General features: G+C 70.9%; 99 protein-coding genes and 2 tRNA genes (1 of these 101 running past the window's edge). 55 read left to right on the plus strand and 46 right to left on the minus strand.

What is annotated here, in order from left to right:
- Positions 1 to 196 precede the first annotated feature (196 nt).
- Both FAF44_RS02085 and FAF44_RS02090 read left to right on the plus strand, forming a co-directional pair.
- The gene (locus FAF44_RS02085) at positions 197 to 664 is read left to right on the plus strand and encodes a hypothetical protein (RefSeq protein ID WP_237101245.1); all 468 of its coding nucleotides are present in this window, start codon (positions 197 to 199) and stop codon (positions 662 to 664) included.
- Positions 665 to 1,075: 411 nt separating this feature from the next.
- Positions 1,076 to 1,426 carry a DUF1330 domain-containing protein gene (locus FAF44_RS02090; RefSeq protein WP_237101246.1) on the plus strand — a complete coding sequence of 117 codons (351 nt, stop codon included), beginning with the start codon at positions 1,076 to 1,078 and terminating at the stop codon, positions 1,424 to 1,426.
- Positions 1,427 to 1,544: 118 nt separating this feature from the next.
- Here FAF44_RS02090 and FAF44_RS02095 read toward each other — a convergent pair.
- The 8 genes from FAF44_RS02095 to topA form a co-directional block, all read right to left on the minus strand.
- Positions 1,545 to 1,621, minus strand: a tRNA-Thr gene (locus tag FAF44_RS02095).
- Positions 1,622 to 1,678: 57 nt separating this feature from the next.
- The gene (locus FAF44_RS02100; protein WP_237101247.1) at positions 1,679 to 3,163 is read right to left on the minus strand and encodes an alpha/beta hydrolase; all 1,485 of its coding nucleotides are present in this window, start codon (positions 3,161 to 3,163) and stop codon (positions 1,679 to 1,681) included.
- Positions 3,132 to 3,971 (minus strand): regulatory iron-sulfur-containing complex subunit RicT, encoded by an 840-nt coding sequence (locus FAF44_RS02105; protein ID WP_237101337.1) that lies wholly within the window; start codon positions 3,969 to 3,971, stop codon positions 3,132 to 3,134. The genes FAF44_RS02100 and FAF44_RS02105 overlap by 32 nt, the downstream gene beginning before the upstream one ends.
- A gap of 103 nt (positions 3,972 to 4,074) precedes the next feature.
- Entirely contained in the window at positions 4,075 to 5,250 is a 1,176-nt protein-coding gene (locus FAF44_RS02110; RefSeq protein ID WP_237101248.1) for a DNA polymerase III subunit delta', read from the minus strand.
- 9 nt (positions 5,251 to 5,259) lie between these two features.
- Complete coding sequence (tmk, locus tag FAF44_RS02115; RefSeq protein WP_237101249.1) at positions 5,260 to 7,302, minus strand: dTMP kinase; 2,043 nt, start codon at positions 7,300 to 7,302, stop codon at positions 5,260 to 5,262.
- Between the two features lie 141 nt (positions 7,303 to 7,443).
- Positions 7,444 to 8,001: a helix-turn-helix domain-containing protein gene (locus FAF44_RS02120; RefSeq protein ID WP_237101250.1), complete on the minus strand. Its 558-nt coding sequence runs from the start codon at positions 7,999 to 8,001 to the stop codon at positions 7,444 to 7,446.
- A 75-nt stretch (positions 8,002 to 8,076) separates the two neighbouring features.
- On the minus strand, positions 8,077 to 9,321 hold the full coding sequence (locus tag FAF44_RS02125; RefSeq protein WP_237101251.1) for a metallophosphoesterase: 1,245 nt from the start codon (positions 9,319 to 9,321) through the stop codon (positions 8,077 to 8,079).
- Between the two features lie 121 nt (positions 9,322 to 9,442).
- Positions 9,443 to 12,160, minus strand: a complete 2,718-nt coding sequence (gene topA / locus FAF44_RS02130; RefSeq protein WP_237101252.1) for a type I DNA topoisomerase — start codon at positions 12,158 to 12,160, stop codon at positions 9,443 to 9,445.
- 189 nt (positions 12,161 to 12,349) lie between these two features.
- On the opposite strand from topA, the gene FAF44_RS02135 reads away from it, so the two are divergent.
- Positions 12,350 to 12,535: a DUF5703 family protein gene (locus FAF44_RS02135; protein WP_237101253.1), complete on the plus strand. Its 186-nt coding sequence runs from the start codon at positions 12,350 to 12,352 to the stop codon at positions 12,533 to 12,535.
- A 137-nt stretch (positions 12,536 to 12,672) separates the two neighbouring features.
- Here FAF44_RS02135 and FAF44_RS02140 read toward each other — a convergent pair whose 3' ends face one another.
- Positions 12,673 to 14,823 (minus strand): chaplin family protein, encoded by a 2,151-nt coding sequence (locus tag FAF44_RS02140; RefSeq protein WP_237101254.1) that lies wholly within the window; start codon positions 14,821 to 14,823, stop codon positions 12,673 to 12,675.
- A 475-nt stretch (positions 14,824 to 15,298) separates the two neighbouring features.
- On the minus strand, positions 15,299 to 15,781 hold the full coding sequence (locus tag FAF44_RS02145; protein ID WP_237101255.1) for a hypothetical protein: 483 nt from the start codon (positions 15,779 to 15,781) through the stop codon (positions 15,299 to 15,301).
- A gap of 456 nt (positions 15,782 to 16,237) precedes the next feature.
- On the opposite strand from FAF44_RS02145, the gene FAF44_RS02150 reads away from it, so the two are divergent.
- Positions 16,238 to 16,323 (plus strand) — tRNA-Leu (locus tag FAF44_RS02150).
- Between the two features lie 45 nt (positions 16,324 to 16,368).
- Here the strand turns inward: FAF44_RS02150 and FAF44_RS02155 are convergent.
- Positions 16,369 to 16,509: a hypothetical protein gene (locus FAF44_RS02155; protein WP_237101256.1), complete on the minus strand. Its 141-nt coding sequence runs from the start codon at positions 16,507 to 16,509 to the stop codon at positions 16,369 to 16,371.
- A gap of 508 nt (positions 16,510 to 17,017) precedes the next feature.
- The gene (locus tag FAF44_RS02160; protein ID WP_237101257.1) at positions 17,018 to 17,191 is read right to left on the minus strand and encodes a hypothetical protein; all 174 of its coding nucleotides are present in this window, start codon (positions 17,189 to 17,191) and stop codon (positions 17,018 to 17,020) included.
- 25 nt (positions 17,192 to 17,216) lie between these two features.
- On the opposite strand from FAF44_RS02160, the gene FAF44_RS54355 reads away from it, so the two are divergent.
- Positions 17,217 to 17,399: a DUF2867 domain-containing protein gene (locus FAF44_RS54355; RefSeq protein ID WP_272893977.1), complete on the plus strand. Its 183-nt coding sequence runs from the start codon at positions 17,217 to 17,219 to the stop codon at positions 17,397 to 17,399.
- On the opposite strand, the gene FAF44_RS02170 is transcribed toward FAF44_RS54355, so the two are convergent.
- The 4 genes from FAF44_RS02170 to FAF44_RS02185 form a co-directional block, all read right to left on the minus strand.
- Positions 17,400 to 17,978 (minus strand): hypothetical protein, encoded by a 579-nt coding sequence (locus FAF44_RS02170; protein ID WP_237101259.1) that lies wholly within the window; start codon positions 17,976 to 17,978, stop codon positions 17,400 to 17,402.
- Positions 17,979 to 18,253: 275 nt separating this feature from the next.
- Positions 18,254 to 19,321 (minus strand): LacI family DNA-binding transcriptional regulator, encoded by a 1,068-nt coding sequence (locus FAF44_RS02175; RefSeq protein WP_237101260.1) that lies wholly within the window; start codon positions 19,319 to 19,321, stop codon positions 18,254 to 18,256.
- A gap of 49 nt (positions 19,322 to 19,370) precedes the next feature.
- On the minus strand, positions 19,371 to 19,697 hold the full coding sequence (locus tag FAF44_RS02180; RefSeq protein ID WP_237101261.1) for a hypothetical protein: 327 nt from the start codon (positions 19,695 to 19,697) through the stop codon (positions 19,371 to 19,373).
- Between the two features lie 13 nt (positions 19,698 to 19,710).
- Positions 19,711 to 20,673, minus strand: a complete 963-nt coding sequence (locus FAF44_RS02185) for a DUF6772 family protein (RefSeq protein ID WP_237101262.1) — start codon at positions 20,671 to 20,673, stop codon at positions 19,711 to 19,713.
- A 514-nt stretch (positions 20,674 to 21,187) separates the two neighbouring features.
- Here FAF44_RS02185 and nikB point away from each other — a divergent pair.
- The 12 genes from nikB to FAF44_RS02245 all read left to right on the plus strand — a co-directional run bounded on the left by nikB (position 21,188) and on the right by FAF44_RS02245 (position 34,331).
- Complete coding sequence (nikB, locus tag FAF44_RS02190) at positions 21,188 to 22,111, plus strand: nickel ABC transporter permease (RefSeq protein WP_237101263.1); 924 nt, start codon at positions 21,188 to 21,190, stop codon at positions 22,109 to 22,111.
- An 80-nt stretch (positions 22,112 to 22,191) separates the two neighbouring features.
- Complete coding sequence (locus tag FAF44_RS55660; protein WP_237101264.1) at positions 22,192 to 23,043, plus strand: ABC transporter permease; 852 nt, start codon at positions 22,192 to 22,194, stop codon at positions 23,041 to 23,043.
- Between the two features lie 80 nt (positions 23,044 to 23,123).
- Complete coding sequence (locus FAF44_RS02200) at positions 23,124 to 24,047, plus strand: ABC transporter ATP-binding protein (RefSeq protein ID WP_237101265.1); 924 nt, start codon at positions 23,124 to 23,126, stop codon at positions 24,045 to 24,047.
- Positions 24,031 to 25,044, plus strand: coding sequence for an ABC transporter ATP-binding protein (locus tag FAF44_RS02205; protein ID WP_237101266.1), 1,014 nt, complete (start codon positions 24,031 to 24,033; stop codon positions 25,042 to 25,044). Before FAF44_RS02200 ends, FAF44_RS02205 begins: the two co-directional genes overlap by 17 nt.
- Positions 25,041 to 25,691 carry a histidine phosphatase family protein gene (locus tag FAF44_RS02210; RefSeq protein ID WP_237101267.1) on the plus strand — a complete coding sequence of 217 codons (651 nt, stop codon included), beginning with the start codon at positions 25,041 to 25,043 and terminating at the stop codon, positions 25,689 to 25,691. The genes FAF44_RS02205 and FAF44_RS02210 overlap by 4 nt, the downstream gene beginning before the upstream one ends.
- 15 nt (positions 25,692 to 25,706) lie before the next feature.
- Positions 25,707 to 26,531 carry a hypothetical protein gene (locus FAF44_RS02215; protein WP_237101268.1) on the plus strand — a complete coding sequence of 275 codons (825 nt, stop codon included), beginning with the start codon at positions 25,707 to 25,709 and terminating at the stop codon, positions 26,529 to 26,531.
- Positions 26,528 to 28,039 carry an ABC transporter substrate-binding protein gene (locus FAF44_RS02220; RefSeq protein ID WP_237101269.1) on the plus strand — a complete coding sequence of 504 codons (1,512 nt, stop codon included), beginning with the start codon at positions 26,528 to 26,530 and terminating at the stop codon, positions 28,037 to 28,039. The genes FAF44_RS02215 and FAF44_RS02220 overlap by 4 nt, the downstream gene beginning before the upstream one ends.
- Positions 28,040 to 28,088: 49 nt before the next feature.
- Positions 28,089 to 29,291: a phosphatidylserine/phosphatidylglycerophosphate/cardiolipin synthase family protein gene (locus FAF44_RS02225; RefSeq protein WP_237101270.1), complete on the plus strand. Its 1,203-nt coding sequence runs from the start codon at positions 28,089 to 28,091 to the stop codon at positions 29,289 to 29,291.
- Between the two features lie 255 nt (positions 29,292 to 29,546).
- A complete protein-coding gene (locus tag FAF44_RS02230) occupies positions 29,547 to 32,012 on the plus strand; it encodes a 2OG-Fe(II) oxygenase (RefSeq protein ID WP_237101271.1) in 2,466 nt (821 codons plus the stop codon).
- A gap of 438 nt (positions 32,013 to 32,450) precedes the next feature.
- Positions 32,451 to 32,831 (plus strand): metalloregulator ArsR/SmtB family transcription factor, encoded by a 381-nt coding sequence (locus FAF44_RS02235; protein WP_237101338.1) that lies wholly within the window; start codon positions 32,451 to 32,453, stop codon positions 32,829 to 32,831.
- Positions 32,828 to 33,922 (plus strand): ACR3 family arsenite efflux transporter, encoded by a 1,095-nt coding sequence (gene arsB, locus FAF44_RS02240; protein WP_308193267.1) that lies wholly within the window; start codon positions 32,828 to 32,830, stop codon positions 33,920 to 33,922. The genes FAF44_RS02235 and arsB overlap by 4 nt, the downstream gene beginning before the upstream one ends.
- Positions 33,915 to 34,331, plus strand: coding sequence for an arsenate reductase ArsC (locus FAF44_RS02245; protein ID WP_308193268.1), 417 nt, complete (start codon positions 33,915 to 33,917; stop codon positions 34,329 to 34,331). Before arsB ends, FAF44_RS02245 begins: the two co-directional genes overlap by 8 nt.
- A gap of 294 nt (positions 34,332 to 34,625) precedes the next feature.
- On the opposite strand, the gene FAF44_RS02250 is transcribed toward FAF44_RS02245, so the two are convergent.
- Both FAF44_RS02250 and FAF44_RS02255 read right to left on the minus strand, forming a co-directional pair.
- Entirely contained in the window at positions 34,626 to 35,078 is a 453-nt protein-coding gene (locus FAF44_RS02250; RefSeq protein ID WP_237101272.1) for an iron chaperone, read from the minus strand.
- Positions 35,079 to 35,165: 87 nt separating this feature from the next.
- Entirely contained in the window at positions 35,166 to 35,522 is a 357-nt protein-coding gene (locus tag FAF44_RS02255; RefSeq protein WP_237101273.1) for a VOC family protein, read from the minus strand.
- Between the two features lie 189 nt (positions 35,523 to 35,711).
- Between FAF44_RS02255 and FAF44_RS54365 the strand changes: the two genes are divergently transcribed.
- Complete coding sequence (locus FAF44_RS54365; RefSeq protein WP_308193269.1) at positions 35,712 to 38,528, plus strand: LuxR C-terminal-related transcriptional regulator; 2,817 nt, start codon at positions 35,712 to 35,714, stop codon at positions 38,526 to 38,528.
- A gap of 142 nt (positions 38,529 to 38,670) precedes the next feature.
- Here FAF44_RS54365 and FAF44_RS02265 read toward each other — a convergent pair whose 3' ends face one another.
- The 4 genes from FAF44_RS02265 to FAF44_RS02280 form a co-directional block, all read right to left on the minus strand.
- Positions 38,671 to 39,579, minus strand: coding sequence for an LLM class flavin-dependent oxidoreductase (locus tag FAF44_RS02265; protein ID WP_237101274.1), 909 nt, complete (start codon positions 39,577 to 39,579; stop codon positions 38,671 to 38,673).
- 160 nt (positions 39,580 to 39,739) lie between these two features.
- The gene (locus tag FAF44_RS02270; RefSeq protein ID WP_237101275.1) at positions 39,740 to 39,964 is read right to left on the minus strand and encodes a hypothetical protein; all 225 of its coding nucleotides are present in this window, start codon (positions 39,962 to 39,964) and stop codon (positions 39,740 to 39,742) included.
- A gap of 256 nt (positions 39,965 to 40,220) precedes the next feature.
- Positions 40,221 to 41,009, minus strand: a complete 789-nt coding sequence (locus tag FAF44_RS02275) for an SDR family NAD(P)-dependent oxidoreductase (RefSeq protein WP_237101276.1) — start codon at positions 41,007 to 41,009, stop codon at positions 40,221 to 40,223.
- A gap of 46 nt (positions 41,010 to 41,055) precedes the next feature.
- Positions 41,056 to 41,721: an FMN-dependent NADH-azoreductase gene (locus FAF44_RS02280; RefSeq protein ID WP_237101277.1), complete on the minus strand. Its 666-nt coding sequence runs from the start codon at positions 41,719 to 41,721 to the stop codon at positions 41,056 to 41,058.
- A gap of 96 nt (positions 41,722 to 41,817) precedes the next feature.
- On the opposite strand from FAF44_RS02280, the gene FAF44_RS02285 reads away from it, so the two are divergent.
- Positions 41,818 to 42,327, plus strand: coding sequence for a MarR family winged helix-turn-helix transcriptional regulator (locus tag FAF44_RS02285; RefSeq protein WP_237101278.1), 510 nt, complete (start codon positions 41,818 to 41,820; stop codon positions 42,325 to 42,327).
- A gap of 291 nt (positions 42,328 to 42,618) precedes the next feature.
- Here FAF44_RS02285 and FAF44_RS02290 read toward each other — a convergent pair whose 3' ends face one another.
- Positions 42,619 to 43,050, minus strand: coding sequence for a calmodulin-binding protein (locus FAF44_RS02290; protein WP_237101279.1), 432 nt, complete (start codon positions 43,048 to 43,050; stop codon positions 42,619 to 42,621).
- Positions 43,051 to 43,813: 763 nt separating this feature from the next.
- Here FAF44_RS02290 and FAF44_RS02295 point away from each other — a divergent pair.
- The 3 genes from FAF44_RS02295 to FAF44_RS54370 all read left to right on the plus strand — a co-directional run bounded on the left by FAF44_RS02295 (position 43,814) and on the right by FAF44_RS54370 (position 46,287).
- Positions 43,814 to 44,662, plus strand: a complete 849-nt coding sequence (locus FAF44_RS02295) for a phosphotransferase (protein WP_237101280.1) — start codon at positions 43,814 to 43,816, stop codon at positions 44,660 to 44,662.
- Positions 44,663 to 44,835: 173 nt separating this feature from the next.
- Entirely contained in the window at positions 44,836 to 45,900 is a 1,065-nt protein-coding gene (locus FAF44_RS02300; RefSeq protein ID WP_237101281.1) for a serine hydrolase, read from the plus strand.
- 66 nt (positions 45,901 to 45,966) lie between these two features.
- The gene (locus tag FAF44_RS54370; RefSeq protein WP_308193270.1) at positions 45,967 to 46,287 is read left to right on the plus strand and encodes a S26 family signal peptidase; all 321 of its coding nucleotides are present in this window, start codon (positions 45,967 to 45,969) and stop codon (positions 46,285 to 46,287) included.
- 259 nt (positions 46,288 to 46,546) lie between these two features.
- On the opposite strand, the gene FAF44_RS02310 is transcribed toward FAF44_RS54370, so the two are convergent.
- Entirely contained in the window at positions 46,547 to 47,131 is a 585-nt protein-coding gene (locus FAF44_RS02310) for a TetR/AcrR family transcriptional regulator (protein ID WP_237101282.1), read from the minus strand.
- Positions 47,132 to 47,245: 114 nt separating this feature from the next.
- On the opposite strand from FAF44_RS02310, the gene FAF44_RS02315 reads away from it, so the two are divergent.
- On the plus strand, positions 47,246 to 48,034 hold the full coding sequence (locus FAF44_RS02315) for an SDR family NAD(P)-dependent oxidoreductase (RefSeq protein WP_237101283.1): 789 nt from the start codon (positions 47,246 to 47,248) through the stop codon (positions 48,032 to 48,034).
- Positions 48,035 to 48,596: 562 nt separating this feature from the next.
- Positions 48,597 to 49,121 (plus strand): hypothetical protein, encoded by a 525-nt coding sequence (locus FAF44_RS02320; RefSeq protein ID WP_237101284.1) that lies wholly within the window; start codon positions 48,597 to 48,599, stop codon positions 49,119 to 49,121.
- Positions 49,122 to 49,232: 111 nt separating this feature from the next.
- Here the strand turns inward: FAF44_RS02320 and FAF44_RS02325 are convergent, their stop codons facing one another.
- Complete coding sequence (locus FAF44_RS02325) at positions 49,233 to 49,745, minus strand: hypothetical protein (RefSeq protein ID WP_237101285.1); 513 nt, start codon at positions 49,743 to 49,745, stop codon at positions 49,233 to 49,235.
- Positions 49,746 to 49,754: 9 nt separating this feature from the next.
- On the opposite strand from FAF44_RS02325, the gene FAF44_RS02330 reads away from it, so the two are divergent.
- The gene (locus tag FAF44_RS02330; RefSeq protein ID WP_237101286.1) at positions 49,755 to 50,693 is read left to right on the plus strand and encodes an endonuclease/exonuclease/phosphatase family protein; all 939 of its coding nucleotides are present in this window, start codon (positions 49,755 to 49,757) and stop codon (positions 50,691 to 50,693) included.
- Positions 50,694 to 50,720: 27 nt separating this feature from the next.
- Here FAF44_RS02330 and FAF44_RS02335 read toward each other — a convergent pair whose 3' ends face one another.
- From FAF44_RS02335 to FAF44_RS55665, 4 genes are all read right to left on the minus strand, one after another.
- On the minus strand, positions 50,721 to 52,085 hold the full coding sequence (locus FAF44_RS02335; RefSeq protein ID WP_237101287.1) for a cell wall metabolism sensor histidine kinase WalK: 1,365 nt from the start codon (positions 52,083 to 52,085) through the stop codon (positions 50,721 to 50,723).
- Between the two features lie 172 nt (positions 52,086 to 52,257).
- Positions 52,258 to 52,716 carry a DUF2690 domain-containing protein gene (locus FAF44_RS02340; protein ID WP_237101288.1) on the minus strand — a complete coding sequence of 153 codons (459 nt, stop codon included), beginning with the start codon at positions 52,714 to 52,716 and terminating at the stop codon, positions 52,258 to 52,260.
- Between the two features lie 11 nt (positions 52,717 to 52,727).
- Entirely contained in the window at positions 52,728 to 53,186 is a 459-nt protein-coding gene (locus FAF44_RS02345) for a DUF2690 domain-containing protein (protein WP_237101289.1), read from the minus strand.
- Between the two features lie 12 nt (positions 53,187 to 53,198).
- Positions 53,199 to 56,996, minus strand: coding sequence for a GDSL-type esterase/lipase family protein (locus tag FAF44_RS55665; protein WP_237101290.1), 3,798 nt, complete (start codon positions 56,994 to 56,996; stop codon positions 53,199 to 53,201).
- A 269-nt stretch (positions 56,997 to 57,265) separates the two neighbouring features.
- On the opposite strand from FAF44_RS55665, the gene FAF44_RS02355 reads away from it, so the two are divergent.
- A complete protein-coding gene (locus FAF44_RS02355) occupies positions 57,266 to 60,151 on the plus strand; it encodes a BTAD domain-containing putative transcriptional regulator (protein WP_237101291.1) in 2,886 nt (961 codons plus the stop codon).
- Between the two features lie 23 nt (positions 60,152 to 60,174).
- On the plus strand, positions 60,175 to 60,900 hold the full coding sequence (locus tag FAF44_RS02360) for a peptidase E (RefSeq protein WP_237101292.1): 726 nt from the start codon (positions 60,175 to 60,177) through the stop codon (positions 60,898 to 60,900).
- 4 nt (positions 60,901 to 60,904) lie between these two features.
- Here the strand turns inward: FAF44_RS02360 and FAF44_RS02365 are convergent, their stop codons facing one another.
- From FAF44_RS02365 to FAF44_RS02375, 3 genes are all read right to left on the minus strand, one after another.
- Positions 60,905 to 62,062: an MFS transporter gene (locus FAF44_RS02365; protein ID WP_237101293.1), complete on the minus strand. Its 1,158-nt coding sequence runs from the start codon at positions 62,060 to 62,062 to the stop codon at positions 60,905 to 60,907.
- Positions 62,063 to 62,398: 336 nt separating this feature from the next.
- Positions 62,399 to 62,704 carry a hypothetical protein gene (locus tag FAF44_RS02370; protein ID WP_237101294.1) on the minus strand — a complete coding sequence of 102 codons (306 nt, stop codon included), beginning with the start codon at positions 62,702 to 62,704 and terminating at the stop codon, positions 62,399 to 62,401.
- A gap of 33 nt (positions 62,705 to 62,737) precedes the next feature.
- Complete coding sequence (locus FAF44_RS02375; RefSeq protein WP_308193271.1) at positions 62,738 to 63,202, minus strand: ATP-binding protein; 465 nt, start codon at positions 63,200 to 63,202, stop codon at positions 62,738 to 62,740.
- A 374-nt stretch (positions 63,203 to 63,576) separates the two neighbouring features.
- Between FAF44_RS02375 and FAF44_RS02380 the strand changes: the two genes are divergently transcribed.
- Positions 63,577 to 64,395: a helix-turn-helix transcriptional regulator gene (locus FAF44_RS02380; protein WP_237101296.1), complete on the plus strand. Its 819-nt coding sequence runs from the start codon at positions 63,577 to 63,579 to the stop codon at positions 64,393 to 64,395.
- Positions 64,386 to 64,598, plus strand: coding sequence for a DUF397 domain-containing protein (locus tag FAF44_RS02385; RefSeq protein ID WP_237101297.1), 213 nt, complete (start codon positions 64,386 to 64,388; stop codon positions 64,596 to 64,598). Before FAF44_RS02380 ends, FAF44_RS02385 begins: the two co-directional genes overlap by 10 nt.
- Positions 64,599 to 64,914: 316 nt before the next feature.
- Here the strand turns inward: FAF44_RS02385 and FAF44_RS02390 are convergent, their stop codons facing one another.
- Complete coding sequence (locus tag FAF44_RS02390; RefSeq protein ID WP_237101298.1) at positions 64,915 to 65,457, minus strand: nucleoside 2-deoxyribosyltransferase domain-containing protein; 543 nt, start codon at positions 65,455 to 65,457, stop codon at positions 64,915 to 64,917.
- Positions 65,458 to 65,700: 243 nt separating this feature from the next.
- Positions 65,701 to 66,180 carry a hypothetical protein gene (locus FAF44_RS02395; RefSeq protein ID WP_237101299.1) on the minus strand — a complete coding sequence of 160 codons (480 nt, stop codon included), beginning with the start codon at positions 66,178 to 66,180 and terminating at the stop codon, positions 65,701 to 65,703.
- Positions 66,181 to 66,655: 475 nt separating this feature from the next.
- On the opposite strand from FAF44_RS02395, the gene FAF44_RS02400 reads away from it, so the two are divergent.
- The 14 genes from FAF44_RS02400 (at position 66,656) to FAF44_RS02465 (ending at position 85,454) form a co-directional block, all read left to right on the plus strand.
- Positions 66,656 to 67,525 (plus strand): SseB family protein, encoded by an 870-nt coding sequence (locus tag FAF44_RS02400; RefSeq protein ID WP_237101300.1) that lies wholly within the window; start codon positions 66,656 to 66,658, stop codon positions 67,523 to 67,525.
- A 328-nt stretch (positions 67,526 to 67,853) separates the two neighbouring features.
- On the plus strand, positions 67,854 to 68,258 hold the full coding sequence (locus FAF44_RS02405) for a YbaB/EbfC family nucleoid-associated protein (RefSeq protein WP_237101301.1): 405 nt from the start codon (positions 67,854 to 67,856) through the stop codon (positions 68,256 to 68,258).
- Positions 68,255 to 68,611 carry a hypothetical protein gene (locus FAF44_RS02410; protein WP_237101302.1) on the plus strand — a complete coding sequence of 119 codons (357 nt, stop codon included), beginning with the start codon at positions 68,255 to 68,257 and terminating at the stop codon, positions 68,609 to 68,611. Before FAF44_RS02405 ends, FAF44_RS02410 begins: the two co-directional genes overlap by 4 nt.
- Positions 68,612 to 68,618: 7 nt before the next feature.
- Positions 68,619 to 72,080 carry a hypothetical protein gene (locus tag FAF44_RS02415; RefSeq protein ID WP_237101303.1) on the plus strand — a complete coding sequence of 1,154 codons (3,462 nt, stop codon included), beginning with the start codon at positions 68,619 to 68,621 and terminating at the stop codon, positions 72,078 to 72,080.
- Positions 72,081 to 72,178: 98 nt separating this feature from the next.
- On the plus strand, positions 72,179 to 72,565 hold the full coding sequence (locus FAF44_RS02420) for a hypothetical protein (protein WP_237101304.1): 387 nt from the start codon (positions 72,179 to 72,181) through the stop codon (positions 72,563 to 72,565).
- 243 nt (positions 72,566 to 72,808) lie between these two features.
- The gene (locus FAF44_RS02425) at positions 72,809 to 73,138 is read left to right on the plus strand and encodes a hypothetical protein (RefSeq protein ID WP_237101305.1); all 330 of its coding nucleotides are present in this window, start codon (positions 72,809 to 72,811) and stop codon (positions 73,136 to 73,138) included.
- A 432-nt stretch (positions 73,139 to 73,570) separates the two neighbouring features.
- Positions 73,571 to 76,534, plus strand: coding sequence for an AfsR/SARP family transcriptional regulator (locus FAF44_RS02430; RefSeq protein ID WP_237101306.1), 2,964 nt, complete (start codon positions 73,571 to 73,573; stop codon positions 76,532 to 76,534).
- A 177-nt stretch (positions 76,535 to 76,711) separates the two neighbouring features.
- On the plus strand, positions 76,712 to 78,802 hold the full coding sequence (locus tag FAF44_RS02435; RefSeq protein WP_237101307.1) for a tetratricopeptide repeat protein: 2,091 nt from the start codon (positions 76,712 to 76,714) through the stop codon (positions 78,800 to 78,802).
- Between the two features lie 277 nt (positions 78,803 to 79,079).
- The gene (locus FAF44_RS02440) at positions 79,080 to 80,048 is read left to right on the plus strand and encodes a hypothetical protein (protein WP_237101308.1); all 969 of its coding nucleotides are present in this window, start codon (positions 79,080 to 79,082) and stop codon (positions 80,046 to 80,048) included.
- 14 nt (positions 80,049 to 80,062) lie between these two features.
- Complete coding sequence (locus FAF44_RS02445) at positions 80,063 to 81,328, plus strand: sensor histidine kinase (protein ID WP_237101309.1); 1,266 nt, start codon at positions 80,063 to 80,065, stop codon at positions 81,326 to 81,328.
- Complete coding sequence (locus tag FAF44_RS02450; protein WP_237101310.1) at positions 81,325 to 81,966, plus strand: response regulator transcription factor; 642 nt, start codon at positions 81,325 to 81,327, stop codon at positions 81,964 to 81,966. The genes FAF44_RS02445 and FAF44_RS02450 overlap by 4 nt, the downstream gene beginning before the upstream one ends.
- A gap of 50 nt (positions 81,967 to 82,016) precedes the next feature.
- The gene (locus tag FAF44_RS02455; protein ID WP_237101311.1) at positions 82,017 to 83,318 is read left to right on the plus strand and encodes an aspartate aminotransferase family protein; all 1,302 of its coding nucleotides are present in this window, start codon (positions 82,017 to 82,019) and stop codon (positions 83,316 to 83,318) included.
- 85 nt (positions 83,319 to 83,403) lie between these two features.
- Positions 83,404 to 84,570 carry an acyl-CoA dehydrogenase family protein gene (locus FAF44_RS02460; RefSeq protein ID WP_237101312.1) on the plus strand — a complete coding sequence of 389 codons (1,167 nt, stop codon included), beginning with the start codon at positions 83,404 to 83,406 and terminating at the stop codon, positions 84,568 to 84,570.
- A 77-nt stretch (positions 84,571 to 84,647) separates the two neighbouring features.
- A complete protein-coding gene (locus FAF44_RS02465; RefSeq protein WP_237101313.1) occupies positions 84,648 to 85,454 on the plus strand; it encodes an alpha/beta fold hydrolase in 807 nt (268 codons plus the stop codon).
- A 10-nt stretch (positions 85,455 to 85,464) separates the two neighbouring features.
- Here the strand turns inward: FAF44_RS02465 and FAF44_RS02470 are convergent, their stop codons facing one another.
- From FAF44_RS02470 to FAF44_RS02480, 3 genes are all read right to left on the minus strand, one after another.
- A complete protein-coding gene (locus FAF44_RS02470; RefSeq protein WP_237101314.1) occupies positions 85,465 to 87,663 on the minus strand; it encodes a polysaccharide lyase 8 family protein in 2,199 nt (732 codons plus the stop codon).
- Between the two features lie 10 nt (positions 87,664 to 87,673).
- Positions 87,674 to 88,909, minus strand: a complete 1,236-nt coding sequence (locus FAF44_RS02475) for a hypothetical protein (protein ID WP_237101315.1) — start codon at positions 88,907 to 88,909, stop codon at positions 87,674 to 87,676.
- Positions 88,910 to 88,987: 78 nt separating this feature from the next.
- Complete coding sequence (locus FAF44_RS02480; protein ID WP_237101316.1) at positions 88,988 to 89,968, minus strand: Lrp/AsnC family transcriptional regulator; 981 nt, start codon at positions 89,966 to 89,968, stop codon at positions 88,988 to 88,990.
- 84 nt (positions 89,969 to 90,052) lie between these two features.
- On the opposite strand from FAF44_RS02480, the gene FAF44_RS02485 reads away from it, so the two are divergent.
- Complete coding sequence (locus FAF44_RS02485; RefSeq protein ID WP_237101317.1) at positions 90,053 to 91,423, plus strand: DHA2 family efflux MFS transporter permease subunit; 1,371 nt, start codon at positions 90,053 to 90,055, stop codon at positions 91,421 to 91,423.
- 18 nt (positions 91,424 to 91,441) lie between these two features.
- Here the strand turns inward: FAF44_RS02485 and FAF44_RS02490 are convergent, their stop codons facing one another.
- From FAF44_RS02490 to FAF44_RS02500, 3 genes are all read right to left on the minus strand, one after another.
- Entirely contained in the window at positions 91,442 to 92,854 is a 1,413-nt protein-coding gene (locus FAF44_RS02490; protein ID WP_237101318.1) for a WGR domain-containing protein, read from the minus strand.
- 72 nt (positions 92,855 to 92,926) lie between these two features.
- Positions 92,927 to 93,394, minus strand: coding sequence for an ATP-binding protein (locus tag FAF44_RS02495; protein ID WP_237101319.1), 468 nt, complete (start codon positions 93,392 to 93,394; stop codon positions 92,927 to 92,929).
- A 250-nt stretch (positions 93,395 to 93,644) separates the two neighbouring features.
- Positions 93,645 to 95,954: a xanthine dehydrogenase family protein molybdopterin-binding subunit gene (locus FAF44_RS02500; protein ID WP_237101320.1), complete on the minus strand. Its 2,310-nt coding sequence runs from the start codon at positions 95,952 to 95,954 to the stop codon at positions 93,645 to 93,647.
- A gap of 75 nt (positions 95,955 to 96,029) precedes the next feature.
- Between FAF44_RS02500 and FAF44_RS02505 the strand changes: the two genes are divergently transcribed.
- On the plus strand, positions 96,030 to 96,500 hold the full coding sequence (locus tag FAF44_RS02505) for an MSMEG_6728 family protein (protein ID WP_237101321.1): 471 nt from the start codon (positions 96,030 to 96,032) through the stop codon (positions 96,498 to 96,500).
- 6 nt (positions 96,501 to 96,506) lie between these two features.
- Here the strand turns inward: FAF44_RS02505 and FAF44_RS02510 are convergent, their stop codons facing one another.
- Together FAF44_RS02510 and FAF44_RS02515 are read right to left on the minus strand one after the other, a co-directional pair.
- Complete coding sequence (locus tag FAF44_RS02510) at positions 96,507 to 97,967, minus strand: multicopper oxidase family protein (protein ID WP_237101322.1); 1,461 nt, start codon at positions 97,965 to 97,967, stop codon at positions 96,507 to 96,509.
- Entirely contained in the window at positions 97,964 to 98,359 is a 396-nt protein-coding gene (locus tag FAF44_RS02515; protein WP_237101323.1) for a hypothetical protein, read from the minus strand. Before FAF44_RS02515 ends, FAF44_RS02510 begins: the two co-directional genes overlap by 4 nt.
- Before the next feature lie 195 nt (positions 98,360 to 98,554).
- On the opposite strand from FAF44_RS02515, the gene FAF44_RS02520 reads away from it, so the two are divergent.
- The 3 genes from FAF44_RS02520 (at position 98,555) to FAF44_RS02530 (ending at position 102,006) form a co-directional block, all read left to right on the plus strand.
- Positions 98,555 to 99,790, plus strand: a complete 1,236-nt coding sequence (locus tag FAF44_RS02520) for a sensor histidine kinase (RefSeq protein WP_237101324.1) — start codon at positions 98,555 to 98,557, stop codon at positions 99,788 to 99,790.
- Positions 99,787 to 100,455 (plus strand): response regulator transcription factor, encoded by a 669-nt coding sequence (locus FAF44_RS02525; RefSeq protein WP_237101325.1) that lies wholly within the window; start codon positions 99,787 to 99,789, stop codon positions 100,453 to 100,455. The genes FAF44_RS02520 and FAF44_RS02525 overlap by 4 nt, the downstream gene beginning before the upstream one ends.
- Before the next feature lie 147 nt (positions 100,456 to 100,602).
- Positions 100,603 to 102,006: an LCP family protein gene (locus tag FAF44_RS02530; protein WP_237101326.1), complete on the plus strand. Its 1,404-nt coding sequence runs from the start codon at positions 100,603 to 100,605 to the stop codon at positions 102,004 to 102,006.
- A gap of 22 nt (positions 102,007 to 102,028) precedes the next feature.
- Here the strand turns inward: FAF44_RS02530 and FAF44_RS02535 are convergent, their stop codons facing one another.
- Together FAF44_RS02535 and FAF44_RS54380 are read right to left on the minus strand one after the other, a co-directional pair.
- Positions 102,029 to 102,595 carry an NADPH-dependent F420 reductase gene (locus FAF44_RS02535; protein ID WP_237101327.1) on the minus strand — a complete coding sequence of 189 codons (567 nt, stop codon included), beginning with the start codon at positions 102,593 to 102,595 and terminating at the stop codon, positions 102,029 to 102,031.
- A 371-nt stretch (positions 102,596 to 102,966) separates the two neighbouring features.
- On the minus strand, positions 102,967 to 103,137 hold the full coding sequence (locus FAF44_RS54380) for a DUF3073 domain-containing protein (protein ID WP_272893972.1): 171 nt from the start codon (positions 103,135 to 103,137) through the stop codon (positions 102,967 to 102,969).
- An 86-nt stretch (positions 103,138 to 103,223) separates the two neighbouring features.
- Between FAF44_RS54380 and FAF44_RS02545 the strand changes: the two genes are divergently transcribed.
- The 3 genes from FAF44_RS02545 (at position 103,224) to FAF44_RS02555 (ending at position 105,504) form a co-directional block, all read left to right on the plus strand.
- Positions 103,224 to 103,556: a helix-turn-helix transcriptional regulator gene (locus tag FAF44_RS02545; protein WP_237101328.1), complete on the plus strand. Its 333-nt coding sequence runs from the start codon at positions 103,224 to 103,226 to the stop codon at positions 103,554 to 103,556.
- A gap of 114 nt (positions 103,557 to 103,670) precedes the next feature.
- Positions 103,671 to 104,549 (plus strand): 1,4-dihydroxy-2-naphthoyl-CoA synthase, encoded by an 879-nt coding sequence (locus FAF44_RS02550; protein ID WP_237101329.1) that lies wholly within the window; start codon positions 103,671 to 103,673, stop codon positions 104,547 to 104,549.
- A 40-nt stretch (positions 104,550 to 104,589) separates the two neighbouring features.
- The gene (locus tag FAF44_RS02555; RefSeq protein ID WP_237101330.1) at positions 104,590 to 105,504 is read left to right on the plus strand and encodes an aminoglycoside phosphotransferase family protein; all 915 of its coding nucleotides are present in this window, start codon (positions 104,590 to 104,592) and stop codon (positions 105,502 to 105,504) included.
- Here FAF44_RS02555 and FAF44_RS02560 read toward each other — a convergent pair.
- The gene (locus tag FAF44_RS02560; protein WP_237101331.1) at positions 105,494 to 106,417 is read right to left on the minus strand and encodes an NADP-dependent oxidoreductase; all 924 of its coding nucleotides are present in this window, start codon (positions 106,415 to 106,417) and stop codon (positions 105,494 to 105,496) included. The genes FAF44_RS02555 and FAF44_RS02560 overlap by 11 nt on opposite strands.
- 127 nt (positions 106,418 to 106,544) lie before the next feature.
- On the opposite strand from FAF44_RS02560, the gene FAF44_RS02565 reads away from it, so the two are divergent.
- The 3 genes from FAF44_RS02565 to FAF44_RS02575 are packed head-to-tail and all read left to right on the plus strand — an operon-like array spanning position 106,545 to position 114,069.
- Positions 106,545 to 107,096, plus strand: a complete 552-nt coding sequence (locus FAF44_RS02565) for a hypothetical protein (protein WP_237101332.1) — start codon at positions 106,545 to 106,547, stop codon at positions 107,094 to 107,096.
- Positions 107,096 to 109,189: a flotillin family protein gene (locus tag FAF44_RS02570; protein WP_237101333.1), complete on the plus strand. Its 2,094-nt coding sequence runs from the start codon at positions 107,096 to 107,098 to the stop codon at positions 109,187 to 109,189. Before FAF44_RS02565 ends, FAF44_RS02570 begins: the two co-directional genes overlap by 1 nt.
- Before the next feature lie 2 nt (positions 109,190 to 109,191).
- Positions 109,192 to 114,069, plus strand: a complete 4,878-nt coding sequence (locus tag FAF44_RS02575) for a DNA repair ATPase (RefSeq protein ID WP_237101334.1) — start codon at positions 109,192 to 109,194, stop codon at positions 114,067 to 114,069.
- Between the two features lie 196 nt (positions 114,070 to 114,265).
- Here FAF44_RS02575 and FAF44_RS02580 read toward each other — a convergent pair whose 3' ends face one another.
- Positions 114,266 to 115,150, minus strand: coding sequence for a 4-hydroxy-tetrahydrodipicolinate synthase (locus FAF44_RS02580; protein WP_237101335.1), 885 nt, complete (start codon positions 115,148 to 115,150; stop codon positions 114,266 to 114,268).
- A gap of 83 nt (positions 115,151 to 115,233) precedes the next feature.
- Between FAF44_RS02580 and FAF44_RS02585 the strand changes: the two genes are divergently transcribed.
- A protein-coding gene (locus FAF44_RS02585) for a LysR family transcriptional regulator (RefSeq protein ID WP_237101336.1) crosses the window boundary here: on the plus strand, positions 115,234 to 115,343 show its beginning. It continues 760 nt past the right edge of the window; the window shows 110 of its 870 coding nt (coding positions 1–110); the start codon lies at positions 115,234 to 115,236; its stop codon lies beyond the right edge, outside the window.

Consider the following 115,343-nt stretch of genomic DNA (forward strand, 5'->3'; position numbering starts at 1 on the left):
CCGTCTACCAGGGGTTTCGCCATGTCATCAGGCGAACGTCCACCTCGCGATCATGCTGTGATCATCAACCCACCGCAGGGGGATGAAAACGGCTCACTGGTGACATACCGGCGATCTCTAGCCTGACTGGAGCTGTCACCAACCTGGCCGGCTGCCAGTAACAGTCCAGAAGCCGATCACACGAAGGATCCATCTCGTGAAATTCAAGAGCCTGCCCAAGGCGTTCGGCACGGCCGCGGTCGGCACGCTCATCGCGGCCACCTGCGTGGTCGCCAACCCCAGCGCGGCGGCTGCTGATGTCGGGCCCATTAACTACGACGCGCCCACCAAGGCCACCGACGTGAGCACATTCAAGGAATACGTGGCACCCAGCGGCGCGCGGCTCCAACTCCGCATGGGCAAGTACAAGGGATCGTGGTACCGGTGGGGCCGCGCGTCCAACCCGACCAGCAACCTCAACAAGACCTACAACCTGGGTTTCTCGCGGAGCGGCGCTTCAAATGGATGCGGCCAGTTCAGCCAATCTACGGTTGACATCGACGGCACCTCGTACACGGGCGCGCTGAAGGTCACGGCTGCCTCCTCCCCCTACTGCGAGTACACCGCCTTCTGGCATGACAGGAACGGGTCCCACGACAAGGAGATCGTATGGCGCGGGAGATGACCTGATGTAGCTGAAAGGCATCTCGTGATCAGTAGTGGCCGCCTCTTGCACGGGCGCGAATCGGCGTCCACACCGATCAAACAACCCTCCGACAACCAGATCCTCAGCCCGGACAACCGCACCCACAACCGGCTCCTACGAGTTCTGCGCTGCCTCGGCGAACGCGGATTCGCCCTGCTCAAATGCCGCTGGCGAACTCTTCAGCACGTCACTCACAGTCCCGGCAGAATCGGCGACACCGCCCGCGCGGCCCCTGGGCAGCCTCGCTGTCCACGGCATCGACCACCTTCCGGCGAATGCCACAAGTCGGCCTGCGATGCCAGATCGCCTACCTGCCAGGTAATCGCCCTGCCTACGAAGGGCATGTCAGGATCGGCAGCGCACCGAACACGACTTCACCGGAAGGACACCATGCCGGCCTACGTCATCACTCACCTGCAGGAGGCAGCCCCGCACCCGGAGATCGCCGAGTACATCGAACGGCTCCCCACCACCTTCGAGCCGTACGGCGGCCGCTACCTCGTCCACGCTACCCAGCATGAGGTGAAGGAAGGCAACTGGCCCGGACATGTCGTGATGATCGGGTTCCCGGGGATCGCCGAGGCACGGGCGTGGTGGGATTCTCCCGCGTACCGGGAGATCGCGCCACTGCGCTCGCGGCACATCGAGGGCGACATCATCATGGTAGACGGCGTGCCCGAGAACTACATCCCAACGGCGGCCGCCACCGCCATACGGGAGGCGGCGGCCCTGCCCGCGTAGGTCGGCGTCTGGGATGACAACGGCTATCTCTACCTCAGCCACTGACCCCCGAACAACTTACGGGCGGGACTGCTTAGACACCCAGAAGCCCCCGCGATCATGCGGGGGGCTTCTGATCTGGAGCCGCCTTGGGGATTCGAACCCCAGACCCCTTCATTACGAGTGAAGTGCTCTGGCCGACTGAGCTAAGGCGGCGTGCGCTGTGCAGCTTGGGAGAGTCTACAGGAGCCAGAGAGGTTCTCGCTCCGTCGATCACTCGATGTCCGGACAGACCACCCCGTCCCCCGGCGACTGCCCCGTCACCAGGTACCGCTCCACCGCTTGGTCCACGCACGTGGACCCGTTGGAGTACGCGGTGTGCCCGTCGCTCTCGTAACCGAGCAGCACCCCCGATTCCAGGCGGCCGGCCAGTCTCCGGGCCCACTCGTACGGTGTGGCGGGGTCCCGCTCGGTCCCGATGACCAGGATGGGCGCGGCGCCAGGTGCGGGCGGCCGGAAACCAGGCACCGGTGACCGCGGCCAGTACGCGCAGGGCAGGGACGACCACGCCAGGTACGGCCCGAACCGTGACGTCCGCACCGCTCCGTCGGCATACGACGCCGGATACCCACCGTCCGCGCAGTTGACGGCCAGGTTGGCTTCGGTCTGGTTGGAGTAGGTGCCGTCGTCGCGCCGGCCGGTGAACTGGTCGGCGTTACGCAGCAGCAGGGTGCCGTCGCCCCTGAACGCCCGGCGCAACGCCTCGGTCAGTGCGGGCCACAGCGCGCGGTCGTAGAGCGGGGCCATCAGGCCCAGGGTGGCCGACGTCTGCGTGACCTTCCGCCGTCCGTCGCCGGCGGGCAGCGGCGCCTCGTCCGTACGCCGGAGCAGGCCGCTCACCTCCTTCAACGCCCCGCCCACCGTCCGGCTCCGGAACGGGCACCCCTTCCCGGCCAGGCAGTCCGCCGCGTACGCGCGCAGCGCCCGCTCGAACCCCGCCGCCTGCTCCGCGTCGAGCCGCGGCCGTGGCGTGGCCGGGTCGATCGCTCCGTCCAGCACCATGGCCCGGACGTGCTCGGGAAAGAGCCGCGCGTACGTCACCCCGAGCAGCGTGCCGTACGACTTGCCGAGGTACGTCAGCCGCCGCTCCCCCAGCGCCTGACGGAGCAGGTCGAGATCGCGGGCCACCGCCACGGTGCCGAAGTGCGGCAGCAGTCGTCCCGAGTGCCGGCGGCACCCCTCCGCGAACCTCCTGGAGCCCTCCGCCAGCTCAGCCCGCTCCTTCGCCGTGTCGGGGCTCGCGTCGAGTGCGACGAACGCGTCGAGTTCCTCGTCGGCCAAGCACTCGACGGGCTCCGACCTCCCGACCCCACGCGGGTCGAACCCCACGATGTCGAACCGCTCACGGACCTTCGCGCCGAACAGGAGCCGGGCAGCCCGCGCGTAGTCCACCCCGGACTCCCCCGGCCCGCCCGGATTGACCACCAGCGCCCCGATCCGCCGCCCCGCGCCTCCGCCGGCGGGCAACCGGGTCACCGCGATCTCCAGCCACTCCCCACCAGGCTCGCCGCCTGCTCCGGGGTGCACCAGCGGCACTCGCAGGTTCGCGCACTGGAACCCGTCCCCGCAGTCGCCCCAGGCCGGCCCGCCGACCACCCCGGGCTCGGGACGCCGATCAACCTCGCCAGGCCCGAACACCACCGCCAGGGCCAGCACCGACAGGGCCCTACCCCACCTCGTCGCCCGTCCCACCCCCATAGGTCGAGTCGTACGCCTTCCGCGGCCCGCACACGCTCGCCTTGGAGCACGAGCACCGGCGCCCGCCGTCGTTGAGCCGCACCACCACCGAGTCGGACGGCACATTGTGCCCCACCACGGTCCCGGCTCCCTGAGGGGTCTCCACAGCGGCCCCCACCCGAGGCGCCGAGGCACGGAACTCCTGGTACAGCGGGTGTTCGTACTTCAGGCAGCACATCAGCCGCCCGCACGCCCCCGCGATGCGCAACGGGTTGACCGGAAGGTCCTGATCTTTGGCCATCCGTACGGAGACCGGCTCGAAGTCCTTGAGGAAGGTGGCGCAGCACAGGTCCCGGCCGCACGGCCCGATGCCGCCCTGGAGGCGGGCCTCGTCTCTCGGCCCGATCTGCCGCAGCTCGACCCTGGCCCGCAGGTTACGGGCCAGATCGCGGACGAGGGCGCGGAAGTCGACCCGGTGCGGCGCCGAGAAGTAGACCGTGTAGACGTTGTCCTGGTCGAGGTAGTCGATGCCGACGACCTTCATCGGCAGCGTGTGCCGCTTGATCAGTCGTTTGGACACGCTGCGGGCCTCGGCCCTGCGGCGTTTGTTCGACTCGTCGCGGTTGAGGTGTTCCTCTCCTGCCGGCCCCGCGCACACCGGCAGCCCTTCGATGTCCTCGCTGACGTACTGCGGCGCCCACACGCACTCCGCCACCTCCGGACCGGAGTCCGTCGGGACGAGCACCCTGTCGCCCACTTTGGGGGTGTGCCCGCCGGGGTCGAGGTAGTAGAGCCTCCCGTAACGGGTGAAGCTCACGGCCATGATCATTCCCATGGGCTCGAGCTCGCCTCCTGACGGCCTAGAGGGGTACGTACGGCCTTCCTTGCCAGACTACGTGTGTCCCTACTCCGGACGTCAGGGTGGACCTACGTCAGGATCGCAACGCCAGCATCATCGCCTCGACGGCCATCTGCGGGTTGACGTTCGCCGCGAGCCGTTCCCTGCACCGCATGATCGCGTCGATCCGCCGCAACGTCTCCTCGGGCGTGCCCGACTTGGCGAGCTGATCCAGGTCGAAGCGCAGATCGTCGTTGGCCAGCTCGACCCCCATCGCCCCGAACTGCATGGCCAGCACGTCCCGGTAGAACGAGACGAGCTCCAGCAGCGCGGCGTCGAGCGAGTCGCGCTTGATCCGGGTGGCCCGGGACTTCTGCCGGTCCTCCAGTTCCTTCAGCGCGCCGGCGCCGCCCCGCACCAGCCCCCGGTTGAGCCCCTTGCCGCTGGACCCCTCTCCGTACAGCTTGCGCAGTTCGGACGTCTCGCTCTCGTTGAGCACGGCCGTCGCCGCGGCGGCCTCCTCCTCGGCCGTCTTCACCAGCCGCTCCGCGGCGGTGATGCACTCGCCCACGCCGGTCAGTGAGCGCGGGATGCCCAGCACCGCCTCGCGCCGTGTCCTGACGCCCTCGTCGAGCGCCAGCGCGCGGGCCCGGCCGATGTGCCCCTGCGCGGCCCGCGCGGCGAACCTGGCGGTCTCCCACGGCACGCTGTCGCGGGTGGCCAGCACGTGGGCGACGGCCTCGGTGGCGGGGGTGGTGAGGTTGACCAGGCGGCAGCGCGACCTGATGGTGATCATGAGATCGTCGGGGGCCGGCGCGCACAGCAGCCACACGGTACGCGGCGGCGGCTCCTCGATGGCCTTGAGCAGGGCGTTCGCGGCCGACTCGGTGGCCCGGTCGGCGTCCTCGAACAGGATGACCCGCCACCGCCCCTGTGTCGGTGCCCCGGCCGCCCGCAGGATCAGCTCGCGGGTCTGCTTGACGCTGTAGGACAGCCCCTGGGGGCGGACGGTCTCCAGGTCGGGATGCGAGCCGATGAGCACCTGGTGGCACTGGTCGCAGTGGCCGCAGCCGCCGTCGGGGCACAGCAGCGCGGCGGCGAAGGCGCGGGCGGCGGCCTCCCTGCCCGAGCCGGGCGGGCCGGTGAACAGCCAGGCGTGCGTCATGCCCGCGCCGCGCCCGCCCGAGACGACCTCGCCGGCCGCCGTCGCGGCCCGCGACAGCACGGCTGCCGCCTGGTCCTGCCCTACGAGGTCATCGAAAACGGTCACGGCACAAGGCTAGTCGCGGATGGCGGGCATCGTCCCCGTGATGTCCTCCGACTCGTGCGGCACCGGGTCGGGCAGGATCTCCCTGATCCGGTCCTGGATCTGCCGGGTGATCACGTCTTGCGGCAGTGTGCCGTCGACCACGAGGTAGCGCTCGGGGGCGGCCGCCGCCAGCGCGCGGAACTCCTTGCGCACCCGCTGGTGGAAGTCCATCGGCTCGGACTCGATCCGGTCGGCCGCGCCGCCCAGCCGGGTCAGCCCCACCTCGGGCGGCGTGTCGATGAGCACGGTCAGGTGCGGGACGAGCCCACCCGTCGCCCAGGCGTTGATCTTGGACACGTCGTTGGGGTCGAGTGCCCGGCCCGCGCCCTGGTAGGCCAGCGACGAGTCGACATAGCGGTCGGTGATCACCAGCGAGCCCCGGTAGAGCGCCGGCCTGATCACCTTCTCCACGTGCTCGGCCCGGTCGGCCGCGTACAGCAGCGCCTCCGAGCGGGCCGACAGGCCGCGCTCGGCCGCGTCGAGCAGGATCGCGCGCAGCCGCATGCCGACCTTGGTCGAGCCGGGCTCGCGGGTCTGCACCACGTCGAAGCCCTGGTCGCGCAGCCAGATGGCGATCAGCCGCGACTGGGTGGTCTTGCCCGACCCCTCGCCGCCCTCGAACGCCACGAACAGCCCGGGCACGTGCTCGGTCGCCTCGGCGGGGAAGCGCTCGCCGCGCACCGCCGCGATCAGGTCGGCCGCCAGGGAGACGCCCCGCTTGTCGTCCATGTGCCGCAGCGCCAGCACCCCGACGCACACCGCGAGCACCCCGCCGATCAGCAGCACCAGGTTGGTGCCGTCGAAGCGGTAGCTGAGCTCGCCCAGCCCGAACACGTGCACCCCGAAGAGCGCGGCCAGCGGGTTGGCCAGGGAGACCACGAGCAGCAGCGTCACCCGCGCCGTGGACTGCAGGAACGAGAACGTACGGCCGCGCAGCGCGTCGTCGACCTCCAGCCCGATCAGCGTGTAGCCGATGATCCAGGCGATGCCCGCGCACGCCCCGAGCGCCACGGTCAGCATGACCACGATCACCAGGTTGTGCACCAGCGCGATCGCGACCAGCACCAGCCCGGCCACGGTGATGGCCAGCCCGAACAACCGCCGCCGCGACAGCTCGCGCAGCAGCCTGAGCCCGAAGAACATGCCCAGCGCCATGCCGACGAACACCGCGCCGAACACCACGCCGTAGGCCGCGTCGCCGCCGCCGAGGGCCCCGACGTAGACCCTGGCCACGCCCACCACGGCCCCGCCGGCCGCGAACGCCCCGAGCATGCCGATCACCAGGCCGCGCACCAGCCGGTCGCCGCCCACGAACCGCCAGCCCTCGACGACCTGCTTGAGCACGGAGGGCGTGGAGATCGCGCCGTTGCGCTTGGGGATGTCACGCAGGGTGAAGATGAGGAAGGCGGAGACCAGGTACGCGCAGGCGTTGACGACCAGCGCGAGCCCCGTGACGTCGCGGCCCAGCGGGAAGGGCACGATGCCGGCGACCAGCTCGCCCGCGACCGACAGCGCGGCGAACAGCATGGCCGCGATGGGCGCGGTGCCGTAGGTGACCAGCAGGTTGAGCTGGTTGGCCGACTCGAGCTGCGCCTTGGGCACCAGGTTGGGCACCGTGGCTTCCTTGGCCGGGACCCAGAACAGGTTCACGCACTCGACCAGGACGGTCGCGATGATGACCCACTGGTAGCTGTCGACGAACGGGATCGACAGCACCACGGCGAACCTGGCCAGGTCGGCGCAGAACATCGTCAGCCGCCGGTCGAACCGGTCGGCGAACACTCCCGCCAGCGGCCCCAGCAGCACGGCGGGCAACATCTTGGCGACGAACACCCCGCCGACGGCCAGCGACTGCACGCGGTAGTCGCCCTGGGTGAGGTTGCCCGCGAGCGCGGTCAGCGCCAGGAGGTTGAGCCAGTCGCCCAGGCTGCACACCGACATGGCCATCCAGAGCCGACGGAACGGCGCGTTGGCCAGCACATGAGCCGGGCGGACTCGGCCGAGGGCAGTCATGATTTCAGCGTATCCAGATGTTGACCGGAAGCGGGTGGACTAGAGACGAGCCGGATATGCCCGGCTGCTCGTGGCTGAGAGTATTACGTGATCGCCCTCGAGCGCAGGTTTCGCACGTCGAATAGGCCCCCAAAAACATCATCAATTCATAACTCCGGACTCTTGCCGCGCCTCTTCCACCAATGGTCGCCACGCGTCCCGGATCTCGTCGGGCAGGACCAGCTCCTCCCACAGGTCGATCAGCAGCACGCCGTCGAGGTGCCCGAGCAGCACTTCCGGCCCGCCGCCGCACAGCAGCGCGGTGTAGGCCGCCCGGCGCTCGTCGCGGTCGGCCAGGTCGTAGGACCGCTCGCCGAGCCGCAGGACGCCCAGCGCGACCGCCACCGGCAGCCGCCGCAACCGGCTGGGCACGTGGAAGGCGCGCCCGTCACCGGTGGCGTGGGCGGCGCACTCGACCTTGGCCTCCAGCACCAGCCGGAACCCGGCCGCGTCGAGGATGCGCCCCGCGGTCTCCAGCGTCGGCGACTTCCTGCCGTGCTCGTAGGCCGACAGGGTGGTGCGGGAGGTGCCGCTCACGCTGGCCAGCGCCCGCTGGTTGAGGCTCGCGGCATGCCTGGCCTGCCGGAACAGCAGCCCGCCACGCCTGGCCCAGAACGCGACTCCCTGCGCCAGCGCCTCTTCCATGGGCGAAACGACCACGAACCCACCTCCGCAAAGTATCCGATCGGATACTCTACGCATGGCCTCGGCGCGTGACAAGCCGATTACGAGAAGTCAGGCCCGCAGTTCCAGCATCGTGATCTCCGGGGGCGCTCCGACCCGTACCGGCGGGCCCCAGAAGCCCGCCCCTCTGCTCACGTACACCTGCGTGCCCGCCACCTCGGCCAGCCCCGACACGACCGGCTGCTGCAACCCCACCACCAGGTTGAACGGCGCGATCTGCCCGCCGTGCGTGTGCCCGGACAGTTGCAGGTCCACGCCGTGCCGCGCGGCCTCGGTCACCTGGATGGGCTGGTGCGCGAGCAGCACCGTGGAACGGCCGGTGTCGCGCCCGCCGAGCGCCTTGCCGAAGTCGGGCCCGTCGCCCGCGGCGGCCCCGCCGACGTCGTTCACGCCGGCCAGGTCGAGCACGGCGCCCTGGTGCGCGATCTCCACGCGCTCGTTCCGCAGTGAGCGTACGCCCAGTGCCCCCAGCTCCTCGATCCACTCGCCCGGCCCCTCGGGGAGGAAGTACTCGTGGTTGCCGGTCACGAAATAGGCCCCGTAGCGGGATTCCAGGTTCCGCAACGGCCGCGCCAGCGGCCCGAGGTGGGCCACCGTCCCGTCCACCAGGTCGCCCACGATGGCCACCACGTCGGCCTGGAGCCCGTTGATCATCCGGACGATCCGCTCAGTGTGCCCGAGGCCCGTCAGCGGACCGAGGTGGATGTCGCTCACCACGGCGAAGCGCAGGCCGCTGAGCCGCGGGTCCAGCTTCGGCAGCGTGACGCCCACCCGCTCGATCACGGGGTCGCCCAGCGCGCTCGACATGCCGTACCCGACCGTGCCCAGGGCGCTCGCCCCGGCGATGGCGGCGGTGGTCCGTCCGAGGAAGAGCCGCCTGCTCATGGAGGTCACCCCTGGCGCGGAGACGGCCGGAGGCGTACCGGTCTCCTCGGCGGCCGGCGCGGCCGGACCCGCCAGCACCGCGACCGGCTCCGGCCGCGGTTCGGCGACCCGCGCGCGCCGCTCGGCGCGGCGCAGGAACCCCGCCGCCACGGCCCGCGGCACCTCCAGCAGGACGAGGATGACGACCAGGTAGAACAGCACCGCCAGCCAGATGTAGCCCGGCCAGGCCAGCCAGGTCTCCAGCCCCATCCGCGTGCCCACGAACGTCACCGCGAGCACCACGAACAACCCGGCCAGCGCCCAGGTCATGGCCTTGCGCAGCCGCCCGGGGCCGGTGGTCTGGCGCACCAGGCGGTGCCACAGATACCCATGCGCGCCCAGCACCAGGGTCACGAAGACCAGAACGATCACGGAACCGATGCTACGTCCGGCAACCCGGAAATGGCGGCGTACGTCCCGTTTCGCGCTCGGTCGTGAGCGGGCTCACATCGGACGTCGCGAGCCACCCGCCCACGACCCGCTCACGACCCGGTCACGACTTGGCCGCGGGCTTCTTCGCCGGAGCCTTCTTCGCGGGCGTCTTCCGCGTCGTGCTCTTCGTGGTGCTCTTGGCCGTGCTCTTCTTGGGTGCCGGCGCCCGCTCACGCCGCTCGGCCAGCAGCTCGCCCGCCCGCTCGATCGTGATGTCCTCGACCGTGTCGCCCTTGCGCAGCGACGCGTTCGTCTCGCCGTCGGTCACGTACGGCCCGAACCGGCCCTCCTTGACCACGACGGGCTTCTTGGAGTTGGGATCGTCGCCCAGCTCGCGCAGCGGCGCGGCGGCCGCGGCCCGGCCCCGTCCGCGCTGCTTGGGCTGCGCGAACAGCTCCTTGGCCTGCTCGATCGTGACCGTGAGCAGCGCCTCCTCCGAGGCCAGCGACCGGGAGTCGGTGCCCTTCTTCAGGTACGGCCCGAACTTCCCGTTGTGCGCGACGACCTCGTCGCCCTCCAGCTCGCCCACCACCCGCGGGATCGACAGCAGCCGCAGCGCGTCCTCCAGCGTGATCGTGTCCAGCGACATGGACTTGAACAGCGAGCTGGTGCGCGGCTTCGGCGCGTCGGCCTTCTTCGTCCGCCGCTTCGGGGCCTCCTCGTCGGCCGCCGGCTCGGGCAGGACCTCCGTCACATAAGGCCCGTAGCGGCCGTCCTTGGCCACGATCGTGTGCCCGGTCACCGGGTCGGTACCGAGCTCCCGGTCGCCGGTCGGCCGCGAGAACAGCTCCTCGGCCTTCTCCCCGGTCAGCTCGTCGGGCGTCATGTCCTCGGGCACGTTGACCCGCGCGCCGTCGCGGTCGAGGTACGGGCCGTACCGGCCGACCCGCAGCACGATGTCGGTCCCCTTCACCGGGAACGAGCTGATCTCCTTGGCGTCGATGTCACCCAGGTCGGTGACCATCTCCTTCAGGCCCTCGTCGCCGTCGGTGCCGTAGTAGAAGCGCTGCAACTCGGGCACCCGTTCCGCCCGGTCGTTGGCGATGTCGTCGAGGACCTTCTCCATGTCGGCCGTGAAGTCGTAGTCGACCAGGTTCCCGAAGTGCTGCTCCAGCAGGTTGACCACGGCGAACGCCAGGAACGACGGCACCAGCGCCGTGCCCTTCTTGAACACGTAGCCGCGGTCGAGGATGGTCCCGATGATCGAGGCGTACGTGGAGGGCCGGCCGATCTCCCGGTCCTCCAGCTCCTTGACCAGCGACGCCTCGGTGTAGCGCGCGGGCGGCTTGGTCGAGTGCCCGGCCACGTCGAGCCGCGTGAGGCTGAGCACGTCGTTCTCCGCCAGGTTCGGCAGGCGCTTCTCGGAGTCGTCGCGGTCGGTGGACGGGTCGTCGGCCCCCTCGACGTACGCCTTCAGGAAGCCGTAGAACGTGATCGTCCGGCCGGACGCGCTGAACTCGACGTCCTCGCCCGCCGACGACCTGCCGCCGGCCTTCACCGTGATCGACTCGCCGACCGCGTCCTTCATCTGCGAGGACACGGTGCGCTGCCAGATCAGCTCGTACAGCCGGAACATGTCGCCGGACAGCCCGGTCTCGCCCGGCGTGCGGAACTCCTCACCCGACGGCCTGATCGCCTCGTGCGCCTCCTGCGCGCTCTTCACCTTGCTGGAGTAGACGCGCGGCTTGTCCGGGACGTACGCGGCGCCGTACAGCTTGATGGCCTGCGAACGCGCCGCCGCCACCGCCGTCTCCGACAGCGTGATGCTGTCGGTACGCATGTAGGTGATGAACCCGTTCTCGTAGAGCCGCTGCGCGACCTGCATCGTGTACTTGGCGGAGAACCCCAGCTTCCGGCTGGCCTCCTGCTGCAACGTGGTCGTCCGGAACGGCGCGTACGGCTTGCGCGTGTACGGCTTGCGCTCGACGGACCTGACCGCGAACGACGACTCTTGCAACCGCCCGGCCAGCTCACCCGCGGCGGCCTCGGTCAGGTGCAGCACGTTGGCGCCGCCCTTGAGCTGCCCCGTGCTGGCGAAGTCGCGCCCCTGGGCCACCCGCTTGCCGTCGACCTGGCTCAGCGTGGCGGTGAAGTCGTGCGGGCGCTCGTCGGGCTTGCCGGTGTCGAAGAGCGCCTGCAGGTCCCAGTAGTGGGCGGGGGTGAACGCCATGCGCTCGCGCTCGCGCTCCACCACCAGCCGCGTCGCCACCGACTGCACGCGCCCGGCCGACAGCCGCGGCTTGACCTTCTTCCACAGGACGGGGCTGACCTCGTAGCCGTAGAGCCGGTCGAGGATGCGCCGCGTCTCCTGGGCGTCGACCAGACGGAGGTTGAGGTCGCGCGGGTTGGCCACGGCGTCCCGGATCGCCTGCGGGGTGATCTCGTGGAACACCATGCGGTGCACGGGGACCTTGGGCTTGAGCACCTCGCGCAGGTGCCAGGCGATGGCCTCGCCCTCGCGGTCCTCGTCAGTGGCCAGGTAGAGCTCGTCAGCATCCTTCAGCAACTGCCGCAACTTGGCTACCTGCGACCGTTTGTCGGGGTTGACGACGTACAGCGGCTCGAACTCGTGCTCGACGTTCACCCCGAGCCGGGCCCACGGCGCTCCCTTGAACTTCTCAGGGATGTCGTCGGCCTTCTCGGGCAGGTCGCGGATGTGACCGATGCTCGATTCGACGATGTAGCCGCGCCCGAGGTACCCGGCGATCGTCTTCGCCTTGGCCGGCGACTCGACGATCACCAGGCGTGTTCCGCCGGCGCTGCCGTTCTGTGCTGGCACGCTGCTTCCTACCTCGCTGTTCGCTTGCAAATCCCCCTGCCGGGAGTCGGCACAGACTGAAAGGTAACCCGACTCGCGGAAATTTCCTTCCCCCGGGCTACCCACTAGCTTCCGGGTCCACCCACAAGCACGCAGAATAAGGCCCACCGAGCGGCATGGCGCCCTGACTCACCCTGGAGACTAATCGTTGTGCTCGACTACTCCTACATGGATATCTTCATTCCGCGCGACCTCACTCGCGAAGCAGCACGTCAACTGCTCACTGAACACGCGGAGTACGGACGGTGGGAGCTCGCGCGCGTGCGCGTATACCCCGACGGCAGCCGTCATGTACGCCTTCGGCGCAAGGTCATACGCGTACGCAGCACGCTTTGATCGCGAACGGGCCGACCCTGAACATGGCTTTGCCCGCCCCGGGGCCGCGCCCCCGGAACGGGCAAAACGTCTATCTCGGACTAGTACTCACAAGGCGTGAACAGTAGCCGTTGCGTGTTACGTACTTCCTGATTTCCTTACTTACGGCCGAACCGGAACCGGCGGGCCGTCGCGAACAGCGTCGCCGACGCGGCGAGCATCGAGCCGAGCAGCAGCGCGAGCACGGAGCCGGTGTTCATGCCGGTCACGCCGGCGGGCTGCTCGGCGCTCATCAGGCCGATGTCGCCGACGGGCAGGCTGCGGGTGGTCGAGGCCACCGCGCCACCGGCCGGGGTGGAGGCGATCAGGTCGGTGGCCGGGGCGAGCGGCGAGCCCGAACGCGACGTGGCGGAGCGGCCCCTGCCGTCGGCGGGCGCGGCGTGCGGCATCCGTCCAGGCTGAGCGGGCGCCTGGGACAGGCCGGGCAGTTCGGGAAGCTGCGGCAGGCCGAACGTCTGGGTGGCGTCCTGGACGGCCGGAACCTGCCTGGTCACGTCCTGGACGACCGGGACCTGCCCGCTGACGTCCCGGACGACCGGGAGCTGCCCCGTGACGTTCCCCACACCTTCGAGCTGCCTGGTGGCCCCAGCGGGGCCGCCTACGCCCGCGACCTGCGGAGCGACGCCTTCCGTGCCCGGCACCCGCTGGGTCAGCCCCGCGGCGTCGAGACCCTGGAGCTGCTGGGTGACCTCGCCGAGCTTGCCGGCGACGTCCCCGGTCCCGCCGAGCACCGGCACGGCCGGCGTGATGGGCAGCAGGCCGCCCTTGGCCGCCGAGAGCTTGCTGCTGGTACGGGTGAAACCGAAGAAACCGCCGGGGCCCTCGTGACGGGGCCGGCCGACGTTCGCGCCGCCCAGGCAGCCGGCGGCGGCGTCACCCAGCACGGCCGCGGCGTTGCCGCAGACGTTGATCGGCGCCGCGATCGGCGCGACCGCCTGGTTCCCGCTCAGCACACCGCCCGCACCCGAGGTGCGGTTGCCGCCCGCGCCGACACCGTCGTGCGTCCAGACGCCGGCGCCGCCCGTGCAGCGCGCCTTGGACACGCCCAGCACCGCGGCCGCGTTGCCGCAGACGTCGATCGGCGCCGCGATCGGCGCGACCGCCTGGTTGCCGCCCAGCACGCCACCCGCACCCGAGGTGTAGTTGCCGCCCGCGGTCCGGCCGGACCGGTGGACGGTGGCCCCGCCCTTGCACCCGGCGAAGGCGTGGCCGAGCACGGCCACGGCGTTGCCGCACACGTCGATCGGCGCCGCGATCGGCGCGACCGCCTGGTTCCCGCTCAGCACACCGCCCGCACCCGAGGTACGGTTGCCGCCCGCGCCGGCCTGCTCGACCTTGGCGCCGCCCTGGCACCCGGCGGTGGCGTTGCCCACGGCGTTGCCGCAGGCGTCCACCGGCAGGCTGACCGGCGCGACGACCTGGTTGCCGCTGCCGGCCCCGAAGCGCCCGTCGGTGTCGTTGCCCGTCGAGCCCGCGGTCATGTGGCGGGCCTTGGACTGGTAGTGCTGGCCGGGCCCGCCGTGGTTGTTGACGGATGAGCCGCCCTTGCAGCCGGAGAAGGCCTTCCCGATCGCGGCCACCGAGTTGCCGCAGATGTTGATGGGCACGGAGACGGGGGCGATCACCTGGTTGCCGCCGAGCACGCTGCCGTTGCCGGACGTACGGTTGCCGCCCACCCCCCGGCCCGTGTTGTGCACCGCGGCGCCGCCGACGCAGCCCGCCGTCGAGTCGCCGAAGATGGCCACCGCGTTGCCGCAGGCGTTGATCGGCGCCGAGATGGGCGCCGTGATCTGGTTGCCGCCCAGCACGCTGCCGTTGCCCGACGTACGGTTGTCGCCCGCGCCGCCCCTGCCCTGGGTGCGTACGGTGGAGCCGCCCTTGCAGCCCGCGTCCGACTTGCCGATCAGGGAGACCGCGTTGCCACAGGCGTTGACCGGGACGCTGATCGGCGCGTTGATCTGGTTGCCGCCACCGACCGAGCCGTTGCCCGAGGTGTTGTTGGGAATGCCGGGACGGCCCTGGTTGACGACCTGAGCGCCGCCCTGGGAGGTCGCCTCCGACTTGCCGACCGCGGAGACGGCGTTGCCGCTGATGTCGATCGGGATGGAGATCGGCAGGTCTACCTGGTTGCCGCCGAGCACACTGCCGTTGCCCGAGGTGTCGGCCACCGCGGTACCGGCGGCGCCGAACGACATGACGGCCACGGCCAGAAGGGCCGCTGGGCTCGATGCCCTCACCCACGTACGCATGATGAATGCTCCTAGTGGTTCTTGGGGGATTACCTGAAAAGGGTTCGCGGGCATGCCCGAGGCCATGCGGGATCACCCGCACAGCGGGGACCTCGGACGTGCGAACCTGTGGAACTGACGTGATTCACCCGCGGGCGGAGGGATTACCGGCGGTCTTCGGACCGCGCTCCGCCGCACTTACCGTGAAGATCGGACGGCTCTCGTTCGAGATCTTTCGAAAAGCGCCTTCGAGAAGGGATTTCTCTTCAGGAAGCGGCTTTGCGAATCCTCGAGAATCCTCGAGAGTCGGAACGCCGGTCGGCCCGGCTCCGATCGGCTCTCGCCCGCGGCGCTCTCGGGGCCGCTCCGGGCCACTACGGGGCCGGCGTCGACGCTGAGCCGTCATCGGCTCCGAACCGTCGATCGCGATCACCCGTCGCCCGTGGCGCGTTACCCGTCGCCCTGGTCGGCGCAAGCCGGCGTCCTGGGGCGGGGATCAGTCAGGTGAGAAGGAGGGGTCGTCCGCCGCTGTGCGGACGACCGGGGGAAGGAGCCGCGCCAGGGGGGCGCGGCCCGTTTGCAGCCGAGGGTCGAAACCAGACCTCGTGGCGTCTCCTGTCGCGGGCCCGAAGGGACCGCTGCCGCCGCCGTTGGGCACCAGGCCGGATGTGTCCAGGATCTTCCCGGCGGAGGAAGGTGCTGGCAGGCCCGGATCCCGCTGGCTGTTGAGGCCGTCGACCGTGCGTCCGGCCATCGCCTCGGCGTTGTCCGACGCCGAGACCCCGTCGGGGGTGGTGAGCCCGGCCTGCGCGGCCTCGCTCATGGCCGCCTCCCCTGTCGCCGCGGTGGTGTCCGCAGCCGCCGGGGCGGCGGTGAGCATGCCGAACAGGACAGCGAACAGCCACCCGGCGGCCACCAGGGCGCCGATCGTGACTGCCCGAACGACGACCCGCCGGGCATCGGCCGCGAACCGCGCCATCCGATCGCCCAGCTCAGTAGCCGAATCTTGAACTCGGACAGCCTGGACAGTCACGCGCGGGCGGCGCGCAGCACGAGCTGCCATCACCCTCAACCGCCACACCGCCTCGCGCGTCACATGCCCTCCCGAGCTCCAGAACCGACCTCACGTCGTGAGGCCGGTCCGTGGACTCACCCCTCAACGGTCCGTAACCGTAGCAGCACCCAAGGTTGTCGCAAGGCCTTTTCTCCCGAGCCCCAGAAATCCACCAACCCTCGACCTCGCAAACCCTCCGTAACCGCCACATCCCCCTGCCGCCCGGCTCACGAGCACCCCATCGGAGCCTCCAGACCCGCCCATAGGAGGGTGTGGAGCGGGCTCTCGGACGGCGTGCTGATACTTGGTATGACGCACCCCTCAGAGTTTGCTAACCTTACGGAGCCGACGCGGGATGACGGTCTCGCGTGCAGGCACCAAGTCCGGGTGGCGGAATAGGCAGACGCGCTAGCTTGAGGTGCTAGTGCCCAGTGATGGGCATGGGGGTTCAAGTCCCCCCTCGGACACATACCTTTCGCACATGTGGAGGCCGGGTTGAACCCGAGCCTCCACTAGCTTTTCTGGGGCTGACAGGTCAGGCTCAGGCCGATCTGTGCGTAGACCTCGGCCTTGTTGTTCGGGTCGGCCTCGGACAGGATCCGCACCAGGTCCCGGATCGCGGTCACCATTGCATCGATCTCCTCTCGTGTCATACGGCGACGATCACCTCTCTGGCGAAGGTTCGCCTCGGCTGCCACTCGCTGTGCCTGTGTCTCGGCCATCCACTGAGCGACCAGAACGGATCGGCACCGGCCTCCAGAGCCGCACGATGCCGGGCGAGCTCCTGATCGCACTCGGCGACGCGTCGCCGGGCCGCCACATCCGTCTCGGGCTGGCCGTACGCGGCGAGCAGCCGAATGGTCTTGTCCCGCCGGGACGCGCTGAACTCTCTCGCCAGCCACCTGTCCAGGTCAGGAAGGACGTCCGCCTCACGGAGATAGACGGTCTCGGGGTGGTCGACCTTGTTGGCCAGGGCGTACTCCGCCGGGTAACGGCAGCGGTGGTAGGGGCTGGTCGTTCTTCCAGTTCTCCCTGCATACGGCGGTCGCAGTAGCCGCAGAAGAGCACTCCGCGAAGGGCGTACGGCCTGCGCGTCGGATGGGGCTTGTGCGTGATGACCTCGTTCCCGCATCTTCCGCGACCGGCGCGAATCGCCTGAACCTACTGGAAGTCCTCAATGGAGACCAACGACTCGTGGGTGATCTGCTCGGACCAGATCCACTGGTCGGCGTCGTTCCAGCGTTGCTTGGTCATGTGGCCGAGGGAGACGTCATGAACGTCGACGAGCACCTCGTCCTTCCGCTGCTTGTTCCACACCTGACGGCTGCTGGGCATCGCCCGCAACCGCGCCGTCGACCACCTGCGGGCACGGCGCGCGACGACGGTCTCTGCTGGAGGAGTCGGGCGACGACGGGCGCGCCGCCGGCGAGTGGCTGGCCGACCGCACGGGCTGGCCGGCCACCTGTATTGGTGGGCCCTCGCCCCCTTCCACCGGCTGATCTTCGGCCGGATGCCCGGCAACGTGATCGCCGCGGCACGCTGATCACCCCGTCGCGGCCGCCACCCGCGCCATGGCCTCCTCCAGCGACGCGACCCTGACGGCCCCGCGCGGCGGCTCGCCCCACCAGCCGGGACCGCCCAGCACGAGACGGTACGGCGGGCAGGAGCAGGGCAACGCCGACAAGGCGGCCGGGTCCCCGGTGACGGCCTGCTGCGACCACACGAACACCGCCGCGGGCGCCGGCGTCCGCACTGCACCGGCCAGGGCGCTACGGAGCGTACGTGCTCCGAGCACCCGGCTCTCCACCCAGCAGCCGGTGGCCAGCGCGTAGACGGGCAGGCTGTGCTGCTCGTCTTCGGCGCAGGCCAGCAGCGCCATCCGGTCGTTGACGGGCTCCGGCGGGCGGGCGAGAAGCGGATACAGCGCCGCCATCAACCGGTCGGAGAACAGGTGCTCGACCTCGATCCCGGCGCCGGTGCACGCCTGGCCCGCGCTGATCGTCACGAACACCGGGAGCGCCAGGTTTTGCCAGGTCCACACCACGCCGTGCGTGGCCAGCGCTCCCGCCAGCCCCTCGTCGACGGCATGGCCGTCCAGCACCGCCGCCGACCTGGCCAGCATGTCCGCCGACGGCACGGCGGCCGCCGGCGCGGGTCACCCGCGGCTCGGCCGCGACGGCGGCTTCGCCGGACCTCAGCCGCAGCGCCTGGCGCGCGGCGTCGGCCGGGGCCGCTGGAGAAGCTCATCCTCCACAGGAATGCCCACCGACCTCCAACTTCATCTCCTGGATCTCCTTGATATCGATCCACGAGACATCCGCTGGAGATCGGTCATATGCGGAAAACGGGCCGGCCGACAATGTGGTGAAGCGTTTCCAGTGACCGGGCAGGCTCGGTTCAGGCCAGGGTCCTGGCGAAGGTGGTGCGATTGGTCGACTCCCGCTCCACCAGCGTGGGTGCGATCAACTGCTTCAGCGGGCGGTCGCTCCGGCCTCCGGATATCTCCTCGAGCAGCAGGTCGACCGCGATGTCGCCGACTTCCTCTGCGGGCAGCCGGACAGTGGTCAGCGGTGGTGACAGGAACGCGGAGAAGGGGTAATCGCCGAAACCGATCACCATCATGTCGTCCGGCACCTTGAGCCCGTGCTCCTCCAGGGCGCGGTACAGGCCGAGCGCGAAGTAGTCGTTGCCGACCACGACCGCGTCCGGCAGCCTGGCGCGGCGCAACAGCCGGCGCGCCACCTGGTAGGCCTCCTGCGGCTGCCAGGGCAGGGCGGCCTGCTCCTGCCGGCGGGTGGGCACCCGCATGATGCTGCCGCGCGGCACGGACAGGCCGGCCTCGGCCATGGCCCGGCGGAAGCCGGCGATCCGGTCGGCGATGGTGGTGATCGGCAGGTCCTCCTCCAGCACCACGATCGAGCGGGCGCCACGGGAGATCGCGTGCGCGGTGGCACGGTAGCCGCCGAGCTCGTTGTCGGTGCCGACGGAGCGGTAACCCAGATCAGGCAGGTCCCGGTTGAGCAGCACGGTGGGCACACCGACCGTGCCGAGCCGCCGCCACGGATCGGAACTCGCCTGAACCGGGACGACTATCGATCCGCTCACCGAGGATCGCAGCAGCGACTCCACGGCGCGCGTCTCGTACTCCTCCGATTCGCCGGTCACCGTCAGCAACAGTGAATAGCCGTGGTTCCGGGCGCGCAACTCAATGCTGGAGATCAGCTGCGCGTAGAACGGGTTGGACGGGTTGGTGATGACCAAGCCGAAAGTCATCGCGGAGCCCAGGACAAGCGACCTGGCCACCGAATTCGGCACGTAGCCGACCCGCTCCGCCTCGGCGCGGACCAGCGCCCTGGTCCTCTCGCCGATGCCGTCCTTTCCAGAGAGGGCACGCGAGACAGTGTTGACCGACAGGTTCAACGTCGCGGCGATGTCCCGCAAGGTATGGCGCCGAGGCCCTGCCATTCGAGTGCTCCTCTCTCGCTCGCTCCCGGTAACACCTTGTGGCCGCTCCTCAGCTCTTGACAGTGAGATAGATACGCAGTTTCGCTGACGGACTATTGCCCGCCACTGTGCCACGCAACCGCAGCCATTGGCCGAACTGGCCGACCGGCCAGGTCACCAGACCGGGGCCTGTGACGACATGCTCGTGGCCGTCGAGGTCGCACCAGGTCAGGCCGTCCGGCGAGATCTGCGTGACCAGCCGTACCGCGAGGTCGTCGCCGGACGCCGCAAGGGTGTGCACGAAGAAGCGCGCCTCGCCGGCCCACGCCACCTCGTACGGTTCCGTCGCGAAGTCGGAAACGAACGTCGTGTCCCGTTCGAGGACCGCCGTCTGCACCTGTCGCATAACGTCACCACTCCGTGGAAATGAGAACCGAATCGAGGAACAGGAAGTTGCGAACCGTCGAGTGGGTCCGCACTGAGAAGTAGAAGTTCAGCAGGTTCTCCAGCGAGTCGTAGCGCTCCTTGTACGGCGGGACCGGCACCGCGGACATGTCCATGATCCGATCGTTGACCTGCAGTTCGACGTTACGCCTGGCGGCGGTGTCGATGACCCAGCGCAGGTAGTGCCAGTTGACCTTCGTGGGCACCTCGTTGTAGCAGAGTTCCTGGGGCTCGCCGAACTGATGCCAGTCCTTCGGGTCGGGTGCGGTGAAGTCGGCCCCGTAGGCCAGCTTGACCTTGCCCTCAAGGTGCTCACGCGGCGTCGGTTCCGGCACGATCGGGTACACCCACTGCCGGGACAGCTTGTTGTCCAGCGTGGTGTTCAGGTAGCGGGCCACTGTGTGGTAGCGCAGACCGCCGTCGCCGCAGAGGTCGGTCGCCACGGTGAAGCAGCCGAACTGCGCCTCTGACGGGTGCAGGTTGCCGTCCCAGGTGACGTCTCCGAACTGGTCACCCGCGCTGCCGTCGATGGTCGCCTCGGCCTTGAAGGTGAAGTATGCCTCGATCTGCAGCAGGCCGCGCCCGCTCATGGTGAGCCGCCGGATGGCGGTGGCGGTGTGCCCCTGGTAGGCCCGGGTGGCCAGCTTGAGCGCATACGACCCGGTCATGGCGCCATGGGAACCGATATCGAAGAACGAGCAGTTCGAGAGCTGCGGCGGGCGGAAGTCACGCATGTGATCATCAACCGTGGAGAGATCGCCATTGCCGTTGTAATTGCCCAGCAGCTCGGTCCAGCCGTGGGTGCCGGAGTTGAAGTCGTCGTAGGTCAGAATACGCCGAAGCGGCGAAAATTTCGACAACCTCGGGTCTGCCGACAAAATGGCAGAGCGAATTTCGGCGGCCAGGTCGGGCCGCTCCATCGTGGTCATGCCGAATGCTCCTGAAAAGGGTTTAGGCAATGCCGATTGGCGAATGTCTACGCCGGGCTGATCGACCGGAGTATGTCATACGATCGCAACCGGACATTAACGTTAATGTTCAGCGACTGTCAACCCTCGGGTAGCTGCCACCGTCGGGCCCGGGCGTCCAGGCGCACCGTTACGGCATGCCGTTTTCACTGGTCAGGCGCACTTGAGTGACACCGGCCCGGCAGGAGATGTCGGCCAGACCCTTGACGATCAGGGCCCGCCAACCTAGCATCAGCCGGGCAATCGAATTAACGTTAATGTTCCAGGCAGTTAACACGTCGCTCCGTCAGCGGCCGACGGCTCACCTTCGCCTGCGGATCACCTCCAAGACCGGCCGGCTCGGATGCCGGCCCGTCTCAACCCCAATCCCCCAGAACCAAGCCGTCACCGCCAGACGCTTACGGCGTCATGGCTCAACCTGGAGTTTCGTGTCGATGCTGAAACGGGCTGCCGACCGACAGCGATCGGACCGGCCATGACCGCGTATCTCTTCCGCCGCACGCTGTTCGCCGTCTTCGTGTTGTGGGGCGCCGTAACCGTTGTGTTCCTGGTGCTCCGATTGGTTCCCGGCGATCCGGCCCAGCTCATTCTCGGCTCCGATGCCACCCAGGATGAGATCGCGCGGCTGCGCGAACAGATGGGCCTGAACCGCCCGCTGGTGGTGCAGTACGGGATCTATCTCGGCGATGTGGTCCGGTTTGATTTCGGCGATTCCTACCGCTACCACAGTGACGCCATGGGCCTGGTGATGGGCAGGTTCCCGCTCACCCTTCAGCTCGCCGTCGTGGCGATGGCCATCGGCCTGGTGCTCGGGATCTCACTCGGCGTGGTCGGCGCGCTGCGGGTGAACCGTCTGGCCGACCGCGTGGTCTCGGTGTTCGCGCTGCTCTCGCAGTCCATGCCGTCGTTCTGGATCGGGATCATGTTCATCCTGGTGTTCGCCAGGCAACTGCACTGGCTGGCCAGTGGAGGCCACGGTGGATTCGACCGGCTGGTCCTGCCGGGGATCACCCTCGCCCTGCCGCTGATCGCGATCCTGATCCGGCTGACCCGTAGCGGCCTGCTCGACGTCGTGCATGAGAACTACATCCAGACCGCGCGGGCCAAGGGCCTGTCCGAGCGGTTGGTCATCTTCCTGCACGCCATCCGCAACGCGCTCATCCCGATCGTGACGGTGGCCGGTCTCGAGTTCGGCAAGCTGCTCGGCGGCGCGGTCATCGTCGAGACGGTCTTCTCCTGGCCCGGCGTCGGGCGGCTGCTCATCGACTCCATCTCGGCCCGTGACTACAACGTGGTGCAGGCCGCGATCCTGCTGATCGCCTGCGGTTTCGTCCTGATCAACCTGGTCGTGGACGTCCTGTACGGCTACCTCGACCCGCGCATTCGGCTGGGACGGTGACCATGGACAGGCCAACTGAGCAAGTGCTGCCACGGAACGACAGCAAAGCGGCCGACAGCCCAACGCCCGGCGACCCCCCAGTGGCAGCCAGGACACGGGTCAAGATCGGGCGGCTGCGCATCATCGCCTCGTTGTCGGTGATCGCCCTTTACGTGGTCGCCGCGGTGATCGGGCCGATCCTGCTGAAGTACGACCCGGTCGCCACCGACCTCGGCTCCCGGCTGAAGCCGCCCGGCACCTTGTTGCCGAGCGGGCACACCGCCATCTTCGGCACCGACCAGGTCGGTCAGGACGTGCTCGCCCAGATGCTGCAGGGCGCGCGGGTGTCGATAACGGTCGGTTTGGCGACCCTGGTGCTGGCCGGCGTCATCGGCGTCGCCGCCGGCATCGCCGCCGGGTACTTCGGCGGCTGGCTGGACACGGTGCTCATGCGGCTGGCGGACGTCCAGCTCACCTTCCCATCGATCCTGCTGGCCATCTTCATCGCGTCGATCCTCGGGCCCAGCGTGGTGAACGTCGTCATCGTCCTTTCCATCTCCAACTGGGTGACGTTCGCCCGGGTCACCCGCAGCCAGGTGCTCGGGCTCAAGAACCGGGACTTCGTCGACGCCACCCGTACCCTCGGCGCACGGACCTGGCACCTGATGACCCGCAGCATCCTGCCGTCCATGATCGCGCCGATCCTGGTGGTCGCGACCGTGGAGCTGGGGCACGTGATCCTGGCCGAGGCGTCCTTGAGCTTCCTCGGCCTCGGCACCCCGGCCAGCACGCCGAGTTGGGGCACGACCATCGCCAACGGCCGGGACTACCTGTCCAACGCGTGGTGGATCTCCACGATCCCCGGCATCGGCCTGGCCATCCTGGTGATCGGCTTCGGCGTGCTGGGTGACGCGCTGCGCGACCGGTTCGATCCGCGGCTGAGGAGCATGTGATGGACGACCCACTGTTGTCGGTGCAGGACCTGACGGTACGGTTCCGCACCCGGGCGGGGACCGTCACCGCCGTCGATCGGGTGAGCTTCGACCTGGCCGAAGGGGAGACCCTGGCCATACTGGGCGAGACCGGCAGTGGCAAGAGCGTCACCGCCCAGGCCCTGATGGGGCTGCTTCCGCGACCGGCGGGACAGGTGGCCGGCGGCCGGATCGTCTATGACGGCACGGATCTGCTGGCCCGCCCGCGGTCTGACACCCGCCGGCTCAACGGGACCGACCTGGCCATGGTGTTCCAGGACCCGCTCAGCTCCCTCAACCCGGTGTTCCGGGTCGGCGCGCAAATCGGCGAATTGTTCCGGCGCCGTCGTGGCGCCTCCCGTTCCGAGGCGCGACGTAAGGCGATCGAGCTGATGGACCGGGTGGGTATCCCGGCGGCCGCGCGCAGGGTCGACGACTATCCCCACCAGTTCTCCGGCGGCATGCGGCAGCGAGTGATGATCGCAATGGCGATCGCCCTTCAGCCCCGTGTGCTCATCGCCGACGAACCCACCACCGCCCTGGATGTCACGGTCCAGGCACAGGTCATGGCGTTGCTCGCCGAACTCAAGGCGGAACACCGCATGGCGATGATCCTCATCAGCCACGACCTCGGCGTGGTGGCCGGCGTCGCCGACCGGGTCATGCTCATGTATGCCGGCCGGGTGGTGGAGACCGGCGGGCTACGCGAGGTCTACGAAACGACCGGGCATCCGTACACGCGCGGCCTGATGGCCTCGATCCCGGCGCTGGACGGCCCGCGCGAACGGCTGGTGCCCATCAAGGGTTCGCCGCCGGACCTCATGCGGCTGCTCGCGAGTTGCCCGTTCCAGCCCCGGTGCGAGTTCGCCACCGACATCTGCGGCACCGAGCGGCCGGAGCTCATGCCGGTACCCGCCCGGCCCGAGTCGCATCGCGCCGCCTGCCACCATGCGAAGGAGGTCGCCACCGATGTCGTCCCCGGCTGACCCGCTGCTGTCGGTAAGAGACCTGCACACCAGCTTCCCGATCCGCTCCGCCCTGCTGCGGCGCAAGGCGGGCGCCGTCCAGGCCGTCTCGGGCGTCTCGTTCGACCTGCCCGCGGGCCGGACGCTGGGCCTGGTCGGCGAGTCGGGCTCGGGCAAGACGACGCTGGCGCGAACCGTCATCGGCCTGGCACCGCCAGAGTCCGGCCAAGTGCGCTTCGACGGCCAGGACCTGCTGACCCTGCCGGGCGCCGACCTGCGGCAGGCGCGCCGGCAGATCCAGATGGTCTTCCAGGATCCGTACGCGTCGCTGAATCCCCGGCTCACCGTCGAACAGATCATCAGCGAGGCCTGGCTCATCAACCCCGGTGTGGTGCCCCGCGACCGGTGGGCCACCGAGGTGAGGGACCTGTTGGCCAGGGTCGGGCTGAACCCGGATCATGCCGACCGGTACCCGCACCAGTTCTCCGGCGGACAGCGCCAGCGCGTCGGCATCGCCCGGGCCCTGGCGCTCCGGCCGCGGCTGGTGATCTGCGACGAGGCGGTGTCGGCACTGGACGTCTCGGTGCAGGCGCAGGTCCTGAACCTGCTCGCCGACCTGCAGGCGGAACTGGGCCTCAGCTTCCTGTTCATCGCCCACGACCTGTCCGTGGTGCGGCACATCAGTGACGAGGTGGCGGTGATGTACCTCGGGAAGGTCGTGGAGATGGGGACGACGGAGCAGATATTCACCGCGCCGGTGCACCCGTACACGCAGGCGTTGTTGTCCGCGGTGCCGGTGCCCCGCCCCTGGGCCTCGCCACAACGGCGGCAGATCATCCTCGCCGGCGACATTCCGTCGCCCATGTCGCCGCCGTCCGGCTGCCGGTTCCGTACCCGGTGCTGGAAGGCACAGGATCGGTGCGCCACGGAGGAGCCTGCGCTCGCCGATCGGCTGGGCGATCACTCTTCCGCATGTCACTTCCCCGAGTTGCCGGCCACTCCGGCAGGTTCGAAATGAGCGGCCGGACCCGCCTGGTTCTCGTCCGCCACGGCGAATCGGTGTGGAACGTCGAGGAGCGCTACCAGGGACAGGCCGACTCAGGGCTCACCGCCGCCGGTCTCGAGCAGGCCGAGGTGGCCGCGGCCGAGCTCCTGGCCCGCTTCGGAACGCCCGATCTGGTCGTCTCGAGCGATCTGCCGCGGGCCAGGGATACGGCGAACGCGTACCTGCGCCACCTTGACCTCGATGCCAGGCTGGATGCCCGGTTGCGCGAGGCCGACATCGGCACCTGGGTCGGCCGGACCTTCACCGAGATCGCCGAGGAGCACCCGGATGATCTCGCGGCGGTCGGTCGCGGGGTCGATGTGCGGCGCGGCGGGGGCGAGACGTTCGCCGAGATGCGCCAGCGGGTATGGGCGGCGCTCGTCGATGCCGGGAACATGGCGGCCGGCGGCGCGACCGTCGTCGTGTTCACCCACGGTGGCCCGATCCGGGTGGCCGCCGCCGCCGCGCTGCGCCTGCCGACGCCCGGTCACCTCAGCTTCGCCCCGCCGGTGAACGCCTCGTTGACGGTCATCAGCCACGCGGGAGGACAGCAGAACAACTCGGTGGTCGAGTACAACTCGCCGACCGCACGGGCCGCGGACGCCGCGCGCACCGACTGAATCGAGAGGACCAGCATGCTGACCGGATCCTTCACTTTCGTGGTGATGACCTACAACCTGTGGGGTGACTGGCATCTGGAGCAGCGAGAGCCGGCGATCCGTGACCTGTTCTCCACCCGGCCACCCGATCTCCTGGCGACCCAGGAACTTCGTCCTCGCTCGCGTGCGGTGGTGGACGAGGCACTGCCCGGACACGCACGGGTGCACGACGACTTCCCCGGATGGGGAGCGCAGAGCAATCTGTGGTGGCGGCGGGAACTGTTCGATCTCGTGGAGTACGGGACACGAGACGTCGGCATCCTCGATGCCAACGCAAGGTTGTTCTGGGTGCGGCTGCAGCCCAGGGCCGGCGACGCACGGCCGCTGGTGTTCTCCACCGCACACCTGACGTGGCCGGGCCACGCACAGGAGCGGGCGGATGGCCGCAATCTGCGAACCGGACAGGCGGAGCGGGTGGTCACGGCGCTGGATGAAATCGCCGGCGATGCGGCCTGCCTGTTCACGGTGGACATCAACGACATCGGGCAGCCGTTGTGGGCGCTCGGCAACGGCGGCTTTCTCGATTCGTTCACCGCGTTGGGACGCACGTCGCCGGTCACCCACCCCGTGGAGCCGCTGCCGTTCGTCGCCGACCGCGGAACGCGCCTCTCTCCGCTGGGGTCCCCGTCCAAGGCCATCGACTGGATCTTCTCCCGAGGCCCGATCGCCACCCGGGCCAGCGAGGTCGTCGAGTTCTTCTCGGCAGGGAACGCCCCGTCGGACCACAAGCCCGTCGCGGCGACCTTCACCCTGCCGTCGGCCGCGGCATCAGCTAAAACCAATCAAGGAGAGAGGCAATGATCGCACGATCCCGGGCCATAGGCGGCCTCGCCGCAGTCGCCCTTGTGATGGGCCTCGCGGCCTGCGGCGGCTCCGCCGGCTCGGCCGGCTCCGATGCCGAGGGCCAGGTGCTGCGCTACGCGCCACAGTTGTTCCCCGTATCGCTTGATGTCCAGCAGTTCCCTGCGGAAGAGGCCGTCCAGACCACCGTCCAGCAGGGGCTTGAGACGCTCACTGTCATGAAGGACGGCCAGGCGGCCCCGAAGCTGGCCACGTCATGGGAGAGCACCGACGAGAAGACGTGGGTGTTCCACCTCCGCGACGGGGTGACCTTCAGCGATGGGAGCGCTTTTACCGCCAAGGACGTCAAGGGGTCCGTGGAGCGGCTGAAGAGCCTCAAGGGGGCGCTGGACCCGTTGCTCGCCTCCGTCACCGGCATTGACGCCACCGACGACCACACGGTGACGTTCCACACCTCGGCGCCGCTGGGCACCCTGCCCAGCACCCTGTCCCTGGTGTTCATCGGCCAGGGCGACAAGGTCACCAGCGATACGTACTGGCAGAAGCCGATCGGCACCGGACCGTTCAAGTTCGACTCGTTCAGCCCCGACGACAGAGTGGTGCTCAGCCGCAACGACAAATACTGGGGCACCAAGGCCAAGGTGGCGAAGCTCGAGGTCCTCAACATGCCGGAGATCTCGGCCCGGATCACCGCGCTGAACAACGACGAGGTGGACGTGCTCGCGTCGATCCCGCCGGACCAGGTGGCCGAGGTGTCCGGCGTGGATGGAATCAAGTACGGGGTCGGCCCGAGCTTCAACTACTACTTCATCTGGTTCAACCAGAACAACAAGCCGTTCGACAATGTCAAGGTACGCCAGGCCATGTTGCATGCGATCGACATCAAGAGCGTCGTCGGCAACCTGTTCGGAGACCTCGGTACAGCGGCCCAGTCGCCGGTCACCCAGGCGGTCTTCGGATCGACCCGGCTGGAGCCGTACTCCTACGACCCGGCTCTGGCAAAGCAACTGCTCACCGAGGCCGGATATCCCAACGGCATCGACACCACGATCCAGTGGCCGCTGGCAGGTGGGCCGAACATCAAGGCCATGGCGCAGGCGTTCATCTCGTCCTGGGAAAAGGTCGGCATCAAGGTGCAGCCGCAGGAGAAGGAGCGGGCGACCTGGCTCAAGGACTTCGGCGCGCTGAACTGGGACATGAACCTGCAGACCAACACCACCGGCACCGGCGACGCCGACTTCACTCTGAACCGGCTGTACACCTGTGCAGCGAAGCGGATGGGCTACTGCAACAAGGATCTGGACTCGATCCTGGCCAAGGCGCGCGGGTCGCTGGACCAGAACGAGCGCAAGACGCTGTACGCGCAGGCCGACAAGATCATCTGGGATGACGCGGTCGGCATCTTCCCGGTGGATCTGAAGAACAACTACGCCGTCCGTGACAACGTCAAGGGATTGGAGATGCCGGTCAACGGGCGGCCGGACTTCTCGCAAGTGTCCGTCGGATAGCTGCTGGAGCCGTTCATCCAACCCCCCTTTTTTTGCAGGAGACACTCCATTGCCTCGAATCCGTTCCCTCCGCTCTGTCGTACTTGTCGGTCTTGCCGCCTTGGCCACCTTGTATGGGACCCCCACTGCTCAGGCCGCCCTCACGGAGCCCGCCCGCAGCGCCTGCCGTAACGCCACCGAGGTACCGGTCGAGACCGGCGCCACCTTCAACGACCCTGTCGCCGGCGCCCCGACCGCGGTCGTGGAACGGATCTGCTCGCTGATCAAGCAGGCCCCGGCCGGGTCGTCGATCGAGATCGCCGAGTTCGTCGTCTCAGGCGATGCCGGCGCCGATTACGCGGCGGTGCTGCTCGACGCGTACCACCGTGGCGTCCGGATACGCATGGTCATGGACGGCTATCAGATCGACAACCCGGCTGCCGAGGGGCTGATCCGCACCCTCGGCACCGACAAGTCGACCCCCTCATGGGTGCACGTTTGCAGCCACATGAGCCCGGAAGGGAACACCACCTCCTGCCAGGGCACCAAGGGCATGCACAACAAGTTCTCGCTCTACTCGGAGACCGGCGGTCAGCACGACGTCGTCGTACAGGCCTCGAACAACATCACCGACGTCAACTCCACCAGCTACTGGAACAACCTGGTCGTGCTGCCCGGCAACCGTAAGCTCTTCGAGGGATACGGAAAGTACTTCGACGACCTCGCCGCCGAGGTGCAGAACCCCGACTACGACACCACCGTCACCACCGGCATGCGGGGTGGCCAGGTCACCGCCCAGTTCTATCCGGTCGCCGACCGAGACCCGATCGCTCGGCGACTCAGCCAGGTCGGCTGCAAGACCGAGGGCCGCACCCGGGTCGAGATCGGCCAATCCGAGTGGGACGCCACCCGCCTCGCGATCGTCGACGAGCTCGCGGCGCTGGTGGCCGCGGGATGCCAGGTACGCGTCGTGCACGGTCTGGCTGACAACGCGGTCACCGCCGCGCTGGACGCCGGCGGCGTGCAGCGGCGGGTGCTCGACGGCTCGACCCCGGCCGGCCGCATCCACTCCAAGTACATCGTGGTCACCGACCCAACCGGCCGCGGTTCCGGACAGGGCTGGGTGATGACCGGCAGTCACAACTTCAACGCCACCTCGCTGCTACGCAACGACGAGGCGATGGTCGAACTCTCCGAGCACGGCATCGTCGAGGCGTACGGCGTCAACTTCGCACGGCTGTGGGAAGTCGGCGCGGTCGCGGGAAAGCAGTAGAGAACGGGGATGACCAACGGCACCGGCGCGATCCGAGCCGCCGTCGAGCGGCCGGTCCATCCGCAGTGAGCGGCGCTCGGTTGGCTGGGCGGCGCATGGTTGACCGTCGAACTGGGCGAACGCGCGGCCGAGCATCGGTTGTGCATGGAGGTGACCGGCCGGGCGTCCACCACACCCTCACCGCACGGCCTGGCCGCGCTGGCGTGGGTCGCACCAGCCACCGACATCACCATGCCGGCCGGGACGATCGACATCGTGGCCGAGACCCGGCCGCTTCCGCCCTGGCACACCGCCATGTCCGCGGACACGGCATGGACCGCGGACGGCATTCCTGAAAGCCTCACCGGAGCGCTCTCCCCGCGCAGTAGCTTTGGTTCCGCGACAGAAAAAAGGGGGGATTCCGTGCCCGGCATGGCCCGTGAGCAACTGGCCGGATTGCTCAATGCGTCGGCGGAGCCGGCCGCGTCCAGCGTCTATCGGAAGCTTCCCAAGGCCGATCTGTCGGTGGTGGTCGATGGGGTCGGTCCGCTGCGGTTCCCCGTCTCCGACGAGCAGGCTTCCCAGCTTCAAGAGCTCGGCCGCCGGGCGCGGTTCGGGCGGGGTGAGCAGACGCTGACCGACCCGGAAGTGCGCGACACCTGGGAGATTCCCAAGGAGCTGGTGCGCGTCGAGTGGACGGAGGCGTTCGCAGCCGTCCTCGACGGGATGCGCGCGGAGCTGGGGTTGCCGCCGCACTGCGAGCTCACACCGGAGCTGCACTCCATGCTCCTGTACGAGACCGGGCAGTTCTTCGTCGCCCACCAGGACTCCGAGAAGGACGACGCCATGGTCGCGACCTTGGTGGTGACGCTGCCGTCCGCGCACACCGGCGGCGAGTTCGTCGTCGAGCATCAGGGCCAGGCCAAGAAGTACCGGGGGCTGAAGACCGCGGTCTCGCTGGTCGCCTTCTACGCCGACTGCCGGCACCAGGTTCTTCCCGTGAAGAAGGGCAACCGCGTCACCCTTACCTACAACCTGCTCCTGACGGGCGACAGCCAGGCTGTGGCGGCCGAGCATCCGCTGGTCAGTGATCTCGCGGCCTGCCTCCACACGCACTTCACCACCCCGGTCGTCCTCCCGTACAGCAATCGCAGGGGCGCTCCGCCGGCGCGGCTGGCGTACCTCCTCGACCACGAGTACACCGCCCGCGGGCTGAGCTGGTCCCGGTTGAAGGGCTCCGACGCCGCGCGGGCCGCCCTGCTGCGGGCCGCGGCGGAGCGGGCGGGTTGCGAGATCACGCTGGCCCTCGCGGAGATCCAGGAGACCTGGGACGCCTACGACCCCGACGAGGACGAGGACGCGTGGTACGGCGACGATGAGGACGAGGGCCCCGACGATCACGAGGACTCGGGCAGCGCGGACGACAGGCAGTACGTCCTTCAGGATCTGATCGAGACCTGCACCACGCTCGCCCACTGGATCGGCCCGGAAACAGGGCGACTCGAGGACATCTCGCTGGACCTCAGCGACGCCGAGGTGGCCTCGACAACCCCGACGGCCGATATGACGCCCTACTCCTCCGAGTACGAGGGTTACATGGGCAACTACGGCAACACCCTGGACCGCTGGTACCGGCGAGCGGCGCTGGTCATCTGGCCCCGGGGCCAGGGCTTCGCCAGCCGGGCCGAGGCGTCTCCGGGTTGGGCGCTGGACGAGCTCACCGTGATGGCCCGCGCCGGTGAGAGCGCGCAGGCCCGTGAGGCGGCGCGGTCGCTGGAGTCCTTCTGGCACGCCGCAGGCCATTACGCCGACCAGACCGAACTTCTCCGTAAGGCGCTGGAAGCAGCCAGGGAGCTGGATGACGCGCAGATCGCCGCCATGCTGCTGCGGCCGTTCGCGTTGGAGCGGCTGGTTCCCGGACACGGCCCGGCCTTCGGCGGCCTGGCGGCGCACTACGGCGGCACCTGGATCGACGATCTGCTGCGCGGCTGGTCCGAGGGCTGGCGGCCCGGCTCCTACGGCCTCGCCCAGGCACCGCTGGAATGGCTCGAGAATCTCCCACGGCTGTGTGCCGCACTCTCGGTGGAGGAGGACCCGTCCGTCACGGCCGCCCGCCGCATCGTCGATCTGTCGTGGACGATGTTCGCGGGCCAGGTCGGTCCAGCGCTCGACGGGCCCCTCACCTCCCGGCAGAAAGCATGGCTGACCTCCTTGGGGGCGCCATGCTCCGGGATCATCGCGGCCGCGGCCCAACTGGGGTCGACTCGGGTACTGGAGGACGCTCACAAGCTCGCGCGGACGGACGGCGAGCGGGCGCACGTACTGGCGATGGCCACGTTGCGCGCCGCCGGGGCGCGCGAAACGGGCTTCGACGAGCTGGCCGTCAACTGTGCCGAACGGATCCGGGCATTACTGGCGCAGCCACAACGCGCGCCGGGCGACTGGTCGATCGAGCTGCCCACCGGATGCGCGTGCGAGCTGTGCGAAGTGCTCGGCACGTTCCTCCGGCATCCTGAACGGCGTGCTCTCGACTGGCCGCTCGCAAAGGACAAGCGCCGGCATGTCCACGCCCGAATAGACGACGCGGAGCTGCCCGTCCGGCACGAGACCAGACGGCAGGGCCGCCCGTACACCCTGGTGCTGGCCAAGACAGAAACCCTCTTCGAACGTGAGCGTCTCGCCCGCGAGCGTCACGAATCGGACCTGGCTTGGCTCACCGACAACTGGAAAGTCTTCAACTGATCCGCCTTGGGCCAGGGACCGTCCTGGTCGCGTGTAGGCGTGACCAGGACTTTTTGTTTTGACGAGTGGCAGGTCAGCCGCAGTCCGACGTTCGCGTAGATCTCGGCCTTCCGGATCGGGTCGGCGTTCGAGAGAACTCGCACCATGTCTCCGAGTCTGTGTGTGATCTCCGCCGGCTCATCACACCCAACCACGGTGCTGGGCGAGCGTGCGCTCACACTCGGCGATCTGGCGGCGTGCACATGGCGAGTGCTTGGGCCTCGGGCGGTGTCACGTCCTGTGCGGCCGTCAGGACGTCGAGGGTCTGGTCGACGTTGTGGGGCGCGACAGCCGACACCGAGCCAACGGTCCAGTCCGCCCGCATTCCGAGCAGGCATTGACACCTGTCAATATAGACATGTATCTATTTCGATGAACGTCTATATGAGGGGGCTGTGGATGGAACTGCTGGAGATCCTGGAGTGCAGCCCGCCGCTGACCCGCGAGCCGCTGGACGCCGAGCAGGCAGCCGGGGTGGCACGGGTGTTCAAGGCGCTGGGCGATCCGGTGCGACTGCGCATTCTGTCGATCGTGGCCAGCCGCGCCGGCGGCGAGGTGTGCGTGTGCGACATCAACGACGCCTTCGAGCTGTCCCAGCCGACCATCAGCCACCACCTGAAGGTGCTCAAGGAGGTCGGGCTGCTGACCTCCGAACGGCGCGCGTCCTGGATGTACTACCGGCTGGCGCCCGAGACGCTGGGTGAGTTGTCGGCGCTGCTCACCCTGCCCGCCAGCCTTCCAGCCAGTGGACCGGCCGCTGCAGCGGCGGTGCCGCGGTGATTGGGGCTCAACCCGCGCAGGTCACCGCGCCACCGGCCAGCGTGATCGGCGCGCTGTCGGTGCTGGATCGGTTCCTGCCGGTGTGGATCATCGCGGCCATGGGCGTGGGGCTGCTGCTCGGCCGGCTGGTGCCCGGCCTGGATGCCGCGCTGGATGCGGTCAAGGTCGGTGAGATCTCGCTGCCGATCGCGCTCGGCCTGCTGCTGATGATGTACCCGGTGCTGGCCAAGGTCCGCTACGACCGCCTCGGCACCGTCACGGGCGATCGCCGTCTGCTGATCTCCTCGCTGGTGCTCAACTGGGTGCTCGGCCCGGCGCTGATGTTCGCCCTGGCCTGGATCCTCCTGCCCGACCTGCCCGAATACCGCACCGGCCTGATCATCGTCGGCCTCGCCCGATGCATCGCCATGGTCCTCATCTGGAACGATCTGGCCTGCGGCGACCGCGAGGCCGCCGCCGTCCTGGTGGCGCTCAACTCCGTCTTCCAGGTGGTCGCGTTCGGCGCGCTGGGCTGGTTCTACCTCCAGGTGCTGCCCGGTTGGCTCGGCCTGTCACAGGCCGCACTGGAGGTCTCAGCCTGGGACATCGCCCAGTACGTGCTCATCTTCCTCGGCATCCCGCTGGCCGCCGGCTACCTCTCCCGCCAACTCGGCGAACGCGCCCGCGGCCGTGACTGGTACGAGCAGCGCTTCCTGCCGCGCGTCGGCCCGATCGCCCTGTACGGACTGCTGTTCACCATCGTCATCCTGTTCGCCCTGCAAGGCCACACCATCACCTCCCAGCCCGGCGACGTGGCCCGCATCGCGCTGCCGCTGCTGGCGTACTTCGCCCTCATGTGGGGCGGCGCCTTTCTGACCGGCAAGGCGATCGGCCTGCCCTACGACAAGACCACGACGCTCGCCTTCACCGCCGCCGGCAACAACTTCGAGCTGGCCATCGCGGTCGCGGTCGGCGTCTTCGGCGTCACCTCCGGCCAAGCCCTGGCCGGCGTGGTCGGCCCGCTCATCGAGGTCCCCGTCCTGGTCGCCCTGGTCTACGTCAGCCTGGCCGGCCGCCGCCTGTTCACCGCCGAGGAGCCCACCCGTGCCTGAGTCCGCACCTGGCAAGCCCTCCGTCCTGTTCGTCTGCGTCCACAACGCCGGACGCTCCCAGATGGCCGCCGGCTGGCTCACCCACCTGACCGCAGGCCGCGTCGAGGTCCGCTCCGCCGGATCGACCCCGGCCGACCAGGTCAACCCCGTCGCCATCGAAGCGATGCGCGAGGTGGGCATCGACATCACCGCCGAGCAGCCCAAGATCCTCACCGTCGACGCGGTCGAGGCCAGCGACGTGGTCATCACCATGGGCTGCGGCGACGCCTGCCCGATCTTCCCCGGCAAACGTCATGAGGACTGGAAACTCGACGACCCGGCCGGGCAGGACATCGACGCCGTCCGTACCATCCGCGACGACATCAGATCCCGCATCGAGAGACTGGTCGGTGAACTCCTGCCGGCCTGAAGGCCCGTGGGCGAGATGGCCGCCTCCCCGCATGCGGAAGGTGGCCGTCGTCGAATGCACCGAGCGGGAGATCGCCGACGATTTCCGGCGATGGCCAGGCTGAAGGCGATGAGGGGTGTCCGCTGGGCTGACACTCACACGCCGGGGACGGGATGGCGGGCCAGCTTGATCACCGAGATCAACAGCACGACTTGGAATCGTGCCGCAGCCGCCGCAGCACCGCGATCGCCTCAGACGACTCACCCTGAGGCGCCGCCCGCGGCCGGAGGGAGCGGGCGGCCTCTCGGCCGCCCGTCAGCTCACCGCCTGCTTCACCAGTGTGCTGATCCGCGCCTCCACCTCGGGCGTCACCTCGGTCAGGGCGAACGCGGCCGGCCACATCGTGCCGTCGTCCAGTTGCGCCCGGTCGCTGAACCCGAGGGTCGCGTAGCGGGTCTTGAACTTCGCCGCGGACTGGAAATGGCAGACGATCTTGCCGTCCAGCGCGTAGGCGGGCATCCCGTACCAGAGCCGCGGCGCCAAGTCCGAAGCGGCGGCGGTGATGACGGCGTGGACGCGCTCGGCCATGATCCGGTCCGAGTCGTGCATCTCGGCGATCTTCGCGAGCACGTCCTGCGCCGCCTCCGCCGCCTTGTCCGCGCGCCCGCCGCGCCGCGCCGCCTTCTTCCGCTCCGTCGCGTGGTCCTTCATCGCGGCCCGCTCCTCGGCCGTGAATCCCTCGTACGTGCTGCTGTCGGTGCCGCTCATGGTGCAACTCCCCTTGAAGATCTTGATAGTCGATGGGTGGTCAGGCGTCGCCGCCGGGCGGGAACGCCGTCTCGCGGACGGGCCCGCTCACCGGTCCTGGATCAGCCCGAGGACGTTGCCGTCGGGGTCGGTGACGGTGGCGACCATGCGGCCCACGCCGACCTCGTGCGGGGCCTCTTTCACGGTGGCCCCTGCGGCGGTCACCTCGGCCAGCTTCGCCTCGATGTCCTCGACGTGCCAGTACGCGACCGGCGAGCTCATCCCCTGCGGTCCGCCGCCCGGCACCAGCCCGATGTGCTGGCCCTCGGCCTCGAATCCCACGTAGTAGGCCGAGTCGGCCTGCGGCGGGACACCGAGCAGTGCGGCGTACACCGCCTTGGCCCTGGCCAGGTCGGACACCGGGTGCAGCACGGTCTTGATTCCCTGGGTGGAAGAGCCGGTCATGGTCACTCCTGTGGTCGTGGGCCGCGTCGGCCCGCTGTGTACGTACACAGCCTGTCTCCCGGCCCGGTGGGTCCACATCCGTGCCGACCACGGAACCCGGCCACGGATCGGCGGCACGGACCGGCGGTACGGATCGTGCTCGTGGGCCGTCACGGATGGAGCACGAACCGGGTACGGCAAAATTGGACAGTGGCGACAGAAGCGGAGATCTCGCCTCGGGAAGCCGAGGTGCTGGAACTGGTCGGGGCCCATCTCAGCAACGCCGAGATCGCGGCACGGCTGTGCATCTCGGTGCGTACCGTGGAGAGTCACGTCTCCTCGCTGCTGCGCAAGCTGGAAGTGCCGGACCGGCGCGCGCTCGCCCGGCGGGCCCCCGAGCCGGCCGGCGCCGCTCCGTCGCGTCCGGCGCCCGTTCTGCCGGCGCCGCTGACCTCGTTCGTCGGCCGGGTGAGCGAGCGGGCCGAGCTGGCCGAGCTGATCAGGACGCACCGCCAGGTGAGCGCGGTGGGTCCCGGCGGGGTGGGCAAGACCCGGCTGGCGCTGGCGGCGGCCGGGCAGGCGGCCGGCGAGTACGCCGACGGGGTGTGGTTCGTCGACCTGGTCCCGGTCACCGACCCGGACCTGATCGCCACCGCCGTCGCCGGGGCGATCGGCCTCGGCGAGCAGCGCGGCCGGGACATGACCGAGTCCGTGGTCACCGCGCTGGCCGACCGGCACGCGCTGCTGGTGCTGGACAACTGCGAGCAGGTGGCGGACGGGGTGGCGCTGCTGGTCGGACGGCTGCTGGCGACGTGCCCCCGCGTGACGGTGCTGGCGACCAGCCGGGCACGGCTGATGGTGCCCTTTGAACGGGTGTATCCGGTCCCGCCGCTGTCGCTGGCCGCCGACGGCGGGTCGGACGCGGTCACGTTGTTCCTGGAGCGGGCGGCAGCGGTCGGCGGGCCGCCGGCTCCCCCGCTGCGCGACCAGATCGCCGCGATCTGCGAGCGGCTGGACGGAATGGCGCTGGCGATCGAGCTGGCCGCCGCCCGGTATCCCACGCTCGGGCTCGATGGCATCACCGCGGCCCTGTCGCACCCGCTGCGGATGCTCACCGGCGGTTCCCGCGCCGACGAACGGCACCGTTCGGTCCGGGCGGCGCTGGACTGGAGTCACGCCCTGCTGGAGCCGGCCGACCGGGCGCTGCTGGGCAGGGTGTCGGTGTTCGTGGCGCCGTTCACCGCGGCGGCGGCCGTGGAGGTGGCCGGGGGCGAGGCGGCCATCGTCGCCGAGGGCCTGGCCCGGCTCGCCGAGCAGAGCCTGCTGGTGGTGACGGCGTCCCCGGGCGGCACGCAGTACCGGGCGCTGGAGACCATCCGCCAGTACGCGACGGAGCGGCTGGCCGAGGCCGGTGAGCTGGACGGCACCCGATCCCGGCACCTTCGCTGGTGCCTGGCCGAGGCCACGGGCCTGACCGTGGTGGGCCAGGACTGGCGGGCCCGGTTCGACCTGGTGGCCGACGACCTTCGCGCGGCCCTGGCGTGGGCGGCCGAGCGGCCGGAGCAGCGCGCGCGGGCGTACGAGCTCGCCCGGCACCTGGCGGAGCTGACCTTCACCCGCCACCTGAGCAGCGAGGCCCAGCGCCGCTACGAGCAGGCGGCCGGGCTCGCGGGCGACCCCGGCGTCACCGCGTCGATGCTCCGCCAGGCTGCGGCCGTGGCCGGTTGCCGGACGATCGGCGATGACATGTACCGCCTGCGCCGCGCCGCCGCCGACGCTGCCCGGGGGTCCGGCGATCCCGCCGGGGCCGCCGCCGACCTGGCGAGCGCGGCCACCATCGCCTTCCGGTTCTCGGCCACGTTCGTGCGGGTGCCGCCCGGGCAGGAGGCTGTCGCGCTGATCGACGAGGCGCGAGAGCTCGCCGGGGACGATCCCGCCGCCCTGGCGGCGCTGGCGCTGGCCGAGGCGGCGGTGCTCGCCGACGCGTTCGGCGCCGTCCAGGGGCCGCCCGGCAACGCCGTGCCGGACACGATCGAGCGCGCCGAGCGGGCGGTCGAGCTCGCCCGCCGGACCGGCGACCCGCTCGCCGAGTCGGCCGCGCTCGACGCGCTCACCTGCGCGCACGTCTGGGCCGGCGACACGTTCGCCACCGCCGCGCTGTCCCGGCGCCGGATCACGCTGCTGTCGTCCCTGCCGGTCTCGCCGGCCGGCACCCAGGAGCTGATCGACGCGCTCGGCATGGTCGCCGAGGCCGGCCTCGGCACCGGGGACGTGCCGGGCGCCCGCCGGTGGGCCCGGCAACTGGCCGATCATCCGTCGCTGGCGGAGGTCGGGCACCGCGCTCCGCTCATGGTCGCCGCGCTGGCCGGCGACGTCGAGGAGGTGCTCGCCGGCAGCGTACGGCTCCTCGACGCCTGGCGGCGGGCGGGCAGCCCCGCGCGGGCGTACCTCGGCCCGGCGGTGGCCGCCGTGGCGCTGAGCCACGGCCTGCGCGACGACCACGACGCCCAGCGCGAGTGGCAGCAGATCCTGGACCAGCTCGGCACTCTCCCGGAGCGCACCTACGGCTACGGGGCGGTCTACGACGCGATCCTCCTGCTGCACCGCGGCCAGGCACACGAGGCGCTGGAGCGGACGGCCCCCGACACCCGGCAGGTGTGGAAGTGGGTCACCTGGATCTGGCACCACTGGTACGTCGCCCTGCGCACCGAGGCCGCCGTGCTCGCCGGCAGCCCCGACGCCCGCGACCGGCTGGCCGAGGCCCGGACCGCCGTGGCCGGCAACCCGGTCGCCGGCGCCCTCGTCGAGCGGGCCGGAGCTCTGCTCGACGGCGACCGGGAGGCGCTGCTCGCCACCGCGGACGCGTTCGACGCCGCCGGCTGCCGCTACCAGGCCGCCCGCACCCTCGTGCTCGCCGGTGGCGACCACGCCCGGCGCGGCGCGGCCACACTCGCCGATCTCGCCCTCGCCCCGATGGCCCCGGCATCGAACCCGCCCCAGGCTCCCGATGGCCATCTGGGGTTTTGAGCGTTCGTACAGGTCAACGGGTTGATGCTGAGTAAGGCATGGTATGGCTCCGAGCGGGACCGTGCGCAGGCGGTGGAGGCCAAGCGGACCGCCGAGCGGATGGCGCGTGGCACCGAGTATCAGCACCGGCCTTCGGGCATGATCAAGGCGATTCTGTTTTCTCCGTCCGGGCACGGCTCACTTGTGCTCTGGCTTCCGCGAGTACTTCTGCCTGCCGGGTCCAGTCCCCGCCGTCAAGGCTGAGTCCAACCATGTCGGCTCCGGCCTCCGCGTAGGCGTGGAGGCGTTGCGCCACCTGCGCCGGGCCGCCGACGACCGGGACGGCCTCCGCTTCGCGCGGCGCCATGCGATGCACGTCCACCAGCACGCGGGTGAAGGACTCGATGGCAGCCGGGTTGTCGACGAGGATCGCATGACCTCCCACGGAGATCGACGGGACCGGGCGTCCGAGCTCATGGGCGATCTCACGTAGCCGTACCACCTTCTTGGCCAGAGCCGCCGGGCTGATCAATGAAGGCGCCCAACCGTCACCGTGAAGGACGGCGCGGCGCATCGCCGCCTCGGAGTTCCCCCCGATGAGGATGGGCGGCACCGGAGCGGCGGGGCCGAGGGTGACCTCGTCCTCGCCCAGCATGGTTGTCTCACCACGAACAAGGCCGGGCAACACGTGCAACGCTTCGTCGGTCCAGCGCCCCCGGCCCTGAGGTGGCGCCCCGACCGCACGCCAGAACGGCGAGCCCGGGAAGCCTCCGATCCCGATGCCAAGGGCAACCCGGTTGCCTGACAGGTGTTGAAGGGTTTGCATCTGCGTAGCGACCCAAGCGGTTGGGCGCAGCGGGAGGCTGAGCACGCCGAACTCCAGTCCGATCTTGTCGGTCACGGTTGCGGCGGCCGCCAGAACAAGTGTGGCGTCAAAGCCCGGCGTCCCATCTCCGACGATGACATCGGCCATGCTGACCGCGTCATAGCCAAGGTCTTCAAGGTGCCGCGCCATCGCGATGTCAGGCACGCCGGCCCGTGTCGTGGGCAGGGTGGTGCTGATCCGCATCATGATCCTCCAAAGCGTTCGGATCGGAAGTGCAGACCACGCTAGGAGCTCAAGCGGAGTTGAGGTCAACTGCACTCACTGGAGGACGTCGAAAGCCCCCTTGTGGACCTCCCTTCCAGTGGTCGTCGCAGCGGACTCAGCACGTGGAGGGCGGATCCTGGGGTCAGTTCCAGTAGTAGTAGTCCTGGCCGAGGTCGGCGACGGCCTCGCCGGGCGCGATGCGGCGTCCGCCGTTGCAGATGAAGTTGGTGCTCAGTTTCCAGGTCTGATCGTCCTTGTTGACGATCGAGCGGGCGACCCCGCCGGGGATGGCGTCGCAGACGTGGTAGGAGGGGTTGCCGTAGCACACGGTGACCCCGAACAGTACGAGGTCGACTACACGCAGCATTGCCCCTGGAGTGCCGCGCAGATAGGGGTGGCCGTATGAACTGTTTCATGAGCCCCAACCACGTTGATCTCGAGGTACATCGGTTCTCATGAACGAGTCCCGGGAAGTTGTCGGTATCGCGGCATACGTTGCCCTCAGTGGCCGACGCGCTGGCCCGCCGCGACGAGGATGTCCATCCAGGGCAGCGGGCGAGAACCGCTCCCCGCCCGCACGGCCGGCGGGCGAGGAGCAGCTTCGTGTGGTGCGGGTTGGGCTGTTAACCGCCGATGTGCGGTGCGCGAGCGGCGGCGGAGCCGTCCCGGATCACCTCGCCAGTGAGGTTGCCGTTGGCTGCCGAGCCCAGGAAGACGATGAGGTTGGCCACGTCGTCGGAGTCGGAGAGCCTGTGGGTGGGGGTGGCGGCGGCGAGGGCGTCGGTGACGAACGCCGGGATGTCAGGGCGGCTGTCGGTGAGGGTGAAGCCCGGTGCCACGACGTTGACCAGGATCCCGTCCCGGCCGCCGTTCCAGGCCAGGCTGCGGGCCAGGCCGTACAGGCCCGATTTGGCGGTGCCGTACGGGCCCGGTCCGGGCAGGCCCTCCTCCGCGACGCTCGAGGAGATCAGCACGACCCGGCCCCAGCCCTTGGCGCGCATGCCGGGCAGGACCCCGCGGACCGTGGCCGCCGTTCCGATCAGGTTGGCGCTGATCATCGCGTCCCACTCCTGCAGCGGCACGTCCTCGAACCGGAGGCTGGGGTCAGGCGGGCCGTCGCCGCCCCAGCGCACGGCGTTGGCGACGAGAACGTCGATCCCGCCCCAGTGCTCGACGACGCTCGCGACGGCGCGGTCTATGGAAGGCAGGTCCTCGAGGTCGAGCCGGACGATGTGTGCCTGCCCGCCGGCGGCCTCGACGTCGGCGGCCACTTTCTCGGCGCGGTCGGGGTGGTTGCGGTAGGTGATCGCCACGCGGGCGCCTTCGCGTCCGTAGGCGCGGGCGGTCGCGGCTCCGATGCCGGTCGACGCGCCGGTGATCAGAACCACGCGGCCGTTGAGGTCTGTGTTCATGGTGCGGTTGTCCCCTTGTCTTCGCTGATCAGGGAGAGAGTCACGGTCAGGACGGCGTCTCGGCGGGCGCTCGGGTCGCCAGGGTGCGCACCGCGTCGAGCGCCGCGGCGTGGGAGGCCGCGTGCTGGTCGCGGAACTGCGTGAGGAAGGGCATGACCGTGGCGTGGGTGAGTTCGGCATGGACGAACTCCACGTCGTCCAGTCCGAGTACGGAGAAGTAGGCGCGCAGGTAGGGCTCCTGGAAGTCGAACTGCTCGCGGGGTGTGCCCGGCCCGTAGCCCCCGCCGCGTGCGCTCAGCACCACGGCCGACTTTCCCTTGAGCGGTAGCCACGGCAGGGTCACGCGGTCGATCCATGCCTTGAGCGCGGCGGGCACCGTGAAGTTGTACATCGGCACGCCCAGGAGCAGGACGTCCGCCGCGAGGAGCTGTTCCACCAGCGGGCGGGTGGCTGCCCAGCTCCTGGCCAGTTCGGGGGCGCCGGCGGCCACCCGGTCCATGGTCTCGATGTCGCGGACCCCGTTCACGGACGACTGGGTGGCGAGGTGGACACGGTCTTCGTCGATGGGCGACACCGGGTCGGCCACCAGGTCGCGGTAGGTGTAGGTCCCGTCGGGATGCGTTGCCCGCCAGTCGGCCACGAAGGTGCTGCCGAGCCTGCGGGAGAACGAGTCGCCGCGTCCGCTGGCGTCCAGATGGAGAAGATGCGTCACAAGATTGCCCAGCTTTCAAGATGGTCTGGAATTGCAATCAATATAGAGCAAGATAGTTGTGAGTCAAGAACATCTTGGGTTGGTATCATGCTGGACATGGCCAACGTTCCCGCACCCGAAGGCTCCCCCGACAGTTGGCTGCACCAGGACCTGCACTGGCTGTTCGCGCGACTGAAGCAGGGCCTGGCCACCGCCGAGACCGCCGCGGTGCGCGAGCACGGCATGACTCTGTGGGGCTACACGGTGTTGATGGCCATCGTTGAAGCCCCCGCCGGCTCCCAACTCGCTCTCGCCCAGGCCGTATCGGTCGACAAGAGCAAGCTGGTCCTCATCCTCGACGAACTGGAAGACGACGGCTTGGTGCGCCGCCGGCCGGACCCCGCCGACCGCAGAGCCCGCATCATCGAGGTCACCCCCGAAGGCAGCCGCGCCCTCAAGGCCGCCCGTAGCGACATCAAGGCGATCGAGGACCAACTCCTGGCCGGCCTCGCCCCCGCGGCTCGGAACGCACTGCAGAGCGCGCTGCAACATCTCGTCGGCGAGCCCATCGCGAGAGTCGAGGACGGACGGTCACCCGAGACCGCCTGCGCGCCCGACTCAGCGTGACCGCACCTCAGGCCGATCGGGTGCTGTTCGAGACCGCCTACGTCCGCGGCGCCCGCGCCTGCGAAGTCTGCGGCCGGCTACGTCACCCTGCTCAAGATCTACGTTGCACGCGCTGGCCACGCCGCCGGCCCGCCGTTTCGCGCCTGCATCAGAGGTACAGCGTTGTGGGGGCTTCGGTGCTGCGCAAGGTGCTGTTCTTCCTGGTCACCGGCCCCGCGCACCAACCTGTGGGCCGTCCCGTGAATGGCGGCCCCCGGAGCGGTTCTCCAGAGGCCGTGGAGGACGTCGGTCTTACGGCGCCGGAATTTCGCGCACGAGCCTGGACGTCCAGTCGCACCAGACGAGGCCGGGCAGGAACGCCCCGCCGGCCTCGTCCAGGTTGTCCTCGACGTAGGGGATCGTCGCGTCGCAGACCTCGAACGCCTGGTCGAAGAAGTCGACGGTGTCGGTGTTCAGGTGGTAGCTCCAGCGCGGGTTATAGGGGGTCTGGCGCTTGAGGATGCGTCCGACGACGTGCGGCCGGTCTGTGGTCTCGCCGTTCACCAGGTCGCGGGCGTGCTGGATCTTCGCGGGGTCGGTGAGCTTGATGATGAAGTGCTCGCGGGTGATGTCGGTCATCTCGAAGTAGGCCGGCTGCGCCGCCTGGGCGGGTGCTGGGGCGGCGACGCCGAGTGCCGTGATGGCGGTGAGAGCCGTGACGATCTTGGTCAGGGTGCGATGCATGGATGCCTTCACCTCATGTGATTACTGAGCGCTGCTAGTGCATGCGCTAAGTAATCACATGAAGATCGGCGCGGCCCCCTGGCGCCAGGGTGATAACACCATCACCTTCCGTCAAGCCTTCGGGCGTAATCGCAGAAGGGGTGCACCACGAACTGCGGAATCCGGGAGAGCGGATCGTCTGGTGGCGGGTGACCAGAGCCCTGCTCTGTCTACTCATCCGCACCGGAGCGGCGGCGTCTCGGCCCTGAGCGCGCCGGTCCGGCCGTCCGTGAGCCCGTCGGACTGCCGGTCGGGAGGGCGCTGCTGACGGCGTTCGTCGCCGCCACCGAGAACGCGGGCGTCTGGACGATCCAGTCGAGCGTCTTCCCCGACAACGCCGCCAGCCTGTCACTGCACCAGTCGCTCGGTTTCCGCGTGGTGGGCACCCGCGAGCGCATCGGCCGCCATCACGGGCTGTGGCGCGACACGTTCCTCACGGAACGCCGCAGCGACCACGATGGGTGACGGGCCAGGTGACGCACACTCTGGTACATGCGGGGCCTCGCCTCGGCTGTGACCACTCTCTCGGAGGGGTCGTGGACGAGGCGGAGGCCCATTTGGGCGTAGAGGTCGTTCCGGTCAGCATGATCAGCCGAACCACGGTGGTGTCGAACCCTCGCTTGAGGTTTGCGTAGTCCCGGCAGATGGCCCAGGAAATCGCTCGATCATGCCCATCTGCCGCAGTACGGTCTAACACTTGGCCGGATGGAAGAGGGGAACCGCAATGAGCTCCGCCACCTACGTCGAACCCGCAGAGTCCGAACCCGAGATCGCGCTGGTCGGCGGTGACGTCACCGAGGGCGTGGTGCGCGTCGGCGACACCGTGCGGCGGCCGGTCGGCTTCAACGCCCCGCTCGTCCATGCCTTGCTCCGCCACCTGGAGGAGGTCGGCTTCGCGGGCGCTCCGAGATTCCTCGGCATCGACGCGGCCGGACGTGAGGTGCTGACGTTCGTCGCCGGCGAGGTCGCCGGACGGCCGAGACCCGGGTGGATCGCCGACGAGGCGCGGTTGGCCTCGGTCGGCCGCCTCGTCCGGGCCTACGACGACGCGGCCTCTGGTTTCGTCCTCCCGGAAGGGGTCCGGCCCTTCCCGGGGCTCACCGAGCAGCCGGACCTGCCACCCGCACCGCCCTATCCGGCCGAACTGATCGGGCACATGGACTTCACACCCGACAACATCGTGTTCCGGGACGGCCAGGCCGCCGCGCTCATCGACTTCGACATGGCCAAACCGGTCTCCAGGGTCGACGAGGCGTGCAACGCGATGGTCTACTGGGCCCCACTGGGTGACCCCGTGGACGCCGACCCGCTGCTGCGGGACGTCGACGCGCCGCGCCGCTGCCGGATCCTCGCCGACGCCTACGGGATGTCGGACACCGATCGTTCCCGGCTCGTCGAAGTGGCCGTGCTGCGCTCAAGACGGTCATGGTTCTCGATGAAGCAGATCGCCGAGACACAAGGCGGAGGATGGGCGCGAATGTGGCAGCAGGGCGTCGGCGATCAGATCAAACGGCGGGAAGCATGGCTGGAGCGAAACGGCACGGCGATCGAAACCGCACTGACCGCCCCCTAGGTTCCTCGGCTTCGGGCAAGCGGCTCCGGACAAGCGGCTCCGCAACGCGGTGAACATCGATTTCCGCGCCGCATCCATGCCGCACACCGCCGCCGTGCCCTGAGGTTTTCCGCAGGAAGAGTGGGCGGGGCACCGCATTCTGCCGCGAAGTCGATCTCCGTAGCGTTCTGCCCATGATGCAGACGATGATGAACGTGCTGGTGACGGCAGTGGTGGCGGTAAGTGGCTCCGGCGCGGACGTACGCGCCGACATGGAGAAGATCGTGACGGGCAACGGCGCCACGGCGGTCCTGGCGCGGGTCTCCGACGCCGGCCGTACCTGGTCGGGCGCCGTGGGCGTACGCGACATCGAGCGTGGCGGACGGCCTTCTCCCCACGGCCGCTTCCGGATCGGCAGCGTCACCAAGACCTTCGTCGCGACCGTGGTGCTCCAGCTCGTGGACGAGAACAAGGTGGGCCTCGACGACCCCATCGACCGGCACCTGCCCGGTCTCGTGCCCGGCGGCTCCCAGATCACCGTCCGCGAGCTCCTCAACCACACCAGCCATCTGTACGACTACATGAGCGAGCCCGGCTACTCGACCAACCGCTGGCGCGGCGAGGCCCGGTTCCGCTCGTACCAGCCGCGTGAGCTGCTCAAGGTCGCCTTCGCCAAGCAGCTCCCCGACGACGGGAAGTGGCACTACTCCAACACCAACTACGTGGTGCTCGGGCTCCTGGTCGAGAAGCTGACCGGCAACCCGTACGGCGAGGAGGTCGAGCGCCGCGTCCTGCGCCCGCTGAAGCTGCGTCACACGGTGGTGCCGGGGAACCGGGCAGGAGTGCCGTCGCCGCACGCCAAGGGATACGAGCCGCTGCCCGGCCTGGTGGACGCGACCCGGATGAACCCCTCGCTGGACTGGGCCGCCGGAGAGATGATCTCGACCACCGGCGACCTGGAGACGTTCATGTCGGCGCTGCTCGGCGGCAGGCTCATCAGCGAGCCGTCCCTGACGGCGATGCGCACGACGGTCGAGACCGGGGCCGGGTTCGGCTACGGGCTCGGGCTGCAGGCGTACCGGTTGCCGTGCGGCACGGTGTGGGGGCACAGCGGTGAGCTGATCGGGTACCTGACGTTCGCGTTCCGCTCGGGCTCCGGCAAGTCGCTCACCCTGTCGATCAACCCCTCGACCCGCAACCCGTCCACTGCGGAGGTCATGGGCATCGCCGTCAAGGTGTTCTGCGGGGCTTCGCAGTAGGGTGCGGCGCCCGTCCGGTGACTCGCCTGGAGGTGGTGAACGCCGGTTGGCCCGGATAATGCCCTGGTGATTGCTTTACGTAGGGCCGCCGTGGCGCTGGTCTTCCCGGTTCTGATCGCCACCACGGGCTGTGGGCTCCTGAGCACGGTTACCGGCGGGTTCCGCATCAGCATGCCGAGCGAGTCGATGGAGCCGACCATCGAGATGGGGGCACACCTCACGGTGCGGCAGACCGCCGACGACCACGTTCCCCGCCTGGGTGAGGTCATCGCCTTCATACCGGACGACTGGCGCGACTTCACCCCAGATGCCCTGCACGTGTCGAGGGTCATCGGCGTACCGGGAAGCACCGTGGCCTGCTGTGATTCCAGGGCCGGCTTCAGGTGAACGGCAAGGCGCTGGACGAGCCGTACATTGCCGCCCCACCCGCTTCGTATCCGCACTTCAGCGTTCAGTTCCACTCGGCCGGCTCTGGGTGATGAGCGACAATCGCCACATCGCTCTGGACTCTCGCGCTCACCTCGCCGACCCTGAGCAGGGCACCATCGCGGTCTCCGACGTCAGCGGCGTGGTGAGTCCGCCGACCCGATGAAGGGCGGGTGTCTTCCTTGAAGCCGGACCGCGCGGGACGTCCGGGCAGTAAATCTCAGGTGAGGGACTGACCGGTGCCCACGCCGCGGAGCAGCGTATCGACCAGGCGGGCCGCGAGCGTGTCGGCGTCGGCGTCGCGTGACTGTGCCGCCTCATGGATGAGGGCGTAGTAGACCCGCCTGGCCCAGGCGGGATCGACATCGGCGCGCAGGACACCGGCCTCGCGCGCCTTGACGAACAGCCGTTCACAGCGTTCCTCGATGTCGGCGTGCACGTGGGCGGCCTCCCGGTCGGCGGTCAGCGCCAGGCTCATGGCGAACGACCAGTCGATCTTGACCCGAAGCACGTTGGCGGTGATCTGGTAGAGCGCCACGAGCGGCGGAGTGGTCTCGGGGTGGGCGGCGTCCACGGCTTCGGCGAAGCGCCGGGTAGCCCAGGACGCCATCGCGGCCACGAGCGCGTCTCGTGAGGCGAAACGGCGATGGACCGTCGTGCGGGCCACTCCGGCGGCCTCGGCGATCTGCTCCATGCTGGCCGCCGGGTTCCTGCTGAGCACGCGTTCGGCCGCTTCGAGAATGGTGTGCACCGTCCGTTCGGAGTCGGACCTCAGCGCTCGCGTCGATGTCGTCGTCTCCTTCATCTGGGCAAGAATACGTCATCGTCGCCGCTATCCCGATAGTTGCATCAATAGAGTCGCAAATTGTAGGTTTTAAGTGTCGATAGCGATGCATCTAGGCATGAGGATGAGACGAACATGGACATGCGACTGACTGGCAAGACCGCCGTGGTGACCGGGGCGAGCAGGGGCCTTGGGCTGGCGATCGTCCGGGCCCTGACGGCAGAGGGCATGCGGGTCGCCGCCGCCGCCCGGACGGTCTCACCCGAGCTGACGGAAACCGGCGCGATCGTGCTGACCGTCGACCTGTCCACCCCGGACGGCCCCGCCTCGCTGATCGAGCGGGCACTGACCGAGCTGGGCGAGCTCGACCTGCTGGTCAACAACGTGGGCGGCGGCGACGGCGGCGAGGGCCGAGTCGGCGGCCTGCTGAACTTCACCGACGAGCACTGGAGGCGTGACCACGACCTGAACTTCCTCAGCGCCGTACGCGCGACCACAGCCGCCATGCCCAGCCTGCTCCGCCAACACGGCAACGTGATCAACATCTCGTCCAACGGCGCCCGGATGCCGCACGCCGGACCCATCACCTACACCACGGCCAAGGCGGCGCTGACCGCGTTCGGCAAGGCCCTGGCCGAGGAGTTCGGCCCCCAAGGGGTGCGGGTGAACACCGTCTCCCCCGGCGCCATCCGCACTTCCCTGTGGGAGTCCCCGGACGGGTACGGGGCCTCGCTGGCCGCCGCGCTCGGCCTGGAGCATCAGCAGTTCCTGGCCGGCCTGCCGGCCAGTACCGGCATGACCACCGGCAGGCTCGTCGAGCCGGACGAGGTGGCCGCCCTGGTGACGTGGCTGGCCTCGCCGCACGCCGCAAGCGTCAACGGCGCCGACCATGTCATCGACGGCGGCGCCATCAAGACGATCTGACGACGGCCTCGGCGCTCACTGCGAGGCCTGCCTGCCGCGAAGGCGACTTCATCCGCTGCGCGCGCCTCCGGGTACCGCGCAAGGTGGAAGGCGCGTCACACATTCGAACTGGCAGGGGGGCGCGCGGACGCGCCTTTCCAGCCTGCGACCTTCACTCCGACGAAGTCGCCGTAAGGGAGACGCAGATCACATTTCCTGATGTCCCGTCACGCCGTAGTGCTTCGTCGCCCGGGTGACAGCCTCTCTCCCCGCTCGCCGTCGCGACCCGGCTGATTCGCGGGTGACGCGATGCGACCGCCTTTCGACGGCGCGAAACCGGGAGAGACGCGCGTCATTCACGGGCCGGGCGAAAGGACGGAAAGCGCGGATGTCCATCGGCGATGCGTGGTCGCCGCACCGAAGTCCAGCGGCCGGAAAGCCTTCAAGGACAGGTACGCCTGGATCTCCAAGGTCACGGTGACGAACACGTGTTCCGGTTGATGTGCGTCTCGGGCGCCGGTGTCCCCTCGGGATGGGCTCGTTCGTCACTGGGGTGACAGCGAACACGGCAGAGGAGATCACCGTGGAAACGCGACTCAACACCTCCGAGAAGGGGACGAGGAAGATCATGGCCAGAAAGAGCACGGCGGCCGTCGCCGTAGCCCTCGCCTGCCTGACGGCGACCGTCGTCGTCGAGGCGCCGGCGTCCGCCGAGCCCGCGGCGGGCAGGACCTGGTCGTTCACGTGCCTGGGTCGTGCCAAGGCCTCGGACGACAAGGGCGGCTGGAACCTCACCGCGATCGCGACGCACAAGAAGGATCGTTCACGACGCTTCCAGGTGTCCTTCCGTGCCAAAGGCGAGAAGCTGCTCGTCCACGATTACCGGGGCGGGAACCACACGCCCAACATGGAGGTGATCGTCTTCGACTTCGACTCCGGCAAGAAGGCCAGAATGCCGCTCGGCTCCAGCTCGGACATGAGCGGCTCGTACGGGATCGCCAAGCGCATGGGGCTCAAGAAGATCAAGGAAGGACACCGGATCCGCATGGAGCTCTTCAACCCCGGCGGCATGGGCACCTCGGGCCCGTGCGTGGGCGGCGTCGCCTGACTCCTCACGAGGCTACGACCTCACCGGCGGCAACCTGTTCATCGACCCGGGCACCGGCAGCTCCCACAGCGAGGACGGCCCGCACACCGACGACGGCGACATCTGGCCCTCCTACCTGGCTCTGCTCAAAGTCACCGGGCGCAGGGTGAAGCCGTCGTTCGGCTTGCCGGCCAGCAGGGCGGCCAGGCCGCCGCTGAGCGCGTAGGTCGTGCCTCGGGGGCCGGCCGTGAGGGCGCTGCTGACCGGGTCGGTGACGGTGTCGGTGACCGAGACGGTGGCGGACTTCCAGTGACGGCCGGGGCGAACCCGTTGCACGACGGCGGCCTTCCCGCTGAGCAGTCCGCTGCTGATCGCGGCGATCGACCCGTCCGGCAGGACCCGGAGGCCAGCGGTGCGGGCCTTCAGGTTCTTGGAGAGCCTGACCTCGGCGGCCTTTTCGGGGTGGGCGATGCGGAAGATCGTCGGGGAGAGTTCGTCCACGGCGTACGCCGTGCCGTCCGGGGCGATCGTCACGTCGGACACGAGGTGCTGCTTGCCGTCGTCCGCGACCTTGTTCAGGTCGGCGTACCAGAGCCGGCGTCCGCTGCCGGCATCGCGGTTGCGGTGATCCGGAAGCTGGTTCATGTTCCTGTTATGAAGATCACTTCACGGCGAGGCCCCGCACCCCGGCTCTGGGCGGTGATCGCGATGACGGTCGTGCTCATGCTGACCCCGTCCCACGCATACGCGGCCACGACGTACCAGATCTGGCACTGGAACATCGCCGGCCACGGCAAGCATCTCGGCTCCACGACCAACGGCATCCTCCAGGCGATCGTCGGCTCGATCGGTGCTCGTGACCCCGACTTCGTGTCGGTCAACGAGATGTGCCACAACCAGTACGACGCGGTGATCGACTCGCTCCAGAAGATCGGCTGGCCGCAGAATCCGCTGAACTTCGCCCGCTACGAGCGGATGACGCCGGCCGATGACCCGGGATACTGCGGCGGCACGGGCTACGGAGTCGTCATCTTCAGCCGCTTCGCCCTCGGACCCACCGAGCGCTTCACGCTTCCGCAGGCCGACGAGGACAAGCAGCGCAAGCTGCTCTGCGCGCCGGTGGCCGCCCAGCCGCACCTGCGGTTCTGCACCACCCACCTCACCTATGTGGCGAACGCGCAGGCGGCGCAGCTCGGCTACGTGCACGACGTCATCGAGCGCTATCGCGCCCAGGGCGACACGGTGCTGATCGCCGGCGACTTCAACATCCAGCCGCACAGCCCGCTCCTGGACGACTGGTATTCGCCCACCGTCGACACCGTGAACAACTCCGGCAACCACGGCCGCTATCACGAGCTCGACGACGAGGATCCGAGCTGCCCCGGCTGGGGGGAGCAGACCACCGAGAGCAACACGCTGGGCGCGTGCGGCCAGTCGGGCAAGGTCGACCTCGTCTTCGCCGCGGCCGACAAGCTCACCGGCTACCGGGAGGACTCCCAGCCGATCGGGTACGTCTGCGGCGCGAACCGCGACAAAGCCTGCTCCGACCATCGGATCGTCAACGCCTTCGCGTCGGTCACGGTAGCGGGCTAGCGTCGTTCGTCAACGCCTTCGCGTCGGTCACGGTGGCGGACCAGCGTCGTTCGTAGACGCGGCGCGGCCAGGCAGCCGCAGGACGAACCGGGCACCTCTCGGGCTGTCCTCGGCGGTCAGGGTGCCGCCGTGGGCCTGGGCGAGCTGCCGGGCGATCGGCAGCCCGAGCCCGGTGCCACCGGGGTCCCTGACGCGGGACGCCTCCAGGCGCGTGAACCGCTGGAAGACGGCCTCCCGCTGCTCGGGGGCGATGCCCTCGCCGTCGTCGAGCACCTCCAGCACCACGACGCCGGCGTCCAGCGTCAGGGTGACGGTGACGGTGGAGGCCGCGTGCCGTTCGGCGTTGTCCAGCAGGTTGTTCAGCAGCCGGGCCAGCTCGATCCGCGAGCCGTCCACCATCACGCCGGACGTGAGGCTGTGGCTCAGGCCGGCCTTGGCCGTGCGGCGCGTCAGCTCGCCGGCCACCAGTTCGGTCAGGTCGACCGGTTCGTGGCGGCCGGTGGCGCCGGCGTCCAGCCGGGCCACCTGCAGCAGGTCGCCGATCAGGGCCTGCATGCGTTCCACGCTCTCCAGCAGCGCGGACGCGGCCTGCGGCCAGTCGGCGTCCTTCGGGCACGCCAGTGCCTCCTCGATCCGGGTCCGCATGGCGGTCAACGGGCTGCGCAGGTCGTGGGAGGCGTCGGAGGCGAAGCGGAGTTGCTGCTCCACCGCGGTCTGGGCGCGGTCCAGCGTGCGGTTCGCGGTCTCGGCCAGGTCCTGCAGCTCGTCGCGGTACTTCGGCACGGGCACCCGGTGCCGCAGGTCGCTGGCGGTGATCTGGGCGAGGTGGCCGCTGATGGCGTTCACCGGCTGCAGCGTCTTGCCGACGATCCGGTAGCTGCCCGCCGCGGTCGCCCCGACCAGCAGGACGAAGCCGACGGCGAGCGGGACGACCAACTGCGAGCCGACATACCAGGGGACGGCGGGGACGGCTATGTCGAGCTGCCAGACGCCACCCGCGCGATGGAAGGGGTAGGCGAGCACGATCATGCACCGGCCGGGGAAGACCTTCCCGCCGCAGGTGGTGACGCTGGCGTAGGCGTCGGGGTCGGGGTGCAGGTTCGTCATCGGCGGCTTGCCCGCCACATCGCGGGTGGCCGCGACCATGGCGCCGGACGGATCGAACACCTGGATCGCCTGCCCTGAGCCTTCGGCCAGCTCGGGGACGCGGTGGCGCATCTGGGCGCCCAGGAGCACGGCATCGGCGAAGAGCTGGTCGGTGCGGTAGTCGATGGCCGCCTGCCGGATCGTCACCATGGTGAACACCGCCACCGCGACGCACAGCAGTGCCATGACGGCGCTGGCCACCGCGGCCAGGCGGGTCCGGACCGAACACCGATGCCACCAGCTCACTCTGATCACCCCCTCACGTGATCAGAAGCACCGCGATGCCTCCCCTATCGATCCTCACCGGTTCCGGGAGAAGGGACCACCAAAAGCTGGCAAACGTCAGCATTGCTCCCTAAAGCGGCTACTTGCCTCACGGGCAGATGACGTCCGGAAGAAGGGGAGGCGGGTTTCGTCCTCAGGATCTCCAGGCGGTGAAGCCGAAACCGGCCGCCCAGGCTCTGTGCCGGTCGTCGCTGGTGTTGCGGTTCATCTCGGTGCGGGTGGTGCCCTTCTTCGACAGGTCCACCACGACCCATTCCTCTCCGCCGGCGTACCAGCCGTAAGGCGTCTTCACCTGTCTCGTCTCGGTCAGCGTCACCGCGCCCGCGGTGCCGGTGATGCTGACCTTGAAGGCGCCCCAGCGGGCCGCGCACTTCGCCGAGCTGACGAGCTGGAACTCGAGATAGGAGTCGACGCGCTCGCGCTCCAGGATGACCTGATCCGCGGTGCAGCCCATCGAGGACGGGTTCTTGCCCACGCAGGACGCCCCGGAGCACCCGACGGCGGCGTGGGCGGAGGTGGCGGCGGTGGCGCCCAGCGCGGTGGCGGCGAGGGCCGCCGCCAGTGCGGCGCGGGCGAGGGTGAGCATCGTCATCTGAGTTCCCATCAGCTTTCCCACGTGGTGCAGGTGTAGTAGCAGGCCTGGTGGCGGTCGCCACTGGTGTTCTGGTTCATGGGGGTCCAGCGGGAGCCCGCGCCGTTGCTGTGGCTGACGGTCTGAACCCGCTGGTTGTACCAGCCGTACGTCGTCTTGATCTGCCGGGTCGCCTTCACCACCGAGTATCCGCAGCACGAGCTCTCGTCGACCCCGACGGCCCAGTAGGCGGAGCATTTGGCGGACCTCATCAGGCGGACGCTGCTCTCCCAGTCTCTGGACGAGGAGATGGCCACCCGCACGGCGTCGGCGTCGCAACCGTAGTCGGCCGGGTCCTTGCCGACGCAGGAGGCTCCCTTGCAGGACAGCGCCGTCGTGGCGCCTGACGGTCCGCCGGTGACGGCGAGGGTCGTGCACGCCAACGCCACCGCGGTGAGCGTGCGTGCGATCGTGGATCTGGTGGACATCATGTCTCCTTGTCGTCAGCTATTGAGGTCGCGCAGAGCCTGGTTGAAGACGTTGCGGTACAGCACCGAACTGCCTTCCTTGGTGGGATGGAAGGACTGCTGGGAGACAGGGACGAGGCTCGGGCTCTCACCCTGGGTACGGGCCACGATCACGTTGTGGATGGCCTCCGCCTCCCCGCAGACCCCGCGGCCCGCGAACTGCTCGCGGGGGTCGGCGAAGGACACGGACGCGCCGGTCTCGACGGCGGCGGCGGTCGCGGCCGAGCGCAGGGCGCCGTTCAGCAGGCCGGCCATCTCGCCGAGCCAGGGATAGGTGTCCTCGCCGATGCCATAGACGCAGGGGCCGTCGAACAACCGCGGGTAGCCCATGAGGATGATGGCCGCGTTCGGGGCCTCGCGGTGGATCTCCAGCAGGGTGTCGTGGACGGCGGGGCCGACGGCGCCGTGGATCTGCCGGGGAACGGACTCGCCGAGCGGGACGTCGCCGTCTCCCTCCAAGACCGTCTCCTGACAGGGAGTCTGGCCCGGAGGGCGGACGATGCAGTGCTCCAGGATCGCGCCGAAGCGGGCGTCGTTGCCGCCGATGGACAGGGTGACGAGTGTGGTGTTCTCGTCCAGGTACCCCTTGTCGAGTTGGCCGTGTTCGCGGAACTGCCCTTGACCGGTCAGGTTGCCGGTGAGCGCGCCCGAGCAGGCGTGGAACTGGTGCTCCAGGCTCGGGTCCCAGGTGTCGTGCCGCTCGCCGATGCTCATGGCCGGACGGTCGGTGAGGGTGCCGGCGCGCGACCAGGCGTACTTGGAGCGGTGGCAGGCGTTGCCGTATTTCCAGCGGTATTCGGGGTTGTGGTAGGTGCCTTCGATGCCGCCGCCGTCGCTGTCGGTCTCGGTGTAGTAGTCGAACTGCGCCGCCGTCGAGGCGCCCTCGCCGGAGGCGTAGGAGTCGCCCAGCGAGACGATCTGGTGCCTGGGCTTGGAGCTCAGGAGCTGGAAGGCGATGGCGTCCCAGGCGATTCGCTGTTCGCCGTCGCCGTCCTCGGTGAGGTTGGACAGGGAGACCGACGGCACGCCGCCGAAGTCGAAGACGCCGAGGGAGACCCAGCGGTGCTGCCGGACGCGTTGCAGGACCGCGCGTTTGCGCCGGCCGTCCCCGGTGTCGATCGTGTATACGGCCTGCTGGGTGGCGGCGTTGTGGTCGGGGATGTGCACCATCACCCGCGCCCACTGGTGGAGGGTGCGGCCGAGGGTCCAGGTGCCGGTGACCCGGTAGGCGGCGTCGCTCGGCCGGCGGGTGTTGGCGAACCAGAAGTGGCCGCCGAGCCCGCCTCCGGCCTGATGGAAGTCGATCTTCGAGCGTTCGAGTCCTTCGTCGTCCTTGGCGAAGTCCAGGGCGAACGAGCCCGCGTTGGTGAAGCGACGGCCGCAGCCGGGCCGTACCGAGGCGACCGTGTCGGGCACGTCGTCGATGACCAGGGATCCGGCCGGTACGGCGTTGCTCCCGTTGAAGCCGGTGGTGAAGGGGTCGCAGTTGGGCCGGAAGTGCTCCACCGGCATCTTCTTCTCCTCGACCTCGCCCGGATGCAGGGCGAACTCGGGCTCTGGATAGTCGGTCGGGAAGCGCATGTTCGCGTTGCCGCACTCGGCGGCGCAGTTCGCCTTCCAGACGACCGGTTTGTGCCACCAGCAGCGGAAGTCCTCCCTGAGGCAGGGCTGCGCGGAGGGCGCGCAGGAGTTGCTGCTGTCGCAGAACAGGGTCCGGGGCGGTTTGACCTGCTCGCGCAGGGCCTGGGTGTTCCACCACGCCTGGTTGTAGCCCGCGTGCGTGGAGTCATCGCGGAAGTCGTACTTGGCGATGGGGTGGGCGGCCCAGCCCATGACCTTCTCCGGGTACGGCCAGCGCTGCGGGTTGGCGGCGTCGGCCTGGCTGTGCTCCAGGAACGGCGTGCGGTTGGGCGGGTAGTCGGCGTTCATCGGGTTGTTGGACCAGCCCAGGCCCCAGTTCCCGAACTGGTCGGTGCAGGTGGGGCTGGGCCGGCAGCCGGTCTCGTTGCCGAAGCGCGCGTCCGGCTGGAACCCGCTGTTGTAGACCCACACGGCGGCGAACCAGTTCTCCAGCTTCGCCGGGTCAGCGTTGTTGACCTTGATGTGGTCGTAGACCTGGTTCCACTTGTCCTGCAGGATGCGCAGGCCCGCGGCGATGTTCGTGGCGTAGTCGAGGGCGATGGCCCGCTGGGTGGTCTCGGCCTGGTCGCCCTTGCGCATGCCGGTGGTGACCTGGGCGACGCCGTACCCGCAGTCGGCCTCCCGCCAGCGGATGCTCCAGCCGTCGTCGGAGGCGCGCCTGCCGTAGTAGTCGCCGATCAGCGGGTTGCCGGTGACCCCTTCCAAGGCGTGCCAGGACGCCTGCCACAGGTTGGACTCCTGCGCCAGGATGCCGAGCATGATCTGCGCGGGCACCTGGCCGCCGCCCTTGAGCGACAAGGGCGGCAGCAGCCCCTGCGGCGACCAGGACGGCAGCCCCGACTGGTTCCAGTTGGAGGGCCGCGGCGTCGTGAGCGCGCCCTGAACGGCGAGGTTGACCGCCCATTCGACCTGCTTCCAGTGCGGTTGCAGCGCTTGCCGGCGGGCGTCGTTGCGCGCGATGGCGCAGGGCTCGATCGGGTTTTCGGTCTGGGGGGCGGCCCGCCCGGCGGCTTCCGGATCGCCTGCGGCCCGCGGACCTCCGGGGACGAGCGTGAAGTCGAGCCCCGCTCCGGTACGGGCCACGTGCGCCTTGAGCGTCACCCGCGAGGCGGACCCCGGCACGCCCACGCCCGCGGACGTGTGGGAGAGGAACAGCGCGCCGCCGGTGGAGACCTCGTCGTGCGCGCCCGCCGCCACCTGGACGACCTGGCCGGGTAACGCGTCCACTTCGGTGGGACGGCCGGTCAGGTAGGCCGTGCCGCCGGCCCCCGCCGCCAGGCCCAGTTGGGTGAGCGGGCCCGTCGCCAGCCGCTTCGGCCGCTGTCCGCCGGCGGGCAGGTGTTCGACGGTCGCCAGGTCGTCGCCGTGGGCGGCGAGGAAGGTCAGGCTGCCGTCGCGGTGCGGACGCAGGTGGCTCGGCGTGCCCTGCGAACGTGCGTACCGGCTTGTCTCGCCCGAGTTGGAGACCTCGATCAGGCCGTCGCCCGCCACCGCCACGATCGAGTCCCCCATCGGGACCGCCGAGGTGGCCTGGCCGGGCACCTCGACCGGGTCGGCGATCTTGCCGGTCGTCGTGTCCACCAGGTGCAACCGGGTGGCGGTGCCCTCCTTCCCGCCTGCCTGGCCGAACACGGCGCTCTCACCGGCGCCGCATCCCGGGCTGTGGTAGGCGAGGCTCGCGTGCAGTCCCAGCCTGGTGATCCGCCCGGACTCCAGGTCGACCAGCGCGGTGAACGCGCCGCGCCGGAAGAGCGCCTCGGAGTTGGTGAACTGGCGTGGCGCGTAGGCCACCACCGCCCGCTTGGCCGAGCCGGTGAGGCAGGCGTTGCCGACCCACCTGTCGGTGTCGAAGCCGCCCTCCGACAGGGTCGCGGCGGTTCGCCACCGGTAGCCGTCGGCGGCTCTGGCGACCAGGAGGTGGAAGCCGGTCGAATCGCCGGCAACGGTCCAAGCCAGGTCGTCGGAGCCGGCCCATCCCGAGCCGAGCAGTTCCTCCCGCCGGTCCGCGGGGACGGACGGGACCGGCTCCTGGACGGCAGCCGAGGCCGGCGCCATGAGAGGTGCGGCCGGCACGCTCGACATCGGTGCGAGCACGACGCCGACGAGCGCGGCGAACACGAGTGAGGTACGCACCGGCTACCACCGGGCCGTGCGGATGACGGCTCTGAGATCGGTGGTGCCGTGGCGGGTGCGGGTCAGGTCCATCAGGCTCCGTTCGGGAAGGGTGGCGGGGCGGTTGGGACACCAGCACCGCCCTGGCGGAGCCCGGACGGCGGCGCTCGATCGGGTCCGGCGATGTCGAGGTTCGAGAACGATCTCCACGGACCGGCCCCATCCTGGCCGGGCAGCCGTGAGGATGCCGTGAGAGATCCGTGAGCCGGTTTCGGGGGAAGGCGGTGACGATGCTGACGTTCAGGGTGCTGGGCGCGGTGGAGGCGCGACATCGGGAGGACGTCGTGCCGATGCCGCCGAAGGTGCGGCGGCTGCTGGCCGCGCTGCTGTCGCGGCCGAACACCGCGGTCGCGGCGACGGACCTGATCGAGGCCGTGTGGGACTCGGCCCCGCCGGCCTCCGCGCGCGAGAGCCTGCGCATCTACGTCCACCGGCTCAACCAGGCGCTCGGGGCCGCGCGGGTGACCGCCGCGGCCGCCGGCTACCTGCTCGCCGTCGAGGACGCCGCACTGGACTCCCTGGAGTTCGAGCGGGCCGTCCGGCATGGCAGGCAGGCGATCGAGCGCGGCGACCTGGTCACCGGGATGGCCACGCTCGAGGCCGCCCTGGGGATGTGGCGGGGCCCGGCCTTCGCCGAGTCGCAGGCGCTGGCCGTCGTGCGGGAGGAGGCGGCACGCCTGGACGAGCTACGGCTCACCGTGACCGAGGAACGCCTCGACGCCGGGCTCACCCTCGGACGCCACGGCGAGATCGTCGCCGAGCTGAAGTCGCTGGCGCTCGCCCACCCGTTGCGCGAGCGGCTGCGCGCCCAGTTGATGACCGCCCTGTGGGGTGACGGCCGGCAGGCCGAAGCGCTGGCCGCCTACCAGGACGCCGCCGAGTTCCTGGCGCGCGAACTCGGCCTCGAACCCGGACCGGAGCTGCGCGACCTCCAGCAGCGGATCCTCCGGCAGGAGACGTACCCGGTCAGGACGCCCAGATCGGCCTCTGCCGTGGTGCCGGCCCAGCTCGCGCCGCCGAACTCCGCCTTCACCGGACGCGTCCGAGCGGCCCGCGCGCTGGACGGGCTGATCGCCCCCGAGAGCCCGACGCCGGTGGCGATCGTCAGCGGCATCGCCGGAGTCGGCAAGACCGCGCTCGCCCTCGACTGGGCGCACCGCAACCTGTCGAGCTTCCCCGACGGCCAGCTCTTCGCCGACCTGCGCGGCTACGACCGCCAGGCCGAGCCGGTCGCGCCGCACGACCTGCTGGGGCGGTTCCTGCGCGCGCTGGGCGTCAACAGCGAGCAGATCCCCGCCGACACCGACGAGCGCACGGCGTTGTACCGCAGCGTCCTGCACCCGCTGCGGGTGCTGATCCTGCTGGACAACGCGGCTTCGTCCGCCCAGGTCCGGCCGCTGTTGCCGGGTGCGCGAGGGTGCCGCGTGCTGGTCACGTCCCGGCCCCGGCTGGAGGACCTGCTCATCGAGTACGGCGCGGCAGCCGTTCCGCTCGCGCCCCTCGACGACCGGGAGGCCGTGAACCTGCTCGCCGGGGTGCTCGGCACCCCCTGGGTCGAACGGGAACGGACCGACGCCGAGCGGCTCGCCCGGCTGTGCGACGGGCTCCCCCTGGCCCTGCGGCTGACGGCCGCCCGGCTGACCAGTCGCCGAACCGGCTCGATCGCGGAACTGGTGGCGCAACTGGCTGACCGGCAGCGCCGGCTCGACCTCATGAACGGCGAGGAGCTGCAGGTCAGAAGCGGTTTCGAGCTGTCCTGCCGCGATCTGCCCGAACCGGTGACGCGCGCTTTCCGGCTGCTGAGCCTGCTCGACGCGCCCGGCGGCCTGACGGCCTGGCACCTCGCGGCGCTGCTCGACCAGCCGGACCTGCTCGAAGCGGACGCCCTGCTGGACGTCCTCGTCGACGCGCAACTGCTGCAACCCCTGGGCGTGGACCGCACCGGCCGGCGGCGCTTCCGCTTCCATGATCTCGTACGGCTCTACGCCGCCGAACGCGCCGAGACCGACGAACCGGAAGCGGAACGGCGGGCGGCCACCCTGCGCGCCCTCGGAGCCATGCTGGCCCTCACCGCCCACGCCGACAGGGCCTTCCGGGGCGAGGACATCGACGAGGTCCAGGGCACCAGCGCCCGCTGGTTACCCGACAACCACGCGGCGCTCGTCCCGGATCCGATGCTCTGGCTCGACACCGAACGGCTCAACCTCTCCGCCATGATCCGGCAGGCCGCCCGCGCGGGCTGGTCCGAGCCGTGCTGGGAGCTGACCGCCACCAGCTCGATGTTGCGGCAGAGGCGCGGCTACCAGGACGACCAGCTCGCCGACTACGAGATCGCCCTGCGGCTGTGCCGTCGTCAGGGCAATCTCCGCGGCACGGCCGCCCTCCTGCTGAGCCACGGCGGCCTCCACCACCAGATGGGCAACCTGTCACTCGCGGTCGCGTGCGCGAGCGAGGCCGTCGACCTGTACGAGCTCCTCGGCGACAAGCGCGGGCACGCGCTGGCCCTGGCGGACTCCGGCGTCGCCCACCGCGTGCTCGCCGCCTGGGAACCGGCCCTGGCGGCGTTCGAGCGGGCCTTCGAGATCTTCGAGGAGATCGGCGACCTGGCGTCCGCCGCGTACGTGCTGTTCCATCTCGGCGCGCTGCACCAGCGACGCGATCAGTTCGACCAGGCGCAGGCCGCGGCCGAACGCGGGCTCGCCCTGCTGCCTCCGGGGATTCCCGAGCTCGAACTCCACCTGCGCCGCACGCTCGGCGACGCCTACCTGCGCCAGGGCCGCGTCCAGGAGGCCCACGACATCCTGACCGACGTCGTACGGGGTGCCCGCGCGCGGCGCGACCTCTTCCAGGAAGCCGAGGCGCTCCTCGTCCTGGGCGAGACCGAGGTGGCCGCCGGGCGGCTCGCCCAGGGCCGGGCCACCCTCACCCTGGCGCTGGAGCAGGGCCGCCAGCTCAACGGGAGGACCTTCGAGGGACGGGTGCACCTGGCCCTCGGCCACATCGTCGACGGCCGGCACATCGAGCATCTGGAGACGGCAATCGAGATCTTCGCCACCTCCAACGCCCCCGCCTGGCACGCCAAGGCCGTGGCCGCCCTCGCCACACACCAACACTGACTGGTCGGTGAGACCATGTGCTCATGATCAGAGACCCGCAGATCCTGGCGTGCTCAGGGGTCCTGAATCCCCCTGACGGATTCAGGCAGGTAGGCGTCCAGATCTGGCAGGCCATGCAGTTGGCGAGCGTGCGCAGGCCACGGGTGTGCCTGATCGCCACGGCGGTCGGTGACTCTCGCGAGCACATCGACGGCTGGTACGGACGCGCCCGGTTGTTCGGGGACGCCGAGTTGTCCCATCTCCAGTTGTTCACGCAGCCGAACGTCACCGACGTACGCGCCCATCTGCTCGCCCAGGACGTGATCTTCGTGTCCGGCGGCAGCGTGGTGAACCTCCTGGCGGTGTGGCGCGCGCACCGGCTCGACGCGATCATGCGGGAGTGCTGGGAGAAGGGCGTCGTGCTGGCGGGTCAGAGTGCGGGCAGCCTGTGCTGGCATCAGGACGGGGTGACCGACTCCTTCGGTGACGACCTTGACGCCACCGAGGACGGCCTGGGCTTTCTGCCGTTCAGCAACGGTGTGCACGATGATCTGGACGACCAGCCCAGACGGTCTCGTTTCCGGGAACTCATCGGCGAAGGGACGTTGCCGGCCGGGTACGCCACCGAGGACGGCGTCGGTCTCCACTACGTGGGCACCCGGCTGCATGATGTGGTCGGGATCCTGCCGAACCGGAACGCATGGTTCGTCGAAGCCCATGACGGAAACTACCGCGAGCAGGCCATACCCGCCCGCTTCTGGGCCCCGTAAGGCGCTACGCGCCGGCCCCGTCGAGGGTTCCGGGTGACGGTGTGCCGCTCAGCAACCGGCCGGTGAGCAGGGCCGCGCAGGAGCCGAGGGTCAGCAGCCCGCCGGTGAGGAAGGTGCCCCGGACGCCGGTGAGCGGCAGGACCAGGGCCCCTAGGGCGGCCCCAGCCGCGATGCCCGCGTTGTAGGCGCCGGAGTTCGCCGCGAAGGCGATGTCCGTACGGCCCGGCGCGCAGTGCAGCATCGCGTTCTGCGTGACCATGAACACCGGGCCGAGCGCGCTGCCCATCAGCAGCAGGAACACCGCCGCCGCCACCGGGTGGGCGCCGAACGCGTACAGGCCGAGCATGCCCACCGACTGCGTGGCCACGGCGGCGGCCAGCGCGGACTGCGGGAAGCGGTCCAGGAAGACCCCGGTGACGCTCACCCCGGCCACGCACGCGACACCGAACCCCACGAGCAGGAGGCTGATCGCGTTCGGGGAGAACCCGCTCACGTCGCCCAGGAACGTCATGATGTAGGTGTATCCCGCGAACGCCCCGGCGGCCGACAAAGCCCCCACCGTCAGCACCGTGGCGAACCGCCGCACGTCGGGGCTGGTCGCGTAGGCGGCGGGCTCCTCCTCCGGACGCGAGGTCGGCAGCAGGACGGCGATCGTCACCAAGGAGACCAGCCCCAGGATGGCCAGCACGGCGACGGGCACCTGCCAGTCACTCTGCTGGCCCAGCCACGTCCCGGCGGGAACACCGAGTACGAGGGCGAGCGAGCCGGCGACGGACAGTGCCCCGACCACGCGTCCCCGGACCTCGGGTGCGAACAGGCCCACCGCGACCGGTCCCATCACGGCCCAGAACAGCGCCTGGGCGAGCGCGGTCAGCAGCCGCGCCACGAGGAGCGTCCAGTAGGAGGTGGCCAGCGCCGCGACCAAGCTGGAGATCACGAGCGCGGCCAGCAACCCCGTGAGCACGTGACGCCGGGGCACGGCCCGCACGGCGTGGGCGATCGGCACGGACACGACGGCCACCGTCACGCCGTACCCGGTGACCAGCAGGCCGACCGCCGACAGAGACACCCTCAGGTCTTCGGAGATGAGCTCCAGGAGTCCGACCGGCAGGTTCTCCGCGGTGTTGAAGGTGAGGGCGGCCAGCATCAGAGCCCCGAGCACCGCCGGCCTGTGCCATGGAGCCGGTTGCCGCGCGGCCGTACGGTCTCTTCTCGCCCTCGTCCATCGTGCCCGCGCGGCAGCATCGTCCATGTGGACACCCCATCAAGCCCACCAAACCCCCCGCAACCGAATTCACCTCGGCGTTGCCGTACGGGCGAGGCCCCGCGGCCGTCTGGTGTCCAGCGCGCGCGGGACGGGTTGCCGGGTGACAGCGCCAGGCTCGCGGGGGTGGGTGGCGCATCACGGTGGCCGTGGGGTGGGTCAGTCCAAGAAGTAGTCGGCCTGGGGCCAGATGTAGCCGGCAGCGCAGCCCTCGGAACCGGCGGGCCGGTCGGGTCAGGCGGCGTTCGGGGGTGCGGTGGCGAGGACGTGGGTGATGCGGTGGGCGGCCGGGGCGAGGTGGGTCACCTCGGCGATCGGTTCGCACCACGACCACCAGAACAGCCATCGGCCCTCCTCCGGCGCCGCCGAGATGATCTCGGACAGGGCGGTGGCTTCCGGGTTGATCACGCGCAGCCGCGGCAGCCGGTCGTCCGAGGTGAGCAGGCGGGCGTGCAGGCCGCGGTCGTGCAGCAGTCTCTGCAGGTCAGTGAGGTGGCCGGCGGCCTGCGCGGCCACCTCGGGGGTGACGGGCTGGGGCATGGCTGACTCCAAACGTGTCACGGGGTCGGGCGGTCAGGCGGAACCGTGGAAGAGCTCGTCGAGTTGTGCCGGGGTCGGGTGGAGGTCGAGGTCGCACCACACCGCGCGGCGTCCGGACGCGGGCAGCCGGTAGCTGCCCCACCGGTCGCGTGACAGGGCCCGGACGATCGCCAGTCCCCGCCCGTGCTCCGCGTACAGGGTGGACGCCTGCCTCGGGACGGGGACGGGCGTCGAACGGGCCGCGCCGGGATCGGTCACCACCAGTCTGAGGAAATCCGGCCCCTGGGAGAGGGTCACCTCGATGTCGTCGTCACCGCCGTGCAGGACGGCGTTGGTGACCAGCTCGGACGCCGCCAAGACCAAGATCTCCCCGGACGGGTGCGCGGACCCCACCCAGGCGGTGACCGCTTCCCGCGCCCGATATGGGGCCCGGGTGTCGCACGCCAGCCGGATAACGCCGAGTTCCTGATGTTCAGTCAGTGTGAGAATGGGGATCACCGGACTTGCCTCGTCATTTCGTGTGCGGACCCCGAAGGGTGTATATAGTGCGGCAGATTCCAGTATGACGGGCGGCCTTTTCCTGCCGTACTGACCAATCGGACGCAGGTATGATGCTCAACCGAACCTGAATCCGCAGTTAGCCAGCACCTTGTCGCATTTGTTCTTTATGCGGCTCTTGTATGCCACGCCATTTTCGCGATCACCCGTGGGATAGAAGTTTCGGCCCCTCGACTGCCCTGCGATCTGTCCACAGCTTTGCGTCTCGACGGTAATTTGTGGGACAGTTTTTAACGCCATTCATCCAACAGGATGTCGCGTTCTTGGGCGTTGGATGCGTGGCCATTGTGCGACCAGTCATGCGGAGGTAAAGCATGCCCGCGGCACGCAAACTCGACCCCAACGCGAGCAGGACAGCGGCCTTCGGAGCCGAACTGCGTCGCAGGCGCGAGGAAGCGCAACTCACCCAGGCGGAGCTCGGCCGGCACGCCGGATACTCCTCCAGCCAGATCGGCGCGGTGGAGGTCGGCAAACGCCCGCCCACCGAACAGTTCCTCACCGAGTGCGAGAGAGCGCTCGGCTCCGGCCTGCGCGAACTGTGGGCGTCGCTCTCCCGCCACCGCGACACCGCGCCCACCTGGTTCGCCCCCTGGTTGCAGGAGGAAGAGCAGGCGCAGTCGCTGCGCACCTGGCAGCCTCTGGTGATCCCGGGGCTGCTGCAGACGGCCGACTACGCCCGCGCCCTGCTGGAAGGCGAGTCCGGCCACGACACCGAACGCATCGACGCCCTCGTCGCCGCCCGGCTGGCCAGGCAGCAGATCCTGACCCGCACCAACCCTCCTCGCTACCTGGTGGTGCTCGACGAAGGGGTGCTCAACCGGCCCGTCGGCGGCCCCGCCGTGATGCGGGAGCAACTGGAGCGGCTGCTGGAATCGGCGAGAGTCCCGCACATCACCCTCCAGGTGTGCCCGCTGGGAGCCAACCCCGGCCTGAGCGGGGGCATCGTCATCGCGCAGGCGCTCACCGGCACCCGTCACACGGTCTACCTGGAGACCGCCGCCGAGCCCGTCGTGACGAGCTATGCCGAGGTGGTCGAGCTGGTTAGCATGAAACTGGATGCCATCAGGGCAGATGCCCTTCCCCAGAGGGCGTCGGTCGAGTTCATCAGGAAGATGGTGGAGAAATGGACCTGACGGCCGAGCTGGAGACGGCGGCCTGGCGCAAGGCGGAACTCTCGACCGGAAACGGCGGAGACTGCCTCGAAGTCGCACCACTGTCCGGCGGTCGTGTCGGCATTCGTGACACCGAGGCTCCCGGCCAGGCTCCCTTCGTGGTCCGGGCCGAGGTGTGGGCCGCGTTCGTCGACGGTGCGAAAAAGGGCGAGTTCGACTTCTGACGACCCCCGACCGTGCAGGGCCCCGGCTGATGCCGGGGCCCTGCTCATTGAAGACCGGTCCCGGGCCGGGGCGCGTATCGGTGATGCCGTGACGGCGATCTGGAAGGAGATCCGGCCCGAGCGCTCGAAGACCTGATCAGCGACCTGGCGATCTGGCAGACCCACCCGGACTGCTACGACGGGCCGAGCGCGCGGGAACGCGCCGTCAGGGAACCGAAGGCGCGGCCCACGACCGCTTCAAGCGGTTCGTCGCGTCCGGTTCGGCCTGCACCAGGATGTTGTGCTTCTTCCGGCTCAGGTGAACCAGGGAAGCGTGTCAGCCCGTTCGGTCGCCGCTTGCGCAGCTCGCCAGCACGGCCCAGAGGACGTCGTCCAGATCGGCGTAGACCGGCGTGCCCGGCCGGGCGAGCTGGCAGAGCATGCGCACGTCGGGCTCCCGGGGGAAGTCCGGATGCGCCCCGACCACGATCCGCCGGCCCTCGCCCAGCGCCTGGCCGAGCTCGAACAGCGCGATCGGCTGGCTCGTCACCGCCGGGTCGCTGGCCGGGAACCAGAAGAGCGTGACCAGACCCGGCAGGTGCAGGTGGTGCTGTTCCCAACTGACCTGCTCCCAGGCGGCGGCCGGGTCGGCGATCGGGAAGTCGGCGCGGGCCGGATTGATCACCACCAGCGGCGATTCGGCCGCCGCCAGGACGTTCGCCGCCCGGACCTGCCAGCGCTCCACCCCGGTGATCCCGCCCGCCAGGAACACCGCCGGCGGGTCCGTCCGCTGCGGCCGGTAGTAGGTGGGCGCCTCGACGTAGAGGTGCCGGGCCGCGGGCCGGCGCGGCTCCGGCGGCCGGTGATGAGGACTGGTCACCGCTCCGCGACCGCCTCGTCCAGGTGACGGTGCAGGGATGTCGCCAGGGTCGCTTCGCGTTCCACAAGCCCAGCCACGCGCCGTCCTCCTGTTTGGTGGTGTCGCCCTGGAGCGAAAGCTTCGTCCTCACAGACGGCCCGGACGAGGGCTGCGGCCGGGCACTCACCGGCCATTCAACAACAGACGACGGTCGTGAGTTGATCTGCGGACATTACGCGGCTCAAGCCCCGGAGCAGGTTCCGCCTAGCTGCAGTACCTCCAGGTCGTGGTGGTGGTGCCGTAGATGCCGCCGCCGTAGATGGCCTTGATGGAGCCCGTCCACCTGATGCAGGTGCCGGCGGCGGGACCGCTGGCCGCCGCGTAGTGGGCGTAGTTGCCCTCGTCGGTGATGGTCTTCATGCCCTGACGCTCCAAGACGGCCTGCGTGTAGCTGGCGACGCCGTCCGCCCGGCCGACTCTCAGGGTGAGCACGCAGTTCTCCTTGTAGGTGCCGCTCCACAGGATGTAGACCTCACCCAAGGGCATGTTGTTCCGGTCATCCCAGAGATCCTCCCTGGTGAGCTGCGTGTAACTGCCGTTCGACCAACCGCACCCCTGCGCCGAGACGACGGCTTCGCGCAGGGTGTGCGCCGAGGCGGGCGCGGCCACGAACGCGATCGAGGCGAGCACGAGGGCAAAGGCCGAACCGATGCGCACGAGAATGCGGCGATATGTTCGAGACATGAAAGGTGTCCTCTCTTAGCTGCGATTTCATCCACTCCGGCAGTCAGGTACGCGGTTGTCAACACCTGTGGATGTTCTGCGTCCTATCTGTGCATGCTCTGAGCATTCGCATTAGGGCACAGCCGGGTCACCTGGCAAGTCGGCATACGGAGTCGGTTGGTTACGGACCGTGGATGCCATCGGGGCGAGGCCGCTCCGGTAAGTTCGTTGCCGGTGGCAGAAGCGCGGCCCCGGCGGTACTTGCCTGGCGGCAGGCCGGGGCCGCGTGGCACCGATACCACGGGTGTCAGCGGCGGAAGGCGCCGGCGTGCTCGGCCACACAGTCGGCCCAGGTGCGCTCGACCTCGGAGCCGACGGACGCCGGATGTGCGGCGCGTCTCACGGAAGACGTGCTTCGTCCCAGGTCCGGGCCGCTGTCGGCGGTGCCGTGGGCCTCCCTCGATCGAGTTCGGGAGCGGCCACTAGTCTGGCGCGCATGCAGGCCGCGAGCCCGTTCGAGGAGCACCTCCTGCGGGCGTACGAACGAGGGGACCTGGCCCTCTGCCTGCGCCTGCTGCGCGACGGCGACCTCGCCTGTCCGATCAGCGACGCGGCGGCCGGCGGTGCGGAGCCGATCGCCTGGCCGACCGTGACGGACGGCGTCCGGACCTGGCTCATCGGCTACACCTCCGCCGAGGCGATGCGCGCGGGCACCGGCGACGCCGTGCGGCACCACCGGATCGTGTCCATGACCGAACTGGCGGCGGGCTGGCCGGACCTCCGCTGGGGCCTGGCGATCAACCCCGGGCTGGAGCCGTCCTTCCTCCTCGAGTCCGGGACGGTCGCCAGGCTCGCCGTTCCCACGCTGGAGCAGGACGTCGCCGCCGAGCCGGGGGCGGGCATCCCCGTCGTGCAGAAGCTGCTGCGGCCCCGCGACATCCAGGCCCTGCTGGACAGCCGCGAGCCCCGGGTGTCCGGCTACTGCCACCACGCCATGGACGTGGAGCACATCGCGACGCCGGTCGTGCTCGCCCGCGCGTTGCTCCAGGAGGAGGCGCTCACCAGCGGCGGAGCGGTGAACATCCTGCGCTGGCCGGTGGTCGGCCCGGCCCTCTACCGGACGCCGTACGGCGGGGTGGACGAGGAGGGGATGGCGGCCGTCGCCGGGTGGGTCGTCGAGGAGCCTCCGTTCGTCGGCATGGGCCTGGCGCCGAACGTCGACGAGACGATCAGGGAGTACAAGGTCAACGGGGTGGGTCTGCCCAACGGGGCGGAGATCGTGGAGTTGGGCGCCGACGGGCGGGAACGGGTCCGGGCCCGCTATGACGGCGATCGCCGATGGTGGGTGCTCATCGAGGGAGCCTGAGCGCGTGACGCTCCGGGCGCGCTAACGGCGCGCTAGCGGCGAGGACTACCGTTCCGCCACGTTGACCGGAATGTCGTCGACGGACTGTGCAACCTGCCCGACCTCTGGAGTCAAGCGTGTCCGAGCCCTACTTCGACGAGCTCGCGCCGCCGCAGATCTCAGGGCCGGGACGATCATGGTATCCCGACTATCCGCGGACGGGCGACGCTACGCGATGGCGCGTCAGCACATGAACAACTTCAACGACTATTCGAAGGCACTGCACGCTTTCCTGCCGAAGGAAGTCGTCTGCAAACTGCCCGTCTACGAACAGTGAGGTGGCCTGGCGGTGGAGACCGGCGACGCGGCGGGGATGCAGGTGTACGTCGACGAGTTGAAGGCGAGATTCGTGCAGTTGCAGGGCGAGGCCCTGTCGTTGCACGAGCGACTCCGGGCGGTGCGGGTGACGGAGAAGTCCCGAGACGGCCTGGTGTCGGTGACGGTCGGGGTGCGCGGCGAACTGGTCCGGCTGGACATCGATCCGCGGGTGTACCGGCGTCCGGACGCGCGGTCGCTGGCCGACGTGATCGTCGAGACGGCGCGGCGGGCGGCGGCGCGGGCGGCGGACGAGGTGGTGGAGCTCTTCGAGCCGCTGGTGCCCGCCGAGCAGATGCGGGCTCACCTGGACGGCGACCTGGAGACGGTGCTGGGGCAACTGGCGGGTCAGATGCTGGGAGAGGGCAGGCAGCGGTGAGCGGGTCGTCGGAAGCGGGGCCGGCGGACGTGTTCATCGGCCAGTCGCTGGCGTCCGGCCTGGCGGGCCTGGAGGTGATGGCGTCCGGTCTGGAAACCGGGTGGGAGCAGGCACGGGAGCGAATTCTCGGGCTGCTGGACGCGCGGCCGTGGGGTGACGGGCAGGAGGGGGCGGCGTTCGAGCAGGCCCTGCTGGCCTACGGCGGCCCTTGGCAGTGCGTGGACGACACCGACCTGCTGGTGACGGAGATCGGCGGCCTGCCGGTCACCTTCCGGACGCAGGTGGACAACACGCTGGCCACGGACGCGGCCATCGCCGCAGGCATCACGGCACCGCCTCAGTGGACCATGTGAGCGGGGAGTGGTCGCGGGCCGATCGGAGGTCGACTCCCAGCTTCCCGGCATTCTGTCCCCCTCGTCCAGCGGGGGGATCTCCACCACCGATGTGGAGCCCGCCTGGCAGACCGAGGCGCTGCCCGAGTGGGCGGTCAACTGGCTGATTCCGATGCTGACGGCGGGCGAGCCGTGGCCTCGGGCCAGCGAGAGCGGGCTGTGGCAGGTCAGGCTGGCCTTCGAGGACGCCACGGGCGTGCTGGTGTCATCGCTGGAGCCGACCGCGTTCTCGATTCGCGACATCTCGGCCGGCCTCGAGTCACCGGCCAAGCCGGCGGCGTTCGCCCGGACGCGGCAACTCTTCGACGAGCAGACGGGGGTGCTGGCCAAGGCGGGCTCCACCGCACTGTACGCCCTGCAGATGGATCACATGGCGCGGCAGACCCAGTACTCGAAGTTGTCGATCAATGTGGCGTTCTGGGTGTCGTTGACCGCGGCGCTGATCGCGATCCTCGTGGTGACGGCCGGCCCGCTGGCCCGGTTGCTGGTGGGCGCGGTGGCCAGGTCGGGCAACGTGCGGATGGCGCTGGCCCTGGAACGGTTGGCCATGCTGGCGGGCCGACCGTACGCGACGAGCGCGTTGAGCCGGCTGCCGGGGCTGTCCGGCGGGGTGGCAGGCGGGGCGACAAGCGGGCACTTGCTGACGCTGGAGCTGTACGAGGAGGTGGCCGAGGAGGTCTTCGGGGACGCCCTGGCGCAGTTCCAGCAGATCAGGATGGGCACGCTCGACGAGTGGGACTGGAGCAAGACCAGGGCGGCGGCGATCGGGGCGACGATCGGCACGGTGGTCGGCGTCATGATCGCCAATCAGACGCGGAAGGTGGCCGACAGCATTCCCGGCATCGAGTGGCTCAACGCCCGTGCGGGGGACGCACCCGGGGTGGTCAACGCGATCCTGCGCTTCCCCGGCCGGGCGCTGAACACCGGGCTGAACAACGTGGCGGCCTCTCCGGTGGGCAGCGTGGTGGCCAACGGGGTGGTGTACGGGCAGTGGACGCCGCCGACGTCGGATTCGTTGCTGGGCGCGTTCATGGGCGGGGTGGGCAGGACCAACACGATCAGCCCGTTCAGCGCCGAGGTGGCCACCGCGGTGCTCCATCCCGTCTCCACGCTGGCCGGGGTGCTCGACGGCGCGCTCGCGACCGTCCCGACCGGTCCGTCGTTCCAGCAGGAGACCGGGCAGCACGCGACGGCCGAGACCTCGCACGGAAGCGGGGCGGCCACCTCGGTCAGGGCGTCCCTCGATCTCGCCGATCCGGCGCATCCGCAGACGCACACCCCGTCGCAGACCCGCGCTCAGACGCAGTCGTCGGCCAGGCCGGACGAAAGCAGCACGGCCGTCGAACCGGACTCCCCCGGGACGCCGAGGCCACGGCAGCCGGGCGGGTCCGACCGGCCGGCGGGCGCGGCTCCGCAGGGTCCGTCCGCAGACCACGCCCCGGCCGACCCCGGCACTTCCGCCGAGCCTGGCACCCCCGCCGAGCCGCCGTCCGGCGACGGCGCGCCCCGGCACGACACGGAGACCGTTCCGCCGCCGGACGTCCCCGAGGCGGTCTCGCCCTCGACCCCCGACAGCGACATCGACACCGGCACCACCACCACATCGAGCACCACCACGTCGAGCGCAGTCGCCGGTCAGGAGGTGCGGGACGCCCAGCCCGCGGGCGCGGCGGAGCCGTCGAAGCGCAGCATCGAGGCGCTGATCAACCGGTCACCCGGGCCGACCGAGCCGGGCAGCCGTTCCGACTACACCCTGGTCGCGGCCCGGCCCATCGAAGGGACGCGGTTCGTGGCCGGCGGGCGGCACAGAACCCTGCCGAAACTCACCGTGGAAGAGGTGCGGGCCACCCTGGACGCCCAGGTGCTGCCCGCCGACTTCGGCACCACCGTCAAGGGCTGGCGCTGGAGCGACACGAACACCCTGATCGTGGAGACCGGCGACGGCGTCCAGCACTTCCGCTTCGAGATCGGCGACGTCAGGGGCAACCTCCTGGGACGCACCCAGGTGGGTCCGGGCACCGCGACCGACCCGCACCATGTCCAGCTCACGCCCAGGGTGGCCCGCGACCAGGTGGCCAGGCTCGTCGTCCACGAACTCACCGACACCTTCCAGCGCCTGGCCGCGCCCCGATCGGGCGTGCTCCGCCCGTCGTCGTCCGAGCCGGCTGGTCGCGACCACTGCGTCACCGCCCGCCACAGCGAGTTCCGGCTGCTCAGCCGGAAGCTGGCAGCGGCGGCCACCGACGCCGAACGTGCGATTCTGCGATCCGAGATCGACGGCATCCTGGGCGAACTGAGCAGGTACGGGCGTCCGCTGCCCGATGGCCTGGACGGCGTGCCGACGGGCGAGCAGGGCTCCGGCGAGGCGTCGCCGGACGTGGAACGTCCGCTCTCCCACCAGGAGCGCATGCAGGCGGTGGCCACGAGATGGCGCTCGATCCTGGAGGAGAAGCTCGCGCAGGGCAACGGTTCCACCTTCTCCAGGAAACAACTGAAGAGCATCCAGGCCGAGGTGGCGGAGATAGAGGCGGATTACCTCGAAGGCGGAGTCGACTTCTCGCTCATCCAGATTCAGGAGATCCTGGACGCGCTCGACTCGGCCGAGCCCGCCATCGTGGTGATCGAGGGCTTCGGACCGTACCTCGTCGACTACGGCGGCGCCATAACCGGCGAGAACATGATTCCGGCCGACAGCAGAGGGCTGCGGCTGATGGCCGCCATCACCACGTCGATGCGCGGGCGGGCGCCGTCGGCCGACGTCAGGGTCGGCTCCCTGTGGGACGAGTACAACGACACCAGCGAACACCACCCCGACGGCAGAGCGGACCTCGAGTTCACGCCCGAGATGATCGCCGAGTTCCGGGCCAGCATCGTCGATCGGCTCAAGGACTCCGGCGCCATTCCGGCCGACGCGCGGGAAGGCGTGGATTTCCACCTGTTCCAGGAGAGCACGCTCACGGAACGGGCGAACGAGCTGGTCGGCCTCCTGGAGACGGCCGGCCTGATCCAGCGCAACGGCGACCGCATCCACCTCGTGAACCCGGAGTTCACGAATCCGCTCTTCCACAAATTCGGCCTGCGCACACCGAACAAGTGGCTCTGCGTCGCCCTGGACACCGCGCAACTCGGCGCGCTTGTCGACGAGGTCCGGACGGAAGGCCAGGAGAGTCCGCGCATCATCAAGATCGTGGCGTTGCCGCACTACATGAAGGAGGAGCAGAGCCAGCTCAGAGAGCTGCTGAACGTGCTCGGCGGAAAACTGAACATCGAGTACCACAACATCTTCTACGATCCGGCGGGCGACCTGGTGGCGATGGCCGAGGTGATCGAGCGGAAGCTCGGCATCCGCGTAGCACGTCCCGCCGAGGGTGCCACCGGCCTCCAGCCGGCGCCTCCGGGCTCCGGCGATCCCCCCGGTGACGGGCGCTGATACGGCACCCCCGACTGTTGATGACTTTGGGCCTCCAGACCATTACTCTCCGTGATGTCGATCTCGTTCGAGACGACGTCATGGGAGGGGGAAACCACATGAACCTCGTCAAGGTGGGCAAGAGGCTGGGAACCGGCGCGCTGGTCGCGGCGGCCGTACTGGCGCCGACCGCGGCTCACGCCATCGACGCTCCCTACGCGCAGGCGGCCGCGATCGTCCTCAAGGACGGCACCCTGCACTTCGACAAGAACATCGAGTCCGTGCGCAGGGTCGGCACCGGCCGGTACTGCGTGAAGGTGGACCGCGTGGTCGACGTCACCAACAAGACGCCCGTCCAGGCCACCGCACGTACGGGGGCGCGCGCGATCAGCGCGTTCAACTGGAAGTCTCCCGTGTGCAACAGCGAGGACAACACCGTCATCGTCTACACCTACAACCTGGAGGGGCACGGCGCCGACTCGGACTTCTACCTGACCATCCCGTAGCGGATGGAGATCCTCGCCTCGCGCGAGGCGAGGATCTCCCGTTCCGATGGGTCCGCATTTGGACCTCGGACCAGCGCGGCGATCCGACCGTAGACACGCACACCCAAGAAAACTACTGACCGTAGCTATAAGGTTCCTTTACGTAAACGCTTGTGGTGCGACCGGTGCAGAGCCTTCGCAGCCCGCGAGCAGAGCACATGCCCGTCTCCGCGCGATCGGGTGCGCCAAGCGAAAGGAACCTTCGTGCGCAAAACCGTCCTGGCCCTGGCGGCTGCCGGCCTGTGGACGCTGCTCTCGGCGTCCGCCCACGCCGTGAGCCTGCCGGCGACCGTCCCCGCGCCGCCTCCCGCCGGTCTGGCTCCGCCGGCCCTGACTGCGCCCGCGCCGGCCGCCGAGCCGGCCGCGCCCGCACCGGCGCCGGAGCCCGCTCCGCCCTCCAGCCTGGTGACGGTCTTCAACGACGAGATCATCGAGCCGATCAACATCCCGGTCAGCACCTGCGAGAACGTGCTGTCCCAGCACTCCTCGACCTCCTGCAACGCGGGTGCGGCCTCGGCGACCACCGTGCCCTGACCCCGTTCGGCGGGCAACAGGTAGGGCGCTGACCGGCGTCGCAGGCGTCGCGCGGCCGAGCGGCACGCCGATCGCCGGAAAGCGACATCACCTTCGAGGCCCCGGACGGACGACGGTCCATCCGGGGCCTTTTTCCGCCCGCGGGCCGGGCGTGTTATCGATTTGGTGTCAAGTTCGACGCACGCCGGCACGCCGCGTGCCACCGTGCACGACCCTGATGGGACGTGGCTCGCCGCGTCACCGTCCGGCGTCCCTGGTGACGCGGCCCACCTGGGGTCCCGGCCGGGCGGCGGAGCGGCGTCCGGCCGCGATCCGGCCGTGCGAGACCCATCCGCCCGTGGGGGAAAGACCAAGAGAGATGACCCTCGAATGCGTCGCCCGGCTGTTGCCGACGGGTTTCGAAGGCAGGACACTGGGCCAACGGGGGATTCAATGACAATTCACATAGAGTTTCGAGTTCTCGGCCCGCTGGAGGTCAGCGTCAGGGGGCGTCCCGTCAGGCTGGGCGGGCTCCGGCAGCGGTCCCTGCTGGCCGCGCTGTTGCTGGACGCCGGGCGGGTCGTGTCGATCGATCGGCTGGCGGCCACGATCTGGGGAGAACGGCTGCCCGATTCGGTGCGCACCCAGATCCCGATCCACGTGCACGGGTTGCGCAAGGCGTTCAAGACCGCGGGGTGCGGCGTGCCGGTGATCGTCACCGAGCAGGCCGGTTATCGCCTGCGCACCGACGGCGTGTGGCTCGACCTGCGCGAGGCGGACGAGCAGGCGTCCGCGGCCAGGAGCGCGTCCGCGGCCGGGCAGCGCGAGCAGGCGGCGGACGGGCTGGGACGGGTGCTCGGGCTCTGGCGGGGGCCGGTGCTGGCCGGCATCGACACCACCGAGATCGCCACGGCGGCCCGCGGCCTGGAGGACACCCGGCTGGCGATCGCGGAGGAGTGGGCCGAGGCGGAGCTGGCCTGCGGGCGTCCGCGCGAGGTGGTGGCGCGGCTGACCCGGCTGGTGGAGGACCATCCGCTGCGGGAGGGGCTGCGCGCCCAGTTGATGCTGGCGCTGTGGCACACGGGACGGCAGGCCGACGCGCTGGAGACCTACCAGCAGGGACGCCGGCACCTCCTGGACGAGCTGGGCCTGGAGCCCGGCAGCGGGCTGCGCGACGTCCAGCAGGCGATCCTGAACGGGCCGCCCGCCGAGGAGGCCGCGCGAGCGGAGGCTCTCCGGCTGCCCGTGCCGCCCCCGGACGGGCCGCCTCCGGCGTCTGCCGTAACGATCCGGCCGGCGCAGTTGCCACCGGCGGTGTCGGCGTTCGTGGGCCGGGAGACGCAGTTGCGCACGCTGGACCGGCTGCTGCGGCAGGACGGACGGCACCCGCCGATGGGCGTGATCAGCGGCGTGGCCGGGGTGGGCAAGACCGCGCTGGCGCTGCAGTGGGCCCATCAGGTGGCCGACCGCTTCCCCGACGGCCAGTTGTTCGCCAATCTCCGCGGCTACGACCAGGACAGGGAGTCGGCGCAACCGGAGACGGTGCTGGAACGGTTCCTGCGGGCGCTCGGCGTCGACGGGGCCGTGATGCCGGCCGGGGTGGAGGAGCGGGCCGCGTTGCTCCGCAGCGTCCTGGTCGGGCGGCAGGTGCTGGTGGTGCTGGACAACGCCGAGTCGGCGGCGCAGGTGCGGCCGTTGCTGCCGGCGACGCCGGGCTGTTGCGTGATCGTCACCTCCCGGCGCCGGCTGGAAGGGCTGCTGCTGGGCGGCGGCGCGGCGCCGGTGCCGGTGGAGATGCTGACCGAGCGCGAATCCGCCGAACTGCTGGCGCGCGTGCTCGGAGCGGAGCGCACGGCCGCCGAGTGCGAGGCAGTGGCGCGCCTGGCCGCCCAGTGCGACGGGTCACCGCTGGCGTTGCGCATCGCGGCGGCGAAACTGGCCATGCGCCCGCAGTGGCCGCTCGCCGAGATGGCCGACCGGCTGGCCGACGAGTGCGGCCGGCTGGACCAGCTCAGCCGGGGCGAGCTGGAGGTGCGCGCCAGCATCGAGCTGTCGCACCGCGAGCTGTCGGCCCGCGCCGCCCTGGCGTTCCGGCGGCTGGGGCTGCTGGACGCCCCGGGCGGGTTCGCGCCCTGGCTGGCGGCGGCGCTGCTCGACACGACGTTGCGCGACGGCGAGCGGTTGCTGGAGGACCTGGTCGACGCCCAGTTGCTGCAACCGCTGGGCCGGGACACGGCGGGCCAGCCGCGTTACCGGTTCCATGACCTGATCCGCCTGTTCGCCCGCGAGCAGGCGGAGGCCGCCGAGACCTCCGAGGCCAGGCTGGTCGTGCTGAGCCGGGTCTTCGGCGCGTTCATCGGCCTGGCCGAGCGGGCCCGCGACGTGCGGTTCGGCGGCCGTTACCTCATGATGCCGAAGGGCGACGCCCCGCGCTGGCTGCCGGCGGACGGCGCACCGGCGGAGTTGCCGAGCGACCCGCTGGCATGGCTGGAGAGCGAGCGGCTGAACCTCGTGTCCGCGGTGACGCTGAGCGCCGAGCTTGGGCTGGCCGACCTGTGCCGGGATCTGGTGGCCGGGTTCGTCCACATGCTGGAGACCCGGACGTACTTCGACAACTGGCAGGCGCTCGCCGCCCGGGCGCTCGACACCTGCCGCGCCGCCTCCCACCTGCCGGGACAGGCCGCGATGTTGCTCTCCCTCGGCTCGCTGAACCTGTGCCGGCGCCGGTTGCCGCAGGCCGCCGGCCCGCTCGAAACGGCCCTGGAGCTGTTCCGGCAGCTCGGGGACGTGCCCAGCCAGGCCATCGCGCTGCGCCACCTCGGCTCCGTCCATGTCTCGGAGGGCGACCACGCCAGGGGGAAGCGCGAGCTGGAGCAGGCGCTGACGTTGTTCGAGCAGGTCGGCGACAACACGGCGCTGGCCCACGGCCTGGGTTACCTCTCCCACGTGCACATGCTGAACGACCGGCTGGAGGAGGCCGAGCGGCTGCTGGAGCGCGCGCTGGCCATCGGCGCGGGAGGCAAGCGGGTCGAGGCCCAATTGCGCAAACGCCTGGCGGAGGTCTATCGCCGCCAGGGCCGGGCCGACAAGGCGATCGGGCACTGCGCACACGCCCTGACCTTGGCCCGCGAGCTGAACGACCTGGTCGGCCAGGCGTACGTGCTGCACGCGCTGGGCGAGGCGCGGCTCAGCCTGGGACAGAGCGTCGAGGCCGACCGCACACTGCGGCAGGCCCTGGGCATCGCCCGTCAGGTGAACGACAAGCTGGCCGAGGGCCGGATCCTGCTCGCGCTCGGCCACCTCGAGAACGACGACAGCGCCTGCCACCTCCAGCAGGCCGCCGACGCGTTCGCCGCCGTGGGCGCCGCGGGCTGGCACGACAAGGCCATGCGGGCGGCTGCGCGGGTGAGCGTCTGAACGTCGTCGCACCGGGCACTCGGCTACGATGCTTTTCCCTGCGAAGAGGGCTCTTCCCTGGCATGAGGGACGATTGGTAAGTGGTGTGCGTTTCCTGATCACCGGATCGGCCGGCCGACCGGCCGCGCCCGGCCTCATGCCGCCCGAGCGGGTGGCCTCCGTCCGCGAGGGCTCCTGGTGAGCGAGCCCGGCCTGCCGGAAGGCCACCAGGAACAGGGCATCCAGCCGGACACGAGCGCCACGTCCCAGGCCGCCGCCCAGCCGATCCCGGCGCAGTTGCCCAGCCCGGTCGCGACGTTCACCGGCCGCAAGGCCGAGGTCGAAGGGCTGTGCGCGATGCTCACCGACGGCTCCGAGCACGTGGTGGCCATCTCCGGCCCGCCCGGCATCGGCAAGTCCGCCCTGGCCCTCCAGGCGGCCCACCAGATCTCCCGCCACTTCCCGGACGGGCAGCTCTACGTCAACCTGCAGGGCGCCACCCACGACACCGAGCCCGTGTCCACCGCCGAGGTGCTCGGCCGGTTCCTGCGCTCCCTCGGGGTCGCCGCCCCGGCGATCCTGACCGAGCAGGAGGAGGCCGCCGCCACCTTCCGCTCGCTGACCCACGGCAAACGCGTGCTGATCGTCCTGGACAACGCGGCGAGCGCCGAGCAGGTACGCCACCTGCTGCCCGGCAGCGCGACCTGCGGCGTGCTCATCACCAGCAGGCGGATGCTGACCTCGATCGACGCCGCCAGCCACACCCAGCTCCAGGGTTTGCCGCCGGACGAGGCGGTCGCGTTCCTGACCAGGATCCTCGGGGCCGACCGGCTCGACCGCGAGGCCGGGGCGGTGGCCGAGATCATCCCGCTGTGCGGTGAACTGCCGCTGGCGCTGTCCATCATCGCGGCCCGCCTGCTCGGTCGGCCGGACCTGTCCGTACGCGTCCTGGCCGACCGGCTCGCCAGCGAGCAGCGGCGGCTGGCCGAGCTGGAGATCGACGACCAGGCGATCCGCGCCAGCTTCATGATCAGTTACAAGGACCTGGGCGACGGACCGGCGACCCGGCTGTTCCGGCTGCTCGGCCTCCTCGACGGTCCGGACGTCGGCGTCCCGGTCGTCGCCGCGCTCGCGGAGCTGCCGGAGCCGCACACGGCCGCGCTGCTCGACCACCTGCTGGAGAGCAGGCTCGTGGAGTCCGACGTCCCCGGGCGGTATCGCATGCACGACCTGCTGCGCCTGTTCGCCAAGGAACTGGCGACCGAGCAGGAGAGCGAGCAGGCCCGCGCGCAGGCCCTGCGGCGGGCCTTCCACTGCTACCTCGCCACGGCACGGCGGGCGGCGCTGTCGGTCGAGCCGCTGATCGCCTGGCGGATCGACTTCGTGCCCGAGCGACTCGTCCATCCGGGGGTGCCGCTGGAGTCCGCCGAGGCGGTCAACGCCTGGCTCGACGCCGAGATCGACAACCTGGTCGCCACCGCCCGCCAGGCCGTGACCGGGGCCGATCCGGCGATCGCCGCCTACCTGGCGGCCTGCCTGAACACGCCGCTGGAGCAGCGGGCGCGCTGGCGCGAGCAACTGGCCCTGGGGAACCTCGCCCTGGAGGCGGCGCGCGTCACCGGCGATCTCCGCCAGGCGGGGCTCGGCCACAACGACCTCGGCTGGGCGCAGCACGCGCTGGGCACGCCGGGCAAGGCGCTGGCCTCCTTCGACCGCGCCCTCGGCGCCTGGACGCCGATCGGCTACGACACCGGCCAGGCCCTGGCGCTGAACGGACGCGGAGCGGCTCTTCGTTCGCTGGGGCGGCACGAGGAGTCGCTCGCCGCGCTGGAGCAGGCGGGCGCGATCTGGCGCAGGCTGGGTCACGCCCGGCACGAGGCGTCCTGCCTGACCGGCATCGGGCTGACCCACCAGCGGCTCGGACGGCACGCCGAGGCGATCACCGCGCACCGCCGGGCCCTGTCGCTGGCGCGGGAGTCGAACGCCAAGGTCACCGAGGTGATGGCGCTGGGCAACCTCGGCGAGGCCCACCGGCTGGACGGGCAGGCGGACGAGGCGATGACCTGCTTCCAGGAGGCGCTCCGGCTGGATCGGCAGCGCGGCCTGTCCGGCACGTACTGGGAGGCGGAGCACCTGTGGGGGCTCGGCCTGGCGACCGGCGAGCGTGACTGCCTGAACAGGTCGGCCGCCATCCTGCACGAGCTGGGGCTGATCACCTACCAGGAGGCCCGCGCGATCGAGAGCGACCCGGCTCCCGCCACCCCCGACGCCATCGCGCAGCAGCTCTAGCCGGTTCGACGGCCGAGCGGTGGACGGCATGGCTCCTTCTCCCTCTCCGAGATCCCGGGCGGACGAAATCTAGCCGCGGGCGTTTTCCGTTCGTTATCGGCGCGCTATGTCCCTCCCGCACCTGTCGGAAGCGTCCACGCGCGGGTCCTCCGTGAGGACGACGCCGTCGCGACCTCCGGCGGACCCCGGCGCGACCCCGTGACGATGTGCGGGGCACCGCCGCGGCGGCAGATTGGGCCGGGTGGAAACCTCTCATCACCGAAACCGCCGTGCTGTCATGCCCGTCCTGATCACCGGGGTCTGGTCGGTGAGCTATCTGGCCCTCGGCCTGCTCTGGGCCCTCGGAGGGCCCGGATACCCGTTCGACGCGGGCGGCCAGGGCACGGGCAACACCCTGCTCGACCCCCTTCCCACGGCGGTCGGCGGGAGCGTGCTGGCGGGCGTGGCGCTGGTGGCCGCCGGCGTCGCCGTGCTCGCCGCCAGGGGCCCGCTCGGCCGGGGCCCCGCCGTCGTCGCCGTCGTGACCGGCGTCGGCCTGGCCGTGCTGCTGCCCGACGTACGCATCATGATGACCGCCGGGTACCTGCCGGTGATGCTGGTCGCCGCGCTCGCCGGCCAGACCGGGTTCTCGATGATCGCGACCCTGCTGACCTGGCCGAGCGTCAACCTGCTGATCCTCATGGCGGCCGGTGTCAGCCTGATGTTCCTGGGCGTGCGCGCGCTGCTCGGGGAGCGGCGGGCCAGCGGGGCCGCCGGCCCGCTCAGGGTCGGCCGGTACGCGACGGCCGTCGCGGTCGCCGTCCCCGTCGTCTACGCCGTCACCCGCTACGGCTGGCTGCTGGGCGTGCCCGTCGGCATCAGCGAGGAGTTCCTCGCCTACATCGCCGAGATCACCCCGATCGGCGCGGGCCTGGCCACGCTCGGGCTGGCCGGCGCGGTGCTGACGCTCGGGCTGGTGCGGCCGTGGGGCGAGATCTGGCCGCGCTGGGTGCCGTTCCTGCGCGGGCGGCCGATCCCGGCCCGGCTGCCGGCCTACGCGGCGCTGGCCGCCTCTTTCCCGATCACCTCCGCCGGGCTGATGTACGTCCGCAAGAAGCTCAGCGGCGAGCAGGTCGGCCCGCCCGGGGCGGACCAGGAGCTGGGCGCGTGGATGCCGGAGATGTTGTGGCCGCTGTGGGGCGTGGCCCTGGCGGTGGCCGCGCTGGCGTACCTGAGCCGGCGCCGGCACCTCCTTGGCGGGCTCTGACGATAATGGTGGGCGTGAAGGAGTCCTCGTTCCCGGCCGGCGCGGCAGTGGACTCGTTCCTGCACAGGCACCAGCTCGGCGCCGACGCCGTGCTCGCCGTCCTGCTCGTGCTGCCGCTCGGCCTGGTCTCGCTGAGCCTGCTGCGGGCCTCCGACAGCCCCGTGTCCCTGCGCCTGCTCGCCGGTCTCGGCCTGCTGGTGCTGCACGGGTGCGTGGTCCCGCGCCGGGTGCGCCCGGCGGCGGCGTACGGGCTGGCCGCCGCGGCGATGCTGCTGCTGGTGGCGCTGCCGCCGCTGCACGACCCGGGCGGGGCCTACTACCCGGCGGTGCTGCTGCCCAGTTCGCTGGTCTTCGGGCTGCTGATCTACACGGCGGCCGGCCGGCTCGGCCTGACGCCCGGCCTGGTCTGCCTGGGCGTCGCCCTGGCCGGGGTGGTCCTGGTCCTGGCGCGGCTGTGGAACCCGGCCGCGTGGGGCGGCTCGTCCGGCTCCTTCGGGCTGACCGGGTGGCGCATCGGGCTGTCGGTCGGCCTGGTCGCCGCGGCGGCGTGCCTCTGGTCGCTGGGCCGGCTCAGCCGGATCCGGGTGCTGTTCCTGGCCGAGCTGAAGGCCAAGGCCGAGCGCGCCGAGGCCGACCGCGCCCGGGAGCGGTCGGAGGCGGCGCGGGCGGAGCGCGACCGGATCAGCCGCGAGATGCACGACGTGGTGTCCCACTCGCTCGCCGTCATGGTCAGCCAGGCGGAGGGCGGCCGGCTGTCCTATCCCGGCTCGCCCCAGGCGGAGGTGTTCGCCACGGTCGCCGGGGTCGGGCGCGACGCCCTGCGCGACATGCGCGGGCTGCTGGGCGTGCTGCGCGCCGACGGCGGCACCGCTCCGCAGCCCGGCCTCGACGACCTGCCCGACCTGCTCGACCAGGTGCGCGGCACCGGCGTACGCGTCGACGTGCGGGAGGACGGGCGGTCCAGGCCGCTGCGCCCCGCCGTCGACCTGACCGCCTACCGCGTCATCCAGGAAGGGCTGACCAACGTCATCAAGCACGCGGGGGCGACGGCCGCCGCCGACCTGGCGCTCGCCTGGCGTCCCGACGGGCTGCTCATCACCATCACCGACGACGGCGCCGGGCCGCCCGCCGGGGAGCCCGGGGCCGGGCTGACCGGGATGCGCGAACGCCTCGGCATGGTGGGCGGCACGCTGGAGGCCGGCAGGCGGCCCGGGTCGGGCTACGCGCTGTCCGCCTGCCTGCCCTACGAGTCGAGGAGCCTCCCATCATCAGGATCATGATCGTCGACGATCAGGAGCTGCTGCGCAACGGCCTGACCATGGTCGTCAGGTCCCAGCCCGACGTGGAGGTGGTCGCCGAGGCCGCCGACGGCCTGGAGGCGCTCAAGGCGCTGGAGTCGCGGCGGGTCGACGTCGTGGTGATGGACATCCGCATGCCCCGCATGGACGGCGTCACCGCCACCAGGGAGATCCAGCGGCTCGACGACCCGCCGAAGGTGCTGGTGCTGACCACGTTCGACCTCGACGAGCACGCCCTGGCCGCGCTGCGCGCCGGGGCGAGCGGGTTCATGCTGAAGGACGCCCCGGGAGAGGAGATCATCGCCGCGATCCGGCACGTGCACGCGGGCGACTCGATCATCGCGCCCGCCACCACCCGGCGGCTCATCGGCCGGCTCGTCGCCAAGGCCGACACCGACCCGGCCGCGGTGCTCGAACCGCTCACGGAACGCGAGCGCGAGGTGTTCCTCGGCCTGGCGCGGGGCGCGTCCAACGCCGAGATCGGGGCCGGGCTGTTCCTGTCGGAGACCACGGTCAAGACGCACGTGGGGCGCATCCTGGCCAAGCTCGGGCTGCGCGACCGGGTGCAGGCGGTGGTGCTGGCCTACGAGTCCGGCGTGGTCACCCCCGGCGAGCGTTAGGCCCGTCCGGGCATGGACGTACGCCGCCGGGCGTACCTAACGTCGATCACATGCTTCCCGAATCGCCGCAACGCCACCTCATCCGCTACAGCGGCCATGCCCCGTTCACGTCCGAGCTCGTCGTCCGCGCCGCGGGCACGTCGGTGTTCACCGAGAGCGGCCGCGAGCTGCTCGACTTCACCTCCGGCCAGATGAGCGCGATCCTCGGGCACTCGCACCCGGAGATCGTCGCGACGGTGCGCGAGCAGGTGGCCGTCCTCGACCATCTGCACAGCGGCATGCTCAGCCGCCCGGTCGTCGAGCTGGCCCGCCGGCTGGCCGGCACCCTGCCCGATCCCCTGGAGAAGGCGTTGCTGCTGACCACCGGGGCGGAGGCGAACGAGGCCGCGGTGCGGATGGCGAAGCTCGTCACCGGCCGTCACGAGATCGTGTCGTTCGCCCGGTCCTGGCACGGGATGACGCTGGCCGCCGCGAACGCCACCTACAGCGCCGGCCGCAAGGGCTACGGGCCCGCCGCGCCGGGCAACTTCGCGCTGCCGGTCCCCGACCGCTACCGGCCCGGCATCACCGACGCCGAGGGCGCGCTCGACTGGCGACGCCAGCTCGACCTGGGCTTCGACCTGATCGACGCCCAGTCGGTCGGGAGTCTGGCCGCCTGCCTGGTCGAGCCGATTCTCAGCTCCGGCGGCATCGTGGAGCTCCCGCCCGGCTACCTGGCCGCCCTGGCGGACAAGTGCCGGGAGCGGGACATGCTGCTGATCCTCGACGAGGCCCAGACCGGCCTGTGCCGCACCGGCGACTGGTACGCCTTCCAGCACGAGGGCGTCGTCCCGGACATCCTGACGCTGTCCAAGACGCTCGGCGCGGGGCTGCCGCTGGCCGCCGTGCTGACCAGCGCGGAGATCGAGCAGCGGGCGCACGAGCTGGGCTTCCTGTTCTTCACCACGCACGTCAGCGACCCGCTGCCGGCCGCCGTCGGCAACACCGTGCTCGACGTCCTGACCCGGGACCGGCTCGACGAGCGCGCGCGCCGGCTCGGCGGCCTGCTGCGCGGCCGGCTCGACGAGCTGGCCACCCGGCACAAGGTCATCGGGGACGTCCGCGGCCGCGGGCTGCTGCTGGGCATGGAACTGGTCGGCGACCAGGTGCTCGGCGCCGGGGGCGCGGACCGGCTCGGCGCGGCCGTCACCCGGCGCTGCTTCGAGCTCGGGCTGCACATGAACATCGTCCAGTTGCCCGGGATGGGAGGAATTTTCAGGATCGCGCCGCCGCTGACCGCCTCCGACGCCGAGATCTCCCGTGGCGTCGACATCCTCGACGAGGCCCTGACCGGCGTCTCCCGGGAGCTGTGAACCGGCCGCGGGTCCTGGACAATCCGCCGCCGGCGTGATCTGACGGAGGCAGAGGAGCCACGATCACGAACAGGAGCACCTGGACATGAGCGACACTCCACGGCTGCACAAGGCCGGCTCGGCTCTGCTGGAGCGGGCCCGCGACCTGCGGACGACGATCGAGCGGGACGCCGGCCCGGCCGAGGCGCAGGGCAGCCTGACCGCCCCCGTCGTGGACGCCCTGCACGAGGCGGGACTGTTCGGCATCTGGGTGCCGGCGGCGCTCGGGGGCGCCGAGCTGTCCCCCAGGGAACTGCTCGACGTCTTCCGGGAGCTGTCCTACGCCGACCCCTCGACGGGCTGGGTCGTCATGGCCACCACCCTGGAGAACGGCACCGCCGGGGCCTACCTGGGCGACGACGCCGTGGCACGCGTCTTCGAGGGCTCCCGGATGCCGCTGCTCGCGGGGCAGGGCACCCGGCCCGGCGTCGCCGTGCCGGACGGCGGCGGGTTCCGCCTGTCCGAGCGGTGGAGCTTCGCCTCGGGCATCCGCCACGCGCAGTACGTCCACAGCGCCGCCGCGATCGAGGGCACCGGTGAGGTCCGCATCTTCGTCACCCCGATCGACAGCGCCGAACTGCTCGGCAACTGGGACGTCCTGGGCCTGCGCGCCACGGGCAGCCTCGACTACGCCATCGACGGGGTCTTCGTCCCGGACTCGCACTCCCACGACTTCGCCACGGACGAGCCGCTGCGCGGCGGCGCGATCTACCGGCTCGGCCTGCTGGACCAGGCGTTCATCTGCCACTCCGGCTGGGCGCTGGGCGTCGGCCGGCGGCTGCTGGACGAACTGGCCCGGCACGCGAGCGCCCGAGCCGGACGGCCCGGCCAGATCGCCGCCAGGGACGCCTTCCACACCGACTTCGCCCGCGCCGAGGCGAAGTTCCGGGCCGCCACCGCACTCGTGCTCCAGACCTGGGACGACGTGGAGCGCACGCTGGACTCCGGCGGCCGGCTCGACGTGCGCCAGGAGACGATGGTGCGCCTCGCGCTCAACCACATCACCTGGACGACGGCGGACGTGGCCGGCTTCGCGTACGCGTCGGGCGGCACGTCGGCGCTGCGCGACGGGCTGACGCAGCGGCTGTTCAGGGACGTGCAGGCGGGCACCGCGCACATCACGTCGGGGCCGGGGGCGCTCGCCGAGTGCGGCAGGGAGCTGGCCGGCCTGGCCCCGGGCCAGTCGTGGCGGATCTTCGCCCTCGAAGGATGACCGGCCGCCGCGATGAGTTCCGGCGGCGACGATGGTCTCTTCTCCGACCGGCACACCCGGAGGAGAGGAAATCCGCCATGACGACCACCACCCGCTTTCTGCGCCGCCCCGACGCGCGACTGCGCTACGAGGTACGCGGCTCGGGGCCGCTGCTGGTGCTGACCGGCGCGCCGATGTCGGCCGCGGAGTTCGCGCCGCTGGCCGAGGCGCTGGCCGCCGAGCACACGGTCGTCACGCACGACCCGCGCGGCATCTCGGGCAGCGTGCTGGACGACCCGGCCCAGGACTCCACGCCCGAGCTGCGCGCCGACGACCTCGCCGCCCTCCTCGACGAGCTGGGGGCCGAGTCGGCCGACGTGTTCGGCAGCAGCGGCGGCGCGGTGACGGGGCTGGCGCTGGCGGCGCGGCACCCCGGCCGGGTCCGCACGCTCGTCGCGCACGAGCCGCCCTGCCTGGAACTGCTGCCCGACGCCGACGACCAGCGCGCCGCCGTGGACGACATGATCGCGACCTTCCACCGCGACGGGCTGTGGGCGGCCTTCGCGAAGTTCATGGCGAACGCGGGCTTCGAGGAGAGCGAGCCCTCGGGGGCGCCCGAGGAGCCGTCGGAGCAGGCCGTGGCCGACGGCTCCCGGTTCTTCGCGCACGAGCTGCGCGGCACCACCCGTTACCTGCCCGACGTGGTCGCGCTGAAGAGCGGCCGGGTCGTCGTGGGGATCGGCGCGGAGTCGGGGCAGCTCGTGACGTACCGGACCTCGGTGGCGCTGGCCGGGCTGATCGGCACGGACCCGGTGGAGTTCCCCGGGGAGCACGGCGGCTTCGTGACGCATCCCGGCGAGTTCGCGCGGACGCTGCGGAAAGTGCTGTCCCAGACTCAGGAGTGAGGCAGGGGGCTCACCTGTCGCCCAGCCGCACGGTCGCCGTCACGGAGGCGCCCTCCCAGCGGGCCGGCCGCTCGAACGTGAGGACGCCCCCGCTCACGACGGCGTCGCCGCCGAGCACCTCCAGCACGGGCCGGGCCCAGGTCAGCGTCAGCTCGTCCAGGTCGCAGCGGGGATCGGCGACGGTCACCGCGGCGGTCCCGTCCGGCCGCTCGCGTACGAGCACCGCGCACGGGGCGGAGGCGCGCACGCCGCCCGCCGTCCCCGCGTTCCAGAAGCAGGCGGCCGTGAGGCCCAGCGCCGGGACGTGCACGGCCTGGAGCCGGCTCGTGTTGGCCAGCACGCGCACCGGGTCGGGGGCGGCGGCGCGGGCCCGCGTCTCCTGCCTGCTCGCGCCGGGCAGCAGCGTGTAGCGGTAGGAGGCGGAGCGCGGATCGACACCGTGGTCGAGCCAGAGCGTCACGTACGCGCGGCGCGCGCCCCCGCCGCCGCGCCGCTCGCGTAACGTGCGCAGTTCCTGGCCGGGCACGAGGTAACCGCCGTGGCCGTCGAGATGTGCCCAGCCCTCCCCCTCCGTGAGCGGCGCGGAGGTCCTGCGGTTGTCCACGATCGTCTCGACGGCCGCGCCGTCCGCGCCCGTGATCCCCGCTCCCAGGCAGAGCACCGCGTCGTCGAGGAAGAACCACGACTTGAACGCCTCCATCGTGCTCTCCAGCCCGCTCAGGTGCTGCCCGACGGCCGCGTGCACACCGTCGGTCGCCCCGCCGACCCACCGCCACGGCGTGCGCGTGTCGCCCCAGCCCGCGCCCGCGCCGTCCGGCAGCCGCAGCGTGGAGACGGTGACGCCCGGCAGCCGGTAGGGGTCGACGGTCGGCCAGAAGGCGTCGGAGTACTGGTCGCCGTGGCCCTCGGCCCACCAGTAGAGCATCCCGGAGCCGGTGTGCCAGCCGCGCAGGTTCTCGCCGTTGCCGTGCTCGTAGTGGCCGATCCGGTGCGAGGCCATGCTGAGCGCCGCGCACCAGCCGGGCCGGCGGTGCACGGCCCTGGCGCTCATCGGCAGCAGCCGGTGCCCGACCGGCTCGGCCGCCGCCGGCACCGCGCCGTCGTCGATGACCGCCGCCAGGCGGGCGTGGAAGGCGGGCTCGGCGGCGTGCTCCAGCATCGGCCGGGACGCGCCGCGCGCCGCCCACCCCTTGACCATCGCCCGCCAGCGCTCCCGCACCCCGGCCGGGGCGCTCTCCCCCAGCAGCAGGACGGCGGCGGCGATCTCCCGCCCCCGCTCGTGGTCGCCGAACGACCGCCTGCCGACCCCCCGCCCGCGGACCAGGTCCATGCAGGCCCCGTCGCGCACGAAAGGCGCGTACGTGCCCTCGACCGTGTCGAAGATCCGCCGGTCGGCCAGGTCCCAGGGCGAACCGCGCAGCACCGCGTACAGGGTGGCCAGCCCCGACAGCAGCGTCACCCCGTACGCGCCCTGGTAGGGCACGAACGTGTGCTGGATGAACGACCCGTCGCGGTAGAACCCGTCGCCCTCCGAGACGGTCTCGAACACCGGCGACAGCGCCGAGACCGCGACCGCCGCCTTGCCGTGGTCGTCGCCGAGCATGGCCCGCAGCAGCGTCACCACGCACAGGTCCACCCGGTTCGCGGCCGTGCTGTTGCCCTCGTAGCGGGCCAGGCGGCGTTCCGGCACGTAGTGGTCGACGGCCTCGGCCAGGGCCGCGCCGCCCGTCCCGGTCAGCACGGACGCCTCCAGCAGCGACCTCGGGACGCCGATCTGCCAGTGCCACCAGTTGCCCGTGGCCCGCCCGCCCGCCGGGTACACGTGCCGCCGGTAGTGCTCCACCCCGTCGGCGACGGCCCGCGCGAGCCCCTCGTCGCCGAGGCCCAGCGCGTACGCCTGCGCCATGATCCGCAGCCGCCGTGGCGTGGCCGTGAAGGACGGGAACGCCTCGTCGGGCCAGAGCCAGGCGGGGCCGGGCGCCATCGCCGCGCGGTGGCGGGCCGCCGCCCGGCCCAGCGCCGCCAGCCGGGCACGGTAGCCGTCGGAGTCGTGCGCCGGCCCCGCCGTCACCTCCCGCCAGCGGCGGCGCAGCAGGACGAACGTGTCGTCGGGCGTGTACGCCGCCCGCGCGGGCGCCAGCGCCCCGGCGGCTCCGGCGGCGGCCACGGCACCGGCGCGCAGGACTGATCGCCTGGAGGGGAGCGGCACCCCCCGATTATCACGCCCCGCGCAGGCGCACGAACCAGTCGAACACCTGCGGCATGGTCCGGAACATCGAGGGCCGGTGCTCGACATCCCCGACGTCGGTGAGCGACGCCTTGACTCCGCTCGCCCGCAGGTCGCGCAGGCAGCGGCGGGCGTTGGCGATGACCACGTCCCGGTCGCCGCGGGCGGCGAACAGGCGCACGGGCACGCCCGGCCGCCAGCCCGCGCAGGTGGCGTCGTTGCGCTCCATCGCCGTCAGCAGCGCCCCCGACGGCCGCTTGAGACGCTTGAGGTAGTCGTCGGTGACGAGGTCCTGCGGGGAGCCGGGCAGCGCCGCCGCAACCTCGTCGAAGCCGCGGTCGCCGTCGAACAGCTCCGCCACCCCCGGGTCGCGGAACACCTCCGACGGCGAGTCGTAGAGGTGGTGCAGCCGGTTCATGGAGACCGTCCAGTACGCCAGGTAGAACGTGGCGCTGAGCGGCTGGAGGCGGCCGTCGAGCAGCGCGGGCAGCTCGGCCTCGCGCAGATGGTACGGCCCGGCGATCGGCGCGACCCCGCGCAGCCGGAACCCGGAGCCGCCCCGCAGCTCCTTGCCCAGCGCCATGGCCGCGTGGCCGCCCTGGGAGAAGCCGGTGGCCAGCATGTCCCCGCTCAGCGTGCGGCCCTGCTGCCGGGCCAGTTCCCCCGCCGCCCGCAGCAGGTCGGCGGAGGCGGACGCCTCGGTGGCCGCGTCCATGTACGGGTGGTGTCCCGGGCCCGCCCCCAGGCCCAGGTAGTCGGGTGCGACCCCGGCGAACCCGGCGGCGGCGAACAGCATGGGGATCGCCCGTCCCTCCCCGTCGGAGGTGGTCCCGACCTCCGACCTGCCGACCGTGGTGCCGTGCGCGTAGCTGACCGTCCACAGGTTCTTCCTGGAGCGCGCGGGCAGCGCGACGACCCCGCCGGCCGTGGTCGGCGTCCCCGCCACGCCGATGGTGCGGTAGACGACGGCGTACAGGTCCACGCCCTGCGGCCGGGCGGGGGCGGGGAACTTCGCCCGCTCGAAGTAGGCGGTGACCTGCTCGGGCGACATGCGTGCCAGCAGCCGGGCCGTGACAATCGAGCCCCTGTCGTCGATCGTCACGGTCCGGGCGGCCGGTGCGGTGCCGGTGGGAACGGCGGCGGCGAGCGCGGCCGGAGCGGTCGCGGTGGCCAGAACGAGCCCGGCGCAGGCCAGGGCGAGCAGCCGGGTCCTCATGGGCGTTCTCATGGCACAGAACGCTACGAACCACGGCGTTCCCGGCCCAGCCTGCGCTCCTCCGGATGCGGGGTAGGGCCAGCCCCACCGTCACAAGGGCAGCACGGCCCCCGCCCGCTTGATCGTCCTGATGATCGGGGCGGTCTCGATGTGCCGGATCGCGGGCAGCGCGCCCAGGCGGTCGGTCAGGTAGCGGTAGAGCGCGGCGTCGTCCCGGCAGACGATGCTGGCCGTCAGGTTGGTCGGGCCGGTGGTCGCGCCCGCGAACGCCACCTCCTCGTGCCCGGCCAGCGCGCGCCCGGTGGCGTCGAGGTCGGCGGGCGGCACCGACATCCACAGTTGCGCCTCGGCCCGGTATCCGAGCACCGCGGGCAGCACGTCGGTGTCGAAGTAGAGCACGCCGGCCGCGACGAGCTGCTCCATCCGCCGCCGGACCGTCGACTCCGACCAGCCGGTGGCCGCCGCCAGGGCGGCGTGGCCGGCGCGGCCGTCGCGGGACAGCTCGTCCAGCAGCACCTGGTCGCCGGGGCCGAGCTCGATCCGCGCGCCCTCGTCGCGCGGCGGGTGGAGCCGGCTCTGCTCCAGGTGGGCGACCTGGCCGGGGGTGAGCACGGCCAGCCCCGGCCAGCCGACGCGCCCGCCGACGAACGCGCTCAGCGTCCGGTGCGCCGTCACCGAGAGCACGCGGTCGGTCCTGGCCAGCTTGTTCAGCAGCAGCGACTCGCGCTCGCGGGCCGTGCGCTGGAGCGTGCCGGCGGAGATCTCGGTGCCGCCGGACAGCAGGTGCACCCAGAACGTGTCGGTGCGCCGCCCGAGCGCCTCGGCGATCGCCACCGCCGCGTCCGGCGTGCAGCGCAGCCTGATCGCCCACGACTCGTAGCCGAGCCGCCGCCCGTCCACGACGCCGACGACCCGGAGCATGCCGGTGGAGCGCAGCCGCCGGTAGCGGCGCGCCACCCGCTGGTCCGACACCCCGAGCACCTCGGCGACGCGGCTGAACGAGGCCCGCCCGTCCACCTGCAGCGCGTGCATCACGCCGCGATCGACGTCATCCAGGTCGATGATTTCCACCAGAAGAAGGTATCTGAAACGGAAAACCGGCAAAAATCCCGCTACAGGTAGCGGATAACCCCCGCCGGCCGCACCGTTGTCGCCATGACCCGAACCTCCGCACCCGGGACGGCGACCGTCTCCTGGTCTCCCCTGGTGGCCGCCTGCATGGGCGCTTTCATGCTCCTGGTGGACGTGACCATCGTCATGGTCGCCCTGCCCGGCATCACGGCCGACCTGAACCTGTCCTTCACCGACGCCCAGTGGCTGCTGGACGGCTACGCGCTCGCCCTGGCCGCCCTCCTGCTGGCAGCCGGGTCGTACGCCGACCACGCGGGCCGGCGCAGGGTCTACCTGGCGGCGCTGGCGCTCTTCGCCCTCGCCTCGCTCGCCTGCGGGCTGGCGCCCAGCGCCGAACTGCTGCTGGCCGCCCGAGTCGTGCAGGGCACCGCCGCCGCGGCCATGATGGCGACCACCCTCGCCCTGATCAGCGCCACCTACCACGGCAGGCAGCGCGGCATCGCGTTCGGCGTGTGGGGCGGCGTGAACGGCGCCGCCGCGGCCATCGCGCCCGTGCTCGGCGGCCTGCTCACCGAGCACCTGCACTGGCGGGCCATCTTCCTGGTGAACCTGCCCATCACCCTGGTCGCCGCCTGGCTGACCCTGCGCAGCGTCGAGGAGTCGCGCCTGCCCGGCGGGGCCCGGCTCGACCGGTCGGGCATGGTCACGTTCACGCTGGCCGCGGGCGCGCTCACGTACGGGCTGATCGAGGCCGGCGAGCACGGCTGGGCGGCGGCGCGCACGCTGGGCCCGCTGGGCGTGGCGGTGGCGGCGTTCGCGGCCTTCCTGGTGATCGAGTCCCGCCACCCGAACCCCATGCTGGACCTGCGGCTGTTCGCCGGACGCTCGTTCAGCGGGATCATGGCCGGGGCCGCGCTGCTCATGCCGGCCGCCTTCGCCTGCCTGGCCTTCACCTCGCTCTGGTTGCAGCAGGACCTGCGGCTCGGCCCGGTGATGGCGGGGCTGGCGCTGTCGCCGATGGCCGCCACCTCCCTGCTGGTCTCCGTGGCGGTGTCCAGGCTGCTGCCGGGGCTGTCGCCGCGCACGGCGCTCGGCGGCGGGCTGCTGCTGGTCGGCGCGGGCGCGTTCCTGCAGGGCCTGCTCGGCGAGCACTCGGACTGGACGGCGCTCGCGCCCGGCCTGGTCGTCACCGGCGTGGGCGTGGGCCTGGCCGTTCCCGCGCTCAGCTCCGCCGCGATGGCGTACGCTCCGCCGCAGCGCGCGGGCATGGCCGCGGGCACGGTGAACACGGTCCGGCAACTCGGGTACGCGCTCGCCATCGCCCTGCTCGGCCTGCTCTACCGCGGTGGCGAGGGGTATGTCGCGCTCAACGACGTCTACCGGGCCAGTGCGGTCACCGGCGTGGTGGCGGGCCTGCTGGTGCTGGCGGCCGTCACGGCCGGAAAGGCCAGGTGAGCCGGGCCCCGCGGATCGTCAGAGGAGACGGCGGATCTCCCCGTACGCCCGGTAGAAGCCGCCCCGCCCGGCCGGGCGCACCCCGTCCACCAGGTAGCGGGCGCCCGCCTCGCGCACGTCCTTGGGGAACTGCACGTTCCACGTCTCGTAGCCGGGGCTGACCACGCGCACCCGCAGCCGCTCGCCCTCGCTGACGCACTCCACCACGATGCCGTCGCCGGGCTCGCTGGCCGTCTCCAGCACGATCGAGGGCTCGACCGCCTCCAGCGAGGCCGCCGCCTTGACGTCCAGCGCCTGCGGCACGCTGCCGGAGCGGGCCGCGGTGATGGCCGCCTCGCCGGCGTCGATGCAGGCCAGCGAGCCGTCGGTGGTGACGATGTAGAGCCGGTCGTCCAGGAACTGCATGGAGAAGGCCGAGCCGCAGCCGGTGGCGAGCTTCCACAGCCGCTCGCCCGAGGCGTCGAAGCAGTAGACGGAGGAGTGGTTGTCACCGGCGAAGACGTGCTGGCCGCCGGGCGAGGTGGCGCAGGAGTAGACGACCCCGTCGCACTGGTAGACGGCCTCGACGCGGCCGTCGGCCTTGGCCAGCCGGTGCACGGTGCGGCGGCCGGTGCCCGCGTAGACGGAGTGCTCCTCCTGCCAGCCGAACAGCACGGAGTCGGCGGCCTTGCTCTCCCAGATCCGCGAGCCGTCGGAGACGTCGTAACGGGCGACGCCGCCGGAGTGGCCGAAGTAGACCGAGTCCTGGTCGCACCTGACCATCCACGCCGAGTCGCCGCTGCCGTCGCGGGCCCACTGGAACTCGTCCTCGTAGTCGATGGCGGTGACGCGCCCGGCCCGGTCGGAGACGCCGAGCACGCCGTCGTGGATGTCGAGCCAGTAGATGTCCACGTCGGCCGAGATCTCGTACGCCGATCTCGGGACCTTGCCGCTCAGGTCGTAGACGCGGCCGTCGTCGCAGCCGGCGTAGATCCAGAAGTCGTCGGCGACGATGCACTTGACGCCGTCGGGCAGGCGGAAGCGGCCGGTCACGGTGCCGGAGTGGCCGACGGTGTAGACGTCGCCGCGCTGATTGCCGACCCAGCAGCGCTCGCGGTCGATGAAGATGCCGAAGGCCGGGGCCCCGCTGTGGAAACGCCACAACACCGGCGCCTGCTGGGCGGTGGAGCGGGAGCTCGCGATGGCCCTGCGGGTGACGGCCCGGCGCAGGCGCACACCGCGCACGGCGGGGGCGTAGCCCTTGCGGGTCTTCTCGGCGACCTTCTTGGCCGCCGCCGCCCGCGCCTTGGCCTCGGTGGGGAACGCGGACACCTTGACCTGGCCCGGCTCGCCGATGCGCCCGTAGGTGATGGTGACCTCGGCGCCCGCCACGATCACCTCGTAGAACTTGTGGGATCCGCCGCCGTCCTCAGACAGCTCCAAATAGGTCATGTCCGCGCTTCTCCAGATCGGGCCGGGCTTGATCAATTGCTGGGGAGCGTAGAGGACGACGGTGACAAAAGTTCAGACGCCCGCCCGGATCGGCACCACGCTGCCCGGGGCCCCGGAGCGCGGCAGTGCGAACCAGGTGGCCTTGCCGACCAGGTCGGGGTGCGTGAGGTAGCGCTGGGGGTGGCAGCCGTAGAAGCCGTCGGAGAGCCTGGCCACGATGCGCAGGCCGCGTCCGTGCTCGGCCGCGAGGTCGTGGGGCGCGGGGGCGGGAAGCAGCGGGCTGCTGTCCACGACCGCGCAGACGAGTTCCTTCGTGTCCGCCTGGACGACGAGTTCGTACGGGCCGTCGCCGTACATGAAGGCATTGGTGATCAATTCGCTCACCATGAGAACGGCGTCGTCAACGAGGTCGGAGGAAAGTGAGAGTTGTGACAATTCCGTGCGAACGAGGGCGCGCGCCTGACCCACTGTCCGTGCGTCCTCGCGCAGCGGCCACACGTTCTGCTGCCGGCTCCGGTGAGTCGATCGCAGCCTGGTCATGGCATCTCTTTCCGGTTCTGAGGGGCAGCGAATACGCGTTTCACTTAACAAGAGGACCTGCCTATGAGTTGACGTACAACGCTGTCGAAACGTGTACGTACGAGAGCGCCCTTCGGGTCGAATTTCGGTGAAATATCATGTCTTTTTTGTCGGCCCTGCCGAAATCCGGATACCGGCGCAGCACAAACCCCGGGACGGTCCGACCCCCTCGATCAGCTCGTCCCACCCGCCGGGCCGGCGACCCCCCGCTTCAGGCTCCTCGTTCCCCGGTCGAGGCCCTCGGCGCCCGCAGCAGGGACCACACGACGGCCGGGGTCAGCGGCACGTCCGTGACCCGGTCCGCGATCTCCGGCAGGGCCGCGGCGACCGCGTTGGCGATGGCGGCGGGCGGGCCGATCGTGCCCGACTCCCCCACCCCCTTCATGCCGCCCGGCGTGACCGGCGAGGGCGTCTGCAGCGTCACGATCTCGATGTCCGGCACCTCCCGCGCGGTCGGCGGCAGGTACTCGATGATCGGCTGGCCGTCGTCGGTGTAGACGATCTCCTCGGTGAGCGCCTCGCCGATCCCCTGCGCCACGCCGCCCATGATCTGCCCCTCCACCACGGCCGGGTTGACCAGCACGCCGGAGTCGTTGACCACCCAGTAGCCCTCCACCTCGACCGCGCCGGTCTCCGGATCGACGGCCACGGCCGCCGCGTGCGCCCCGTAGGAGTAGGTGAAGCCGGTCGGGTCGTAACTGTCGCGCTCCTCCAGGCCCGGCGTGACGCCCTCGGGCAGGTCCCAGCCGCGCCACGCCGACGTGGCCAGCTCACTCACCGGCACCGACGCCTGCGGATCGCCCTTCACCCGCACCACGCCGCCGGACAGCTCCAGGTCGCCGGGCGCCGCCTCCAACCGGTGCGCGGCGATGGCCAGCAGCTTGTCACGCAGCCGGCCGGCGGCCCGCGTGAGCGCCCCGCCGCCGACCGTCAGCGACCGGCTCGCGATCGACCCCACCGACGAGTACGGCGTCATCGCCGTGTCCCCCAGCACCACCCGCACCCGCTCGATCGGCACCTGCAACCGGTCGGCCGCGAGCTGGGCCAGCGCCGTCTCGATGCCCTGCCCCATCGCGACCACGCCCGACGACACGACCACCGACCCGTCCTGCTCCATCCGCAGCGCCACCGTCTCGTAGCCGGCCCCCGCCACCCCCATGGCCTTGACCTCCATGGACGGCCCCATGCCGGTGCTCTCGACGTGGCACGAGTACCCCACGGCCCGCCGGCGCCCGTCGTGCGACCCGCCGGGCGGCGGCACCAGGTCACGCAGGGTGCGTAACGCGCGCGGGTAGTCGCCCGAGTCGTACGTCTGCCCCACGGCCGTCGTGCACGGCAGCTCCTCGGGCCGCAACATGTTCCGCAGCCGCAGCTCGACCCGGTCGATCCCGAGCCGGCGCGCGGCCTCGTCGATCAGCCGCTCCCTGGTCAGGGTCGCCTCGGGCTGGCCGAAGCCCCGATAGGAGCCGGCCGGGACGGTCGTCGTCAGCACGCCCCGCACCCGGACCGCGAACGCCCCGAACCGGTACGGGCCCGGCAGCAGCGTGGCCGTGACCGCCAGCGTCGATCCCCCGACGTTCGACGGATGCGCGCCGAGATCCCCGATGACGTCCACGTACATGGCGACGAACCGCCCGTCGCCGTCGAGCGCCAGCCGGGCCCGGTGCACGGCCTGCCGCGCCGACAGCGTGGCGACCAGCCGGTCGCCCGGCGGCTCCGTCCAGCGCACCGGACGGCCCGTCCGCATCGCGGCCAGGCACACGAGCACCTCGTCGGGGTAGACGTGCTCCTTGCCGCCGAACCCGCCGCCGGTGTCGCGGCTGATGACGCGCACCCGGTCGAGGTCCATGCCGAACACCCGCGCCAGGTGCTCGCGCACGCTGTGCGGCGCCTGGGAGGAGATGTGCACGGTCAGCTCGTCCTCGTCGTAGCGGGCCACCACGCCGCGCGGCTCCAGCGGGTACGGCGAGACCCGGCCCATCGAGCACGTCAGCTCGACCACGTGCTCGGCCCCCTCGATGGCGGCCAGGCAGCCGTCGTCGCCCATCGTGAAGTCGGTGACCACGTTGCCGCCCAGCTCCGGGTAGAGCGGCGGGGCCTCGATCGCCCGCTCGGCCCCGATCGTGGCGGGCAGCTCGTCCAGGACGAGGTCGAACAGGTCGGCGGCGTCCCTGGCGGCCTGCGGCGTCCGGGCGACGACGACGGCCAGCGGCTGGCCCGCGTACCTGATGGTGTCGTCCAGCACCCGGTAGGAGGTGATGCGCTGGCCCGGCAGCACCATCACGCAGGGCAGGCTGAGGCCGGCCGCGTCGTCCGGGGTGATGACGTCCACCACGCCCTCGGCGGCCCGGACCGCCTTGGCGTCGCAGCCGGTCAGCCGGCCGTGGGCGATGGGGCTGCGCACCACGTACGCGTGCAGCGAACCCGGCACGCGCACGTTCCCGACGTACCTGCCTCTGCCCGTCAGCAGCCTGGTGTCTTCCCTGCGTGGCGTCCGCGCGCCGACATACGGGTCTCCCATGGCCTGATTCTGAGCGCCGGGTGGCGGACGGTCTATACGATCCGGCGGGGAAGAGCACGTCAGCGGGGGCTACAGATGCAGACATTCCTGCCGTACCCGGATTTCACGGCGACCGCAGGAGTGCTCGACCCGCTGCGGCTCGGCAAGCAGCGCGTCGAGACCCTCCAGGTGCTGCGCGCCCTCACCGTCCCCGGGTACGGCTGGCGGCACCACCCCGTCGTGAAAATGTGGGCCGGCTACGAGGAGGCGCTCGTGCGCTACGGCCTGGAGGTGTGCGGCCGCTGGCGCTCGCTCGGGCGCGCCGACACGTGCGCGGGCACGATGGCGACCGAGCTGGCCCGGCTCAGGGGCACCCCGGAGATCCGCGCGCAGCCCGACCTGGCGGCGGCCGGCGAGCTGCCGCCCTGGCTCGGCGACGAACGCCTCCACCTCAGCCACCGCTCGGCCCTGCTGCGCAAGGACCCCGGCTTCTACCGGCCCATCTTCGGCGACGAGCCGGACGACCTCGACTACGTCTGGCCCCGCTCGGACCGCTTGCCCGGCTAGTGGTCGCTAGACGACCTCGAAGGCGGCCATCATCGCCATGTCCTCGTGTTCGAGGTTGTGGCAGTGCAGCACGTACCGCCCCCGGTAGTCCGTGAAGCGCGTGACGATCTCGACGGTCTGGGCGTCGCGCAACTCGACGGTGTCCTTCCACTCCGGGCCGCCCTGCGGGCGCTCGCCGTTCACCGACAGCACCTGGAACTGGTCGAGATGCAGGTGCACCGGATGGGCCACGTCGCTGGTCAGCCGCCAGACCTCGATGTCCCCCAGCTTCGGTCTGGCCTCCATCCGGCGGGCGTCGAACGGCCTGCCGTTGACCAGCCACCCGGTCCCCCCGTGCAGGCTCCCACCGGCGAACTCGAAGTCCCGGGTCACCGTCGCCCTGGCCGGGTCGAGCGCCTCCACGGCGGACAGCCGCGCCGGCACGGCCGAGTCGTCGGCCTCGTCCCGGTCCACCGCGAACCGCATCACCCTGGCCTGCGGGCCCTCCCCCGCCGCGTTGCGCAGCTCGACGTGCTGCCCGACCTGGTACGCCGAGAAGTCGACGACCACGTCGGCCCGCTCGCCCGGCGCCAGCCTGAGCTGCCGCACGGTCCTGGGCGCCGCCAGCAGCCCGCCGTCGCTCCCGATGCGCACCATCGTCCCGCCGGTGGTCAGCTCGTACGTCCGCGCGTTCGAGGCGTTGCACAGCCGCAGCCGGTACCGTGCCCTGGCCACCCGCAGCTCCGGCCACGGCGCCCCGTTGACGAGGATCACGTCGCCGAGCACACCGCCCATGTACGCCTCCCGCACCCCCGGCCGCCCCTCCAGGGCCGGGTACAGCAGGGTGCCGTCGGCCGCGAACGACCGGTCGCAGATCAGCAGCGGCACGTCCCGGTCCCCGCGCGGGAGCGGCAGGGCCTCCTCCTCCGCGTCCCCGACCAGGAACATCCCGGCGAGCCCGCGCCAGACCTGCGGCCCGGTGTAGTCCATGCGGTGGTCGTGGTACCAGAGCGTGGCGGCCCGCTGCTCCAGCGGGAACACGTACTCACGTGACGCGCCGGGGGCCACCAGGTCGGTCGGGAAGCCGTCGGACTCGGGTGGGGTGTGCCCGCCGTGCAGGTGCAGGACGGTCGGCTCGCCGAGCTGGTTGATCAGCTTGACCACCGTGCGCCGCCCGCTGCGGGCCCTGATGGTGGGGCCGGGGAACGTGCCCCCGTACCCCCAGATGGGCGTGCGCAGGCCGGGCAGCAGCTCGGCCTCCGCCGCCCGTTCGGTCAGCTCGTAGAAGTCCGCCTCGCCGGCGCTGCGGACGGGCTTGGCGACCTCGGGGACCGGCAGCGCCGCCGCGTACGGCCGGGGCAGCGCCGCCGCGCTGGCCAGGAGCTGCGGCTGCGGGGTGCCCGCGAGCAGCGAGCACCCCTGCGCCCCGGCGGCGGCCACCGCCCCGAGCCCGAGCAGCCGCAGCATGTCGCGCCGGGTCGGGGTCATGCCCGTCCCGGCCGCGCCATCACCCGGAAGAGCTGGGCCACACCTCCGCCGAACAGCAGCACCCCGAGCGGCAGGTGAACGACCTTCACATGCATCTCACCGAGGATCGCCGCGACGACCGTGAACAGCAGCAACATCGCCGCGGGCGCGATGAACGACGCGGGCCCGCCGCCCGGCCGCCAGACCAGGATCGCGGCGACCAGGTGGACCAGCCCCACCACGAGGAGGGCCATGGCCGAGGCCGCGTGCAGCGCCCGGCCGCCGGGCGAGGACAGCAGCAGGCCCGCCGTCACCGCCTGGACCAGCAGCGCGACCACGTGCAGCACGACCGCCGCCTTGAGCGTCTGGATCGGCCACGCCACCGGGCGGGCCATGGTCTGGGGAGCGGTCATGATCGGCTCCTGATGAGCATCGTCTTCATGACCCTCATCGTGGGCTCCGGCCCCGCCCGCGGTCATCGTGCGGCGGGCGAATCCCGCCGCTACGTCACAGGACGCAGAAACGAGCGGCGTACTACGCCGGGAGTAGTACCGGCCTGCGCCCGGGTGCCGACGACCGCCGCCGGAGTCGCCGTCTAATGTGCGGGAATGAGCTCTGCGCACGGATGGCGGCCCCTCGCCCAGGACGTCGCCCTGGCCGCCGTGGTGGCCGCCATGCTCTCGATCAACGTGTTCGCCACCCCCGCCGCCGGAGCCCTGGACCTGGCCGCGGTCCTCGCCGGCTCGGCCGCGCTCGTGGCCTGGCGGCGCGCGCCCCTGGTGGCGCTGGCGATCAGCACGGTCTGCATGCTCGTGTACGCCGGGCACGCCCAGCCCGGCCCGCCGGCCGCCTTCCCCGTGCTGATGTCGGTGTACGCGTCCGTCAGGGCGGGCCATCGCCTGCTCCCGGTGCTGGCCGGCGTGGTGTTCCTCGGTTCGAGCCTGGCGGCCGGCCTGGCCGCGGTGACCGGCTCCGGGCAGGACCGGCAGTTGGTCCAGAACACCTCGCTGCTGCTCGGCTGGTTCGTGGCCGCCGGCGTGGCGGCGACCGTGAGCCTGCACCGGCAGGCGTACCTGGAGCAGGCCGAGCAGCGCGCCGCAGAGGCGGAGCGCACCCGCGAGGAGGTGGCCCGCCGCCGCGCCGGCGAGGAGCGGCTGCGCATCGCCAGGGAGCTGCACGACTCGCTCACCCACAGCATCTCGGTCATCAAGGTGCAGGCCGGGGTGGCGGTGCACCTGGCGCGCAAGCGGGGCGAGGAGGTGCCGGCGGCGCTGCTGGCGATCCAGGAGGCCGGCGGCGACGCCATGCGCGAGCTGCGCGCCACGCTGGAGGTGCTGCGCGACCCCGGCGACCCCGGCGGTGCCCCCAAGGACGGCGACCCGGACAACGACACTGACGGCGACCCGGACACGGCCAGCGGCCTCGACCGGCTCGGCGACCTGGTGAACCGGGCCCGCTCCACCGGCCTGCCCGCCACGGTGACCGTCTCGGGCGAGCGCCGGCGGTTGCCCGGCGAGGTGGACCGCGCGGCGTACCGGATCGTGCAGGAGGCCCTCACCAACGTCTCCAGGCACGCGGGCGGGGCCGCCGCCTCGGTACGCGTCGACTACGGCGGCGCGGAGCTGGTCGTGCAGGTGGACGACGACGGGACGGCCCGGACGGAGCGGCCGCCCGTACCGGGCGTGGGCCTGCTCGGCATGCGCGAGCGCGTCACGGCCCTCGGCGGCCGGCTGCGTGCCGGGCCGCGCGCCGAGGGCGGCTTCACCGTCCGCGCGGAACTCCCCCTCCGGGAGCACCCACCCTCGTCGGCGACGATCCCCGAGCCGTCAGGAGACCCCCGATGATCCGCGTCCTGCTGGTGGACGACCAGGCGCTCATCCGCGGCGGCTTCCGCGCCCTCCTGGAGGCCGAGGACGACATCGAGGTGGTGGCCGAGGCCGCGGACGGCGAGCGGGCCCTCGCCCTCGCCCTCGAACACCTGCCCGACGTGGCGCTCATCGACGTCCAGATGCCGGTGATGGACGGCATCGAGGCGACCAGGCGCATCGCCGCCGACGAGCGGCTGAGCGACGTCCACGTGGTGATCCTGACCAACTACGGCCTCGACGAGTACGTCTTCGACGCGCTCAGGGCGGGCGCGGGCGGCTTCCTGGTCAAGGACACCGAGCCCGAGGACCTGCTGCAGGGCGTCAGGGTGGCGGCCCGCGGCGACGCGCTGCTGTCGCCCGCGATCACCCGCCGCCTGATCGGCGAGTACGTGGCCCGCCGCCCCGAGCCCGAGCCCGCCGGCCTGGACGTGCTCACCAACCGCGAGCGCGAGGTGACCGCGCTGGTGGCCCGCGGCCTGTCCAACGACGAGATCGCCGCCCACATGGTGATCAGCCCGATGACCGCGAAGACCCACGTGAGCAGGGCGATGACCAAGCTGCGCGCCCGTGACCGGGCCCAGCTCGTGGTCCTCGCCTACGAGTCGGGGCTGGTCGTCCCACGGGGCGGCCGGCCGCGCTGACCGGGCGCGTCCCGTGGAACGTGCCCGACTCAGGCCACGGCCACGGCCCCGACTCGCTACACTCTGGCACCAACAACGGCCGAGATCTGTACGGCGAGGCTCTTGGCCCTGGGCGCCGGCCCGCGGCCCCGTCCCTGTTGGAGTCACGTGAGCAGCGGGCTTGTCGATGCGCCGCAAACCGAGCCGGGCACGCCGCCGAGGCGGCCACGCCGCTGGCTGCGCTGGGTGGTCGCGGCCACGGTCACCGTGGTCCTGCTCGTCGCGGGTGTGGCCGTGGGCGTGTACGCGCGCCTGACCGGCAACATCGAGCACGAGAACGTCACCGCCGAGGACCTCGGCGCCACCCGGCCGCCCAAGGTCGCCGGCACCGCGATGAACGTCCTGATCGTCGGCTCCGACCAGCGCGACGGCAAGAACGCGCGGTACGGCAAGAACGCGGGCGAGCGCACCGACACGATCATGCTGGCCCACCTGTCGTCCGAGCGCGACAACGCGATGGTCATCAGCTTCCCGCGCGACTCGCTGGTCGCGCTGCCCCCCTGCCGCGCCACCAAGGCCCTGCCCGGCCAGCAGGCGCACGTCGGCATGATCAACGAGTCGTTCAACTCCGGCGGCATCGCCTGCACCTGGAAGACGATCGAGACGCTCACCGGCATCCGCATCGACCACTTCGTCAAGATGGACTTCACCGGCTTCAAGGGCATCGTGAACGCCGTCGGCGGCGTCGAGGTCTGCCTGCCCGAGGCGATCAACGACAAGAAGGCGCTGCTGCGCCTGCCCGCCGGGCGGCAGACGCTCAACGGCGAGCAGGCGCTCGGCTACGTCCGCGCCCGCTACAGCTTCGGCGACGGCTCCGACATCGGCCGCATCCAGCGCCAGCAGATGTTCATCGCCTCGATGGTGAAGAAGGTGACGAGCGGCGAGACGCTCACCGACCCCGCCCGGCTGCTCGCCACCCTCGACGCCGCCACCCAGGCGATCACCACCGACCAGGGCCTGAACACCGGCGTCATGCGGGATCTGGCGAGCGGGCTGCAGGGCATCGACATCGGCAAGATCCGCTTCATCACCACGCCGTGGCACTACTCCCTCACCCAGCCGGGCCGGGTGGAGTGGGTGGAGCCGCAGGCCAAGCGGCTGTTCCAGATCGTGGCCAGAGACCAGCGGGTGGACGGCGTCAAGGGCGGCCAGGCCAAGGTGTCCCGCACGAAGATCGAGGTCGAGCTGCGCAACGGCACCTGGCGTACCGGCCTGGCCACCGAGGTCGCGGCCTTCCTCGAACAGCGCGGCTACCACATCGCCAAGATCGGCGACATGAAGCGCAAGCCGCAGGCCAAGACCGCGATCTTCTACGGGCCGAACGCCGAGACCCGGGTGCCCACGCTCGCCAAGGACGTGCTGCAGGCCACGACGCGGCAGGTGGCGGGCGCTCGGACGAACCGGCTGATCCTGGTGCTCGGCGACGACTGGAAGGGCCTCAAGCCGCTGCGCACCGACGACACGGAGGCGATGAAGGGCTTCGACGCCACCCACGACTCCTGCGCCGCCTGACACCCGCCGGCCAGGAGAGCGCTCACAGCGCCTCGGAGAGCCCGCCTCCGTCGATGGCGGTGAACCCGGCGTCCTCGATGAGCGGCAGCACGGCCTTCTTGGCCTCGTCGTCGTCGCCCCAGTAGGGCATGTCGGCCCGCGCGCCGCCGCGCTGCCCGGCGGTGCCGAGCTCCAGCAGCTCGTTGGGGTACTTGGTGTTGAACGTGCGCACGAGGCGCACCTCCGAGCCCAGCACGTGCTGCTGGTACTGCGGGCTGGTCAGCCTGTCGGGGACGGCCACCACCACGGCCGCGCCGTCGCGTTCGGCGATCGGGTTGCTCGGGTCCACGACGATCTTGCCCGCGAGCGTGCCGTCCAGCTCCGCCACCACCACCGGGAACGCCTCCCAGCCCACCGCCAACACCACGACGTCGCCGAACCGCGCGGCCTGGCCGGGTTCGCCGCCCCGCGCCCGGCCCTCGGCGGCGCGGGCGGCGGCGAGCGCGCGGGCAGGGTCGGCGTCGCTGAAGAACACGTCGTGGCCCGCCGCGGCGAACAGCCGGCCGAGCGGCGAGCCCAGCCTTCCGGAACCCACGATTCCTACGCGCATGTCTCGATCTCCTCGTCGTCGGGGGATCTGCCCAGACCTGACGATGACATTCCTGACACCCGCGGACCTTTGCCCCCCGATGGCCACTGGAGGGTGCGCCCGTGGCCGCACGATCGGGGATCGCGGCCGGACGGTACGCCGGCCTGTACACCTCACCCGTACGCCGTGCCCCGCCGCTGCCGCCCGCCCGGCGGGTACCGGACCGATCGCCACCCGGGCCTGGATGCGGCCGGGGGGCGCTGCTCGCGCGTACGCGCCATCGCTCGCGAGACCGAGATGCTGCGCCGCCTGGAACTCACGGCGCCGGGGTCAGGCGCCGGAGGCCGGGCGGCCGGAGAACGCCACCCTCGCCCCCGCGAAGCCGGCCCGCGTCAACGCCCGTGCTCGGGCTCCTGATCGGACGGCACAGGAGGGTGCATCTCCTCGCTCCCCGGGTCGACGCCCAGCTCTTCGCGGAGCCGGTCGTAGTCGATGTTGTGGTTGGCGTACTTCAACTGGCGAGCGACCTTTGTCTGCTTCGCCTTGGCTCTTCCTCGGCCCATGGCAACTCCCTAGTCCCCGCTGTCATGCTATCCGACAACATAGCGACTTGAAGAATTATGCAACTGCACTGGATTACGCTGACAATATGCACGTGGAGGTCTACCAGGCCAAGGCCGACTTCTTCCGAACGCTCGGCCACCCCGCTCGCATCCGAGTGTTGGAGCTACTGCAGGAAGGGCCACTGCCCGTCAGGGATCTACTGGCCCAGATCGACATCGAGGCGTCGAGCCTCTCCCAGCAACTCGCGGTCCTGCGCAGAGCGGGGATCGTGAGCGCGATCCGCGAGGGCAGCACCGTGGTCTACACCCTGGCCACGCCCGAGCTGGCCGACCTGCTGGGCGCCGCCCGGCGCATCCTCACCGACATGCTGGCCGACCAGGGCGAGCTGCTCGCGGAGCTGCGCGCCGAGGTCCCCTGACCCGCTCGATCCCGGCCAGGACGCCGACGCGGGCGGCGGCCGGCCCGCGCCTGGCCAGGAACCGGGAAGAACGGGCGCAATGGGCCCTCGGCCGCATCCATTAGGCTCTCGGCCATGGTCTCCGAGCTGTTCGATCCCAAGGCGTGGCAGCCGGTCGAGGGATTCGACTTCACCGACATCACCTACCACCGGGCGCTCGACCAGGGCACCGTACGCGTGGCCGTCAACCGTCCCGAGGTCCGTAACGCCTTCCGGCCGCAGACGGTGGACGAGCTCTACCGCGCGCTCGACCACGCCCGGCAGACCACCGACGTGGGCTGCGTGCTGCTGACCGGCAACGGCCCCTCGCCCAAGGACGGCGGCTGGGCGTTCTGCTCGGGCGGCGACCAGCGCATCAGGGGCAAGGACGGCTACCAGTACGCCGACGGCACCCCGTCCACCGGCCGCCTGCACATCCTGGAGGTGCAGCGGCTCATCCGCTTCATGCCCAAGATCGTGATCTGCGTGGTGCCGGGCTGGGCCGCGGGCGGCGGGCACAGCCTGCACGTCGTGGCCGACCTCACGCTGGCCAGCGCCGAGCACGCCCGCTTCAAGCAGACCGACGCCGACGTCGCCAGCTTCGACGGCGGGTTCGGCTCGGCCTACCTGGCCCGGCAGGTCGGGCAGAAGTTCGCCCGCGAGATCTTCTTCCTCGGCGACACCTACACGGCGGCCGACGCGCACCGCATGGGCATGGTCAACGCCGTGGTGCCGCACGCCGAGTTGGAGGCGACGGCGCTGGAGTGGGCACGCAAGGTCAACGGCAAGTCGCCCACCGCGCAGCGCATGCTCAAGTTCGCCTTCAACGCGATCGACGACGGGCTGGTGGGCCAGCAGGTGTTCGCCGGCGAGGCCACCCGGCTGGCGTACATGACCGAGGAGGCGGCCGAGGGGCGCGACTCGTTCCTCGACAAGCGCGAGCCCGACTGGTCGCCGTTCCCCTGGCACTACTGACCGTTCCCCCGGGGCCGCCGGGCCTTGGCAGACTGGGGTCATGCGGATCAAGGTGCCGGAGACGCTGACCGAATCACACCTCAAGTACGACCAAGACGCCGGGCGCTCCTGGAACGCCGCCCTGCCCGCGCTGGCCGAGCGTTACCTCGACGAGTGGGACCTGCGGCTCGACGGCGAGCCGAGCCACGGGATCGTCGCCCTGGTGCTGCCCGTCCTGCGGTCCGACGGCACCCCGGCCGCGCTCAAGCTCCAGCCCGTGACCGACGAGACCGCCGGCGAGGCCCTGGCGCTGCGCACGTGGGCGGGCGACGGCTCGGTGCTGCTGCTGGAGGCCGACCCCGCGACCGGGACCATGCTGCTGGAGCGGCTGGCTCCCGACCGGTCGTTGTCGTCCGTGCCCGATGTCACGCGGGCCCTCGGCCTGCTGGCCGACCGGCTGCGCCGGCTGTCGGCCCATCCCGCCCCCGAAGGGCTGCGCCGGCTCGGCGACATCGCCCGCCGCATGCTGGACGACGTGGACGGCGCCGTCGCGACGGTGTACGGCGAGCGCGACCGTTACTGGCTGCGCTGGTGCGCGGGCGCGGTCGCCGAACTCGTCCCCGAGCCCGGCGACCGGCTGCTGCACTGGGACCTGCACTACGACAACGTGCTGGCGGGGGCGCGCGAGCCGTGGCTGGCCATCGATCCGAAGCCGCTCGCGGGCGACCCGGGCTTCGAGCTGCTGCCCGCGCTGTGGAACCGGTGGGACGAGGTGCTCGCGACCGGCGACGTGCCGCGCGCGGTGCTGCGGCGCTTCGACCTCATGGTGGACACGCTCGGCCTCGACCCGCGGCGGGCGGCCGGCTGGACGCTCGGCCGGGTCCTGCAGAACTGCCTGTGGGACGTCAAAGACGGCTGCCTCGTGCTCGACGACGTCCACGTGCGGGTCGCGGAGGCCGTACGCGCTAGATGGTGATGACGACCTTGCCCTGGCCGTGGCGGCCCTCGACCTCCCGGTGCGCGTCGGCGGCCTCCTCCAGCCGGTAGGCCCGGCGCACCGGCCACGCGAAGGCCCCTTCGGCGTACAGCCTGGCGTAACGTCCGAGGCGCTCGGCCGAACGCTGCCCCTGGACGACGCTCGCGCCGAGCCGCTCGGCCGCCGCGTGCTCGACCAGCGTGACGACGCGGGCGCGGTCGGGCACCAGCTCGATCGAGACCTCCAGCGCGTCCCCGCCGGCCCCGTCGAGCGCGGCGTGCACGCCGTCCGGCGCGAGCGCGCGCACCCGGTCGGCCAGCCCCTCGCCGTACACGACGGGGATGGCGCCCAGACGGCGCAGGTAGTCGTGGTTGACCTCGCGGGCGGTGCCGATGACGGTGGCCCCGCGCCTCCTGGCGATCTGCACGGCCGCCGTGCCGACCGAGCCGGCCGCGGCGTGCACGAGCAGCGTCTCGCCGTCGGTCAGGCCCATCCCGTCGATGGCCAGTTCGGCCGTCTGCACGCCGGCGGTCAGCCCGCCGGCCACCTCCCACGGCACGGCGGAGGGCTTGGCGGTCACGTTGGCGGCGGGCACGACGACGTACTCGGCGTAGCTGTTCAGCGCGGTGAACCCGAGCACGTCCGTCCCGGGGGCGATCCCGGTCACGTCCGCGCCCACCTGGTCCACCACGCCCGCGAACTCGTTGCCCGGGATGCGCGGGTAGTCCGTCTCGTCCATGTACGGCGGCAGCCATCCCGTCCGGACGGCCACGTCGAACGGCTGCACCCCGGCCGCCCTGACCCGCACGCGTACCTGTCCCGGGCCCGCCTGGGGCGCCGGCAGTTCCATCACCTTCAACACTTCGGGGCCACCGGGCTCGGCGAACGCCGCTGCTCTCATCAGTTCGGTCATGCCGGCCAGCCTGCTACCTCAACCCCGCTTGAGGTCAACTGCCATCGGGAACTTTTTCCTTTAGTCGTGCTTTATATGGATATAGTCCGATAGGACAGCACTGGGGGACAGGTAGTACCGAGGCGGGATGAGCAAGTTCTTCGACAATGCATTGAGCTTTCCGACTGTCATTTTCACTTTCCTTCTCGTGGTGGTCGCCGTCTATTGGCTGACCGTCATCACCGGCCTCTTCGAGCTGGATGACGACGCCACGTACCTGGGCCTCGGGGGAGTCCCAGCGGGGGTCACGCTGTCGCTGCTCGTCGCGCTCGCCTGGCTGCTCAGCCTGATCGGCGGCGTGATCGTGCCGGGCGGAGCGCTGATCGCCGTGCCGTTCGCCGCCGCCGTCCTGGCCTGGCTGGCCGTTCGTGCCCTGCTGACGCCGCTGCGCCGGCTGTTCCCCCAAGGGGACCGGAGCTCGCGCGGCGACTTCGTCGGCCGGATGTGCGTGATCCGCACCGGCACCGCCACCCCCGACTTCGGCCAGGCCGAGGTCACCGCCGCCGACGGCTCGTCCGCGGTCGTGCAGGTTCGCACGACCGGCCAGGACCGCCTCGTCCGCGGCGACAACGCCTTGATCTTCGAATACGACGCAGACGGCGAATTCTTCTGGGTCATGCCGTACGAAAGCGAGCAGTGATGGACGTCATCTCCACCGGCTTCGGGATATTCCTGGCCGTCATCCTGGTCATCATCATCGGCCTTGTCGCCGTCATCGGCCGCCTTTTCCGCAAGGTCGAACAGGGCAAGGCGCTGATCGTGTCCAAGGTCAACAAGGTGGACGTGACGTTCACCGGAGCCGTGGTGCTCCCGGTGGTCCACAAGGCCGAGATCATGGACATCTCGGTCAAGACCATCGAGATCGCGCGGACCGGCCGCGAGGGGCTGATCTGCCGGGACAACATCAGGGCCGACATCAGGATCACGTTCTTCGTCCGCGTGAACAAGACCGCCGAGGACGTCATCAAGGTCGCCCAGGCCATCGGCACCGCCCGCGCCAGCGACGAGACCACCTTGCAGGAACTGTTCAACGCGAAGTTCTCCGAGGCGCTCAAGACCGCCGGCAAGCACCTCGACTTCGTCGACCTCTACACCAAGCGGGACGAGTTCCGCGACGAGATCGTCCGGCTCATCGGCACCGACCTGAACGGCTACAGCCTCGAGGACGCCGCCATCGACTACCTGGAGCAGACCTCGCTCCAGCAGCTCGACAAGAGCAACATCCTCGACGCGCAGGGCATCCGCAAGATCACCGAGCTGACGGCGATCGAGCACGTGCGCACGAACGAGTTCCAGCGCAACGAGGAGAAGGAGATCACCCGCCAGAACGTGGACGCCCGCGAGGCCATCCTCGAACTCGAGCGCCGCCAGGCCGACGCCGAGCTGAAGCAGCGCCGCGAGATCGAGACCGTCAAGGCCCGCGAGGAGGCGGAGGTCGCCCGCGTGCAGGCCGAGGAGCGGCTGCGCGCCCAGGCCGCGCACATGAAGACCGACGAGCACCTCGGGGTGCAGAACGAGAACCGGGCCCGCGAGATCGCCGTCGCCGAGAAGAACCGCGAGCGCGTGATCGCCATCGAGACCGAGCGCATCGAGAAGGACCGCGTGCTGGAGGTCATCGCCCGCGAGCGGGAGACCGAGCTGTCGCGCATCGCCAAGGACCGGGAGGTCGAGACCGAGAAGCGGTCGATCGCCGAGGTCATCCGCGAGCGCATCGCGGTCGACAAGACCGTGGCCGAGCAGGAGGAGTCCATCAAGCGGCTGCGCGTGGTCGAGGAGGCCGAGCGCACCCGCCAGCAGGTGATCATCGCCGCCGAGGCCGAGGCCCAGGAGAACCTGGTCAAGGACATCAAGGCGGCCGAGGCCGCGGAGACCGCCTCCAAGTTCAGGGCCCGCGAGGAGCTCGTGCTCGCCGAGGCCCGTCAGCAGGCCGCCGACCTCGACGCCCGTGCCAAGATCCGGCTGGCGGAGGGCGTCCAGGCCGAGTCCGCCGCCGCCGGGCTGGCGCAGGTGCAGGTCAGGGAGCGCGACGCCGAGGCCATCGAGAAGGTCGGCCGCGCCGAGGCGCTGGTGCTGAAGGAGCGCCTGACCGCCGAGGCCGAGGGCGCCAGGGCCATGGCGCTGATCGAGGGCGACCGGCTCAAGGCGCGCGCCGCGGGCGAGCAGGCCATGGCGCTGGCCAGCGCCACCGCGGTGGGCGAGAAGCTCAAGGCCGAGGCCGAGGGTCTCACGGAGAAGGCCGCCGCGATGGCCGCGCTGGACGAGGCGAGCCGGGCGCACGAGGAGTACCGCCTGCGTCTGGAGGCCGACAAGGAGATCCGGCTCAAGCACATCGACGTCAGCCGGCAGGTCGCCGAGTCGCAGGCCAGCGTGCTGGCGGCCGGGCTGGCCAAGGCCGACATCGATATCGTCGGCGGCGACACGATGTTCTTCGACCGGCTGGTCGGCTCGATCACGGCGGGCAAGGTGGTGGACAGCTTCGTCGGCCACTCGGAGGTCGCGGGGGCGCTCGTCGCGCCGTACGTCAACGGCACCGCGAACCTGGCGACCGACCTCGCGAACGTGGTCGGCGGCGTGCGCACGGAAGACCTCAAGAACCTGACCGTCTCCGCCCTGCTCCTGCGGCTCATCCAGGACGGCGGCCCGCAGGCGACGGCGCTCGGTGAGCTGCTGGAGACCGCCCGCCGGCTCGGCGTGGCCGACTCGCCGGTGGCGGCGCTGGCCGGGGCCAGGTGAACATGACGGCCACGGAGCTGGAGGCGGGGACGTACGAGGTCCTGCGTAACCGCCTCCAGGCCCAGTCGCGGACTCTCACGGCCGCGGCCGAGGCGCTCAACGAGGAGCGGCTGAAGGTCTTCGGCGGGGCGGAGCTGCGTCTGCTGGGCACCGAGCGGATCCGGACCGAGAACAACTGCGTCCCCCGGGACATCGTCTCGCTCGGTGACGTGATGCTCTTCGGCTACAACGTCTTCATCGGGCTCAAGCCGGAGACGGCGGTGGCGGACGTGTTCGCGGTGCACCGCTTCTCCAGGGACGGCGACTCCTTCCGCTTCGAGGCCGGCAGGCAGGCGACGCTGGACGACCCGGCGTTCCGTAAGGACTTCGCCGAGCTGTACCGGTACTACAAGGAGACCCGGCTGCAGCAGCTCAGGCGGGTCGAGGGCAAGCTGCTGGCGGTGTTCCGGACGGGGCCGGCGGACACGCGGGTGCTGCGCTGGACGGTCGACAACGGCGGAGTCCCGAAATATCAGGACAACAGGGGAGAGCGGGACCACGTCTTCCCCCCGTCCCACGACTTCGAATGGATCGCCACCACCCGCGACGACCACGTACTCGGCCGCCACCCGCACATCGCCATCGGCGGCGAGGTGTTCGTCGAGACCGTCGGCGGCGACCTCACCATCAAGATCGAGGACAACACCGAGACCGGGGCCGGCATCTACTCCGAGCCGGTCACCGAGCCGCTCCAGAGCCTGGCCGACGCCGACGTCGAGTACGCCCGCGTGGGGCCGCTGATCCTCATGCGGATCCGGCCGTACAAGGAGAGCGACCGGCGGCACCTGATCTTCAACACCCGCACCAGGTCCGTCGTCCGCCTGGACGGCATCGGCCAGGCGTGCCAGCGGCTGCCCGAGGACCAGGGGCTCATCTTCCCCGGCGGCTACTACCTGGCCACCGGGGTCAACAAGACGTTCGACACGGACGTGACGGACCTGGAGTTCGAGCGGGTGGTCCGCTCCCCCAACGGCGAGGACGTCCTGTACGTCTTCCACGCCAGGGGCGACGGGCGCTCGCTGCTGCTGCCGTACAACGTGATCAGGAAGGAGGTGGCCAACCCCATCGTCTGCCACGGCTACTCGCTGTTCGACGACGGCACGATGGTGGTCTTCCGCGCCACCTCCGAGGAGCCGACCCGGGTGCACCCGATGCAGGTGTGGCAGACCCCGTACGTGTCGGACACCTACGCCGCCGCACAGCCCGCCGGCACCGGACCGCTGGAGCGCATCGGCAACGCCGAACTGGTCCGCGGCGTGTCCGACTGCCTGTCCGTCTCGCGCATGGTCGAGGAGATGGCGCCGTCGGCCGGCACGTTCGAGGGCCTCATCGCCGCCTGCACGCGGGCGGCCGACTCCTACCACTGGCTCGCCGAGCACGGCCTGCTCGAACCGCTCGCCGACGTACGCGCCACCGCCGAGCAGGTGCTCGACGAGTACGAGCACGTCGAGCAGCTCACCCGCCAGGCCGCCGGCACCCTCGCCGCGGCCACCGAGGAGACCACCCAGCTCGTCCGCCGCGCCAGAGCCGGCGACCCGGCCACCGCGGACGCCTGGGTCACCCTGCTGGCCACGCTGCGCCGCGCCCAGGGACACCTGGTGACGCTGCGCGAGGTCCGCCACATCGACCTGGACGCCCTGACCGCGCTGTCCGGCTCCGTGACGGAGGAGCTGGCCTCGGCCGGGACGCGGGCGGTGACGTTCCTGTCCGGCGCGGACGCCTTCACCGCCTACCAGGCGGCCGTCGAGACGCTCGCCGCCGACGCCGCCGCGATCGCCACCGTGGCCGAGGCCGCGCCCGTCGCCGACCGGCTGGCGGAACAGGCCGAAGGGCTGGAGGTGGTCACGGAGGTCGTCGGGTCGCTGGAGATCGCCGACGCCACCGTGCGCACCTCGATCCTGGGCCGCATCGCCGAGGTGCTCGGGGGCGTGAACCGGGCCAGAGCCGTCCTGGACGGGCGGCGGCGCGAGCTGCTCGGCACGGAGGGGCGGGCCGCGTTCGCCGCCGAGTTCGCGCTGCTGGGGCAGGCCGTCACGGGCGCGCTGGCGATGGCCGACACCCCCGCGAAGTGCGACGAGCAGCTCGGCAGGCTGATGCTCCAGGTCGAGAACCTGGAGACCCGCTTCGGCGAGTTCGACGACTTCGCCGCCCAGCTCGCCGCCAAGCGGGAGGACGTCTACGAGGTCTTCTCCGCCCGCAAGCAGACCCAGCTCGACGACCTCGCCCGCCGCGCGGACCGCGTCTTCACCTCCGCCGGGCGCATCCTCGGCAGCATCACCCGGCGGCTGGCGCTGCTGTCCTCGCCGGACGAGGTCAACACCTACTTCGCGACCGACCCCATGGTGGCCAAGGTGCGCTCGGCGTCCGTCGAGCTGCGCGGGCTGGGGGACGCCGTACGGGCCGAGGAGCTCGACGGCCGGGTGAAGTCGGCGCAGCAGGAGGCCGGACGGTCGCTGCGGGACCGCCTCGACCTGTTCTCGGACGGGGGCGAGACCCTGCGCCTGGGACACCATCGGTTCGCCGTCAACACCCAGCCGATCGACCTGACGCTGGTGCCGCACGACGGCTCGATGGCGTTCGCGATCACCGGCACCGACTACCGCTCCCCCGTGCCCGGCTCGTTCGCCGACACCCGGCCGTTCTGGGACCAGCTCCTGGTCTCGGAGTCCGCCGAGGTCTACCGGGGCGAGTACCTGGCCGCCTCGCTCCTCGACACCGTCACGGCCGGGACGCCGCTGGAGGAGTTGGTCCGGCGGGCCGCCGAAGAGCGCTACGACGAGGGCTACGAGCGCGGGGTCCACGACCACGACGCCACGGCCATCCTCGACACCCTGGTGCGGCTGCGGGAGGCGGCGGGGCTGCTGCGCTACCCCGCCGACGCCAGAGCGGCGGCGCAGCTCTTCTGGGCGTTCGGGGTGGACGAGGTTTCACGTAAAACATTCGCCACCCGGGCCGTGTCGCTGGTGCGGGCGCGCGCCGTCTTCGGCACCGCACCGGCCCTGGACGCGCTGGCCGCGGAACTGGCCGCACTGATCACCGCATTCCAGTCAAGCCTGAACCCCGGAGCGGCCCTCAGTCCTGGCACGAACACCGGCGACGAGGCGGCCCCGAGTACCGGTCTCAGCGCCAGGGCGGTGAGCGCGGTGGCCGGGCTCGCCGGTGAGTACCTCGTCGAGGAGCTGGGCACCGCGCCCGTGGGGTTCGTGACCGGCAAGGCCGCCCGCGACCTCCTCGACGGATTCCACCGCACCCTGGGCCCCGACAGGACCCGCGAGTTCGAGGAAGACCTCGCCGGCCTCCCCCTCCCCGAACGCCTCCAGGTGGCCCGCGCCTGGCTGACCGCCTACCACCAGGGCCCGGAGGTGGACGAGGCCATCGCCGTACAGCTCTGCGGCGACCTGCCTCGCCACGACTCCGCCGCCGCCACCACGCAGACCGTTGACGGCCTCCTCGGCTCCCACCCGCGCGTCAAGGACCGCAAGCTGGAGGTCCGCCTCGACGAGCTCCTCCCCCGGGCCCGCCACTTCGCAAAGGAGCGCGTCCCCGCCTACCGGGCCTACCAGCGCCGCAGGGGCGAACTGGTCGAGGCCGAACGCCGCCGCCTGCGCCTCGACGAGTACAAGCCGAAGGTGATGAGCGCCTTCGTCCGCAACCGCCTCCTCGACGAGGTGTACCTGCCGCTGATCGGCGACAACCTGGCCAAGCAGCTCGGCGCGGCGGGATCGGGCAAGCGCACGGACCAGATGGGCCTGCTCCTGCTCATCTCCCCGCCCGGCTACGGCAAGACGACCCTCATGGAGTACGTGGCCAGCCGCCTCGGCCTGGTCTTCGTCAAGGTCAACGGCCCCGCCCTGGGCCACGAGGTCACCTCACTCGACCCGGCGGACGCGCCCGACGCGACCGCCAGGCAGGAGGTGGAGAAGATCTCGTTCGCGCTGGAGACGGGCAACAACACCCTGCTCTACCTGGACGACATCCAGCACACCTCACCCGAGCTGCTGCAGAAGTTCATCTCGCTGTGCGACGCCCAGCGCCGCATCGAGGGCGTGTGGAACGGCCGCACCAGGACGTACGACCTGCGCGGCAAACGGTTCGCGGTGTGCATGTCGGGCAACCCGTACACCGAGTCGGGCCGGCGTTTCCGCATCCCCGACATGCTCGCCAACCGGGCCGACGTCTGGAACCTGGGCGACGTCCTGTCGGGCCGGGACGAGCTGTTCGCACTCAGCTACATCGACAACGCGCTCACCTCGAACCCGGTCCTCGCCCCCTTGTCCGGACGCGACCGCTCCGACGTGGAACTGCTCGTACGCCTCGCGAAGGGCGACCCGACGGTCCGCGCCGACCAGCTCACGCACCCGTACACGAAGCCGGAGCTGGACCAGATGCTCAGCGTGCTGGCCAAGCTCGTCCGCGTCCAGGAGGTGGTGCTGGCCAACAACCAGGCGTACATCGCCTCCGCCGCCCAGTCCGACGCGGCCCGCACCGAACCGCCGTACCGGCTGCAGGGCTCCTACCGCAACATGAACAAGCTGGCCGAACGCATCGTCCCCGCCATGAACGACGACGAGCTCGAAGCGATGATCGACGACCACTATCTCGGCGAGGCGCAGACCCTCACCTCCGACGCCGAGGCGAACCTGCTCAAGCTGGCCGGACTGCGTGGCCGCCGCACCCCGGCCGAGGAGAGGCGCTGGGCGGAGATCAAGGCCGCCTTCCTCAAGGCCAGGGCGCTCGGCGGGGCGGAGGACGACCCGATGGTCCGCGCGGTGGGCGCGATCGGCCTGCTGGCCGACCGCGTGAGCGAGGTCGGCACCGCCATCCGACAATCCGACCGCTGAAGCCCACCAAGCACCCGGCCCTCAGGAAGCCGGGCCCCACCCAGGGCCCGGCACAGCACTCGGTGAACCCCACGCCGACCGCTCAGGAGCCGCATGGCCCAGGCGGCGAGATCACTTCCGCCCATCAGAGGTCAGCGCTCGGTGAAGCCCGCCGCGAGGGGCCGCGTGATTCAGGCGGCGGAGGCGTTTCCGGCTGTCAGAGGTCTGCGTTCATGGTCTCGACGGCCTTCCAGGCTCGCGACACCGCTTCGGGCCCGGCGGGGACCAGCGGGAGCCGCACGTCCGGCGTGGGGATCAGGCCGGCGGCGTGCAGCACGCCCTTGATCACGGTCGGGTTGGGCTCGGCGAACAGCGCCGCCGACAGCCGGGCCAGCCGGTGCCCGAGCGCCCGCGCCCGTACGACGTCCCCGGCGTGCCAGGCGTCGGCCAGTTCGACGAAGCTCCCGGTCTCCACGTGCGCGGAGGCGAGGATGCCGCCCCCGGCCCCCAGCGCGAGCAGCGGCGAGATGAAGGCGTCGTCCCCGCCCAGCACCTCGAAGCCCTCGGGCAGGCCGGCGAGCAGCTCGACGGCGTCCTGGTCGATGCCGCCCGCCGCGTACTTCACCCCCGCGATCATCGGGTGGGCGCCGAGCCTGCGCAGGGTGGCGGCGCCGGTGGCCTGCCCGGTCCGGTAGGGGATGTGGTAGATCACCAGCGGCACCGGCGTCTCCTCGGCCAGCGCCTCGAAGTGCGCGACGACCCCGCGCTCGCCGGGCCGCAGGAAGTACGGGACGGTCACCAGCGCGGCCCCGACCCCCTCAGGCAGTTCGCGCAGCGCCCGGCCGATCGAGCGGGTGTCGTTGCCGGCCACCCCCACGGTCAGGGTCGCCTGCCGCTCGCCGCAGACCTGGACGCACGCCTCGATCACCCGCGCCCGCTCGTCCGGGTCGAGCGCGGCCACCTCGCCGGTGGTGCCCAGCGCCACCAGACCGGCCGCGCCCTGGTCCAGCGCCTGCCGGCCGAGCTTCCCGATCGTGTCCACGGCCACCTCGCCCGCGGCGTCGAACGGCGTGACCAGCGGGACGTGGATTCCCCTCAACATGCTTCGCGACATGCTTCGAGCTTCGCCCAGCACGACCCGTTAGCACCAGCACGGATTTCTACGTTCGAGCTTAAGATGAACTTATGCTCGATCCGCGCAAGCTCCACCTGCTCCGCGAGCTCGCCCGGCGCGGCACGATCGCCGCCGTCGCCGAGGCGGTCACGTTCACGCCGTCGGCCGTCTCCCAGCAGCT

It is taken from the genome of Nonomuraea sp. MG754425, assembly GCF_021699195.1.
GTDB lineage: Bacteria > Actinomycetota > Actinomycetes > Streptosporangiales > Streptosporangiaceae > Nonomuraea.

Bases quoted from the DNA above. Each gene is read 5' to 3' on its own strand.
- FAF44_RS02090 (WP_237101246.1), top strand. From the start codon at position 1,076: ATGCCGGCCTACGTCATCACTCACCTGCAGGAGGCAGCCCCGCACCCG.
- FAF44_RS02100 (WP_237101247.1), bottom strand. From the start codon at position 3,163: ATGGGGGTGGGACGGGCGACGAGGTGGGGTAGGGCCCTGTCGGTGCTG.
- FAF44_RS02105 (WP_237101337.1), bottom strand. From the start codon at position 3,971: ATGATCATGGCCGTGAGCTTCACCCGTTACGGGAGGCTCTACTACCTC.
- tmk (WP_237101249.1), bottom strand. From the start codon at position 7,302: ATGACTGCCCTCGGCCGAGTCCGCCCGGCTCATGTGCTGGCCAACGCG.
- FAF44_RS02140 (WP_237101254.1), bottom strand. From the start codon at position 14,823: ATGCGTACGTGGGTGAGGGCATCGAGCCCAGCGGCCCTTCTGGCCGTG.
- FAF44_RS02145 (WP_237101255.1), bottom strand. From the start codon at position 15,781: ATGGCGCGGTTCGCGGCCGATGCCCGGCGGGTCGTCGTTCGGGCAGTC.
- FAF44_RS02155 (WP_237101256.1), bottom strand. From the start codon at position 16,509: ATGACACGAGAGGAGATCGATGCAATGGTGACCGCGATCCGGGACCTG.
- FAF44_RS02160 (WP_237101257.1), bottom strand. From the start codon at position 17,191: ATGCCCAGCAGCCGTCAGGTGTGGAACAAGCAGCGGAAGGACGAGGTG.
- FAF44_RS02170 (WP_237101259.1), bottom strand. From the start codon at position 17,978: ATGCTGGCCAGGTCGGCGGCGGTGCTGGACGGCCATGCCGTCGACGAG.
- FAF44_RS02175 (WP_237101260.1), bottom strand. From the start codon at position 19,321: ATGGCAGGGCCTCGGCGCCATACCTTGCGGGACATCGCCGCGACGTTG.
- FAF44_RS02185 (WP_237101262.1), bottom strand. From the start codon at position 20,673: ATGACCACGATGGAGCGGCCCGACCTGGCCGCCGAAATTCGCTCTGCC.
- nikB (WP_237101263.1), top strand. From the start codon at position 21,188: ATGACCGCGTATCTCTTCCGCCGCACGCTGTTCGCCGTCTTCGTGTTG.
- FAF44_RS02205 (WP_237101266.1), top strand. From the start codon at position 24,031: ATGTCGTCCCCGGCTGACCCGCTGCTGTCGGTAAGAGACCTGCACACC.
- FAF44_RS02210 (WP_237101267.1), top strand. From the start codon at position 25,041: ATGAGCGGCCGGACCCGCCTGGTTCTCGTCCGCCACGGCGAATCGGTG.
- FAF44_RS02215 (WP_237101268.1), top strand. From the start codon at position 25,707: ATGCTGACCGGATCCTTCACTTTCGTGGTGATGACCTACAACCTGTGG.
- FAF44_RS02220 (WP_237101269.1), top strand. From the start codon at position 26,528: ATGATCGCACGATCCCGGGCCATAGGCGGCCTCGCCGCAGTCGCCCTT.
- FAF44_RS02235 (WP_237101338.1), top strand. From the start codon at position 32,451: ATGGAACTGCTGGAGATCCTGGAGTGCAGCCCGCCGCTGACCCGCGAG.
- FAF44_RS02250 (WP_237101272.1), bottom strand. From the start codon at position 35,078: ATGAGCGGCACCGACAGCAGCACGTACGAGGGATTCACGGCCGAGGAG.
- FAF44_RS02255 (WP_237101273.1), bottom strand. From the start codon at position 35,522: ATGACCGGCTCTTCCACCCAGGGAATCAAGACCGTGCTGCACCCGGTG.
- FAF44_RS02265 (WP_237101274.1), bottom strand. From the start codon at position 39,579: ATGATGCGGATCAGCACCACCCTGCCCACGACACGGGCCGGCGTGCCT.
- FAF44_RS02270 (WP_237101275.1), bottom strand. From the start codon at position 39,964: ATGCTGCGTGTAGTCGACCTCGTACTGTTCGGGGTCACCGTGTGCTAC.
- FAF44_RS02275 (WP_237101276.1), bottom strand. From the start codon at position 41,009: ATGAACACAGACCTCAACGGCCGCGTGGTTCTGATCACCGGCGCGTCG.
- FAF44_RS02285 (WP_237101278.1), top strand. From the start codon at position 41,818: ATGGCCAACGTTCCCGCACCCGAAGGCTCCCCCGACAGTTGGCTGCAC.
- FAF44_RS02290 (WP_237101279.1), bottom strand. From the start codon at position 43,050: ATGCATCGCACCCTGACCAAGATCGTCACGGCTCTCACCGCCATCACG.
- FAF44_RS02295 (WP_237101280.1), top strand. From the start codon at position 43,814: ATGAGCTCCGCCACCTACGTCGAACCCGCAGAGTCCGAACCCGAGATC.
- FAF44_RS02300 (WP_237101281.1), top strand. From the start codon at position 44,836: ATGATGCAGACGATGATGAACGTGCTGGTGACGGCAGTGGTGGCGGTA.
- FAF44_RS02310 (WP_237101282.1), bottom strand. From the start codon at position 47,131: ATGAAGGAGACGACGACATCGACGCGAGCGCTGAGGTCCGACTCCGAA.
- FAF44_RS02315 (WP_237101283.1), top strand. From the start codon at position 47,246: ATGGACATGCGACTGACTGGCAAGACCGCCGTGGTGACCGGGGCGAGC.
- FAF44_RS02325 (WP_237101285.1), bottom strand. From the start codon at position 49,745: ATGAACCAGCTTCCGGATCACCGCAACCGCGATGCCGGCAGCGGACGC.
- FAF44_RS02330 (WP_237101286.1), top strand. From the start codon at position 49,755: ATGAAGATCACTTCACGGCGAGGCCCCGCACCCCGGCTCTGGGCGGTG.
- FAF44_RS02340 (WP_237101288.1), bottom strand. From the start codon at position 52,716: ATGACGATGCTCACCCTCGCCCGCGCCGCACTGGCGGCGGCCCTCGCC.
- FAF44_RS02345 (WP_237101289.1), bottom strand. From the start codon at position 53,186: ATGATGTCCACCAGATCCACGATCGCACGCACGCTCACCGCGGTGGCG.
- FAF44_RS02355 (WP_237101291.1), top strand. From the start codon at position 57,266: ATGCTGACGTTCAGGGTGCTGGGCGCGGTGGAGGCGCGACATCGGGAG.
- FAF44_RS02360 (WP_237101292.1), top strand. From the start codon at position 60,175: ATGATCAGAGACCCGCAGATCCTGGCGTGCTCAGGGGTCCTGAATCCC.
- FAF44_RS02370 (WP_237101294.1), bottom strand. From the start codon at position 62,704: ATGCCCCAGCCCGTCACCCCCGAGGTGGCCGCGCAGGCCGCCGGCCAC.
- FAF44_RS02380 (WP_237101296.1), top strand. From the start codon at position 63,577: ATGCCCGCGGCACGCAAACTCGACCCCAACGCGAGCAGGACAGCGGCC.
- FAF44_RS02385 (WP_237101297.1), top strand. From the start codon at position 64,386: ATGGACCTGACGGCCGAGCTGGAGACGGCGGCCTGGCGCAAGGCGGAA.
- FAF44_RS02395 (WP_237101299.1), bottom strand. From the start codon at position 66,180: ATGTCTCGAACATATCGCCGCATTCTCGTGCGCATCGGTTCGGCCTTT.
- FAF44_RS02400 (WP_237101300.1), top strand. From the start codon at position 66,656: ATGCAGGCCGCGAGCCCGTTCGAGGAGCACCTCCTGCGGGCGTACGAA.
- FAF44_RS02420 (WP_237101304.1), top strand. From the start codon at position 72,179: ATGAACCTCGTCAAGGTGGGCAAGAGGCTGGGAACCGGCGCGCTGGTC.
- FAF44_RS02430 (WP_237101306.1), top strand. From the start codon at position 73,571: ATGACAATTCACATAGAGTTTCGAGTTCTCGGCCCGCTGGAGGTCAGC.
- FAF44_RS02440 (WP_237101308.1), top strand. From the start codon at position 79,080: ATGCCCGTCCTGATCACCGGGGTCTGGTCGGTGAGCTATCTGGCCCTC.
- FAF44_RS02450 (WP_237101310.1), top strand. From the start codon at position 81,325: ATGATCGTCGACGATCAGGAGCTGCTGCGCAACGGCCTGACCATGGTC.
- FAF44_RS02455 (WP_237101311.1), top strand. From the start codon at position 82,017: ATGCTTCCCGAATCGCCGCAACGCCACCTCATCCGCTACAGCGGCCAT.
- FAF44_RS02460 (WP_237101312.1), top strand. From the start codon at position 83,404: ATGAGCGACACTCCACGGCTGCACAAGGCCGGCTCGGCTCTGCTGGAG.
- FAF44_RS02465 (WP_237101313.1), top strand. From the start codon at position 84,648: ATGACGACCACCACCCGCTTTCTGCGCCGCCCCGACGCGCGACTGCGC.
- FAF44_RS02475 (WP_237101315.1), bottom strand. From the start codon at position 88,909: ATGAGAACGCCCATGAGGACCCGGCTGCTCGCCCTGGCCTGCGCCGGG.
- FAF44_RS02485 (WP_237101317.1), top strand. From the start codon at position 90,053: ATGACCCGAACCTCCGCACCCGGGACGGCGACCGTCTCCTGGTCTCCC.
- FAF44_RS02490 (WP_237101318.1), bottom strand. From the start codon at position 92,854: ATGACCTATTTGGAGCTGTCTGAGGACGGCGGCGGATCCCACAAGTTC.
- FAF44_RS02495 (WP_237101319.1), bottom strand. From the start codon at position 93,394: ATGACCAGGCTGCGATCGACTCACCGGAGCCGGCAGCAGAACGTGTGG.
- FAF44_RS02500 (WP_237101320.1), bottom strand. From the start codon at position 95,954: ATGGGAGACCCGTATGTCGGCGCGCGGACGCCACGCAGGGAAGACACC.
- FAF44_RS02505 (WP_237101321.1), top strand. From the start codon at position 96,030: ATGCAGACATTCCTGCCGTACCCGGATTTCACGGCGACCGCAGGAGTG.
- FAF44_RS02510 (WP_237101322.1), bottom strand. From the start codon at position 97,967: ATGACCCCGACCCGGCGCGACATGCTGCGGCTGCTCGGGCTCGGGGCG.
- FAF44_RS02515 (WP_237101323.1), bottom strand. From the start codon at position 98,359: ATGACCGCTCCCCAGACCATGGCCCGCCCGGTGGCGTGGCCGATCCAG.
- FAF44_RS02520 (WP_237101324.1), top strand. From the start codon at position 98,555: ATGAGCTCTGCGCACGGATGGCGGCCCCTCGCCCAGGACGTCGCCCTG.
- FAF44_RS02525 (WP_237101325.1), top strand. From the start codon at position 99,787: ATGATCCGCGTCCTGCTGGTGGACGACCAGGCGCTCATCCGCGGCGGC.
- FAF44_RS02535 (WP_237101327.1), bottom strand. From the start codon at position 102,595: ATGCGCGTAGGAATCGTGGGTTCCGGAAGGCTGGGCTCGCCGCTCGGC.
- FAF44_RS54380 (WP_272893972.1), bottom strand. From the start codon at position 103,137: ATGGGCCGAGGAAGAGCCAAGGCGAAGCAGACAAAGGTCGCTCGCCAG.
- FAF44_RS02545 (WP_237101328.1), top strand. From the start codon at position 103,224: ATGCACGTGGAGGTCTACCAGGCCAAGGCCGACTTCTTCCGAACGCTC.
- FAF44_RS02550 (WP_237101329.1), top strand. From the start codon at position 103,671: ATGGTCTCCGAGCTGTTCGATCCCAAGGCGTGGCAGCCGGTCGAGGGA.
- FAF44_RS02555 (WP_237101330.1), top strand. From the start codon at position 104,590: ATGCGGATCAAGGTGCCGGAGACGCTGACCGAATCACACCTCAAGTAC.
- FAF44_RS02560 (WP_237101331.1), bottom strand. From the start codon at position 106,417: ATGACCGAACTGATGAGAGCAGCGGCGTTCGCCGAGCCCGGTGGCCCC.
- FAF44_RS02565 (WP_237101332.1), top strand. From the start codon at position 106,545: ATGAGCAAGTTCTTCGACAATGCATTGAGCTTTCCGACTGTCATTTTC.
- FAF44_RS02570 (WP_237101333.1), top strand. From the start codon at position 107,096: ATGGACGTCATCTCCACCGGCTTCGGGATATTCCTGGCCGTCATCCTG.
- FAF44_RS02575 (WP_237101334.1), top strand. From the start codon at position 109,192: ATGACGGCCACGGAGCTGGAGGCGGGGACGTACGAGGTCCTGCGTAAC.
- FAF44_RS02580 (WP_237101335.1), bottom strand. From the start codon at position 115,150: ATGTTGAGGGGAATCCACGTCCCGCTGGTCACGCCGTTCGACGCCGCG.